Raw genomic sequence first — 111,332 nt, forward strand, 5'->3', positions numbered from 1 at the left:
GAGACGAAGGAGAGCGGCGCCGGCGCGACTGGCGCGGTCGGAGCCTCGGAAGGCGCGGGCCGCACCGGCGGCCAGAGGATCGACGTCGCGGCTCTGCTGCATGAGCGCGATCGCCGCGTGCGCCGGCGCCTCGAGGCGCGCTCCATTCGTGCGAGCGCCGATTGGCTGCAGAGCCTCGACGACGATCCCGGCCGTTTCTTGAAGCTGCGCATCGCCGCTGAGAAGGCGCGCCGTTTGCGCGCCGGCGGCGGCGCGCTGGAGGAGGATGATTGATGTCGCGCCGGCTCGCGCTTCTTCTGTTCTTCTTGCTGCAGCCTCTCGCGCAGGCGCTGGCGCAGGAGGAGCCGCCCTTCGGCCGCGTCGAGCTCCGCGTCGAAGCGCCATCCGAGACGCCCTATGTCGGCGAGCCGTTGCGGCTGGTGATCCGTTCCGCGATACGCGGCCGCGTGCTGCTGGATCATATCATCCAGCCTTCGCTGCTCGATTTCGACTGGCAGCAATTCGGCGTCGACTCCTCCAGCGAGGAAATGATCGACGGCTTTTGGACGCCGGTGGTCGAGCGCGTTCTGATGATCTATCCGCTGCGCGCCGGGCGCCTCACCATCCCGCCCTTCAAGCGCCGCATCGCCTATCGCATCGACGAGAGCGGCAAGGTGGAGGCGGAATATGTTTCCGCGCCTCTCCAGATAGAGGCGCGCGCCCGCGACGGGCTGGTCCCGCCGGGCGAGAGCTTTCTGCCGGCGAGAAGCCTGCGCATCACGGACGCCTGGGACATAGAGCCGGACAGGATTCCCTTCGGCGAGACGGCGCGGCGCACCGTCACTGTGGAGGCCGAGGGCGTCACCGCCGATCGCCTGCCGCCGCTGCCCAATTTCCGCGCGCCGGGAATCATCACTTTCGCCGCGCCAGTGGAGCGGCAGACGATCGTGACCGATCAGGGGCCGATCGCCCATGCGGTTTATCGCTGGAGCGTGCGGCCCGTGTCGGCGGTCGCGGCCTATGCGCCGGCGATCCGCATCGCCTGGTTCGATGTCGCGACGCGGCGGATGCGCGAGGCGATTGCGCCCGAGCGGCGCATCGCTTTCGGCGACGCGCCGCGTGAGCGCTCGGCCGCGAAGCTGCGCGAGAGTCCGGGCCTGTCGGCGCCGCAGCCGATGATCGCCGCGCTGGCGAGCTTCGTCGCGACGGCCGCTCTCATCTGTCTCGTCGCCGCCATGCGGGGACGGATCGGCGTGCGGCGGCCGGCTGCGCTCGCGGCGTTGAGACGAGCCGCTCGCATGGCGGACGCCGTCGCCTTTCGCCATGCCGCGCGCCGCTTGGCGGAGGCCGATCCAAAAGCATGGGCGAGGGTTGTCGGGCGCGAGGACATTGGCCCTGCGCTGGCCGCGTTGGACGCTGCGCTCTATGGGCCGAGGCCGGCGGCCGCCCCGGCGCTCGCGCCGTTGGCGCGCGCCATCGCCGCCGCATGGGCGCCGAGCGGCGCTGGATAGCGGACAGAATATGGAAACCGCCCTCACGGAACGACGGTGATCGTCCCGCTCATATGAGAATGCAGCCCGCAGCGAAAGGACACCTCGCCCAGACGGGTCAGCGTGACGTCGAAGCTCTCGTCCTCATCGACATGCTCGGGAGAGTGGAAGATTTCTTCCTTGCCCATCGCGCCGATGATGGAATGCGGCGCCTGATCGTGATTGACGAAAACGACGGTGTCGCCCGCTCGCACGGTGATATGGACCGGCGCGAAGGCGAAATTCTCGATGCGCACCTCGGCCGCGAGGCCGGGACCGAGCCAGAGCGATATTGCGAGAAGCGAGGCCCAGAAAGCACGCCGTCTCATACGAAGCCCGCGGCGATATTGACGGTGAGCGCCAAAATCGCGGTGTTGAAGAAAAAGGCCAGCACGCCTTGCACCAGCGCCACCGCGCGCATCGTCGTGGAGGCGGTGGAGACGTCCGCCGTCTGCGAGGCGACGCCGATCACATAGGCGAAATAGAGAAAATCCATATAGCCGGGCTGCTGCGCGCCCGGAAAGATCAGCCCTCCGCGCAGCTCCGCGGGGCGATCCGGCGTGGTGGCGCGCTCGAAATAATATTCATGCGCGTAATGCAGCGCGAAGGTGAGATGCACGAACAGCCAGGAGAGCACGACGGTGAGCACGGCGAGGAAAATATGCGCGTGCTTGGAAAATCCCTCGAGATTTTTGACCGGCCCGAGCTCGGCGACGATCGCGCCGATAGAGGCGCAGGCGGTGGCGATGGTCATCACCAGAATGACGAGCCGGCCTTCGTCCTGAAATTGCGCGCGGCGCCGTATGGAGCTCGGCGTCGAGCGCGCCATCATCTCCGCCGAGAGGAGGAGATAGAGCGTCGCGAAGACGTCCCAGCCGACCAGCGCGCGCGTGACCTCGCGCCAGCTCGCGGGCAGCAGCAGGCCGATCGCCGCGCCGGCGAGCAGGCAGAAGAACAGCCGCGCGCGCGCCCTGGCGATGCGCCACAGCAGTGGGCGCCGGTGGCGCGCGTGAGTCTCGGCGGCGTGGCTCATCGGCTCGCTCAATTGCTGCGCAGCGCGACGAAGCGCGCGGCCTGCGCGAGCACGCCCGTCGCCGCGCCGAGCCCCGTCTCGGCGAGCGCCGCTATGGCCGCCTCGACCAGCGCGTCACGCCGCTCGCGCGCCTTGTCCATGCCGAGCAGGCCGATCAATGTGGCCTTGTTGCGCTCCGCATCCTTGCCGGCGCGCTTGCCGAGCGCCGCCTCGTCGCCCTCGGCGTCCAAAATATCGTCGGCGATCTGGAAAGCGGCGCCGAGCGCGTCGCCATAGCGGCCGAGCGCCGCCGCCACAGGAGCCGAGGCCCCGCCGAGAATGGCGCCGAAATCGACCGAGATGCGCAAGAGCGCGCCGGTCTTCATGGCCTGGAGGCGGAGCGTCTCCTCCTGGGAGAGCGGGCTCGTCGCCTTTTCGGCCTCGAGGTCCAAGGCCTGGCCGCCGACCATGCCGCCGAGCCCGGAAGCGCGGGCCAGCGCCAGCACGAGACGGGCGCGGATTTGCGCATCCGCATGGGTCGCCGGATCGGCCAGAACGTCGAAAGCATAGGTCAGCAGCCCGTCGCCGGCGAGAATGGCGGTGGCCTCGTCGAAGGCCTTGTGGGCGGTGGGGCGGCCGCGGCGCAGATCGTCGTCGTCCATGGCCGGGAGATCGTCATGGGCGAGCGAATAGCAATGGATCATCTCGATCGCCGCGGCCGCCCGGCGCGCGCTCTCGCCCTCGACGCCGAAGAGGCGGGCGGATTCGAGCGCCAGAAACGGCCGCAGCCGCTTGCCGCCGCCCAGCGCCACATAGCGCATCGCCTCCAGCAGCCGCGCCGGCCGGGCGATTTCGCCCGAAAGCGGCTCCGCGCCGAGCAGGGCGTCGAGCGTCGTCTCGGTCGTGCTCGCGGCCTCGTCGAGGCGGCGGCGGAAAACGTCGTCGATGGTCTTGGCTGCGTTGGTCTTGGCTGCGTCGCCGGTCATGGGACCCTTTCCCGAGAAAATCATTCCATCTGGCTCGGACCTAACAAATTTGCGATCAATCCCCAAGTGGCGAGGGGAAGAGGCCGCGCAGGGGGCGCGGCGCGAGAGGAAATCCGAAAATATGACCGTTTCTTTGTTCGAACCCTTTCGGCTGGGTGATTTTACGCTCGCCAATCGCATCGTCATGGCGCCGCTGACGCGCCGTCGCGCCACCCATGGGACCAACGCCGCCAATGCGCTGATGGCCGAGCATTATCGCCAGCGCGCCTCGGCGGGCCTCATCATCGCCGAGGCCTCGCAGATTTCCCAGCAGGGGCAGGGCTACGCCTATACGCCGGGGATTTATTCGCCCGAGCAGGTCGCCGGCTGGCGTGAGGTGACGGAGGCCGTGCATGCGGCGGGCGGGCATATCGTCCTGCAGCTCTGGCACGTCGGGCGCGTTTCGCATGTCTCGCTGCAGCCCGGCGGCGGCGCGCCGGTCGCGCCTTCCGCCATCGCCACGACGAAGCAGGTGGCGATCGAGACCGGCGCCGCCGATTGCTCCGCGCCGCGGGCGCTGGAGCTCGGTGAAATTCCGGGGCTGATCGCCGATTATCGCAAGGCCGCGCGCAATGCGAAAGAGGCGGGCTTCGATGGCGTCGAGGTGCATTGCGCCAATGGCTATCTCATCGACGAGTTCTTGCGCGACGGCTCCAACAAGCGTGAGGACGCCTATGGCGGCGCGCCGCAAAATCGCGCGCGCTTCGGCCTCGAGGTCGTGGACGCCGTGCTGCAGGAATGGGACGCCTCGCGCGTCGGCGTGCGCATATCGCCGGTGAGCCCGGTGTATGATATGTCGGACAGCGATCCGCAGAGCGTCTTCGGCTATTTCGTCGAGAGGCTGGCGGAGAAGAAGCTCGGCTTCCTCCATGTCATAGAAGGCGCGACGCAAGGCCCGCGCGATGTCGCGCCTTTCGATTATCTCGCTTTGCGGAAGAGCTTTCCTGGCGCCTATATCGCCAATAACGCCTATACGCTGGAGCTCGCGCAGGAGACGCTCGCGAGCGGGCGCGCCGATCTCATCGCCTTCGGCCGTCCCTTCATCTCCAATCCCGATCTCGTCGAGCGCCTGCGTCGCCGCGCGCCGCTCACCGAGGTCGATTTCGAGACAGTCTATGGGGCGGGCGCGAGAGGCTATACGGATTATCCGACGCTGACGGCGTGAGCCGGCCGGGCTCGTTTCTCCTTGCGGGAAACGAGCCCGCCGAGGCGCTATTCCGCCTTGGGCGCCGTGTCCGGCGCATGGCCGTCATGGCCGCTCTCATGTCTGCCATCATGGCCCGCGCCATGGCCCTGATGCATGGATTTCATATGATCCATCATCATCTGATCATGCATCTGATGCATTTGACGCATCTCATGCATCATCTTGCAGCAGCCGCCGCCATGGCCGTCGCCGTGCTCCTCCTGCGGAGCGGCGGGCTTGGTCTCGACATTGGTCTCGGCGAGCGCCGGCGCGATCGTCGCCGCCAGAAGAGCGGCCGCCAGTGTGGGAATGATATTTTTCATCGCATCGCCCTCGCTATTGCCGGCATCTTTATAGGAAGTGGTCGCCGGCAGGGTCGATCGCAATGCGGCGACATGTCCTATTTGTCGCGTATTTCTCCAAAAGCGAGCCTCTCGGCCCGCCGGCGAATCAGCTTTCTGGCTCGGCGACAGTCTCGCAGGAGACAGAACGCAGGCGCTGCTCGGCGCGATCGCGATCGCTCGCGCGCTTGGCCAGCGAGCGCAGCAGCACGAAGCCGCGCATCGAAGGCGCCGTCACATGCACTTGGCTCGGCGGCGCTTCCTCATCCTCGCCCTCGACGGCTTCTATTTGGCGCGCATCGCCGATCAGAACGTCGATCTTGCCCTTGATCGCCGAGCGATCCGTGGCGGAATGAAAGATGCGGCCCGTTCGCGCGTGAAAGGAGAGCGCGAGCAGATCCTCCGGATCGGCGTCGGCGCGCACGCGCATCAGACCTTTGGAGAGATCGAAGAGGCAGACGCCTTCGACGAAAGCCGAATCCTCGAAAGGCGTGACCTCGGCGCCGGGCGCGGCGCGCGGCAGCAGAGCGACGCCATTGGTCGTCGTCTCGGCGTTCTGCGCGGCGGCGAGCAGGCGCGCATAGGCGTTGCGCGGCGCCACGTCCGGCATCAGCAGCACGGAGACGATGTGAACGGAGCCCGCGACGCAGACGGTCGCGAGCGCCCAGGGCAGCCAGTCGAGATAGTCGCGAGAAATCTTCATGCGCAATGGAGCTTCACGATCTTCGGAAAGGTCTGAGGGTCGGGCGCCGATTCGAGGTCGAGCGGCGTGTCATAGAGGCGCAGCGCCAGCACGAAAGGCTCTTTCGACACCGGCAGCCAATTGCCGGGCCGCGCCTGCGCGCCAATGTCGATCTCGAAGGCGCCGCCCTCGCGCCGCGCGATCTCGCTGGAGGTGAAAGCGTGGCGATCGGCGGGATTGTCGATGAGCCGGCCGGTCACGCTGGTCGCGCCGAGCGTCCAGAAGCGCGCCGCGGGAGTGGTGTCGAAGACGCGATAGTCGCAGCGTCCATCGAGCGGCGCCCCGCTCGAATCCGCATGGGCGAAAAAGGCGAGGCCCTGATCGCGCCCGAGCGGCGCCTCGCCCGAGCGCGCCAGCACGGCGCGCGCATAAGGGTCGATCTCCGCGCCGCCATGGCGCGGCCAGGCGGTCCAAGGTCCGACATGCAGCGCGCCGAAGCCGCGGCCGAGCCCGAGCGAGACGGCGGTCATCGCAAAGCCCAGCAGCAGGCCCGCGATCATCACGACGAAAGCCCTCAGATAATTGGTCATGCGAAATCCGTCAGCGCCGATCGGCGCGCTTGTCGGTGGAACGCGTCTGCGGCTGCGAGCCGGCGGCGGGGCGCTCGGGACCGTCGAGCTTCATCTTCGACTCGATTTGTCCGAGCGCCTCCAAGGCGCCGCGCGAGAGCGCCGCGGGACGCGCCGGCGCGCCCAGCTCCAGCGTCTTGGGCTGAGCGGCGGCCGCCGCTGCGAGCGTGGCGGGCGTGGCGAGTCCGCGGATCGGCTTGATGGCGATTCCTTGATGCGCATAGGCCATGATGTCGTGCCATGTCTTCGCCGGCAAGGTGCCGCCGGTCATATTGGACATGCCCTCATTGTCGTCGTTTCCATACCACACGCAGCCGCCCATATTGCCGGTATAGCCGCAGAACCACGCGTCCTTATAGCCATTGGTGGTGCCGGTCTTGCCGATGACGTCGATTCCGGGGCCGAGATTGGCGCGCCCGCCCGTGCCTTCGTCGATCACGCGCTTCATCATCGTGTCGAGCTCGGCGACCTTCTCGAAAGGCACGACCTGCTCTTGCGGCGGCGCGTCGCGATCATGCTGATAGAGAATATCGCCGCGGCTGTTGCGCACCTCCGTGGCCGCATAGGGCGTCGTCTTTTTGCCGCCATTGGCGAAAGCGGCGTAGCCGGCCGCATGCTCGAGCAGGATGACGTCGCTCTGCCCGACGGGCAGAGAGGGCGTGTCCTCGAGCGGCGTGGTGATGCCGAGCTTGCGGCAAGTGTCGATGATCTTGGCGCGGCCGGCATGAGAATCGCCATTGCCGATGGCGATCGACAATTGAATGGCGATTGTGTTGAGCGATTTGGCGAGCGCCAATGACAGCGGCAGCGAGCCGGCGTAGCCGCCGCTATAATTATGGACGCAATAATTGCCGATGCAGGTGGGACGATCCGTCACCACCGTCGTCGGCTTGAACTTATTGCTCATCAGCGCGGTGAGATAGACATAGGGCTTGAAGGACGAGCCCGGCTGGCGCGCCGCCTCCGTCGCGCGATTGAACTGGCTCGCGCCATAATCGCGCCCGCCGACCAGCGCGCGCACGGCGCCGTCGAGATCCATGAAGGCCGAGGCGCTCTGCTTCGCATGATAGGAGCGCCCGCTCTCGCGGAGATTTTCCTCCACCACCTCGTCGGCGCGCTTCTGCACATTGGGATCGAGCGCGGTGCGAATGACGAGCACGCGATCGTCGCCGAACTTGCCCGCCTCGGCGAGGCGCTGCGCCTCCTTGAAGGCGAAGTCGAGATACCAATCCGGGCTCTGGTCGCGCTTGCGCTCAACCGGCGTCGCAGGATTGCGCTGCGCGGCGACGATCTGGCTCTGCGTCATGAAGCCGGCGTCGACGAGATTGTCGAGCACGTCATTGGCGCGCGCGCGCGCTGCGGGGAGATTTACGTGCGGGGCGTATTTGGTCGGCGCCTTGAACAGGCCGGCGAGCATGGCGGCCTCCGACAGCGAGACGTCGCGCACCGATTTGCCGAAATAGAATTCCGCCGCCGCCTGAATGCCGAAGGCGCCGCCGCCCATATAGACGCGGTCGAGATAGAGCTTCAGTATCTCCTGCTTGGTGAGACGCTCCTCGAGCCAGAGCGCGAGAAAGGCCTCGTTGATCTTGCGCGTGAGAGTGCGCTCATTGGAGAGGAAGACGTTTTTGGCGAGCTGCTGCGTGATGGAGGAGCCGCCCTGCACCACGCCGGAGGATCGCGCATTCACCGTGAGCGCGCGTCCCGTGCCGATGATGTCTATGCCGAAATGCTCGTAGAAGCGTCGATCCTCGGTCGCCAGCACAGCCTTGATGACGTAATCGGGATATTGATCGAGCGGCACGGCGTCGTCATGCTTGATGCCGCGCTGTCCGGCGACGGCGCCATAGCGATCCAGAAAAGTGATCGAGAGGTCCTGCTTCTTCAGCCAATCGTCGCTGGTCATGCGCATGGCGGAGACCGACAGCGCGAGCGCGACCAGACCGCCGCCGAGCGCCAGCGTCAGCGACTCGCAGCCGATCTCCACCGCGACCCGTCGCAGGCCGCGCACCTGGAATCGGTTCATGAAGGCCGAGAAATTCTCATAGGCCTCGCGCGCGCCGCGGCTCGAGTCGAAGAGGCTCGAGTCGATATAGGCGTCGAGCGCCAGCAGAAGCCTTGCAGCCCGCTTGTATAAGCGCGAGGATCGAATAGGTTCGAGCAATTGCGCCGCTCCCTTGGCCCAACCGGGCGATTATGCGAACCAGGAGGCGGATGATAGCACTCCTCGAGCCGCCTTGACGATGGCCGGCCCGCAGGATCGCCGGCAGGATGAATAAAGCGCGCGCTGCGCCAAGGACGAGGGCCGAAGACAGAGCATGGCGAGGAATGGCGAAAAAGAAGCGGGCGAACCGTTCTGGATGAGGCCCTTGAGCGAATTGACGCGGACGCAATGGGAAAAGCTCTGCGACGGCTGCGGACGCTGCTGCCTGGTCAAGCTCGAGGACGAAGATAGTGGGGAAATCTATCATACGAGCGTCGGCTGCGACCTTTTGGACGGCGACACCGGGCGCTGCCGCGACTATGCCGGCCGCCAGACCAAGGTGCCCGACTGCGTGCGCCTGACCGTGAAGGCGCTCGCCGGCATCGCCTGGCTGCCGCCGACCTGCGCCTATCGCCTGCGCGCGGAAGACAAGCCGCTGCCGGACTGGCACCCGCTGCTGACCGGCGACCCGGCCAGCGTCCATACGGCCGGGGTCTCCGTGCGCGGCCGCGTGGCGGCTCATGAGCAGGAGGTGGAGACCGACGATCTCCCCAATTTCATCGTGCTATGGCCCAAGCGCTGGCCGCGGCGCAAGAAGGGGCGGGCGGCGTGAGGCGGGGTTGTGATTTTATTCCTTGACAGCGGGACGCTGGTCCTATAGACAAGTCCCATGCTCCAGAATTGCGCTTGGGGCGAGGGGCGGCGGCCCCCTGCCTCTCGGAGAGAGCTTCGAGATGGATTTCGCGATCAAAACGGAGATCGCCGATGCTCGCGCCGAGACCTTCGTCTTCACCGCGCAGAAGACGATGTACGGCGGCAAGACGATCGCCGTCGGCGACAGAGTGTTTCTTTTCGCGAGCGAGAATGAAGGCGGCCGCGGGCTTGTCGCGCGCGGAGTCGTCGTCTCCGCGGAGCCTGTCGCAAAGAAGGCCGGGGGCGAGCGGCAGACGCCCCGGGTGAACGTCGCGATAAGACGCGACGCGCTCGCGAAGCGTCCGCTCGGCCGCTCCGAGCTGAAGGCCTTCGACGACTGGACCGACGGCCGGCCGCAGACTGAGCTCAACTTCAAATTCTATCGCCAGGCGACCAATAAGATCGTCGGCGTCTCGAATGAAACCGCGGCGTTTCTCGATCGCTTTTTCTGAGCGCGCGCTGCGGATCGCGAGCCCTCGCGCTCGTCTCTTCCGAGAATCTCACGAAAGGCCGATGCATGGCGTCAAAGTCCGACGCGCTTTCGCGCGACATCGTCACGCAGGCGAAGCTGCTCTATGACGCGGGAGTCACGCCGCTCGCCGAGGTGCGCGCCATGCTCGGCATGAGCGAGCGCGCTTTCCACAGTTTTCGCGAAAACGAGGGATGGCCGATGCGGCCGTCGCCGATCAAGCGCAAGAGCGTGGAAGAGCCATCCATGGCGACGCGGCGGAGCGCGCCGGCGGAGAAAGACTCGGGCAGCCTCATCGCGCGGCTCGAAGAGGCGGTGGAGCGCGAATTTGTCCGCGCCGAAGCGGCGCTCGCGACATGCGGCGCAAAGGCGGCGCCGAAGACGATGGAGACGAGCGCGCGCGTGCTTGCGAGCCTTGTGCGCAGCCTCGCGGAGTTGAAGCGCATGAATCGCGACGCCGCCGTGGCGCGAGAGGAGGACGGGCGTGTCCGAGACGCTTTCGACGACGAGCCTCCCCGCCAATTGGCCGAGCTCCGCGAGGAGCTTGCTCGCCGGCTCGAGCGCATGTGCGGCGATGGGCCGCCTGAATGAGCTGATCGACGGATTTTCCGCGCGCGAGCTGGAAACGCTGCTCGCGGATTGGGAGTTTTGCGCGCGCGAGGATCAATGGCCGCCCTTGCTCGCGCGCAATGGCGAGCCATGGCGCGTGTGGCTGATATTGGGCGGGCGCGGCGCCGGCAAGACGCGCGCCGGCGCCGAATGGGTGCGCGCCGTCGCGCGCGGCCGGCCGCAATTTTCGACGCGGCCCTTGTCGCCGATCGCGCTCGTCGGCGAGAGCGCCGCGCATGTGCGCGATGTGATGATCGAAGGCGTCTCCGGAATTCTCGCCATACATCCGCGCAGCGAGCGGCCCTTGTGGGAGCCGTCGCGCAAGCGCCTCACATTCGACAATGGCGTGGTCGCGCAGGCTTTCTCGGCGGAAGATCCCGAGAGCCTGCGCGGCCCGCAATTTTCCGCCGCCTGGTGCGACGAGCTGGCGAAATGGCGCTATGCGCAGGAGAGCTGGGATATGCTCCAATTCGGGCTGCGCTTGGGCGACTGGCCGCGCCAGATCGTCACCACCACGCCGCGCTCCATTCCGCTTCTGAAGCGCCTGATGAGCGAGCGCGGCGTCGTGACGACGCGCGCGACGACGCGGCAGAATGCGACGCATCTCGCGCCATCCTTTCTCGAGAGCGTCGTCGCGCAATATGCCGGCACGAGATTGGGGCGTCAGGAGCTCGACGGCGAGATCGTCGAGGAGCGCGCCGACGCGCTCTGGACTCGCAATATGTTGGAGGCGGCGCGCATTGTCGAGGCGCCGCCGATGGAACGCATCGTCGTCGCCATCGATCCGCCTGCGTCATCCGGCCAGCGCGCCGATCGATGCGGAATCGTCGCGGCGGGAGCAGCGAATGGAATCGTCTTCGTGCTGCAGGATGCGACGCTCGCCGCCGCGCGGCCGGCGCAATGGGCGCGCGCCGGCGTCGCGCTCTATCACAGGCTCGAGGCCGATGCGCTGATCGCCGAGGTGAACCAGGGCGGCGAGATGGTGCGCGCCGTCATTCACGAGGCCGACCCGAGCGTGGCCGTGAGAGAAGTCCGCGCGACACGCGGCAAATATTTGCGCGCGGCGCCGGTCGCGCAGCTCTATGAGCAAGGGCGCATCCGCCATGTCGGCGCCTTTCCGGCGCTCGAGGACGAGATGTGCGATTTCGCCACCGACGGCTTGTCGTCGGGGAGAAGTCCCGATCGTCTCGACGCGCTGGTGTGGGCCGTTCACGCGCTAGCGTTGGCGCCGCGCGCGCGCGAGCCGCGCATGCGACGATTGTGAGGGGGGGCGATCGCGAGCCACACGGCGCCGAGCCAGCCGCTTCCTACGCCCTGCTCAATGTTCACTCGATTTCAGACGGATATCTCATGCCCTCATTTCTCTCCCGTCTCCTCGGCGCGCGCGCGCCGGAGCGCAAATCCTCGCGGGCCATGCTTTCGCTGCATTCCATGGCCGCGCCGCAATGGACAGCGCGCAACAATGTTGCGCTCACACGGGCCGGCTATGAGCGCAACGCCGTCTGCTATCGCGCTGTGCGCATGGTGGCGGAAGGCGCCGCCTCCGTGCCCTGGCTCGCTTATGAAGGTCGCGTCGAAAATCCGGAACATCCCCTGCTGCGATTGATCGAGCGGCCCAATCCGAGCGATACGAGCGTCTCCTTCCTCGAGGCGCTCGTCTCCAATCTTCTGCTCTATGGCGACGCCTATGTGGAAGGCGCCTTCGTCGATGGATTGCTGCGCGAGGCCTATTGCCTGCGGCCCGATCGCATGAGCGTCGTCGCGGGACGCAATGGCTGGCCGACCGCCTATGTCTATTCCGTGGCCGGAGACAGCGTGCGCTATGACATTCAGGGTCGCGGCATAGAACCGATTCTGCACATTCGTCTCTTCAATCCGCTCGATGATATCTATGGCTTCGCGCCGCTCGCCGCCGCGCAGACGGCGCTCGACACGCATAACGCCGCGAGCTTCTGGAACAAGGCGCTGCTCGACAATAGCGCGCGGCCTTCCGGCGCGCTCGTCTATGCCGGGCCCGAGGGCGGACATCTGACGGATGAGCAGTTCGAGCGGCTGAAGCAGGAGTTGGAGGAGAATTTCTCCGGCGCCTTCAACGCCGGACGTCCGCTGCTGCTGGAAGGCGGGCTCGATTGGAAGGCGCTGTCGCTCTCGCCCAAGGACATGGATTTTTCCGAGACGAAAGCCTCCGCTGCACGGGAGATCGCGCTCGCCTTCGGCGTGCCGCCGCTGCTGATCGGCCTACCTGGCGACAACACATTCCGCAATTATGAGGAGGCCAATCGCGCCTTCTGGCGCCAGACGATCATTCCGCTCGTGCAGCGCTTGCAGAAGGCGTTTCATGCCTGGGCGCAGCCGGGCTTCGCGCCTTTCCGCTTCGACTATGACGCAGATCGCATCGACGCTCTGGCCAAAGAGCGCGCGCTCGAATGGAGCCGCATCGGAAGCGCCGCTTTCCTCACTGTCGACGAGCAGCGCGAGGCGGCTGGCTACGGCCCGATGGGAAAGCGCGTGAAATATTCGGCGGATCAGCCTCGCGTCAACGCCGGATCGCCGGACGGCGGGCAGTGGACGAGTGGCGACGGTAGCGGCGGCGGCGATCTCGCGCAAGTGGCGCTGAACACGATCGCTGGTGTCGTGAGCGATGTCGGCGCTACACTGGTCGGCGAGGGCGAAGGCTATTTCGTCGACTTGCTGGGTGAGAAGGAGCGAGGGGGCCATGCGATCGACTACCATGTCGGAAAGTCAGACGAGTTCTTGCTAAATCGAGTATTGACGGAACGTTATTCAGGACTTTTTGTCGATATGGGTCTTCAGGCTGCGGGATCGTTTCCTTCGTTGGCGGCGGCGAACAAACTCGTCAACGCGACGCTATCGGCTAATCGTGCTATTGTCGAAGCAGTGGCAAAGGGATTGCTTGGAGGAACCGATATGACCAGCTTTTTCGGTTCTCCGACCGGTAAGGAAGCGTTTGCAAACAGCGGCCGTTCCGCTCCATATATACGAGAGACAAACGGAGTTTTGGTGCTCATTCGACATGACGACGCCTCCCCTAATGGCTTCACGGTGGTCACCGCCTATCCGATAAACGACTAAATGAGAAAGAGACGGCATATGAACATCCCTGAGGCGTTCGCGAGCTACAGTCGCCTTTTCCATCAGGATCTTCTCAAGATTTATCCTTCTTTGGATGACGCGGTTCGACAGGCCCCGAATTTCCTTACGAGAGATCAGGTGGAATCGTTGAAGACCTATCTCGACGAGCTCACGAGCGGACGCTATTCGAACGCCGAATTGCAAGAAATTTGGAACAGCTCGAAGGCGCAATTATATATCTCTGGAGGCAGCATGATCGAATTCTTTCGTAAGGCGCGCGCCTATTTGAATTGACCGACCGGCCGCGCGTCGCCGCCGGATCGCCCGAGGGCAGGCAGTGGACGAGCGGGGATGGGAGCAGCGGCGGCGATTTCGTCCGGGTCGCGCTGAGCACGATCGCCTGAGCGATGTGGGCGGGCTCGTCACGCAGGTCGGCGATTTTATCGATCTGCGGGACGAGGAAGCGAACGGCGGACACGCCATCAGCGAGCATGTCGGCAAGAGCGATGAGTATTTGATACGACGCGTTCAAAGCGAGCGCTTCGAGAGGGGGCCATTCAGCACGACGCCGCTTGTCGGGTCGTTTCCTTCGTTGGAAGCAGCGCAGAAGCCGGTCAATTCGGCGATCGTCCACCAACAAGACACCGTCGAACTTGTCGCACGCGTCGTCACTGAGCGCAAGCGCGTCAATGCCGAATTCAATTCACCGACGGGTAAGGAAGCCTTTGTCGCGAGCGCTCGAGGACAGCCTGATATTCGTGATACATGGTGGGTCGCCGTGGTCTTGTGGCATTAGCATATCTCGATGTTGAGTAGGAATTATAGCGACGAGCAGCTGGTCGCAAATTGGAACCAGACTCTCGGCGGCGGCTTTGGCATTTCCAGTGGCAATGAAGGCGACGCGGAGGCGTTTCTTGGCCTCATACGCGCCGCGCTCGAGGCCTCGCTCGCTTCGCAGAAGAACACGTAGGCCGCGCTCGTCTATGCCGCGGCCGGAGGGCGGACATCTCACCGGTGAGCAATTCGAACGTCTGAAGCAGGAGTTGGAGGAGAGTTTCTCCGGCGCCTTCGACGCCGGCCGTCCGCTGCTGCTGGAAGGCGGGCTCGATTGCAAGGCGCTGTCGTTCTCGCCCAAAGACATGGATTTTTCCGAGACGAAAGCCTCCGCGGCGCGGGAGATCGCGCTCGCCTTCGACGTGCCGCCGCTGCTGATCGGGCTGCCGGGCGACAACACATTCCGCAATTACGAGGACGCCAATCACGCCTTCTGGCGCCGGACGATCATTCCGCTCGTGCAGCGCATGCAGAAGGCGTTTCCACGGGCTCGCCGGTGGGCGGGCGGCGGATGAGCCGCCACCTCGCGTAGCTCGTGATCAGCGGCATCGAACGAAGTCAGCCGCGACGACCGCTCGTCAGAACGGCCGGCGTTTTCTCGCGTCTGAAAGGGGCCCCATGTCCGAGATCGTCACCTCCATTATCGAGCGCGGCGATCTCGCCCATCTCGCGCTCTTTCTCTGGGCGAGCGCCGCCACTGCTTTCGCGTTGCGCGCTCTGCGTGAGCTCGGCCGCTCCATGCGGCGGCTCGACGCTTTCGTGCGCGAGCTCGCGCGCTTCAACCGCCGCTATGGGAGCGAATGAATGAGTCTAGCCGCATTGCCTCTCCGCATAATGAAGCGTCGCACGCCGCGCAAGCCGCCGCGCCTCGAGCCCGACATCGTGTTCAAGACTTTTGTGCGCGCATTGCAGCGCCTTCGCGAGCCGCCGCGCGGCGGCGGTCCTGCCGCGATCGGCGCGACGCGGGAGAAAGCCTGATGGCGCGAGCGCTGACGCGAGACATTCACATAGAGAGCCCTCCGTTGGAGACGAAGCGCGCGCCGTTTCCCGCGGCGATCGGCGCCGACGGAACATTCGAAGGCTATGCGAGCCTCTTCAACGTGCGCGACACTTGCGGCGATATCGTCGAGCGCGGCGCCTTCGCCGCGAGCTTGCAGCGACGCGGCGCCGCGAGCGTCAAAATGCTGTGGCAGCATCGCGCCGAGGAGCCGATCGGCGTGTGGGCGCAGATCGCCGAGGACGAGCGCGGATTGAAAGTGCGTGGGCGGCTCGATCTTTCGGTCGCGCGTGCGCGGGAGGCGCTGTCGTTGCTCCGCGCAGGCGCGCTCGACGGCCTGTCGATCGGCTTTCGCACGCTTCGCGCCGCGAGCGATCCTAAGACTGGCGTCCGGCGATTGCTCGAGCTCGATCTCATCGAGATTTCGATCGTCACCTTTCCTGCGTTGCCGCAGGCGCGCATCGCCGTGATTCCCGCTTTGACGATCGCGCCGCGTCACGCGGCGGCTCAGCTCGGCCAGAAGCTCGCGCGGCTTCGCATGCAGCTCGCCGCGACACGATTCGAGGCGACGCTCCAGCAGCTCTCTGCCTCCCGGTGACGCACGCTCGCGGCTAGCGCCGCGCGCGAAGACGATCTTCCCAGTTCACCTGGCCTCCGAACGCCCGCGCATTCCGCGCGGCGCTTTCGTGCGCCGTCATGTCGAAAGAAAGAGGTTGCCGGCAATGTCGTTTCTCGAAACCAGGACCCTCTCCGGCGAGGAAGCGCTCGCCGATCTTCACCGCGCCTTCACGGCGTTCAAGGATACGAATGAAGAGCGCCTCGCGCAGATCGAGACGCGCATGGGCGTCGACGCGCTCACCGAGGAGAAGCTGCAGCGCATCGACCGCGCCATCGACGAAACGAAGCGCCGCGTCGACCGTGTCGCGCTCGATCTCGCGCGGCCGCGACTTTCGTCCGCGCCGAACGACGATGCGCCTACGCGCGAGCACAAATCGGCGTTTTCGCTCTATATGCGCAGCGGCGAATCCGCCGGGCTGAAGGCGCTCGAATCCAAGGCGCTGTCCGCCGGCTCCGGCCCGGACGGCGGATATCTCGTGCCCACGCCCGCGGAGCAGGAGATATTGCGTCGCCTGGCGCATTTGTCGCCCATTCGCGCCATCGCCAGCGTGCGTGAAATCTCCACGCATTCTTTGCGCAAAGCCTATTCGACACAAGGACCGGCCGCCGGATGGGCAGCAGAAACCGATCCGCGAACGCAAACCAGCAGCCAGCAGATCGTCGATCTCAATTTTCCGGCGATGGAGCTCTACGCCATGCCGGCGGCGACGCAAACCTTGCTCGACGATTCCGCGATCGACGTCGAGCAATGGATCGCCGAGGAGGTGCAGACCGTCTTCGCCGAGCAGGAAGGCGCGGCCTTTGTGAGCGGCAATGGAACCGACAAACCCAAAGGATTCCTCGCCTATACGACGGTCGCGGACGCCAGCTGGAACTGGGGTAATATCGGCTATGTCGCGACCGGCGTCGCCGGCGGATTTGCGGTGAGCAATCCTTCTGACGCTCTGTTCAATCTCGTCTATGCGCTGCGCGCCGGCTATCGGCAGAACGGCAGATTCGTGCTCAATCGGCAGACGCAATCCGCCATCCGCAAATTCAAATCGACCACTGGCGAATATTTGTGGACGCCGCCCGCGAGTCTCGATCAGCCGGCGTCTCTGCTGAATTTCCCCGTGGTGGAAGCGGAGGATATGCCCAATATGGGCGCCGATAGTCTCTCCGTCGCTTTCGGCGATTTCGCGCGCGGCTATCTCGTGGTCGATCGGCTCGGCGTGCGCGTTCTGCGTGATCCCTATTCCGCAAAGCCTTATGTGCTCTTCTACACGACCAAGCGCGTCGGTGGCGGCGTTCAGGATTTCGAGGCGATCAAGCTGCTGAAATTCGGCGTCGCATGATGTGACTAGCGTCAAACGCGAGCGGCGCGCGACTGCGCCGCTCGCAACGGCGAGTTCGCACGTCATTCACAGATGGACAGACCGAATGATCCCGAATCTTCTGACAGCGCCGGCGCTGGAGCCCGTCTCGGTCGATGAGGCGAAGGCCTGGCTCCGGCTCGATTCTAGCGATGAGGATCCGTTACTGGCCGCTTTGATCGTCTCCGCGCGCCTGACGCTCGAATCCTACACCCGCCGCTTCTTCGTCACGCAGAGCTGGCGCATGCGGCTCGACGCCTGGCCCGCGCAGACATTGCGACGCGGAACGCTCGCCATTCCTTTCTCCCCGTTTCGTAGCCTTTCGGCCATCCGTGTCTATGACTCTGCCGATGTCGCTCAGACCCTCGCGAGCGCGGCCTACCGCGCGGCTCCCACGCGCGACGCCGGACGTGTCGCTTTTATCTCGTCGCCGCCCGAGCCGGGCCGCGCATGCGACGGAATCGAGATCGATCTCGTCACCGGATATGGCGACAGCGCCACCGACACGCCGGAGCCACTGCGCCGCGCCATGCTGGCGCTGGTTGCGCATTGGCATGAAAATCGTGGCGATGTGGACGACGCCGGGGCGCCATTGCCGACAATCGCGGTGGCTTTGGCGAAGCCCTTTCGGCGCGAGCGATTGACATGAACGCGCCGAAGATCGGCGAGATGCGCCTGCGCATGAGCCTCGAGGCGCCCGTGGACACGCCGGACGACAGCGGCGCGATGACCAGAGGCTATGTCGGGCGCGGCGATATTTGGGTGAAGCTCACGCCGCTTTCCGCGGAAGCGCGCTTCATCGAGGAGCGGCAGGAGCTGGCGATCCATTGGATCGCGCAAGCGCGATGGCGGGCCGATGTGACCAGCGAAATGCGCCTCGTCGATGGCGCGCGTAGCCTGCGCATCACTTCCGCCTCTGACCCGGACGGACGGCGCCGCTTTCTGTTCTGCCATTGTGAGGAAATCGCATGAGGCGCCACAAATGACGGTTTCGCCGATCATAGCTCTGCGCAAAGCGATACGCGCGCGTCTCTCGGCGGATTCCGCCCTCGTCGCCGCGCTCGGCGCCGCGAAAATCTATGACGAGGCGCCGCGCGGCGCTGCGGCGCCTTACGTGCTGCTGTCCGAGGCGAAGCTGCGCGACTGGTCCACTTCGGACAGCGGCGGCGCCGAGCAGCTCCTCACGATCACGGTCGTATCGATCGAACGTGGGACCGCCGAAGCGTTGACTCTCGGCGACAGGATCGTCGCGCTTCTCGACGAGGCGCCGCTCGGTCTCGAGGGGCATGTCCTCATCGATCTGCGCCATCAAGGCAGCGAGACGCGACGCGAGCAGAATGGCCGCTTCGCCCGCGTCGATCTGCGCTTTCGCGCGACGACGGAAGCGCAATGACGACTGCAAATTCAGGAGCCTTCACATGTCAGCGCAAAAAGGAAAAGACCTGCTGCTGAAGCTCGACGATGGGAGCGGAAGCGTCGTTTCTGTCGCGGGCTTGCGCACGCGGCGTCTGTCGCTCAACGCCGAGACCGTCGATGTCACCGACGCCGAATCTGCAGGTCGTTGGCGCGAATTGCTCGACGGCGCCGGCGTGAAGCGCGCGAGCCTCGCGGGATCCGGAATATTCAAGGATCAGGCGTCGGATGCGCTCATTCGCCAGCTCTTCTTCGACGGCTTGCTGCGTGAATGGCGGATCATGGTTCCGTCGTTCGGAGTAATTGCCGGCGTGTTCCAAATCACCAGCCTCGATTATCGCGGCGAGCACAATGCCGAGATGACGTTCGACATAGCGCTCGAATCGGCGAGCGCGGTTTCGTTCACACCGGGGTGAGGCGATCGTCATGGCCAATCATAAGCGGGGAGAAATTCAGGCGACGCTCGACGGCGAGAGCTATCGGCTCTGTCTCACGCTCGGCGCGCTCGCCGAGCTCGAGAGCGCGCATGGCGTGAGCGATCTCGTCGCGCTCGCCGAGCGCTTCGAAGGACGGCGCCTATCGGCGCGCGATCTGATCTGCATTATCGGATGTGGATTGCGCGGCGGCGGATATGAAAAGAATGACGATGAGGTCGCGCGCATGACCGTCGCGGGAGGGCTCGGCGATTATGTGAAGATCGCTGCCGATCTGCTGGCGGCGACCTTCGGCGAGGGCGACAGCGCAAACCCTCCGCCGCCGCGGAGCGCGAGCGGGTGAGGCCGCAGCCCTTCCCATGGGCGCGGGCGATGGCCTTCGGCCTCGGCGTTCTTCGTCTTTCGCCACGCGATTTCTGGTCGATGACGCCACGCGAATTGGCTTGCGCCGCGGAAGGTCTCTACGGCCGCGCCACGAGAGCGCCATCACGCGACGCTCTAGCGGCATTGATGCGCGCATTTCCCGACGGAGACCAAAAGTGAGTGATTCGTCAACGAGCGATAGCGCTGCGCAATCATCGATCGATCTGTCCTTTCAGGCGCTCGATCTGAAGTCCACGAAAACGCAGCTGCAGGACATCAACTCGGTCGCCGCTTCGGCGACGAAGACACTATCGAGCGGGCTCGCCAGCGCGGCGGTGAATGGAAAGAGCTTCGATACCACTCTCGCCTCCATCGCGCGCTCGCTCGCCAAGCTCGGCGTCAATGCTGGCGCGCAGGCTTTGACACAGGGCGCGACGAGCGGATTGAGTGCGCTGATCTCCGGCGCATTGGGCGGCGGCGGCGTTTCTGTGGCGCCGTTCGCCGATGGCGGCGTCGTCGCGAGCCCCACATTCTTCGGCGCGAATGGCGCGGTGGGTCTGATGGGCGAGCGTGGCGCGGAGGCGATCATGCCGCTCGCGCGCGGGCCGGATGGTCGGCTCGGCGTGGCGATGCAGGGCGCTGGCGATCCAGTGGCGGTGACAGTCAATATCGCCGCGCAGGACGTCGACAGCTTTCGGCGCTCGGAAGGGCAGATTGCTGCGGCGCTGGCGCGGGCGGTGGCTCGCGGCCGGCGCAATCTATGAGGAGGGCGTGATGGTCGATTTTCACGAGACGCGCTTTCCGCTCGATGTGTCGCTGAATGGACGGGGCGGCCCGGAGCGGCGGACGGATATCGTCGCGCTCGGCTCCAATCGTGAGGCGCGCAATGCGCGATGGGCGAATTCGCGTCGTCGCTATGAGGCGGGCTATGGCGTCAAATCGCTCGCGCAGCTCGCCGCGGTCATCGAATTTTTCGAGGAGCGACGCGGGCGGCTGTTCGGCTTTCGTTGGCGCGACCGCGCGGATTTTTCTTCTGCGCATACCGGCTCGATTTCGCCGCTCGACCAGATCCTCGGGGCAGGCGATGGCGCGCAGGCGCAATTTCAGCTGCAAAAGACCTATGGCGCGGGCTTCGCGCCCTATGCGCGAACTATAGCGAAGCCTGTGATGGAAAGCGTGCGGATAGCGATTGGCGGAACCGAGAAGACGCGAGGCGTGGACTTCGATGTCGATGCGTCGAGCGGAATCGTCACCTTGTCGCCTTCGGCTGTTCCAGCGATCGGCGCCGTGGTGACGGCAGGATTTCTGTTCGATGTGCCTGCTCGCTTCGACACGGATTATCTCGAGATCGACGTCTCTTCTTTCGAGGCCGGCGCCATCCCGAAGATCCCGATCATCGAGATCATCCTTTGATAAGGAGGAAAGGCAATGCGTTCGGCTTCGTCGGCCATGCGGCAATCTCTCGACGCTTCGGCGTCGACCTTGTGCAATTGCTGGCGTCTCACTCGCAAGGATGGCGCGGTAATGGGATTCACCGATCATGATCGTGATCTCGTGTTCGGTGGCGTGACCTATCGCGCCGCCACGGGGCTCGCCGCCACGCAGATCGATGGAAGCGTCGGACTGGCGGTCGGTAGCGGCGAGGTGATCGGCGCATTGCAGTCGGACGGGCTCGGCGAGAGTGATCTCGCCAATGGGCGCTATGACGGCGCTGGCGTCGAGATATGGCTCGTCGATTGGCGCAATGTGGATAATCGCCTGCTCATCGACGCCATGACGATCGGCGAGGTCACGCGCAGCGAGTTCGCGTTTCGGGCGGAATTGCGCTCCCTCGCGCATCTCTTCGATGAGACGCGCGGCGACAGCTATCAGCAGGGCTGCTCCGCCGATCTCGGCGATGCGCGTTGCAAGGTCGATCTCTCCGCCTCCTTCTTTCACACGACGGGTGTCGTGCTCGCGGTGACGCAGGACGCGATCGTCGCGGCGCTCGCGGAGGATTTCGACGATGATTTTTTTACCGGGGGCTCCTTGATCGTCACCAGCGGCGCCGATGCTGGCGTTCGCGTCGCCGTCAAATCACATCGAAGCGCCGACGGGAAGGTGAAACTGGGGCTGTGGTCGCGGCTCGCGGGCGGGATTGTTTCGGGCGATGGCTTCACGCTCGTCGCCGGCTGCGACAAGAGTGCGGCGAGCTGCCGATCGAAATTCTTCAATATCGTCAATTTCAGAGGCTTTCCGCATATGCCAGGCAATGATCTCGTCATTTCCTATCCGAGCTCGCTGACGCCGACGATGGACGGTGGGAGCTTTTTTCGATGAGCGGGGTCGCGCGCGCGGCGATCGTCGCGCAGGCGCGGCTCTGGATCGGCACGCCCTATCGACATCAGGCATCGCTCATTCATGTCGGCTGCGATTGTCTCGGTCTCGTGCGTGGCGTGTGGCGCGCGGTGGTGGGGCCGGAGCCGGAATCGGCGCCGCCCTATTCGCCGGATTGGGCAGAGGCCCTCGGCGAGGAGACTTTGGCGCTCGCCGCGCATCGGCATTTCGCCGTCGTCGAGATGAATTCGTTTCGCGCGGGCGATGTGCTTTTGTTTCGCTTCCGCGATCACTCGCCAGCCAAGCATCTCGGCATTGCGACTAGCGCGACGCATATGGTGCATGCGCATGGCGGCGTCTGTGTGGCCGAGGCGCCGATCGGCTTGTGGCGCAAGAAATTGGCGGGCGCATTCGCCTTTCCCGGCGTGATGAATTGAAGCTTCGAGGGCGAGATGGCGACTCTCTTGTTGCAGACCGCGGGCGCAGCGATCGCGCCGGTCGGCTCGGTCATCGGCAATGTCCTGGGCGCTGTGGGCGGCGCCCTCGTCGATGCGGCGCTGCAGCCGCGCGCGGGGACGCGCTATGAGGTAGGGCCGCGGCTGGAGGCGATGGAGGGCGTCGCGTCGACGGAGGGAGCGGCGATTCCGCGCGTCTATGGACGCGCCCGCATCGGCGGCCAGATGATCTGGGCGACGCGCTTCCTCGAGCAGACGAATGTGTCGTTGGACGGCGGCTCGAGCAATCGCGGCAAGGGCGGCGGCGGAACGTCGCAGACGGTGAGCGTCTCCTATTCCTATTATGCGAATTTTGCGATTGGTCTCTGCGAGGGGCCGATCGCCTTCGTGCGCCGCATATTCGCGGACGGCAATGAGCTCGACATGACGAGCCTTCCGATCCGCATCTACAAGGGCGATGAGGAGCAGCTTCCCGATGCGCTGATCGTCGCCAAGGAGGGGGCAGAGAATGCGCCGGCCTATCGCGGGCTGGCCTATGTCGTGTTCGAGCAATTGGCGCTCGCGCCATTCGGCAATCGCATTCCGCAATTCACCTTCGAGGTGACGCGGCCGGTGGCGGGGCTCGGCGCGAAGATTCGGGCCGTCGATATTATTCCAGGCGCGACGGAGGCGGGCTATCAGCCGTCGCTCCAGTTGAACTTCTTTTCGCCGGGCGAAACCAGCGCGGAGAACCGCCATCAGCTCACAGCGGCGAGCGACTGGACGGCTTCGATCGACGCATTGCAGGCGCTCTGTCCGAATCTCGAGAGCGTGGCGCTGGTCGTCGCTTGGTTCGGCGATGATCTGCGCGCGGGTCATTGCACTATTGCGCCGCGCGTCGACGCGACATTCAAGACGATCGGCGAGTTCGACTATGTCTATGGCCCATTCTGGCCCGCGGATTGGTCGGTCGCGGGGCTGATGCGCGCAACGGCGCGGCTGGTCTCGCAGATCGACGGAAGGGCGGCCTTTGGCGGGACGCCGAGCGACGCATCGGTGCGCGTCGCCATCGCCGATCTGCGGGCGCGCGGTCTTGCAGTCGTGTTCTACCCTTTTGTGATGATGGATGTGCCGCCGGACAATGTGCTGCTCGATCCGCGTAGCGGCGAGATTGGGCAGCCCGCGTTTCCCTGGCGGGGGCGCATCACTTGTGATCCTGCGCCCGGACCCGTGGACACGGTGGTTGAAACCAGCGCGGCTGCGACGCAAGTCGCGGCGTTCTTCGCGCAATATCGCGCCTTCATTCTGCATTATGCGGGATTGTGCGAGGAGGCGGGCGGGGTCGACGCTTTTCTCATCGGCTCAGAGCTCGTGGCGCTCACGCGCATTCGTTCGGCTCCGGGCGTCTATCCGGCTGTCGCGGCGCTCGTCACTCTCGCGGATGATGTGAAGGGTGTCCTTCGCAGTGGAACCAAGGTCGGCTACTCAGCCGATTGGACGGAATATGGCGCGCATGTTCCGACAGCGGGCGAGCTACGCTTTCCGCTCGACGCCCTGTGGGGAGCGTCGTCGATCGATTTCATCGGGATCGACGTGTATTGGCCGCTTTCCGATTGGCGCGACGGCGTAGATCATCTCGATGCGCAGAGCGCGGGGAATGTCTATGACCTCGATTATCTGACGTCGCGCGTCGGCTCTGGCGAGGGATTCGATTGGTTCTATGCGAGCGACGCGGATCGGTTGACGCAGACGCGCGCGCCGATCGAAGATTCGCTCGGCAAGCCCTGGGTCTACCGCGTGAAGGACATTCTCGGCTGGTGGGCGAATGCGCATCACGAGCGCGTCGATGGCGTGGAGCTCGGCGCATCGACGGCGTGGACGCCGCAGAGCAAGCCGATCTGGATCGTCGAAACGGGTTGTCCTGCAGTCGATCGCGGCGCCAATGCGCCCAATGTGTTTGTCGATGCGCATTCGTCGGAGGGCGGCCTTCCCTATTTCTCGCGTGGTGGACGCGATGATCTGATGCAGGCGCGCTTTCTCGAGGCCATGCTCGGCTATTTCGATCCGACGGCCCCGGGCGGCGACGCGCGCAATCCAGTGTCGATGGCCTATGGCGGCCGCATGGTCGATGTGGCGCGCATTCATGTTTGGTGCTGGGATGCGCGGCCGTTTCCGGCCTTTCCCGGCTGTTCGGATGTGTGGGCCGACTCGGCCAATTGGGAGACTGGGCATTGGCTCAATGGGCGGCTCGAGGGCGCGCCGCTCGATCGGCTCGTCGCGACGCTGGCTTCGACGATCGCGACGAATGATCTCGTTGTCGCGCGGCCGGCGATCGAGGGTTTTGTCGACGGCTATGTGCTCGACAGCGCAATGTCGCCGCGCGAGGCTATCGATCCGCTCGCGTCGCTATTCGGCTTCGACGCTGTGATGTCCGGCGGCGCGTTGCGCTTCGTCTCGCGCGGAACCAAGAGCGTGCTCGAGATCGGCGACGACGATCTGGTTCCGAGGAAGGATGGGACGCTGATCGAGCTGCGGCGTGCGCAGGAGAGCGAGCTTCCGCATGAGATCGCTCTGTCCTTCGGAGATTCGGAATTCGATTATCGCACGGGCCGTGTGCTTTCGCGTCGGCTCGAGGGCTATTCCTCGCGGCGCAGCGAAGCGGAGACGGCGGTTATGATCGCGCGCTCCAATGCGCAACGTTTGGCGGATGTGTGGCTGCAGGATATTTGGGCCGGGCGCGAGACGGCGCGATTTTCCGTGCGGCCGGGGCTCGCGACCTTGGAGGCCGGCGATGTGGTGTCATTGGCGCGCGCGCCGGGACGTCAATGGCAGATCACGCAGATCACCGATGGCGCGGCGCGTGAGATCGAGGCGCGCGCGGTCGACGCCAGCGTCTATGACGTTTGCGCGCGCTCCGTCGGCTGGCGCGCCTTGGCCTCTCCAGGCGTGATCGGCCCGCCGCGCGCGGTTGTCCTCGACCTTGCGATCGCTAAGGATGGCGAGACTGCATTGTCACATGTCGCCGCTTTCGCCGATCCGTGGCCGGGGCCGTTGGCCATCCGCCGGAAGCTCGGCGAGTCCTTCGAGTCGGTCGGGCTGATCGAGAAGCGCGCGACGATGGGCGAAACATTGGATGCGCTCGCGCCCGGACCGCTCGGGCGTTTCGATCTCGGCGCGAGCGTGACGGTGAGGCTCGCTTCGGGCGCGCTCGCCTCTGTGGATGATGGAAGCGCTTTTGCGCTGCGCTCTTCATTAGCGATCCGCGGCGACGACGGCGCCTGGGAGATCCTCGCCTTCACGCGTGCGGAGCTGGTCGCGACGAACACATATCGCTTATCGCGGCTGCTGCGGGGGATCGGCGGAGAGGATGCGCTGGCGTCACGCAGCGTGGCGGCTGGAGCGACGATCGTTTTGCTCGACGACGCCATCGTTCCGCTCGCGCGGGACGCCGCGGAGATCGATTCGGCGCGTGTCTATCGCATCGGTCCGGCGGATCGCGATTACGACGATCCGACCTATGTCGAGCTGGAGGTCGCGGCGACGCGCAAATCGCTGCTTCCCTATTCGCCGACACATGCGCATGCGCGGCGGACAGCGGATGGCGTCGTCGTCTCCTTCATTCGGCGCGGGCGGATCGACGCCGATTCCTGGGAGCCGGTCGATATACCGCTCGGCGAGGAGAGCGAGGCCTATGACGTCGTCATCGCGCTTGCTGGCGGCGGCGCGCGCGTGCTGAGTGTGACGCGCGCGTCGGCGCTCTATTCGGCGAGCGACGAGCTCGTCGATTTCGGGGCGCCGCAGACGAGCTTGGCCGTGCAGATATTTCAAATCAGCGCGCGCGCAGGACGCGGCTTTCCGCTCGTCGCGACGCTGCCCATCGAGTGAGCTTCCATGACCGATACAATTCATTTGGCTCTGCCCTGCATCGATGCGGCGCAGGCGCAGAAGCATGTCACGCATAATGAGGCGCTGCAGCTGCTCGACGCGCTGACGCAGCTTTCCGTGATCGATCGGCGCGCCTCGCCGCCTGTTTCTGCCACCGACGGCGATCGTTATCTCGTCATCGCCACGGCGGCGGGCGCCTTCGCCGGCAAGGAGCAGAAGGTCGCCGTGTATCTCAGCGGCGCTTGGGCGTTTCTCGCGCCGAAGGCGGGGTGGCTCGCCTATGTGGAGGCCGAGCAGCTCATGCTGCTCTACAGCGGCTCCGCCTGGATCGACGCGGGGCTCGCGTTGCACGAGCTCGAGAATCTGTCGCTGCTCGGCATAGGGACGACGGCGGACGTCGCCAATGCGCTTTCGGTGAAGGCGAGCGCGGCCTTGTTCGCCGCACGGACAGTGGCGGAGGGCGGGGCCGGCGATTTTCGGATCAAGCTCGAGAAGGAGACTGCCGCCGACACGGCGTCGCAGCTCTATCAATCCAATTGGTCCGGCCGCGCCGAGACGGGCCTTCTCGGCGACGATAATTTTCATGTGAAGGTCTCCGCCGACGGGACGATATGGCGCGAGGCGCTGATCGTCGATCGTTCGACGGGGCGCGTCGATTTTCCGAGCGGCATGGGAGACGGCGCTTCGGCGGCGTTTCGCAATCGCTTGCGCAATGCGACTTTTGCGATCAATCAGCGCGCGGTTTCGGGAACGGTCTCGCTCGCTGCCGGGCAATATGGCCATGACGGCGTGAAGGCCGGCGCCGCTGGCGCGACCTACACTTTCACGACGAGCGGCGTCGACACGACGCTCTCGATTTCTGCGGGCTCCTTGATCCTGGCGATCGAGGCGCAGCTGATGGAGGGCGGCGCCTATGCTTTGGCGCATGAAGGGACCGCGCAAGCGCGCGTCTGGCAGGGGACGGGTTATTCGGGCTCCGGCTCTTACGCGACGGCCTCGCGAAGCGCGCCGCTTCTCGTGTCGGGGCTGACGGCGAATGCGCAGACCAATGTCGAGTTCTCGAGCGGCACGATCCTGCGGCCGCAATTGGAGCCCGGGGTCTATGCGACGAGCTTCGAGAGGCGGCCGCCGGGCGTGGAGCTGCCGATATGCCAACGCTATTTTCAATCCTTGCTGGTCTCGCATCTCTTCACGGCAAATGCGGGCACGCAGTTCGGGGGCTCGGTCATGACGCTGCCGGTGACGATGTTCGGCACGCCGACCTTGTCGGCGCTGTCGGGCGGCGTGCAGACCAATGTTCTGATGGACGGCCTCAATTCGATGGGCAAGGCGGCGATCAGATATTTCATGGCGTCCACTGCTGCGGGATCGGTCGAAGCCTATGATCGCGCATTCACGGCGTCAGCGGAAATTTGAGACGGAGAGTTGTGACATGACCTATTCGATCATTTGCGATTTCGCTGGCGAGCCGCTGCAGGACATGGTGCGGCGAGACGCAGATGGCGCGAGCGTCCCGACCAATGCGCAAACGGCCGACAGCCTCGCCTATCGTGATTGGCTCGGCGGCGGAAATGCGCCTACGCCTCTGTCGATCCCAAGTCTCGCGGAGGCGAAGAGCAAGCGGCTTGCCGCTCTCGCGGAGCGTCGATGGCGCGCCGAGACGGCGGGAACCTCGGTAAATGGCATGAGCCTTCCGACCGACGAGAGAACGCAGGCCAAGCTCACCGCGGCTGTCGTGGCCAGCGTGCTCGACAATAATTACACGGTGAATTGGAAGCTGGCCGATGGCGCATTCGTCGCGTTCGATCATGCGACCTTGATCGCTGTCGCGCAGGGCGTGCGCGCGCATGTGCAGAGCTGCTTCGATCGCGAGGCGCAGCTCGTCGCTGCCATTGTCGCCGCGCAGGACGGCGCGGCGCTCGCGGCGATCGACATAGACGCGGACTGGCCGGGCTGACGCGGCGCCGCGCGCTTTTTCTCGAGCGAAAGGACATCGATATGATCGATAAGAAAGCGCCGGCGCGCTCCGCGCCGCGCGCCGGCTTTGTGCTGGACGAAGCTTGCGAGGCGAAGCTCGTCGGCGTGCATCCCGATCTCGTGCGCGTGGTGCGCGGCGCGGCGGCGCGCTGTGAGCAGAGATTCGTGGTCTTCGAAGGCGTGCGGACAATCGCGCGCGAGCGCGCGCTCATCGCGCGCGGCGCGTCGGCGCTGAAGAATCCCTTCCGCTGCCGGCATGTGCCGACGCAGGACCAGCAGCATGGGCTCGTCGGACATGCGGTCGATCTCGTTCCGCTCATCGAGGGACGGCCGCAATGGTCGTGGCCGCACATTTATCCGATCGCGCGCGCGATGAAGGCGGCGGCGCAGGCGGAGCATGTGACGATCGAATGGGGCGGCGATTGGCGTACGCTGAGGGACGGTCCGCATTATCAGCTGCCCTTCGCCCTCTATCCGTGATCGCCGCGCATCGATATCCGCGCCGGGCGGTCTCCTGGCGAAACGAAAGGATGACGACTATGGGTTTTTCGCTTTCTTCCGCTTACGCGTGGCTCCGTTCGCGAGTCGTGGAGCCTTCGACCTGGGCCGGGACCGGCGTGGTGGCCGCGATCGTGCATTCGGTCGCGCCCGGCGCGCTGGGCGACGGCGTGCTGGCGACGGGGGCGGCGCTCGGCGGGCTGATCGCGATCGTCGCGCCCGAAAAAGCGTCGGATTGACGGGTGGGCGGCGTCGGAGAGGTTCGACGCCGCCCCGCTCACTCCGTTTCGGGCGTTCACATTCGTTTGTGGCGTTCACTTGGCGTTCAGCAGGCGCATCGCATAGATTTTGTGGGGAAAAGCGAGAATGCGTCGGATCGTGTCGAAAATTTTGGCGTTCATCGTCGCCGCGCCGCAGGCCGCATCTGCGATGGCCGCGGATCGGCCGGCGCTGCAATGCCTGCCGATCGCCGAGACCCGCCAGCTCATCTCGGATCGGCGGCTCGGCGATCCTTTCGCGCTGATGCAGGCCGCGAGCGTCGCCGCCCATGCCGAGCCGATCAATGCGCGGCTCTGCCGCGAGCAAGAGGAGCTCGTCTATGAGATCAGCCTGCTGCGCCGTGACGGGCGGGTGGTGCGGATTTATCTCGACGCGGCGACCGGCCAGCCCCATGCTGGCCATAAAGAACATTAAAAGACGATTCGTCTGGGTGACGGAGGCGGGGCTTGCGGCTTCTGGTCGTGGAGGATGACAAGGATTTGAACCGGCAGCTCGTCTCTGCGCTGGAGCAGGCGGGCTATGCGGTCGATCGCGCCTTCGATGGCGAGGAGGGGCATTTTCTCGGCGACACCGAGCCCTATGACGCTGTCGTGCTCGACATCGGCCTGCCGAAAAAGGACGGCGTGACCGTGCTCGAGGAGTGGCGCGCCGCCGGGCGGATCATGCCGGTTCTGATCCTCACCGCGCGCGACCGATGGAGCGACAAGGTGCAGGGCTTCGACGCCGGCGCCGATGATTATGTGGCCAAGCCCTTCCATATGGAAGAGTTGCTCGCGCGGCTGCGCGCGCTGCTACGCCGCGCCGCCGGCCATGCGACCAGCGAGATCGTCTGCGGCCCGGTGCGGCTCGACACCAAGGCGGGACGCGTCGTCGTCGATGGCGCGGCGGTAAAGCTCACCTCGCATGAATATCGGCTGCTCGCCTATCTGATGCATCATTCCGGGCGCGTCGTGTCGCGTAGCGAGATCGTCGAGCATCTCTACGATCAGGACTTCGACCGCGACTCAAACACGATCGAGGTCTTCGTCGGTCGGCTGCGCAAGAAGCTCGGCGTCGATCTCATCCAGACGGTGCGCGGGCTCGGCTATATGGCGGCGCCGCCCGAGCCGGCGAAGCGCTGAAGACGGGATGCGGCGGCTCGGCTTTCCGGGGCGATCGATCGCGGCGCGGCTGTTCTTCGCCGCCGCGGCGCTCAGCTCCGTCGTGCTGATGATTGCCGGCCTCGCCCTCACCGAATATTATCGCCGCACGGCGGAAGATGTGTTCGAGCAACGGCTCGGCGTCTATCTGCGCGCGATCGTCGCCGATGTTTCGGAGTCCGGCGAGGATGGGCGCAGCGGGCCAGGGCAGCTCGGCGATCCGCAATTCGAGCTGGCGCGCTCCGGCTGGTATTGGCAGATCACCCGCCTCGACGATGAGGCGCATGAGATAAAGGCCTCGCGCTCGCTGTTTGCCGCGAAATTGCCGAAGCTCTCCGATCTGCATGTGCCGGCGGAGACCGGGGGCGTCAGACGCGGCGTCGCGCTGGGGCCGGACGGGCGCTGGCTGCGCATCGTCGAGCGCGTCATCGATGTCGGAGATATCGGCGTCTATCTCGTGCAAGTGGCGGCGACGACGGAGGAGACGGAACATCAGATCGCGCGCTTTCGCTGGTCGCTCATCGTCGCTTTCTCGCTGCTCGCCATTGCGCTGGCGCTCGCCACCGCGGTCCAGGTGAGCGTCGGCCTGCGGCCTTTGAAGCTGCTGCAAAGGGAATTGTCGCTCATTCGCCGCGGCGAGCGCGGACGCATAGAAAGCGCCTATCCGACCGAGGTGGCGCCGCTCGCCGAGGAGCTCAATCTGATGATCTCCGCCAATCGCGACATTGTGGAGCGCTCGCGCACGCAGGTCGGCAATCTCGCCCATGCTTTAAAGACGCCGCTCAGCGTCATCGTCAATGAGGCGGACGCCGCGCCCTCGCCGCTCGCCGCCAAGGTAGGCGAGCAGGCGACGCTGATGCGCGATCAGATCTCCTTCTATCTCGAGCGTGCGCGGGCGGCGGCGCGCGCCGGCGCGATAGGCGCGACGACGGAGGTCGCGCCCGTTGTCGCGGCGCTGCTGCGCACTTTCGGCAAAATCTACAGCGAGCGCGGCGTCGCCTTTTCCGGCGAGGCGGCGGCGGAGCTGCGCTTTCTGGGCGAGCGGCAGGACCTCGAGGAGATCGTCGGCAATCTGCTCGACAATGCGGGCAAATGGGCGGCGAGCGAAGTGCGGCTGTCCGTGGCGCTGGAGAATGCCGAGGCGGGGCGCAGCCGCCTCGTTTTCACCATCGACGATGATGGTCCGGGTCTCGCGGCGGAGTTTCGCGCGCAGGCGACGCGACGCGGCCAGCGCCTCGACGAGACTCGGCCGGGGACAGGGCTCGGCCTTTCCATCGTCGCGCATCTCACCGCCGATTACGGCGGCGCGCTCGCGCTCGACGACAGTCCGCTCGGCGGGCTCCGGGCGCAGGCGCGATTGCCGGGCCTTTGACAGAGTGAGGGCCTTCCGGCAAGAGGAGAGCCGATTGCGCCAGCGGAGAGAAGTCATGTCGAGACAGGCGAATTCGGCGATCGTCAGAATCGCGGCGGCCGTGGGCCTGTGCTGCGTCGCGCTCGCCGTCTCGGGCTGCAATTCTACCGAATCTGCCGCTCCGGCCGCGGCCGTCGTCGTCGCGCCCGAACCTCCCGCGCCGGGCGTCATCGGCGCCGCCATCGGCCGCGAGCTGGACGCCGCCGATCGCGTGACCGCTGTGGCCGCGCAACAGGAGGCGGTCGCCTCCGGTCAGCGCAAGAGCTGGCGCGGAACCCGTGGCGCTTATGGCTTTGTCGAGCCGGGGCCGGAAGCGGCCTTGGGCGGCTGCCGGGATTATACGCATAAGATTTTCATCGACGGCCGTCCGCAGCAGGCCAAGGGCCAGGCTTGCAAGAAGCCGGACGGCGCTTGGCGCGTGACGAGCTGAGAAATCGTCGATCTCCTTCCGCTTTTGATCGATGGGATCGCGCAGAGCGTGCGCGAGCGGGCGAGCCACGCCTCGAGCGCGGCGTCGCTTTGAAAGCTCGCTCCTCGGAGCGATGATGCGAAGCTTGGTGCGGACGGCGGGGATCGAACCCGCATGGGCATGGCCCGAGGGATTTTAAGTCCCTTGCGTCTACCGGTTCCGCCACGTCCGCGATTCGCGCAGTGATAGCGCAGCGCGCAGGCCTCGGCAAACAGAGACCTCAACCTCGGGTTAACCATGAGGACGATAAGTCTTTGCGGTTCGCCCGGAAGCCGCCACGCGCTGCCGGGCCGCGAAGCGCCGGGGAGTCGATTGCTCAGCTCGACCGATCAAGCCTTCCGCCGCGACATAGACGCGCGGCCGTCGCGAATCGCCCTCGGCGCAATCGCGCCGCTCGCCGCTTGTGCGGCGATCTTTCTGCTGCTGCGGCCCTATTACGGGCTCGAGCATGACGCGGTGATCTATATGGGCCGCGGCCTCGCCGATCTCGATCCGCAGGGCGTCGGCCGCGACATCATGTTCCGCTACGACGGCCAATCGAAATTCAGCGTCTTCTCGCGGCTGGTCGATCTGCTCATTCCCGTTCTCGGCCTCGCCGCGGCGGCCAAGGCGCTCGCTTTGACGGGCTGCGGGCTCTGGTTCGCGGCGCTGGCGGCGCTCGCCTCGCGCCTCGCGGGAGGGGCGGCTCTCTTAGCGCTGCTGCTGCTCGTGGCCGCTTTCGACAGCTCCTATGGGGGATTCGGCGTCTTTCATTTCGCCGAACCTTTCGCGACGCCGCGGCCTTTCGCCGAGGCTTTCGTTCTCGCCGCTCTCGCGGCGCTGCTCGCCGAGCGGCGATGGGTTGCGATCCTCTTTCTGCTGGCGGCGGCGGCCTTTCACCCGATCATCGCCGCGCCGGGCTTTCTGGTCGCGCTGCTCTATGAAGGGATGAGAGATCGCCGCATTCTCATCGCCGCGCTCCTCGGCGGGGCAGGGGCGCTGGTCGCGGCGCTCGCTGGCGCGCCGTTGCTCGGGCGGCTGACCGCGCGCATCGATCCGCAATGGGCGGCGATCATCTCCGTGCGCAGCGATTATATTTTCCTCTCCGACTGGCCGGCGAGCACATGGATCGCAATGCTGCGGCAGGCGTGCACGCTGCTGCTGGCCGCGAGCCTTTCGCCGCCTCCCGTGCGGCGTCTTCTCTTTTGCGTGATCGGCGCGGTCGGCCTCGGACTTTCGGCGAGCTTTCTGCTCGGCGACGTGCTGATGCGCGAGCTGGCGGCGCAGGCGCAGGCCTGGCGCGCGCTCTGGCTCGCCGCCGCTTTCGCGCCGCTGGCGCTCGGCCTCGCCGCGCCGGCGTTGTGGCGGGACGGCGTTCAGGGACGCATCGCGCTCGCGCTTCTCGTGACGAGCTGGATTTTGCGCGCGGCGCCGGAGAGCGCCTTTCTCGCGCTCGTCGCGGCGCTCGCCTGGTGGGACCGCGCGCGCTGGCGCCATATTCCGCTCGGCTTGCTGGAGCGTGCGCTCTTCGCGCTCTGCGGCCTCTGCGCGGTCATCGTGCTCGGCGCGGCGCTGTGGTTCGCGCGGGAGTATGTCCGCGTCGCGCCGAGCGAGGATTCGATCCTGCCATCAGTAATGCGCGCCGGCGAGCCGGCCTTCGTCCCGCTGTTGTTCCTGGCGCTCGCCATTCTGATCGCCGCATGGCGGCCGCGGCCGCTCATCGCCGCGGGCGTTGCGGCTCTCGCCGCGCCGCTGGCGGCCTATTGCTGGATATACGAGCCATTCCCGCTGCGCTCGGCCGACGTCCATCCGCCGGAGCTGGAGGCGATGGTCGCGCCCCGCGAGGGCGAAGTGCTCTGGGTCAACGACAAGCTCGCGCCCTGGGTGTGGCTCGGCCGCGCCAATTGGGCCTCGCGCGTGCAGGGGGCGGGCGTCGTCTTCTCGCGGCCGCTGGCGCTGGAATGGCGCGAGCGCATGGGATTTCTGCGCGATCTCGGCTGGGTGGCCGATAGCGCGCTGAAGCCGCGCACCGATGATGTGATCGATTTTCCGCCCTTCACGCGCGCTTCGCTCGAGCGCCTCTGCGCCCGCCAGGATGCGCCGGCCTATGTGGCGGGGGCAGTCGAATCGCCGGGCGCGCTCGCCGAGGGTCTGGAGGCGCGCTTCTGGCGCGGTCCGCCGCGCTTCTCGCTGCATCTTGCCGGCGGGGCGCCGCATTGGACGCCGATCGAGCATTACGCCATCTTCGATTGCGCCGCCTATCGGCGATAGGCGGCCGTCAGGACGATTCTCTGGCGATCGGCGCCTGAAAGCTGAGGCCGGTGTCCCAGGGGAAAAAAATCCAAGTGTCCTGCGAGACCTCGGTGACGAAAGTGTCGACCAGCGGCCGGCCCTGCGGCTTGGCGTAAACCGTGGCGAAATGCGCGTTGGGCAGCAGGGCGCGCACGACCTTCGCCGTCGCGCCGGTGTCGACGAGATCGTCGACGATCAGCACCTCCTCGCTCGGCAGGGTGAGGATCGTCTCGGAGAGTGGCTTCAGTACGCGGACCTCGCCGCGCTGGGTCTCCTCCTGATAGCTGGCGACGCCGATCGTATCGATGACGCGAATTCCGAGCTCGCGCGCGACGACGCCGGCCGGCACCAGCCCGCCCCGCGTCACCGCGACAATGGCGGAGAAGCCGCCCACCGCCGAAAGCCGCCAGGCGAGCGCGCGCGCATCGCGGTGGAAAGCGTCCCAGGATACCGGAAAGGCTTTGTCTTCCATTTGTGGTGACCTTCTCGCCTCAGAGCGGGGTTCCATTGGCGGTGAGCTCGACGATCAGCTTGCGCACTTTCTGCGTCGCCGCCTCCAGCTCGGCGCCGTCGCGGCTCCGCAGCACGATCTGATTGCGCACGCCGGCGCTGGAGAAGGAGGGATAGGAGCCGACCGTCACCCGCTCATGCTCCTTGGCGATGCGCTCGAGATCGGCCGCGTAGCGTCCTTCTGGAATATTATGGGCGTCGACGGTCGCGACCTGCACCTTCACGCCTTTGACAATGCGTCCCGCTGCGGCGTCCAGCATGGCCTGCATGATGATCGGCACGCCGGCCATGACGATGACATTGCCGATCATGAAGCCCGGCGCCTTGGAAATGGCGTTCTCGATGAGATCCGCGCCTCGAGGAATGCGGGCCATGCGCCGGCGGGCCGGATTGAGGTCCTGCGGGGCGATGCGCTCCAGCAGCATGGCGATGGCGCGCTCGTCCTCGCCGATCGGCACGCCGAAGGCCTTGGCCACCGCATCGGCGGTGATGTCGTCATGGGTGGGGCCGATGCCGCCCGTGGTAAAGACATAGCCGTAACGGGACCGAAGCGTGTTGAGCGCGGCGACGATCTCCTCTTCTATATCGGGCACCACGCGCACCTCGCGCAGGTCCACCCCCAATTCGCCCAGATATTTGGCGATATAATTGGTGTTGAGGTCCTGCGTGCGGCCGGAGAGGATCTCGTCTCCGATCACGAGCACGGCGGCCGTAACGATCTCTTCGCGCTCCATCGGGCCGCTCCTCGAGGTCAGTCTCGCCCAAAGTCTATGCCACCGGCGCCGCCGAGGCCAGCCTCCGAGCCGACTCCCAGCGGCGTCGCGCGCATCTTGCTTTGCGGCGTCAATTTCTTAATTTATAAGCTGAAGCCGGCGACGACCAACAGAGAGTTCAGCATGACATTCGTCGAGTCCCACCTCGCGGGCTCGGGCCGCAAGAGCGGCCAGATCAAGCTTCACGGCCCCGAGGACTTCGAGGGCATGCGTCTCGCCGGCCGGGTGACGGCCGAGGCGCTGGACATGCTCGTCCCGCATGTGAAGCCCGGCGTCACCACCAAGGAGCTGGACGATCTCGTCTTCGACTTCGCCATAGCCAACGGCGCCTATCCGGCCCCGCTCGATTATCGCGGCTACCGCAAATCAATCTGCACCTCGATCAACCATGTGGTCTGCCACGGCATTCCGGACGACAAGCCCCTGCGCGACGGCGATATCGTCAATGTCGACGTGACCTTCATCATCGACGGCTGGCATGGCGACGCCAGCCGCATGTTCGCCGTGGGCGAGGTGCCGCGCCGCGCCCAGCGGCTCATCGACGTGACCTATGAGAGCCTGATGCGCGGCATATCCGTGGTGAAGCCGGGCGCCACCACTGGCGACATAGGCGCGGCGATCCAGCGTTTCGCCGAGGCCGAGCGCTGCTCCGTGGTGCGCGATTTCTGCGGCCATGGGCTCGGCCGGCTGTTCCACGACGAGCCGAATATTCTGCATTACGGCGTCGCCGGGCAGGGCGTGGAGCTCAGACCCGGCATGTTCTTCACCATAGAGCCGATGATCAATCTCGGCCGGCCGCAGGTGAAGATTCTCGGCGACGGCTGGACCGCCGTCACCCGCGACCGCTCGCTCTCGGCTCAGTTCGAGCATTCGCTCGGCGTGACCGAGACGGGGGTGGAAATCTTCACCGCCTCGCCCGCCGGGCTCGACAATCCCAATGGCGCCTCGTCCAGTGGAGCCTCGCCGGACGCGGCCGCCGGCGCCGAATGAGCGAGACGCGCGTCCCTCGGCGCCGACCGGCCGGCGACAAGCCCGCCGACGGTCTGCGCGAGGAGGCGCCGCATTTTCATGGCCATAGGCAGAGGCTGCGCGACCGTTTTCTGGAGGCGGGGGAGGCCGCGCTCGCCGATTACGAGCTTTTGGAGCTGGTGCTTTATCGCGCCATTCCACGGCGCGACGTCAAGCCTCTGGCCAAGGCGCTGATCGCGCGATTCGGCTCTTTCTCCGAGGTGGCGGCGGCGCGGCCGGAGCGGCTGCGCGAGATCGAAGGGCTCGGCGAGGCGGCGATCTGCGAGCTGAAGCTGATGGAGGCGACGGCAAGGCGCCTCGCGCGCAGCAATCTGCAGAAGCGGACCGTGCTCGGCTCCTTCGTCGATGTGATCGACTATTGCCGCACGGCCATGGCCTATGCCGAGCGCGAGGAGTTCCGCATTCTCTTCCTCGACAAGCGCAACGCCTTGATCGCCGATGAGGTTCAGGGCGTCGGCACGGTGGATCACACGCCCGTCTATCCGCGCGAGGTGGTGCGGCGGGCGCTGGAATTGGGCGCTTCCGCGCTGATATTGGCGCATAATCACCCGTCCGGCGATCCGACCCCCTCCACCGCCGACATTCGCATGACGCTGGACATCATCGCCATAGCGCAGCCTTTCGGCATCGCCGTGCATGACCATCTGATCGTCGGGCGGAACGGACATTCGAGCCTGAAAGGGCTGAAATTCATTTGAGGCGCCGCCTCAAAACTCGATTCCGGCCTGCGCCTTCACCCCGGCCTGGAAGTGATGCTTGACCATTGTCATCTCGGTGACGAGATCGGCCGCCGCGATCAGCTCCGGCTTGGCGTTGCGGCCGGTGACGACGATGTGGAGATCGGCGCGCCGCGCCGTCAGCGTCGCGATCACCTCGTCGAGCGGCAGATGCTCATAGCGGAGCGCGATCGACAATTCGTCGAGCACGAGCAGCCGAATCGACTTTGAGGCCATCAGCTCCTTCGCCTTCTCCCAGGCGCGCCGAGCCGCCGCCTCGTCGCGGGCGCGGTCCTGCGTCTCCCAGGTGAAGCCCTCGCCGAGCGTGTGCCAGGCGAGCAGCCCGTCCTCGCCGCCGAGCTTCTCGAGAATGCGGCGCTCGCCCGTGTCCCAGGCGCCCTTGCCGAATTGCACGACGCCCACCGCGAGCCCATGCCCCATCGCCCGCAGAGCGAGGCCGAAGGCCGCGGTAGACTTGCCCTTGCCGGGGCCGGTATGGACCATCAGCAGGCCCTTTTCGGCGATGCTCTTGCCGGCGACCTCGGCGTCCTGCACGGCCTTGCGCTTCTCCATCTTCTCGCGATGGCGGCGGGCGGCGTCTTCTTCCGCGAATTCCGACATGATCAGCGCCTCCTCGCCGTTTGACGGCTCCTTCTCTCCGTCATATGACTGTTCGCGACGGTCCTCCGCAAGGAGGCGAAGAGGGAATGCGGTATGGGGTTCGCCCCTGATCCGCGGCTGCCCCCGCAACTGTGAGCGGCGAGCGCGAGCCCGTGTGGCCACTGGGTGAAAGCCCGGGAAGGCGGCGAGCGCAGCGACCCGCGAGCCAGGAGACCTGCCGTCCAGCGAAACCACGAATGCCGCCGGTGGGGCGGCGAGGAGCCGAGAATGACCACGAAGACCCTTTCCGCCGACGCGATCGTCTCCGCCAGCCGCCTCGAGATCCTGCGCGCCGCGCTGGTCGTCTTCACGCTCGGCGCCGGGCTCGTCTATCTCGCCGGCTTCTCCTACGCGAGCGTCGCGCATAACGCCGCGCATGATTCGCGCCATTCGCTCGGCTTCCCTTGCCATTGACGCAGCGGTGATCCAGCGACTCCTCGCGGTCGGCCTTTTGGCCGGCCTTCTCGCGGGGCTCGCGGTCGCGGCCCTGCAGAATGTCACCACGACTCCGCTGATCCTCGCCGCCGAGGTCTACGAGACCGCGGCCGAGCAGGCCCATGCCGGAGTCGAGGCGCATCAGCACGAGCACGCCGCCGAGCCGGTTTGGGAGCCCGCACCCGGTCTCCAGCGCACAGCGGCGACCAGCGTCGCCACCAGCGTCACCTCGGTGGGCTACGCTTTCGTGCTGCTCGCCTTGATGCTGCTCTCCGGCGAGACGATCGAGCCCAAGCGCGCCGCGCTCTGGGGGGCCTGCGCCTTCGCCTCCACCGGCCTTGCGACCAGCCTCGGCCTCGCGCCGGAGCTGCCGGGCAGCGCCGCCGGCGATCTCGCCGCGCGCCAATTCTGGTGGATCGGCACGGCGGCTGCAACCGGCGCCGGGCTCTTCGCCGTGCTGCGCGTCGAGCGCCCGCTCGTCAAAGCGCTGGGCGTCGCGCTCATTATCGCGCCGCATCTCATCGGCGCGCCGCAGCCGCCGGCGCCCGAGAGCACCGCGCCGGCCGAGCTGGCCGCGCGTTTCGCCGCCGCTTCTCTCGCCATTCACGCGATCACCTGGATTCTGGTCGGCGCGGCCGTCGGCTTCGTCTGGCGGCATCTCCCGACAAAGACCAGCGCAGAGGCTGCGGCGTGAGCACATTCGCCAAAATCCCCGCGACCATCGTCACCGGATTTCTCGGCGCCGGCAAGACGACGCTGATTCGCCATATCCTCGAGACGGCGCGCGGCCGCCGCCTCGCCCTCGTCATCAACGAGTTCGGCGATGTCGGCGTGGACGGCGATATTCTTCGCGCCTGCGGCGTGGAGAATTGTCCTGAGGAGAATATCGTCGAGCTGGCCAATGGGTGCCTCTGCTGCACCGTGGCCGATGATTTCGCGCCGGCGATCGAGGCGCTGCTCGCGCATCCGAACCGGCCGGAGCACATTATCATCGAGACCTCCGGCCTCGCTCTGCCCAAGCCTCTGGTCAAAGCCTTCGAATGGCCGACGATCCGCCCGCATCTCACCGTCGATGGCGTCATCGCCGTGGTGGATGGCCCGGCGGTGGCGGCGGGCCGCTTCGCCGACGATCTCGACGCCATCGCGAAAGAGCGCGCCGAGACCCTCGCGATCGACCACGACAATCCGCTCGAGGAAGTGTTCGAGGATCAGCTGCTCTGCGCGGATCTGATCGTGCTCAACAAAACCGATTTGCTGAGCGCGGAAGAGGAAGCGCAAGTCACGGAGCGGATTCGCGCCACTGCGCCCCGCGCGGTAAAGCTGCTGCGCGCCTGCGAGGGCAGGCTCGACCCCGCCATTCTGCTCGGCCTCGGCGCCGCGGCGGAGGACGATCTCGCCAATCGCCCCTCTCACCATGATACGGAAGAGGGCCACGATCACGACGATTTCGAGAGCTTCATCGTCGAGATCGCCGCCGCGCGCGACCCGGCCGAGCTGATCGAGCGCCTAGCCCGCGTCGCCGAGGCGCATGACGTTCTTCGCATGAAAGGCTTCGTCGAGATCGCCGGCAAGCCGATGCGCCTATTGGTGCAGGGCGTCGGCGCGCGCTTTCGTCATCAGTTCGACCGCCCCTGGCGCGCCGATGAGAATCGCGCCAGCCGCCTCGTCGTCATCGGCGAGAAGGGTCTCGATCGCGCGGGCGTGACGGCCATGCTGACGAGCTGAGGACGCGCCATGCATCTGCTCGCGCGCGATCTCCATGGCCTCGACGACAATGAGGCGGCGGTCGACCTCGGGCAGACTCCTGCGGAGATCGTCTTCCTCTCCTTCTCCGACGCCGAGCTTTCCCTCCTCGCCGAGCTGCAAGAGCAGAACGCCGCGCTCCCATCGCTGCGTTGCGCCTCGCTCGCCAGGCTGAAGCACCCCTATTCGGTCGATCTCTATATCGACAAGGTCGCGCGCTATGCGCGGCTCGTCGTCGTGCGCCTGCTCGGCGGCAAGGATTATTGGGCCTATGGCGTCGATGAGCTCGCGACCGCAGCGCGCATGCGCGGCTTCGCGTTGGCCATCGTTCCGGGCGACATGCACAGTGATGAACGGCTGGAGCGCGCCTCCACGCTTTCTTCCGACGCGCTCGCGCGCATCTGGTCTTTCTTCCACGACGGCGGCCCGGATAATCTGCGTTCCTTCCTCGGCTACGCCGCGACTCTCGCAGGAACGCCCACGCATTGGCTTGAGAGCGCGCCCGCGCCGCTCGCCGGCCGCTGCGAGCAAGCCTGCCGCACCGCCCTTGGCGCTAACCCTCCCCCTCATGCTGAGGATGAGGGAGCCTCCGGCCAATCGAGCGGCGCACAGGCGGCATCGGCTCCGCGCGCGCTCGTCACCTTCTATCGCTCTGCCTGGCTCGCCGGCGATTTCGCGCCGATCGTCGCGCTCGCCGATGCGCTGCATAAGCGCGGCTTCGCTGTCGAAGCCTATTTCGTCGCCAGCCTCAAGGACGCCGCTTGCGAGACGCTGCTCGCGCAGACGATCGCAGAATTCTGTCCCGATGTGATTCTCAACGCCACCGCCTTCTCCGCGCGCACGGAGGGCGGCTCGGTGCTCGATCGCGCCGACGCGCCTGTTCTCCAAATCGCGCTCGCCACTTCGACGCGCGAAGCCTGGGAGAACTCCAAGCGCGGCGCCAATGGCGCCGATCTCGCGATGAATGTCGTGCTGCCCGAGGTGGACGGCCGCATCTTCGCCGGCGCAGTCTCCTTCAAGGCGCAGACGCGCGCACGCGCCGCCAGCGAGTTCGACGAGATTCGCCATTCGCCCGAGCCTTCGCAGATAGATCATGTCGCGGCGCTCGCGCAGAATTGGGCGCGCCTGCGCCGGCTCGGACATAGCGAGAAGCGCCTCGCGCTGGTGCTCTCCGATTATCCGGCGCGACGCGGACGCGGCGGCTACGCCATAGGCCTCGACACGCCGCGAAGCGTGATCGCAATATGCGATCTGCTGCGCGACGCGGATTACGAAATCGGGTCACTTTATCGTGACGGCGATCTCGTCATGCGCGCGCTGGAGGAAGCCGCGCATTACGCCGAGCTGCCGCTCGCCGAATATCAGCGCCTCTTCGCCACGCTGGCGGACGACTTCACGCGGCAAGTCCTCGCCGCCTGGGGCGCGCCGGAAGAAGATCCGGCGCTCGCGAACGGCGCCTTTCGCTTTTCCTGCATAGAGACCGGCAAGCTCGTCATCGCATTGCAGCCGGATCGCGGAAGCAGAGTGGAACGTCGCGAGACCTATCACGACGCCGAGCTCGCGCCGCGCCACGCCTATATCGCTTTCTATCTGTGGCTGCGCCACAGTCGAAACATAGATGCGATGATTCATCTCGGCACGCATGGCACGCTGGAATGGTTGCCCGGAAAATCGGCGATGCTCGGCCCGTCTTGCGCGCCGCAGGTTTTGCTCGGCGCCACGCCGCTCGTCTATCCGTTCATCGTCAATGATCCGGGCGAGGCCGCGCAAGCCAAGCGCCGCGCCGGCGCGGTGACGATCGGCCATATGACACCGCCGCTCGTCGAAGCGGGACTCGCCGCCGAGGCGGAGGAGATAGAGAGCCTGCTCGACGAATATGCGAGCGCCGCGACACTCGACCCGCGCCGCGCCAAGCTGGTGGCGGAAACGATTCTCGATGTCGCCGAACGCAGCGGCCTCGCGCAGGAATGCGAGGTCACGCGCGACACGGATCGCGCGGAGGCGCTGGCGCGGCTGGATGCCTGGCTCTGCGATGTGAAGGAAATGCGCATCGGCGATGGGCTGCACATATTCGGCAATGGGCCATGCGGCGCGGCCGAATCGAGCGGTTTGCTGCGCGCGCTCGCAGGCCGTTTCGTCGAGCCCGGCCCGGCCGGCGCCCCCTCGCGCGGACGCGCCGACGTTGTGCCGACAGGCCGCAATCTCTTCTGCATCGATCCGCGCCATGTTCCGACGCGCACCGCCCATGATATCGGCGTCCGCGCGGCGCGCGAGGTGATGATGCGTCATGCGCAAGAGCATGGCGAATGGCCGCGCAATATCGTGCTCGATCTCTGGGGCAGCGCGACCATCCGCACCGGCGGCGAGGATTTCGCGCAAGCGCTAGCGCTGATGGGCGTCGCGCCGCTCTGGGACAACGCCAGCGCGCGCGTCTGTGGCTTCGAGATATTGCCGCTCGCGAGCCGCGATTTTCCGCGCGTGGACGTCACGCTGCATATATCGGGGCTCTTTCGCGACATGTTCCCCGGCCTCATCGCGCTCTTCCACGACGCTGTCGCGGCCGTCGCCGCGCTCGATGAGGACGACGAGTCCAATCCGCTCGCCGCCGCGCGCCGTGACGGCCGCGCGCTTGAGCGCGTCTTCGGCGCCGCGCAGGGAAGCTATGGCCTCGGCCTTTCCGAGGCCATCGCGCGCGGCGACACGCGCGATGCATTGGGCCAGGCCTTTCTCGCGGCCGGCGGCCATGCCGTCTCGCGCAATGGCGAGAGCGCGCCGGCGCGCGAGGCTTTCGGCGAGCGCGTCGGCGTCGCCGATGCTCTGCTGCATGTGCAGGATATGGCGGAGACGGATGTGCTCACCGGCGCCGCCTTCGCGGAATTCGAAGGCGGATTTTCCGCCGCCAACGCCGCGCTCGGCGGCTCCGCGCAGATCACGCATATCGACGCGACGCGCCCCGCAGCATTGAAGCTGCGCTCGCTCGAGCAAGAGATCGCGCGCGTCATTCGCGGTCGCGCGGCCAATTCACGCTGGCTCGAGGGGCAGATGCGCCATGGCCATCGCGGCGCGGCGGAAATCGCCGAGACGCTCGACAATCTCTTCGCTTTCGCCGCGACGACGCCGCATGTGCGTGACGCGCAATGGGATCTCGTCTTCGATTCGACGCTCGGCGCGCCGAATGTTCGCGATTTTCTGCTCGCCGCCAATCCGCGCGCGGCGGCGGCCATTCGCGACATGTTCCAGCGCGCCATCGCGCGCGGCTTCTGGCGCACGCGGCGCAACAGCGTCGCCGCGGCGCTCGAAGGGCTTTCGCTATGACCGCCGCGCCCAAAATCCAAGGCTGGTGCCCCGGCGCGCTGCGGCCGATGCAGAGCGGTGACGGCCTTCTCTTGCGCGCGAAAACGACGCATCCGCGTCTTTCGGCGCAGCAGGCGCGCGAGATCGCATCGATCGCGCGGGATTGCGGCAATGGCCTCATCGATCTCTCGCAGCGCGCGCAACTGCAATTGCGCGGCGTGAGCGAAGAGAAGCTCGAGCAGGCGCAACGGCGCCTCGCCGCGCTCGGCCTGCTCGCGGACGACGCGGCGACAGAGAGCCTGCTCAACTTCCTCGTCTCGCCTTTCGCCGATGCGCAGGCGAGCGCCCTCGTCGCAGGTCTCGCACAATCGCTCGTGAAGGACGCTTCTCTGCTGGCGCTTCCTGGAAAATTCGGCTTTCTCGTCGATGACGGCGGCGCGCTCGGCCTTTCCGGCTCGGCGATGGACATTCGCCTCGAGGCGCATGGCGACAATGTCGCCATCATCGCCGATGGCGCGCGCGCGCATGCTTTTCTCGCGACGCCGGAAACGGCGAGCGATGTGGCGCTGACGCTGGCGCGCGCCTTTCTCGCCTTGCGCGCAGGCCGCGAATTCGAATTGCGTCGCATGCGCAATGTCGTCGCCACCTTCGGCCTCGAGGCGCTGGCCGAGGCGGCGGCTCTCACGCCGACGCCGTATAAATCGCTCTGTCGCGCCGCCTCCGCCGCGGAGATTTTCGGAGCGCGGCTGTCTCGTGACGGCGGCGAAAGAGGAGAGGGGGCTTTTGCCGGCATAGGCGCGTCCTCGGGACGATGGCGCGCGGATGATCTCGATGCGCTCGCGGCGCTGGCCGAAGTCCATGGCCTGAACGAATTGCGCCTCACGCCCTGGCGCGCGCTGCTGCTGCCCTGCGCCGATCTCGAGGCGGCGCAATATATCATCGAGGTCGCGGCTTGCCGCGGCTTCGTCATTGCGGCGGATGATCCGCGCCTCGCCGTCATCGCCTGTCCCGGCGCGCCGGAATGCCCACAGGCGCATGCGCCGACGCGCGATCTCGCCGAAATTCTCGCCCCTCTCGCGGCGCGGCTTGCGTCCGAGGGCGCGACGCTGCACATATCGGGCTGCGCCAAGGGCTGCGCCTCTCCCGCTGCGGCAAAGGTCGCGCTGGTGGCGACGCCGCGAGGATTCGATCTCATCGACAATGGACGCGCGAGCGATGCGCCGACATTGCATGGCCTCGGCGTGAACGAGATAGAAGACGCAATGAGCGCGCGCATCATGCGCGCCACAAGCAGGGAGCCATAATGTCCGGCGCATTGACCTACATACGCGACGGCGCCGCGATCTACGACCGCTCCTTCGCCATTATTCGCGCAGAGGCGCGGCTCGAGCGTTTCTCGCGCGAGGAGGAGCGCGTCGCCGTGCGCATAATCCATGCTTGCGGAATGGTGGAGATCGCCGACGATATCGTCTTTTCGCCCGACTTCGCGGAGGCGGCGAGCGCCGCGCTGCGCAATGGCGCGCCCATTTTCTGCGACGCCAATATGGTCGCTCACGGCGTCACCCGCGCGCGCCTTCCCGCGAATAATGAGGTGATCTGCACCCTCGCCGATCCGCGCACGCGCGCGCTCGCCGAAGACATGAAGACGACGCGCAGCGCAGCGGCGATGGAGCTGTGGCGGGAGAAGCTCTCTGGCGCCGTCGTCGCCATCGGCAATGCGCCGACCTCGTTGTTCCGACTACTGGAGATGCTCGACGAAGGCGTAGCCCCGCCCGCTGCGATCATCGCAATGCCGGTCGGCTTCGTCGGCGCGGCGGAATCCAAAGAGGCCGCGCTCGCCGACGGGCGCGTTCCGACGGCGATCGTGCGCGGACGCAAGGGCGGCAGCGCCATGGCCGCCGCGGCGATCAACGCGCTGGCGAGCGAGAAAGAATGAATATCGTCGATCCGAATCTGCGCGCCGACGATGGCGCGCGCGTTTCGCTGGGCGCGCTGCTCGGGGTCGGCCTCGGCCCCGGCGATCCCGAGCTGATGACGCTGAAAGCCGCGCGTCTGGTGAGCGAAGCGAAAATCGTCGCCTATTTTTCCAAGCGCGGAAAGCCGAGCCATGCGCGCGCCATCGCCGCGCGCTTCATCGCGAAGGATTGCGAGGAGATCGCTCTCGCCTATCCGCTGACGACAGAGATTCCTTTCGATCACCCCGACTATGTGGCGGCGCTCGCGTCTTTCTATGAGGAGAGCGCGGAGCGCCTCGCCTTGCATCTTTTGCTCGGCCGTGATGTCGCGCTGCTCTGCGAGGGCGATCCGATGCTCTACGGCTCCTTCATGCATTTGCAGACGCGCTTGTCGCCGCGCTTTCGCGTGGAGGTCTGCGCGGGCGTCTCCGGCATGTCGGGCTGCTTTGCTTCGGCGCGCCAGCCGATGACATGGGGCGACGATGTGCTGACCGTCATTCCCGCGACTCTGCCGCGCGAGGGTCTGGTGCAGCGACTCGTCGCGACCGACGCCGCTGTGGTGATGAAGCTCGGCGGCAATCTCGGCAAGCTGCGCCTCGCGCTCGAGGATGCGAAGCTCATCGATCGCGCCATCTATGTCGAGCGCGGCACGATGGCGGAGGAGAAGATCATGCGCTTGGCCGAGAAGCGCGACGATGACGCGCCATATTTCGCGCTCGTCCTCGTGCCCGGCGCCGGACGTCGGCCGTGACGGGAAAGCTCTTCGTCATCGGCCTCGGTCCGGGCGATGCGCGTTTTCTCACCGCGGAAGCGCAGCAGGCGTTGAGCGCCGCGCAATATGTTATCGGTTATGCGCCCTATGTCGCGCGCGTTCCCGTCACGCCCGGCCAGACGCGCCTTGCGAGCGACAATCGCGTGGAGATCGCGCGCGCGGAAGACGCGCTGCGCCTCGCCGCGAGCGGAAGCGACGTGGCTGTCGTATCGGGCGGCGATCCTGGCATTTTCGCAATGGCGGCGGCGGTGCTGGAGGCGATCGACAATGGCGAGCCGGCGTGGCGCGATCTCGACATAGAAATTCTTCCCGGAATCTCCGCCATGCAGGCGGCGGCGGCGCGGCTCGGCGCGCCACTCGGCCATGATTTCTGCGTGATCTCGCTCTCCGACAATCTCAAGCCGTGGGAGGTGATCGCCAATCGTCTCGAGCTGGCGGCGCGCGCCGATTTCGTCATGGCTTTCTACAATCCCGCCTCGCGCGCGCGGCCGCAGCGCATTCACGATACATTCGCGCTGCTGCGCCGCGTCTTGCCGGCAGATCGCATCGTGGTCTTCGCGAAATCGGTCGGCCGGGCGGAGGAGAATATCGCGATCGCCACGTTGGGCGACGCCGATCCGAGCGTCGTCGACATGTCGACCTTGGTGCTCATCGGCGCGAGCGGCACCAAGCTCGTCTCGCGCGAGACAGCGACGCCCTTCGTCTACACGTCGCGGAAGGCGATATGAGCGCGGGGCGCTGGCTTTCGCTCATCGGCATTGGCGAGGATGGCGTCGAGGCGCTGACGCCGGCCGCGCGCGCGCTCATCGCCGACGCCTCGCTCATCATCGGCGGCGCGCGGCATCTCGAGCTGATCGGCCCGCAGAAAGCGGAGACGCTCCTCTGGCCCTCGCCGCTCTCCGCGGCGATGGAGACGATCCTCGCGCATCGCGGCGCGCCGACCGTGGTGCTGGCGAGCGGCGATCCTTTTTTCTTCGGCGTCGGCGATATGATCGCGCGCAATGTGGCGGCGGAGGAGATTCTCTGCCTTCCGGCGCCGTCCTCCTTTTCTCTCGCCGCCGCGCGGCTGAAGTGGAGCCAGCAGGATTGCGCATTGCTGTCGCTGCATGGCCGCGCTTTCGAGCGTGTGACGTCGCATCTGCAGCCTTCGCGCCGATTGCTCATTCTGTCATGGGACGAGACGACGCCCGCGCGCCTCGCGGCGCATCTGACCGCGCTCGGCATGGGCGAGTCGCGCATCCATGTGCTCGAGCATATGGGCGGCGCCAAGGAGCGCATTCGCAGCGCGCGGGCGGAGGCGTTTTCGCTCACCGACATTGCGCCGCTCAACACGATCGGCGTCCAAGTGATCGCGGGGCCTGGCGCGCGCATTCTGCCGCTGACGCCAGGCCTGCCGGATGATTGGTTCGAGCATGACGGGCAGATCACCAAGCGCGACATTCGCGCGGTGACGATCGCCGCGCTCGCGCCGCGCCGTGGCGAATGCTTGTGGGACATAGGCGCGGGCTCCGGCTCCATCGGCATCGAATGGATGCTCGCCGATCCTGCCAATCGCGCCATTGCGATCGAGCAGAATGCGACACGCGCGGCGCGCATCGCGCGCAATGCGGCGGCGCTCGGCGTTCCCGATCTCGTGATCGTCGAAGGCGCAGCGCCTGGAGCGCTCGCCGGATTGCCGACGCCGGATGTGATCTTCATCGGCGGCGGCGGGGAAGGGGAGATCATAGAGGCGGCGTGGAATGCGCTGCCCTTGCGCGGACGCATCGTCGCCAATGCGGTGACGATAGAGACTCAGGCGCTGCTGATCGACGCTTTTGGACGCATGGGCGGCGAGCTGGTGAGCATTGCGATCTCGAAAGCGCGCCCGATCGGCTCCTATCACGCGCTGGAGCCGGCGCTGCCGGCGCTGCAATGGCGCGCGGTGAAGAGTTGAGCGCGCGCTACGCGATCGGCATAGGCGCGCGCAGCGGCGTGGATGCGCGCGAGGCGGTCGCGTTGATTTGGAAAGCTTGCGAAATTTATGTGCGCGATCCTTCTCCTGCTCGCGGGAGAAGGCGCCCCGGCGTAGCCGGGTCGGATGAGGGATCGCCGTCACCTAAGCATCTCGAGGATAAGCGCGGCGCGGACCCTCATCCGACCTCGCTTCGCGAGGCCACCTTCTCCCACGAGTGGGAGAAGGAAACGAACGGCGAGATTGCGCTTTTTACCATCGAGTCGAAGCGGGACGAGAAAGGACTTCATGACGCGGCGCGGCAGCTGAATTTGCCGCTGGTCTTTCTTCCTCACAAAATGCTCCTCGCGCGCAAGGACGAGCTTCTCACCCGCTCGCCGCGCGTGGAGGCGCTCACCGGCGTCGGCAGCGTGGCGGAGGCGGCGGCGCTCGTCGGGGCAGGTACGGGGAGCCGTCTGCTCGGGCCGCGCCTCGCCAGCGCCGGCGTCACCTGCGCGATCGCGCGAAATGCGTTAGAGGAAGCGCCATGACCATACATTTCATCGGCGCCGGTCCGGGCGCCGCCGATCTGCTGACTCTGCGCGGCCGCGATATTCTCACGCGCTGCCCCGTCTGCCTCTATGCCGGCTCGCTGGTCGCGCCGGAAATCCTCGCTCATTGCCCGCAGGACGCGCGCATCATCGACACGGCTCCGCTATCGCTCGACGCCATTGTCGCGGAGATGCAACAGGCAACCGCCGCCGGGCAAGATGTCGCGCGGCTGCATTCGGGCGATCTCTCCATATGGAGCGCCGTCGGCGAGCAGACGCGGCGGCTCGAGGCGCTCGGGATCGCTTACACGATCACGCCGGGCGTGCCGGCTTTCGCCGCCGCCAGCGCCGCGCTGAGGCGCGAGCTGACCTTGCCGGAAGTGGCGCAGTCGGTGGTGCTGACGCGCACCTCGGGCCGCGCCTCGGCCATGCCGGAGACGGAGACTTTGGCCGCCTTCGCCGCCGCGCGGGCGACAATGGCCATTCATCTCTCCATCCATTCGCTGCAGCGCGTCGTCGCGGAGCTCACGCCCTTTTATGGCGCTGACTGCCCCATAGCGCTGGTCTATCGCGCCTCCTGGCCGGATGAGCGCATTGTGCAGGGCACGCTCGCGACCATTGAAGCGCTGGCCGGCGAAGCGCCGATGGAGCGCACCGCGCTCATACTCGTCGGCGAGGCGCTGGCAGCGGAGGATTTCCGCGAGAGCGCGCTCTATGACGCGGGCTATGACCGCCGCTTCCGGCCTACGGGAGCCGGACGCTGACCGCGCCCGGAATTCTGATCGCCGCCGTTCGCTCCGGCGCGGGCAAGACCACTGTGACGCTGGGGCTGATGCGAGCGCTGGCGCGGCGCGGCCTGCGGGTCTCGGGCGTCAAATGCGGGCCGGATTATATCGACCCCGCCTTTCACGCCGTTGCCACCGGACGCGCGAGCTTCAATCTCGATTCCTGGACGATGGAGGCCGAGATGCTCGCGCAGCTGGCGCTGCGCGCCGGCGAGGACGCCGATCTCATCGTCGCGGAAGGGGCGATGGGGCTTTTCGACGGCGCGCCCGGCGCGCCGGCGCAGACGGGCGCCTCGGCGGACATCGCCGCCCATCTCGGCTGGCCCGTGCTGCTGGTGATGGATGTCTCGGGACAGGCGCAGAGCGCGGCCGCTATTGCGCGTGGCGTCGCGCTGCATGACGCGCGGGTGAGGCTCGCCGGCGTGCTGCTCAACCGCACTGGCTCGGAGCGCCATCGCAAGCTCGCGCAGGAGGCGATCGAGGCGGTCGGTATAAAAGTGTTCGGCGCGCTGCCGCGCGATTCCGGCGTCGCTCTGCCGGAGCGTCATTTGGGTCTGGTGCAGGCCGGCGAGACGAGAGGGCTCGAAGCTCTGCTCGATCGGCTTGCCGAGCGCATAGAGGCCCATGTCGATCTCGACGCCTTGCTCGCGGCCGCGGGTGGCGGTCTCGCCGATCTCGCGCCCGGTCCTCTCGAGGTTCCGCACCCGCCGGGAGGACGTGTCGCTGTCGCGCAGGACGAGGCTTTCTCTTTCTTCTATCCGCATCTCGCCCGCGCCTGGCGCGAGGCGGGCGCGCAGATCGCTTTCTTCTCGCCGCTCGCCGATCAGGCCCCGCCGGAGGACTGCGACGCCTGCTGGCTGCCGGGCGGCTATCCAGAGCTTCATGCGGGCCGGCTCGCCGCGGCGCGGAATTTTCTCGGCGGGCTTCGCCGTTTCGCTGCGACGCGTGCGGTCCATGGGGAGTGCGGCGGCTATATGACCCTCGGGCGGACGCTGACCGACGCCGCCGGCGAGGCTCATGAGATGGCCGGCCTGCTCGATCTGGCGACGAGTTTTGCGCAGCGCAAACTTCATTTGGGCTATAGGCGCGCAAGACTCCTCGGCGATTGCGCGCTGGGCGTGGCGGGCGACGAGCTCGCCGGACACGAATTCCACTACGCGACGATCGTGAGCGAGAAGGGCCAGCCCTTTGCGATGGTTACAGACGCCTATTCGCAGGAGCAGAGGCCGGCGGGGCTGCGGGCGGGGCAGGTGACGGGAAGCTTCTTCCACGCAATGACGAAAAAAAAGGGCCGCCGGTAACGCCAGCGGCCCAAGTCAAGGGAGGAAACGCCCAAGGAGGGCTACGGAGCGAGAGAAGTTCTCGCTGCGTCGCACTGTTGTATTGCTGCGGCGCACAAGTGTCAAGCGCCTTTTTGGAAGCCCGCCACAATGTCGCATCACGACAGAGTTTTCGGCGGAAGTTCCGGCGCGGGGCCGCAGCGATACAGCAACGCTCGGGGCGCCTTTTTCCGATCAATGCAGGCAAAATTGCGACGATCCGCCCTCGGGCGGATCGTTTGAGCAAAAAACTTGTGAGTTGCTCGTAAATCAGGGGCGAGCAGAGACCGGCGGCAGCGCCGGAACGCCGGCAGTGGCCGAAGCGACCTTGGCGTGGCGTTCGGCTCCGAGCGAGGCTTGCGGCTTTTTGGCCGGATCGGCGCGATGCGACGGCGCTGACGCGGGGGCCTGCGAGGCGGCGGCCTGGCCTGCTGCGGTCTTCGTCACGGCAGGCTTCGGGGCCGTGGCCTTGGCGGTCGCCGGCTTGGCCGCGGATTTGGCGACCTCCGACTTTTCGCTCTTGGGGCTCTCGCCGGCCTTGGCGCTTTCGAGCTTGGCGGCCTCCGATTTGATGGGCTCGGCTTTGGCGACAGCGGGCTCGCTCGGGGCGGGCTCCTTGCGGAAGCCGAGCAATCCGCCGATCGAATCCGTCGCCCCGGCGAAGGCTCCGAGCTTGGCCGGCTCGGCCGGGGCGGGGGCTTCCGCGGCCTTCGCCACAGGGGCCTGCTCCGCAGCCGCGGCCGCGACCTTGATCTCCGTCTCTTTCTTGGCCTTGGCGGCGAGCCTCGTCGCGCTAATGGCCAGCACGGGAGAACGCGACTTGCCGCCGCTGCTCTTCTCCTCGAGGGCGATCTCGAGCGGCGCGACCAGCGTCTCGGGCCGGCTCACCTCGGCGACACGAGCGTAGAAATCGGGGTGCTGGCCGCCGTCCTGATAGACGACGCGCACCGGCCTGACGCCAGCCGCCGCCAGCTCGGCCACTTTGGCGTCGTCCACGGCGGCTTTCTGCGCGACCTGCGTCTCTATCTCTGCATTGCGGCGCAGCGGCGGGCAGGCGGCGCCGGCGTCGAGCGGCTGGCCATTGGCCGAGGTCGCGTCGAAGACATAGCGCCGATTGCAGACGCCGACGCTCGGCTCCTTGCCGGCGACCTCGAAATGGTCGGAGCCTTCCTTCAGCTGCTTCCAAAAGCCGATATTGGGATCGAGCCTGTGCTTGGCCAGATTCTCCGCCGTCATCTTGAACGGATAGGACTGCATCTGGATCGAGCGCTGGCCATTGTTGAAGGAGGTGCGCAGGATCGCATAGATCTCGGCGATCTGCCGATCGGTCATGGAGAAGCAGCCGGCGGAAGAGCAGGCGCCATGCACCATGATGGAGCCGCCGCTATGGCCGTAGGCGCGGTCATAGGCGTTGGGATAGCCGACGTTGAAGGAGAGATAATAGGCGGAGTTCGGATTCATCTGCCCGGGGGTGATGGAATAGAACCCCTCCGGCGCCTGGCGGTCGCCCTCGCGAACCTTCGGCCCGAGCTGGCCGGACCAGCGGCACATGGGGAAGGTCTTGAGATAGGCGTAGCGCCCGTCGGGCCGCTGCTTCCAGATTTGGAACTCGGCCTCTTTCTTATAGGAGCGGATGAGCGTCGGCGATTCCTTGGTGACGCCGGCCTGCTCCATCAGCGCCAAAGTCTCGGGCGGAATGGGCGACAGCGCGCGCTGCGAGCCGGAGCCGAGATCATTGCAGGCGGAGAGCGCGAGCGTCGCGCCGACGAGACCCCAGGGGGCGAGCCGCCCGACGTTTCGGAAGAGATTCATTCTCGCCCCGCTTCTCGTGATCCGCGCGCGAAGGCGCGAATCACGCGCAGTCACGCTAGCATGACAATAGACGTCGAATTACCAACGTCGTTCTAACGCAAGAGGAAGAATAAGGCCAGAGCGTGGCTGTCGCCGCCGGCAAGAGGGCGGCGATCGTCTATGAGGTTAACGATTGGTTGACGCCGGGAGACCAGAGCGGGTCAGCGCTTCGAGGCCGCCGAATGCTGAAAGGCGCCGAATCTCGTCTGCTCAGACCTTGCGGCCGACAGAGAGAAAGCGCTCGGCGCGGGCGTCGACGATTTGCGCGCGGGAGAGATTGGCGAGGCCAGCCAGCGCATCGTCTATGCCCTCGCCGACGGCGGCGACGGCCGTCTCCGGATCGCGATGGGCGCCGCCCGGCGGCTCGGCGACGATGACGTCGATAATGCCGAACTTCAGCAGGTCCTGGGCGGTGATCTTCATGCTGGTGGCGGCGTCCTGCGCCTTGGACGAGTCGCGCCACAGAATGGAGGCGGAGGCCTCCGGCGAGGCGACCGTATAGACGGAATGCTCCAGCATCAGCACCTTGTTGCAGCTGGCGATGGCGATGGCGCCGCCGGAGCCGCCTTCCCCCACCACCACGGCGACATTGGGCACGCCCAGCGACAGCGAGACGTCGATGGAGCGGGCGATCGCCTCCGCCTGTCCGCGCTGCTCGGCGTCAATGCCGGGAAAAGCGCCGAAAGTGTCCACGAGCGAGATGACCGGCAGGCCGAATCGGTCGGCCAGCTCCATGAGCCGGGCCGCCTTGCGATAGCCCTCCGGCCGCGCCATGCCGAAATTATGCTCGAGCCGGCTCTCCGTATCGGAGCCCTTCTCCTGGCCGATGAGGCAGACCGGCTCGCCGCGAAAACGGGCGAAGCCGCCGACGATGGCGGAGTCCTCGCCGAACAGGCGATCGCCGGCCAGCGGGGTGAATTCATTGAACAAAAGCCGCACATAGTCGGAGAAATGCGGCCGCTGCGCATGGCGTGCGACCTGGATTTTCTGCGTCGGCGTGAGGCTGGCGTAGAGATCGGCCAGGGCCTTGTGCGCCTTGGCTTCGAGCTTGGCGAGCTCGTCGGAGATCGACACGCCGTCGCCCTTGGACGCCAGCGCGCGGAGTTCCTCCACCTTGGTCTCCAATTCGGCGACGGGCTTTTCGAAGTCGAGATAGGAGCGCATGAGGCGAACGACACGGGATTGCGGCTGGAAAGCCTAGCGAAGCGGCGCGGAAACTGGCCGTAACGGCGCGGGAAGTCAAGAACGCGCCCCTTTTCCTTCCTCGCTAGACGCGAAAACGCCGAATTTTTTCCTCGCCGCCCGAAAGCCGGCAATATCTTCTCCGCCAGCAAGGCGGGAGCGGCTGCCGTCTCCTCGCATCGGCGCAGCTCCAGCAAAATCCTTTCGCGGCGCAGGCGCGCGGCGCGGCGCGACGATTTGCCCTTTCGCCTGAAAGCGCGCTATCGCAGGGAGAAAGCGGCGCGCCGAGCCCAGCGCCACGCCAGTGGCGCAATCTCGAGATTACTGCGCCCGAATGCGACGCCCGCGCGAATGCGGCGCGACCAATGAGAGGACAGGACATGCAGGGACTCGGAGCGGCCGTCGCCGTCTTCGCGGCGCTAACGCTCGCAGCGGGCGCTCACCTCGGCGACGCCAATCTCTTCCTCCTCGCCGCCACGGCCGGGCTCTGCGCCTTCACCACCTGGCGCAGCGCCGCCATCTCGAGCTTTCTGAAGATATTCGTCTCCATCTTCTCGGTCGAGACGATCGTCTTCGGCGTCGCGCGGCTGCTCGCGGAGGAGAGCCTGTGGCCCGCCGCGCTCGCCGATTATGCGCTGCCCGAGAGCCTGCCGCTCACCGTCGCCGTCTTCTCGATCTCGGTCTTCGCCGTCTCGCATATTCCCGTCGTGCGCGAGATGACGCGCATCGCCGATCTCTATTTCGACAGCAGCGACCGCGGCGAGGGGAATGTCCTCGGGCTCTTTCGATTCGGCGCGCGGGAGCGCAGCATCGCCGTCGCGATGATCGTGCTGCTGGTGCTCATCAATCAGGCGCAGGTCGGCGTCAATGTGCGCCTGTCCTTTTTCAATCGCGACTTCTTCAACGCGATCCAGGAGAAGAACGCCGACGCGTTCTGGAGCCTGCTGCTCTATGTCTTCACGCCCTGGGCCTTCACCTACATCATCAGCGCGGTGATCGAATTTGTCGTGCAATCGCTGATGATCATTCGCTGGCGGCGCTGGCTCACCGAGCATTACGTCTCCCGCTGGCTCGGCGATCACACGCATTATCGAATGGCGCTCGCCGGCAGTCAGACCGACAATCCGGACCAGCGCATCGCCGAGGACGTGAACCGCTTCATCGACGGCGGCACCGACGGCTATGGCATCTACTCCTATACGATCCTGCTGATCCAGACGCTGAGCTCGCTCGTCTCCTTCTCCATCGTCCTTTGGGGGCTCTCCGGCAATTACGCCTTCCCGGGCACCGATATTTTCATTCCCGGCTTCCTGTTCTGGGTGGCGCTGCTCTATGCGGCGGTCGGCACGGTGGTGACGCATCTTCTCGGCCGCACGCTGTCGGGCCTGTACTTCGAGCGCCAGCATCGCGAGGCGGACTTCCGCTTCTCGCTGGCGCGCTTGCGCGAATATAGCGAGCAGGTCGCGCTGCTCTCCGGCGAGACGGCCGAGCGATCCTCGCTGGTGAGCCGTTTCACGGCGATCATCGTCAACTATCTGCGCATCGTCACGACGCGCAAGAAGATGATCAGCTTCACGGCGACCTACGGGCAATTGTCGCCGATCATTCCCTATCTGCTCACAGCGCCCTTCTATTTCGCCGGCAAGATCAATCTCGGCGTGATGACGCAGACGTCCGGCGCCTTCGACAAGGTGCAGGATGCGCTGACCTTCTTCGTCACCTACTACACCTCGCTCGCCAATTTCAAAGCGGTGCTGGACCGTCTCGCCTCCTTCGACGAGGCGATCGAGCGCGCGGCGACGATGGGCGCCGCGGCGCCGAAGATCGAGCACGGCGCTTCGCCCGAGATCGCGGTCCATGATCTCGCTTTGTCGCTGCCCGACGGGCGGCGCATCGTCGAGGCGCGCGATCTCGTGTTCCGGCCGGCCGAATCGACGCTGCTGACCGGCCCCTCGGGATCGGGAAAATCGACTCTGTTCCGCGGCATCGCCGGCATTTGGCCCTATGGCGAGGGCCGCGTGCGCACGCCGGACGACGCCAAGCTGCTGCTGCTGCCGCAAAAGCCCTACATCCCCATCGGCACTCTAGCCGAGGCCATCGCCTATCCGAGCGCGCCTGACGCCTTCTCCCGCCGCGCGGTCGAGGAGGCGCTCGACGCTGCGCGGCTCGGACCGTTCAAATATCGGCTGGACGAGGAGGATTCCTGGTCGCAGCGCCTCTCCGGCGGCGAGCAGCAGCGCGTCGCCGTTGCGCGGGCCTTGCTGGCCGAGCCTGATTGGCTGTTCCTCGACGAGGCGACCTCTGCGCTCGACGAGAAGCTCGAGGGAGAAATCTACGCCATGCTGCGCGAGCGCCTGCCCAATACGACGATCATCTCCATCGGCCATCGCTCGAGCCTGCTCGCCTTCCACCAGCGCCATATCGCGATGGAGCAGGAAGCCGACGGAACCTTCGCGCCCCGGGAAGCGGTGCTCGCATGACGAAATCCGGCGCAGGGGGGCGGGAAGGCGGCCGCTCGCTGAAGGAACGCGTGAAGACGGCGAGGAGGCGCTCGCTATCCTCGACGCTCTGGCTCGAACGTCAGCTCAATGATCCCTTTGTCGCGCAGGCCAAGCGCGACGGCTATCGCTCGCGCGCCGCCTATAAGCTGCTCGAGATCGACGACCGCCACAAGCTTCTCACGCCCGGAAAGCGCATCGTCGATCTCGGCGCCGCGCCCGGCGGCTGGTCGCAGATCGCCGCCACGCGCGTGAAATCCGCCGATGGCAAGAGCAAGGGCAAGGTCGTCGCCATCGACCTGCTCGAGATGGAGCCCATCGCCGGCGTCGAATTCACTGTGATGGACTTCAACGACGAGTCCGCGCCCGAGCTGATAAAGGCCATGCTCGGCGGCGGCGCCGATGGCGTCATGTCCGATATGGCGGCCAACGCCACCGGCCATAAGCAGACGGATCATCTGAAAATCGTGGCGCTCGCCGAGCTCGCCGCGGATTTCGCCAAGGAAGTGCTGGCGCCGGGCGGCTTTTTCGTCGCCAAAGTGCTGCAGGGCGGCACGGAGCATCAATTGCTCGCGGCGCTGAAGCGCGACTTCGCGCAGGTGCGCCATCTGAAGCCGGCCGCGAGCCGCCCCGATTCGGCCGAGCTCTATGTGCTCGCCACTGGATTTCGCGGCGGCTGAAATCAAACGTTTCTAGAGTGTTTTCGAGCGAAGCGGGAACCGGTTCGCGTGAAGAAAACATGACCGAACAAGGAGACCTAGAGTCATTCCGGTTCAATCTGAACCGGAATGACTCTAGGCCGATCCGTCGGCCTCGATCGGCTGCTCGATCGATTTCTTGCCGGTCAGCCCTTCTCCCGCCGTGGGCGCGAGCCTGCGGAAAATGAGGACGGAGGAGGCCGAGACCGCCGCCACCACCAGAAAAGCCGCGTCGAAATCCGTGAGTCGCAGCGCGCCGCCCCCTTGCAGCGCGCGCGCCGTCTCGAGGGTCGCGGCGCCGAGCGAGACGCCGGCCGACAGGGCCAATTGCTGCCCGGCCGAAGCGAAGCTCGTCGCCCGGCTCATCGCCTGCGGCTCTATATCCGCATAGCCGATCGCATTCAGCGCCGTGAATTGCAGCGAGCGGAAAAAGCCGCCGACGAGCAGCAGGCTCATGATGATCCAATGCGGCGTTTCCGGCGAGAACAGCGCGTTGAAGCAGAAGAAGCCCGCCGAAATCAGCGCATTCACGACGAGCACGCGACGAAATCCGAAGCGGTTCAGAATGGGCTGCGCCGTCGTCTTCATCGCCATGGCGCCGATGGCGGCGATGAAGGTCAGCGAGCCCGATTGAAAGGCCGTGAGGCCGAAGCCGGTCTGCAGCATCAGCGGCAGCAGGAATGGCGAGGCGCCGAGGCCCATGCGAAACAGAAAGCCTCCGACGATGGAGGCGCGGAAGGTCGGCACGCGCAGCAGATCGAGATCGATGATCGGATGCGGCGCCCGCCGCGCATGGCGCACATAGAGGAGGAGCGCGATCGCCCCCGCGGCGACCAGCCCCGCCGCGGCCGGCGCCGGAACAATGCGCTGGCCGAGCGCGCCGAGCCCGAAGACGAGGCTCGACAGGCCGAATCCCGAGAGCGCAAAGCCGCGCATATCGAGCGGCGGAACGCTCTCCTCGCGCAGATCGGGAATGTAGCGCGTGACGAGAGCGACGCCGAGAAGGCCGATCGGCACATTGATCCAGAAGATATAGCGCCAATGAAAATAAGTGGCGATGAAGCCGCCGAGCGGCGGCCCCACCACCGGGCCGATCAGCGCCGGAATGGTGAGATAGGCGAGCGCGCGCACCAGATCGTGACGCGGCGCGACGCGCAGCAGCACCAGCCGGCCGACCGGCACCATCATCGCCCCGCCGAGCCCCTGGACCACGCGCGCGCCCACCACGCCGGCGAGCGAGGCGGAGAAGCCGCAGAGAACAGAGCCCAAGGTGAAGACGACGATCGCCGCGCGAAACACGCGCCGCGCGCCATAGCGGTCGGCGACCCAGCCGGAGAGCGGAATGAAGACGGCGAGCGAGAGAAGATAGGAGGTGAGCGCGAGCTTCAGAGCGATGGGGTCTTCGCGCAGATCGGCGGCCATTGCGGGCAGGGCGGTCGCCAGCACGGTTCCGTCGAGATTCTCCATGAACAGCGCGGTCGCGATAATGAGTGGCGTGGCGGCGAAGGAAGGCAACGGACCCCTTGTCTTTCGAGCGGATCGGCGCGGCGCGGCCGCGGCCGGAGCCCTTCTTATGCTCCTATTCGCGAAATCCCGCCATTGGCGGGCGAGGCCTCCGAGACGTCCGCCCCGTCGCCGAGCGCGCGGCTTCGGCGACGAGGCGCGCTCTGCTCAGCTGCTCTGCTCTGGCGCCTTCCAGCTCGCCTCGCGCCAGCTCTGATCGAGGCCCCAGCGCCAATGATGATGGTGACGCCAATGGTGATGGTGGTGATGGTGATGGCGCCAGTGATGGTGGTGATGATGCCGATGGTGGCCGCGGGCGGAGGCCGCGCCGGGCAGCATCAGCGCGCCGATGAGGGCCGCCGCATAAACCATAGGTCGAAACATGCCGTTCTCTTCCCTTCTGGCGAGGCGGCCCCCCAGCGCCGCCTCGGCTGGGAAGGAACGTCGACCGCGAAAGGATCGTTCCCGCGCGCGTTGGGACGAAGCCCGCTCGCGGCGCAGCATGGTGAAGGGACGGTAAAAATCAGCCGGCGACCGCGTCGAAGATCAGCTTGCCGTTGAGCGCGATGATGGCCACGGCGATGACGGCGGCGACGATGGTGGCGCGGCGCGGCGCCGCGAGCTCGCCCATCAGCTTGCGAGAGGCGGTGAACCAGACGAGCGGCACGACGGCGAAGGGCAGAGTGAAGCTCAGCACCACCTGGCTCAGCACGAGCAGCCGGCCGGTCGCCGCCTCCCCGGCGATCAGCGTCACGCCGACGGCTGGGACAATGGCGATGAGCCGCGTCACCAGACGGCGAATGGTGGGCTTCATGCGCAGCTCGAGGAAGCCCTCCATCACGATCTGTCCGGCGAGCGTCGCCGTCACCGTGGAGTTGAGCCCGCAGGCGATGAGGGCGATGGCGAAGAGCTTGGCGGCGATCGGCGCGCCGAGGAGGGGGGCGATCAGCGTGTAGGCCTGTCCGAGCTCGGCGACCTCGGTATGGCCGGAGGCGTGGAACACCGACGCCGCCAGCACGAGAATAGAGCCGTTGATGACGAGCGCGAAGAGCAGAGCCAGCGAGCTGTCGAAAATGGCGAAGTCGATCGCCTCGCGTCGATCGGCCGAGCCGGCGCCGACGTCGCGCGTCTGCACGATATAAGAGTGCAGGAAGAGATTATGCGGCATCACCGTCGCGCCGAGAATGCCGAGGCCGATATAGAGCATCTCGGGATTTTCGATCAGCGCGCGGCTGGGGACGAGGCCGGCGGCGACCTCGTGGAGATCGGGCCGCGCCAGCAGCAGCTGCCCGCCGAAGGCCAGCGCGATGATTCCGAGCATTGCGACGACGAAGAGCTCGATCTTGCGGAAGCCGAGGCGCTCGAAGGCGAGCACGAGGAAAGTGTCGAGCAAAGTGACGACGACGCCGAAGGCGAGCGGCAGGCCGAACAGCAATTGCAGGCCTATGGCCGTGCCGATGACCTCGGCGAGATCGGTCGCCAATATTCCGGCCTCGGCCAAGAGCCAGAGCCCCACCGAGGCCGAGCGCGGAAACTGCCGACGGCAGGCGCTGGCGAGATCGAGGCCGGTGGCGAGGCCGAGCCGCGCCGTCAGCGATTGCAGCACGATCGCCATGAGGCTAGACAGAACGGCGACGAAGAGCAGGGCCGTGCCGAATTTGGAGCCGCCGGCGAGAGCCGTCGCCCAATTGCCGGGGTCCATATAGCCGGTGGCGACGAGATAGCCCGGCCCCAGGAAGATGAAGAGGCGGCGAAAGCCGGCGGTCTCGCGCGGCACGCGCACAGAGCCGCGCATGTCGCCGCGCATCGCGCCGAGCGTGGCGGGAACTTCGGGCGAGACGACGTGCATACGGCGACCTTTGTTGCGCCCGCCAGAAGGGGGGCCACTCGGGACGATATAGGCCCCTCCCGCCGCATGCGCCAGCAGGCTCGAGGTCGGCTTTTCACGCTCGCCATCGCTGCGCGCCGAAGGCGATGCGACGGACCGGGTCGTTTCTATGTCGCAATGCGTAGCCGGATGCGTCGAGTCGGCGCCGAGCCTGCGGCGAAACGCTAAAATTTGTGACCTTGTTGCAACAGTCGCCGAGATAGTTTTCCGCGAGCCGGGCAAAGAGCCACATGCCCCTTTTCAGCCATAAACGCTGCGCTAATCTCGGCTCGTCACAAGGTCATCGAGGACAAGGGAGACGCCTTCCGCGCCGGCTCGTCGCGGGAGAAGGGTCTTTACGTTCTCAAAGCCTGTCGTCGATTTCGGCGGTGACGATGGCGGTGTTGGTGCGCGGCGTTTTCGAGACGTCGGCGGCGTTGCGAAAGTCAGATCCTCGATGATCGTGTTTCTCCAGGCGATTGCGTCGACGGTGGGGCCGCGCGGGCGTCGTGGGACGCTGCTTCTGGCGCTCGGCTGCGCGACGGTCGGCTCTCTCGCGGCAGGTCGCGCCGCCGCCTTCGACGCGTCGGAGCCGCGCTCCATCGCCGCCGCCACCCAGCCATTGACCATGTTCAAGGACCCGCGCGCCGCTCTCGCCGCCGGGCTCGAGAGCTATCACGCCGGCAACACCAAGAAATCGGTGGAGGCGCTGCGTTACGCCGCCGACGGCGGCGAGTCGCTGGCGCAATGGAAGCTCGGCCGCATGTATGCCGATGGCGACGGCGTCGCCCGCGACGACGCGAAGGCCTATTCCTATTTCGCCAAGCTCGTCGATCATTTCGCCGACGACGAGCCGAGCCCGCGCGAGCGGCTGATGGCGGCCGGCGCCTTCGTGGCCGTCGGCGTCTATTATCTCGAGGGGATCGCCGCCGCGAAGATCATGCCGGACGCCGGCCGCGCTTTCGATCTCTTCCGCTACGCCGCGACCTATTTCGGCAACGCCGACGCTCAATATAATCTCGCGCGCATGTATCTCGACGGCAATGGCGTCTCCAAGGATGCGCGCCAGGCCGCCAATTGGCTCGATCTCGCCGCGCGCAAGGGCCATGCGCCGTCGCAGGCGCTGCTCGGCCATCTGATGTTCAACGGCGAGGCCGGCGGTCCGCCGCAGCGCGCCCGCGGGCTGATGTATCTCACTCTGGCGCGCGAGGCGGCCGGCGATCGGCCGACCGATCAATGGATCGTCGAGCTGCATTCCCGCGCGCTGGCGCGGGCGAGCGAGCTGGACCGCAAGTCCGCTGTCGCCATGCTCGAATATTATCTGACGCGCCGGGACTAAAGCCCCTTATCTCGAGCCGAGAAACACGAGGCGATCGCGGAGCCGTCAGGCCCCGGGATCGCCTTTTTGCGTCGCGCTCACGCTTCCTTTTCCCCGGCCTGACTAATTTTGTCGCGCGCGCACATGCCGCATTGTGTCTCGAAAAGAGTTGGTGTAGGCTGACGCCGATGCGACGCTTTGTCGTGCATCAAGTGCAAAAAAACAAAATAAAGCACCAACATTCGGAGGATCGTCACATGTCAACAATCGGACACAGCAGCGCTGAGATCGGCAAAACCGTTCTGTGGATGGTCGGCATCGTTGCCTTCGTCATCATCGCGCTGACGAAGGTTCCGGACTGGATTTCGCCGGCCGGCACCAACGGCACGGGCAATGGCAGCGACCCGGGCGTCGGCCGCACCGTGAAGATGATTCAGTAATAACGACGATCCTTCGCCTTTCGTCTGCGGCTTCGCCGACCCTTTTCGCGGAGCCCACGGCATGGCGTTGATCGCCGACTGTTAAAAGTCGCCACTCGATTCCGCCTCCTCCGCCCCATTGTCGCGACAAAGGGGCGGAGTGAGGGGGACGAGGAGGCGCCGGGGAGAAAGATCTCCCCGCCCGCGAGCGCGCCGCCTGCGGCCTCGCCGATCCCCCCTCGAATTGCAGCTCAAAATTGGAGCGCGGACGCGAAGCGCACGCCGGGAAGCGCTGCGATTTCGCGTATCGTCTCGCGCGGCGCGGGCTCATCGATCGCGACAATGGCCACGGCGCAGCCGCCGGGCCGATCGCGCCCCAGCGCGCAAGTGGCTATGTTCACGCCGGCCGCGCCGAGCAGCCCGGCGAAACGCCCGATGAAGCCGGGCCTGTCGGCATTCGAGACGAAGATCATCCGCTCGGAAAATTCCGATTCCACGCGCACGCCATCGGCGACGACGATTCGCGGCCGCCCGTCATGGAACAGCGAGCCTGCGAGCGTCCGCTCTCCGTCGCGCGTCTTCACCGATATTGCGATCAGCGAATCATAATCGCTCTCGCCGGAGCGCGTCGCCTCATCGACTGTGATCGCGCGCTCCTTGGCGATGGCGAGCGCCGAGACGAGATTGACCTCGGCCAGCGCCGGCCGCAGCACGCCGGCGACGACGGCCGCCGTCATCGCCGCCAAATTGCGTTGCGCCGCCGCGCCCTCATAGGCGACGGAGATGCGCTCGATCGGCGATTCCGTCGCCTGACCGAGGAAGGAGCCGAGCTTTTCGGCGAGATCGACGAAAGGCGCGAGTCGGGGCGCCTCCTCGGCGCCGATCGAGGGAAAGTTGACCGCGTTCACAATCGCGCCGCGAGTCAAAAAATCCGACATTTGCTCGGCGATCTGCACGGCGACCTTCTCCTGCGCCTCGATCGTCGAAGCGCCGAGATGCGGCGTGCAGACCACATTCGGGCGTAAGAACAGCGGATTTTCGCGCGCCGGCTCGGTCTCGAACACATCGAGCGCGGCGCCGGCGACATGGCCCTCGTCCAGCGCGGCGACCAGCGCCGCCTCGTCGAGCAGCCCGCCGCGCGCGCAATTGACGATGCGCACGCCGCGCTTGGTCTTCTTCAACGATTGCGCATTCAGCAGATCGCGCGTCTTGGCGGTGAGCGGCGTGTGCAGCGTGATGAAATCGGCGCGCGCCAGCAGCTGCTCGAGATCGACCGGCTCGACGCCCAACTTTATGGCGCGCTCCTCGGTGAGGAAGGGATCATAGGCGATGACGCGCATGGAAAAGCCGGCCGCGCGCGTCGCGACATTGGCGCCGACATTGCCGCAGCCGATGACGCCGAGCGTCTTGCCGGCGAGCTCGACGCCCATGAATTTGCTCTTCTCCCATTTTCCGGCGCGGGTGGAGGCGTCGGCGGCGGGAATCTGACGGGCGAGCGCCAGCATCAGCGCCATCGTATGCTCGGCGGTGGTGATGGAATTGCCGAAGGGCGTGTTCATCACGATCACGCCGCGCGCCGTCGCTGCGGCCACATCGACATTGTCCACGCCGACGCCGGCGCGGCCGACGACCTTCAGCCGCTCGGCCCGCGCGAGCAGCGCTTTGTCGATTTGCGTCGTCGAGCGAAGGGCGAGTCCATCATAGGCGCCGATGGCGGCGGCGAGCTTGCTCGGCTCCTTGCCGAGCTCTGGCCGATAGTCGGCCTCGATCTCGCGGGAGCGGAAAAGCTCGAGAGCGGCAGGCGACAGCGCGTCGGAGACGAGCACGCGTTTGGGCATGAAGGGCCTCCCTCGGGCCGAGCCCGAGATTTCGCCCCCTTCGGCGCCGCGCTCGCGCGGCGGCCGTCCCTTTCCCCTAGATCGTGACGAGCGGCCTTCGTCTCAAGCCGCTTTGGCCGATTGCGCCGCCGCCTCGGCATAGGCCCAGTCGATCCATTGCGTCAGCGCGGCCACGTCGCTGGCCTCCACCGTGGCGCCGCACCAGATGCGCAGGCCGGGCGGGGCGTCGCGATAGGCGCCGAAGTCGAAGCCCGCGCCTTCTTTTTCGACGAGGCCGACGATGCGCGCGGCGAGCGCCGATTGCTCGGCGCGCGGCAGGGCGGCGACGGCGGGATCGGCGAAAACGAGGCAGACGCCGGTGTTGGAGCGCGTCGCCGGATCCTGGGCGAGATGGGTGAACCAGGGCGTTTTCTCGACCCAGTCATGCACCACTTTGGCGTTGGCGTTGGCGCGCGCGAAAAGCGCGTCGAGCCCGCCGATCGATTTGGCCCATTTCAGCGTATCGAGATAATCCTCGACGCAGAGCATGGAGGGCGTGTTGATCGTATCGCCCTCGAAAATGCTCTCCACGAGCTTGCCGTTCTTGGTGAGGCGGAAAATCTTCGGCAGCGGCCAAGCGGGCGTATAGCTCTCGAGCCGCTCCACGGCGCGCGGCGAGAGGATGAGCATGCCATGGGCCGCCTCGCCGCCCATCACCTTCTGCCAGGAGTAGGTGACGACATCGAGCTTGTCGAATTCGAGCGGCTGCGCGAAGGCGGCCGAGGTCGCGTCGCAGATGGTCAGGCCCTTGCGGTCGGCGGGGATGAAATCCGCGTTCTGCACGCGCACGCCGGCGGTGGTGCCGTTCCAGGCGAAGACGAAATCATTGTCGAAGTTTATCTTCGACAGGTCGGGCAATTCGCCGAAGGGGGCGACGAAGCTGCGGGCGGCGCCCGGCTTCAGCTGCTCGATGATGTCCGTGACCCAATCCGCGCTGAAGCTCTCCCAGGCGGCGACATCGACGCCGCGCGCGCCGATCATCGACCACAGCGCCATTTCGACGGCGCCGGTGTCCGAGGCGGGGACGATGGCGATGCGATGGCTCGCCGGCACGCGCAGCACCTCGCGCGTCAGATCGATGGCTTCCTTCAGCTTCGCCTTGCCGGCCGGGGAGCGATGCGAGCGGCCGAGAGCCGCGCCCGCGAGCGCGTCCAGCGTCCAGCCGGGACGCTTGGAGCAAGGACCTGAAGAGAAACGCGGATCGGCCGGCTTCACGCCGGGCTTTTGGATGGGCATTTTTGTGCTGCCTCCCCGGGGCATGGATTTTCGGAGCCTGCGCTACGCGCAACACGTCTTCGCGTCAAGTCGGGCGCGAGCTGTGGCGGGGCGGGGGATAGCCGGTCGAGCGCGGCGGGGAGCTTTTCGCGAAGGGAGGGCCGCCGCCGGGAGGGGCCAGTCGTGGGGGCCGGTTGCGGCGGCGGCGGCGATCCTCAGTCGATCAGATAGCGGAAGCCGAGCCGTACCTGCTGAATGTCGAGCTTGCGGGTATGGCTGACGCCGAGCGCGTCCTTGCCCGAGATCGAGCCCAGATTGAGATAGCGATAGCCGATGTCGACAGACCAATGATCGGTGATGTCATAGGCGAAGCCGCCCATGAAGGCATAAGCGAATTTCAGATAGGTGTTGGAGTAGCTGCGGTCCCAATTGGCCATATAGGTGCCGAGCGTGTAGGGGTCGGTCCAGGTCGTTCCGGCATAGGGAACGAGATTGCCCATGTACCATTGCACCTGGGCCTTCTGGAACAGCACATCGACGCCCGCGCCGGCCCCGATATAGGGCGTTAGTCCGCCCCATGTGCCGAGATCGATATAGACATTGCCGAGGAAGACCGAAGCGGTTCCGCGGCTCTGCGAATAGGGGAAACAGTCGGTGGCGATGGCGATGGAGTCGGTGTAGGGGCCGCCGGCTGGCGTGCCCACCGCGCCGGTCTGGCAGGGCGTCGAGACATAGGAGGCGCCCGACCGGCTGTAGAGCGGCTGATAATCGGCGGTGACGTCGGTGCGCAGCCAGCTATTGTAGCGATAGCCGAAGCCGATGCCGGCCGACCAGTTGTTGACGAAATTATTCGCCGTCACGGCCCCGTCTATGTTCAGCACGGGCGTGCGCGCCGCGGCGATGTCGCCGCGCAAATACCAGCCGGTTCCCAGCTCGACGGGCTGGTATTCCTGCTCGGGCGGTGAGAAGAAAGGCATATCCGCGGCGACGGCGGAGCCGGCGGACAAAAGGCCCAGAGCCGCCACGAACAGCCCCGCCCCGGCGCAGGAACCGGAAAATCTCATTGGTTCATCCTCGCTACGCGCCGGGCGGCCTGAATCGGGCCGCGACGCGGGTGATGAACGATGAGTAAGTGATTATGCTTAATTGTTACTTAATGAGCGCCGCCGCGGGCCTGTCGCCACGGCGGCGCTCCAGCCTGTCAAATGAGATTGAAGAGGCGCGTCAGCAGCGGCGACAGGATCAGCAGAATGAAGCCGAGATAGATCGCGCCCAGCGCGAAGGCCGGAATGAAGCGCATCCCGGCGTGACGATAGATCCACAGGAATACGGTGAACTTCCACAGCACCAGCGGAAACAGCACGAAGCCGACGAGCTTCAGGGCCGGCATCGGCGGCGGAAATATCTGCGCCACTGCGAGCGTCAGCACGAAGGATACGAGGCCGATGACCGCGCCCGTGGAGGTGAGGGCGATCAGCGTCTGCTGAAAGCGCTCGCGCGTTCCGGTCAGCAGCAGCGCGCCGAAGGTCAACGCGGCCAGCAGGGCGGCGCTCACCAGGCCGTAGGCGACCGAGGGAGGAATTTCGGCGCTCACCAATTGGCCGCCCACCTCGGTCAGAAAATAGGCGGCGATGCTGATCCACAGCGCCTGCCGCGAGTCGGGCAGAGGGGCCGGCCCGGCCTCGAGCTTGATGAGATCGAGGAGCGCCTTGGGCGTCGGCGGCAGGCTGATGGACGGCGAGATCGACATTTGACGGCCTATCGGGTTGGAGCCTCGTCGGCGGAAGGTCGCGACCTGCGCCCCCGCTTTGCACAAAAGCGGCGAAGCCTGCGGTTCGAGAGAGCCGCAGGCGCCGCCGCCGCAGCCGCGTCTCTATCATGCTTTTCGGCGCGGCGGAACAATGGCCGTACGGGCGGGGCTCAGGGCAGGGAGCGCGTCCAGTCTTCGGTCGCGATCACCTGCGCGACGCGATGCGCCGCCTCCGCCCAGCTTACGCGGCTGACGGCGGAGGGATCGCCCGTCGCCCTTCCGTCGAGCAGCTCCCGAATGCGCTCGGCGAGAGCGGCCGGATCATTGACGCGGAAATAGAGGGCGCCGGCGCCGCCGACCTCGCGGAACACGGGAATGTCGCTGCAGATCACCGGCCGGCCGCGACGCGCGGCCTCGGCGATCGGCAGGCCGAACCCCTCCGCATAGGACGGGACGAGCGCCGCCGCGCTTTTGTCGTAGAGAAAGGCGAGCTCGGCGTCGCCGATATCGTCGAACCAGAAGAGGCGTCGCCCGAATTCGGCATGGCCGCGGATCTCGGCGGCGATCGCCTCCTCGAACCAGCCGCGCCGTCCGACGAAAACCAGCCGCGCATCGCGGCCCTCGCGCCAGAGCGCCTCGAAAGCCTGCAGGGCGACACGGTGGCCCTTTCGCGGCTCCACCGTGCCGACGCTCAGAAACATGGCGTCGCCCGCTGCTGCGGCGGCGATCTGCTGCCGCGGCGCGGCCGGCGCGCCATCGGCGATATCCGAGCCGCAATGGAACCAGCCGATCGAAAGGCCGGGTCGATGCGGCAGTCCCGTCTCTTCCACGAAATCCGCCAGCTCCTCGGCGACTGTGCGCGAGATGGCGAGAAAGGCGTCGCTCTCGAGCAGCGCCCGGCGCAGCCATGCCTCGTAGCGGGGCGGCGTCACCTCATGGCAAGCGTGCGGATAGAGGACGGGGATGAGATCGAAAATGCAGGTGACGATCTCGCCGCCGCCGGCGCGAATGCGAGAGAAGACAGGCTGAAACTCCTCGAAAGCGTTCCAGCTGTCCGAGAGCATGAAGAAGCGGTCGCCCGGCTCTATCTCTATTTCGCGATCCGGGCCGGCTGCGCCGCCGATGAGGGCGGCGACGAAAGCCTCGCAGGTGAAGAGCCGGCCGCCCTCGCAGCGCACGGCGATCACGGGAATGGGAAGCGCCGGATCGCGATAGAGCCCCTGCGTGATCTTCTTGACGACGCGCTGTATGCCGGTGCCGGCGTCCCGCCGCGCCGTCGCGGTCACATCGACCAGCAGCCGTCGCGGCTTTTGCGTCTCGCCCTGAGCGGCGGGCTCCATGGCGGCGGACTCGACCGCGGGCGCCGCGGTCTCGCGTGAGAATATTCGCAGCAGCGGCGTCGCCGCATCGACGAGCGCCGCCTCGAAACGGCGCAACGGCCGGAAGATCAGCCAAGCGGCGGAATACACGTTTTTCTCGCGCTCATGGACGAGATGCAGAAGCTCGGCGCGCAGAAAATCGAGCTGATGCTCGAGCAGGCGATTGCGTTCCTCGAGACGCCGCTCGCGTTCGCTGGTCATTTCGTCGCTTCTACGGCCGCGCGCCAATGATCGAGCAGATCGACGAGCGTCTCGTCGATCGTTCTGCGCGGGCTCCAGCCGGTCGCCGCGCGCATCTTGCCGGCGGCGCATCTGGCGATCGGAATATCGGCCGGCCGCAGCCTATCGGGATCGACCACGATCTCGAAATCGCGGCGCGCCAGCGCGCGCATCTTTTCGACCAGGGACGCGAGCGGGCGCGTCTCGCCCGAGGCGATGTCGAAGACATTGCGTGCGGGAAGATCGGGCGCGGCGGCGATGAGCCGCAGATAGGCGTCGACGACGTCGCGCACGTCCAGAAAATCGCGCTGCACGGATAGATCGCCGACCGAGAGGCGCGGCTCGGCGCGTCCCCTCTCGATCTCGACGATCTGCGCGGCGAAGGAGGCGACGGCGAAACGCTTGTCCTGCCCCGGGCCGATATGGCTGAAGGGGCGCGCCACGATGAGCCGCGCCGTCTGCGGCAGAACATCCGCCAGCATCGACTCCGCCGCCAGCTTGGAGCGGGCGTAGACGCTGAGCGGCCGCGGGATCATATCCTCATGCGCAGGGCCCTCGACGAGGCTCGCGCCATAGACATCGGCGGTGGAGGCGAAGAGCAGGACGGCCGCAGGCGCGTGGCGCGCGAGCGCCGAGGCGAGATTGAACGCGCCGTCGAAATTGACGCGCCAAGTCTCTTCCGCCGCCAAAAAGGATTGCGCGGCCGAGGCTTGCGCGGCGAGATGAATGACGAGATCGGGCCGCGCCTGCGCGATGGCGGCGTCGACCGCCTCGGCGTCGAGCAGATCGAAGGCGATCGGGGTCCAGCGCTGATCTGGCGCCGGCTCGCCCGGCCGCGCCAGCGACATGCGATGCGCCGCGGGATAGGCGCGCGCCAGCGCCTCCAGCACATAGCGTCCGACGAAGCCGGAGCCGCCGGTCACCAATATGCGTTCGTAGCGGGCCGTGGACGCGGGTTCCACGCTCATCGTGTCGCCGAATCCTGCTTCAGCCGCTCGAGATCGGCGTCGACCATCTCGCGGATGAGCTGGTCGAGCGAGGTCTCGGGCGCCCAGCCCAGCGCCTTGCGCGCTTTGCTCGAGTCGCCGAGCAGAATATCGACCTCCGCCGGGCGGTAGAATTTCGGATCGATCACCACATGCGCCTCCATGTCGAGGCCCGCATGGGCGAAAGCGATGCGGCACATGTCGCGCACTGTGGTGGTGACGCCCGTCGCCACCACATAATCGTCCGGCGTCTCCTGCTGCAGCATCAGCCACATGGCCCGCACATAATCGCGCGCATGGCCCCAGTCGCGCTTGGCGTCTATGTTGCCGAGGCGAAGCTCCTTGGCGAGGCCGAGCTTTATGCGCGCCACGCTATCCGTCACCTTGCGGGTGACGAATTCTATGCCGCGCAGCGGGCTCTCATGATTGAAGAGAATGCCCGAGGAGGCGTGCATGCCGAAGCTCTCGCGGTAATTGACCGTGATCCAATGGCCGTAGAGCTTGGCGACGGCGTAAGGCGAGCGCGGATAGAAGGGCGTCTTCTCGCTCTGCATCGGCTCCTGAATGAGGCCGTACATCTCGGAGGAGGAGGCCTGATAGAAGCGCGCGCCGGGGGCGCCGAGCCGCAGCGCCTCGAGCACATTGGCGACGGCGACGGCGGTGATATTGGCGGTGAGAATGGGCTGGCGCCAAGAGGAGGCGACGAAGGATTGCGCGGCGAGATTGTAGACCTCGTCGGGCTTCACCTCCTGGACGATGCGCAGCAGGCTGGAGAGATCGCCGAGATCGCCGTCGAGCAGCTGCACGTCATTGGCGACGCCGAGCCAGCGCAGGCGATGGTCCTCGACGCCGCGATGCGAGGAGCGGCGGATCACGCCATAGACTTCATACCCTTTGCCGAGCAGAAGCTGTGCGAGATAGGCCCCATCCTGTCCGGTAATGCCCGTCAGCAGCGCGCGTTTCGTCATGCGAAGAACCTCATAGCGGCCGGCTCCGCGCGCCCGGGAACGTCGCATCGCCTGCGTCTTGGACGCGGCGTCGGGCGGGGGCCGGCGATTCGGCCCGTGGAAGAGAGCCGTGGCGACGAGCGCACGCGTCTTACAAAAGGCCTAGCCCGAAGGCAAGTCTCACGGCTTTTGGCGGCTCGCGGCGCTCTCTTTCAGGGACGAGCCGATTCATGATAGCGCAAGCGAGCAGCGAAAGAGGCGAAGAAAATGGCGCAGGCGGAAGCATTGGCGACGGACGAGCGAGAGTTGGGCGCGCTGATGGCCGATATCGGCGCCGGCGCCCGGCGGGCGGCGCGGGCGGTCGCTCTGGCGCCGGCGGAGACTAAGAATGCGGCTCTACATGCGGCCGCGGCGGAGCTGCGCCGACGCATGCCGGAGCTGCTCGCCGCCAATGCGCTCGATGTCGCGGAGGCGAAAGCGCGCGGCACGGTCGCCTCTTATCTCGATCGGCTGACGCTCGATCCCGCGCGCGTCGAGGCGATGGCGCGCGGCCTCGAGGAGATCGCCGAGCTGGCCGATCCCGTCGGCCGGCTGCTGGCTTCCTTCGAGCGCCCCAATGGCCTCCTCATCGAGCGTGTGGCGACGCCGCTCGGCGTCATCGGGGTGATTTACGAGAGCCGGCCCAATGTCACCGCCGACGCCGGCGGCCTCTGCCTCAAGGCCGGCAATGCCGCCATTCTGCGCGGCGGCTCGGAGAGCCTGCGCTCCTCGCGCGCGATTCACGCCTGTCTCGTCGCCGGCCTCGTCGCCGCCGGCCTGCCGGAAGCGGCGATCTCGTTGGTCCCCATCGCCGATCGCGCCGCCGTCGGCGCCATGCTGGCCGGGCTGGACGGCAATGTCGACGTCATCGTGCCGCGCGGCGGCAAGAGCCTCGTCGCGCGTGTGCAGCATGAGGCGCGCGTGCCGGTCTTCGCGCATCTCGAGGGCATTGTTCATGTCTTCGTCCACGCGCAAGCCGATCTCGACATGGCGAAACGCATCTTGCTGAACGCCAAGCTCCGTCGCACCGGAATTTGCGGCGCCGCCGAGACGCTGCTGGTCGATCGCGCCTGCGCGGCCACGCATCTTTCGCCGCTGGTGAAGATGCTGCTCGACGCCGGCTGCGAGGTGCGCGGCGACGACGCGACGCAGGATGTCGACGCGCGCGTGCTGCCGGCGAGCGAGGAGGATTGGCGCGCCGAATATCTCGACGCCATTATCGCCGTCCGCATCGTCGATGGGCTGGAGGCGGCGATCGCGCATATAGAGACTTACGGCTCGCATCACACAGATTGCATCATCACGCAGAATGGGGATGTGGCGCGGCGCTTCATGGCGGAGGTGGATTCGGCGATCGTGCTGCACAACGCCTCGACGCAATTCGCCGATGGCGGCGAGTTCGGCTTCGGCGCCGAGATCGGCATAGCGACGGGCCGCATGCATGCACGCGGGCCGGTGGGGGTGGAGCAGCTCACCTCGTTCAAATATCGCGTGCACGGCGCCGGGCAGGTCAGAGGATGAGCGCGCGGAATCGTCGTGCGCGCTCCCTTCTCCCACTTGTGGGAGAAGGTGGCCCGACGCAGTCGGGTCGGATGAGGGTCGCCGAGGTTTTCCGCATGCGAGCCGAGTTGGTCCCAAAGAATGCTGTGGCCGCGAGGACCCTCATCCGACCTCGCTTCGCGAGGCCACCTTCTCCCACAAGTGGGAGAAGGAAGCGCGAACTTTCGAAGATCGTGCGATGATCCATTTGCCGCCTCACGCGCCGGGGATGCGCATCGGCCTCTTCGGCGGCTCTTTCGATCCGCCGCATGAAGGCCATGCCCATGTCTCGCAGGTGGCGTTGCAGAGGCTGGCGCTCGGTCGCCTCTGGTGGCTGGTGACGCCCGGCAATCCGCTGAAGGAGACCGCCGGCCTGCCGTCTCTGGCGCAGCGCATCGCCGCGGCGCAGAATATCGCTCGCGATCCGCGCATCATCGTCACGGGGCTCGAGGCGGAGATCGGCGCGCGCTATACAGCGGACACGCTGCGTTTTCTGCATCGGCGCTGTCCGGGCGTGCGCTTCGTCTGGATCATGGGCGCGGATAATCTGCTGCAATTCCACCGCTGGCGCGATTGGCAGGAGATCGCGCGCACGACGCCGATCGCCATCGTCGATCGGCCGGGCGCGACATTTCGCGCCGCCTCGGCCAAAGCGGCGCAACGCTTTGCGTCCGCGCGCCTGCCGGAGAGCGCGGCGGCGTTGCTCGCCGACATGCCGCCGCCGGCTTTCGTCTATCTGCATGCGCCGCGCGTCGCGCAGTCCTCCACCGCGCTGCGCAGCGCGAGATTATTTGCCGGCGCTGCGGCGCTGCCACCAGAGTAGAGCGGCCCCTAGGCCGATCATCGGCACCACGACCAGCACATAAGTCCAGACCGTGCCTTCGTCATAAGGGTGACTGTCGTAATAGCCGAACTCGACCGCCTGCTGATACGGATTGCGGAAGAAGAAGGTGACGAACACCCACAATGCGAGGATGACCGCCGTGAAGAACATCAGCTGACGGCTGGCGAGAAGACGCGGGATGTGGTCCTTCGGGGGTTCTTCTGTCATATCGGCCCTCCTGTGCGTGCATTATAGGACCGGCGGAACGAATGACGCCATAGGCCGGGGATCGCAACGGATATTTTTCGTCTTGCGCGCGCGATTGCGCCGCGAAATCATCGGCTCCGCTCGAGGCGGCCCGAATCGGAGCGCGCCGCGGCCATTCATTTTTCGCATTGCGGAGGCGTTCATGTTCGATGATTTGCTGGCCGGGTCGGAATTTCTGCACGGCGCTTCGGGCGCCGTGGTCTGGCTGTTCCTCGCATTCTCGGCGTGGTGGATCATGTTTCGCGCGCGTTTGGGACGGCGCGTGTTCCGTCATGGCGTCTCGATCGCGGCGCCTGTCGAGCGGGTCTGGTCCGCCTTCATCCTCGAGCCCTCGCCGCCCGGCGCGTTCCCGCTGGTCCTCGAGCAGACATTTCTCGAGGGAGAGCCGCTTCGGCACAAGGCCGTCGTCGGACTCGGCGGACGGTCGGGCAAGACGAGGACCCTGATTTCGCGCGTCGTCGGCATGAGACGATGCGAGCGGTTCGAGATCGAATATGAGACGATCGACGGAGCCGCCGTCGGCGCGGCCGATATGGTGCGGGCGCGCACGCGCTTCGCGGAAGCGGGCGGCGCGACGCAGCTGGAATTCGAGATCGACCAGCCGGTGAGAGGCGTCTTCGGCTATCTTTCGACCGCGCGCCTCTATCGGCAGGCCCTCGACCATTTGCGCGCGCATTGCGAGGACCGCGAGGCGCCGCGCGCGCAGCCGCTGGTCGGGAAAAAAGGCGCGGCCTGGCTCGCCGTGGCCGCCGTCGCGGCCACCACGCTCGTCGTCGGCGTCAACAATCCGAATATCGGCTGGCTCTGCGTGCTCGTCGCCGTCTGCGTCGAGCTTTCGATTCTCATTCACGAATATGGGCATTTTCTCGCCATGCGCTGGTTCGGCCATAGCGATGCGAGCGTTGTTCTCATTCCGTTCTTTGGCGGAGCGACGTTCGGCGCGCGCGCCGTGTCGAGCCGCTACGAACAAGCGATGATCGCGCTGGCCGGGCCCGCGATTTCCGCATTGGTCGTCCTGCCGCTGACGCCGCTCGCGCATTGGGGGCTACACGCCGCTCGGTCCGGAAGCGGCGACTCGACGTCGCTCGTCGGCTTTTCCGTGGTCGTTTTTCTGGGCGTTTCGGTTTCGATGAACCTGTTCAACCTCGCGCCGGTCGGAATGCTCGACGGCCGCAAGGTCGCCGACGCTCTCGCCCGCGGGCGCGCGGCGCGGCTGCTGATCAAATCCGCCATATCTGCGGCGATCGTATTTTCCTTGCTCGCATGCGAAAGCGAGAGCGACCTCGGCGTCGACTTGGCCCTGATCGTCGCCGTCTGGATCTATGATCTGAAAACGGCCGAGCCGCTCGACCTGCAGCTGGAGCCGATGACGCGCGGCCAATCGGCGACGACGCTGGCCGCGCTCGTCGCGACGTTCATCGTCTATGCCGGAGCGGCGCAATATTTTCTGCCGACGGCGACGGCGGCCTTGCAGAGCGATGCCGACGCTTCGACCACCGAATAGTCACACCGCCGCGCCATAGAGATCATAGGCGTCGGCGCGGTCGATCTTCACCGTCACAATGTCGCCGGCGCGCAGCGGGCGGCGCGAGGAGATGTGAACCGTTCCGTCGATCTGCGGCGCATCCGCCTTGCTGCGTCCGCGTGCGAGGCCTGTGGCGCCGCCGCCGGGCTCGTCCACCAGAACTTGCAGGCGCTTGCCGATCTTGCGCTTCAGCAGGCGGGCGCTCACCTTCTGCTGGCGCTCCATGAAGCGCTTCCAGCGCTGGTCCTTTACCTCGGCCGGGATGGCGTCGAGCGGCAGATCATTGGCCGGCGCGCCGGCCACGGGCTCGTAGCGGAAGGCGCCGGCGCGGTCGATCTCCGCCTCCTCCAGCCAATCGAGCAGATAGGCGAAATCCTCCTCCGTCTCGCCGGGGAAGCCGACGATGAAAGTGGAGCGCAGCGCGAGATCGGGGCAGATGCGCCGCCACGCCTTTATCCGCTCCAGCGTCTTCTCCTCATTGGCGGGGCGCTTCATCGCCTTCAGCACGGAAGGGGCGGCGTGCTGAAAAGGAATGTCGAGATAGGGCAGGATATTGCCCTGCGCCATCAGCTCGACGACCTCGTCCACATGCGGATAGGGATAGACATAATGTAGCCGCACCCAGGCCCCGAGCGAGCCCAGCTCGCGTGTGAGGTCCAAAAAGCGCGCGCGCACGCTGCGGTCGCCCCATTGGCTCTCGGAATAGCGCAGATCGCGGCCATAGGCGCTGGTGTCCTGCGAGATGACGAGCAGCTCCTTGACGCCCGCCTTCACCAGCCTCTCGGCCTCGCGCAGCACCTCGCCGGCCGGTCGCGAGGCCAGCGAGCCGCGCAGATGCGGAATGATGCAGAAGGAGCAGCTATTGTCGCAGCCTTCCGAGATTTTGAGATAGGCGTAATGGCGCGGCGTGAGCTTGACGCCCTGCTCGGGCACGAGATCGAGAAACGGATCATGGCTCGGCGCGGCGGCGGCGTGGACGGCCTCGACCACGCTCTCATAGGCCTGCGGGCCTGTGATCGCGAGAACGTCGGGGAAGCGCTCGGTGATCGCCTGCGGCTCGGCGCCCATGCAGCCGGTGACGACGACCTTGCCATTCTCCTTCAGCGCCGCGCCGATCGCCTCCAGCGACTCGGCCTTGGCGCTGTCCAGAAAGCCACAGGTGTTCACGACGACGACATCGGCCCCCGCATGGGTGCGCGAAAGCTCATAGCCTTCGGCGCGCAGGCGCGTGAGAATGCGCTCGCTGTCGACGAGCGCCTTGGGGCAGCCGAGCGAGACGAAGGAGACGCGCGGCGCCTCTTTGGCGGGCGCGGGCGGGTCGGCGGGGACGTTCTGCATGGGCGAAGGCTTGCCATGGCGCGCGCGCCGTGGCAATCGCCCCCGGCGCGGATCGAAACGTGAACTCGGCCGAACTCGAGCTGGGCCAATCTCGAGCTAGGCTTGGGGATTAACGAATTTTAAGGTTCGCGCCTCGCCGATCCCTGCTAGGCATGAGGTTTCCCCAGCGGCGCACGTCCGCCCGGGGTCAGAAGGAAGAGGCTGCACGCCGTTGCTCAGAACCGTCATACTCGGAACCGGATCCTACGCCCCCGCGAAGGTTCTGACCAACGCCGACCTCGAGAAAATGGTCGCGACCAATGGCGCCTGGATCGTCAGCCGCACCGGGATCGAGGAGCGGCGCATCGCCGCGCCGGGCGAATCCACCTCCGATATGGCCGCCGCCGCGGCGAAAAACGCGCTGGAGCTCGCCGGCGTCGATCCGCGCGAGCTGGACCTCATCATCGTCGCCACCGTGACCGGCGACGCTCAGACGCCCGCCTGCGCCGCCTTTCTGCAGGCCAAGATCGGGGCCGAGAACGCTTTCGCCTTCGATGTCTCGGCCGCCTGCGCCGGCTCGCTCTATGCGCTCTCCATCGCCGATCAGTTCATCAAGACTGGCAAGGTCCGCCGGGCCCTGGTCGTCGGGGCGGAGACGCTGAGCCGCGTCGTCGATTGGACCAATCGCGAGACCTGCGTGCTGTTCGGCGACGCCGCCGGCGCCATGGTGCTGGGGCCGGGCGAAGAGGAGGGCCGCGGCCTGCTCTCCACCAGCCTGCGCACCGACGGGACCATGACCGGCATTCTCGGCATTCCGCGCGCCTATGATCCGCGTCAGGACGGGCCGACGCCGGGGGAGGCGCATAAGATCAAAATGCGCGGCCGCGAGGTCTATAAGGTCGCGCTGCGCCTATTGCCGGAGATCGTGACCGAGGCGCTGGCCATGGCCGGCCTCGAGGCGAAGGATGTGGATCACGTCATCGCGCATCAGGCCAACGCCCGCATCATAGAGGCGTCGCTGGCGCAGCTCGGCGTGCCGCTCGAGAAATGCTGGATGAATATTTCCCGCTTCGGCAACACCTCGAGCGCCTCCATGCCGATCACGCTGGACGAGGCCAATCGCGCCGGCCGGCTGAAGAAAGGCGATGTGATCGCCATGATGGCGATCGGCGCCGGAATGACCTGGGGCGGCGCCGTGCTGCGCTGGTGAGGCGCTTTCAGCGTGGGGCCGTCTCCAGCGCTTGCAGCGCGGCGCGGCGGCCGGAGCCGATCGCGCTCTCGATAGATGGGGCGCCTTCGACATGCTGGCCCGCGAAAACGATCGGCCCCAAAGGCGCGCAGGCGATGCGTCGCGGCGCCTGCGCGCGGTCGAGCTTTCCGCTCGCGTCTCGCGTCGCGCCGAAGAGGAAATTCGGCGGCGGCCGCAACATGCTGTGCCCCCAGCGATAGAGGAAGAGCGCGCGAACGTCGCGATCGAAATCGAAATCCGCGCCGCGCATCAGCCGTGACAGATCGGCGCGGAGCGAGTCTTCGTAATCGGAAAAGGGTGTGTGCATCAGCTTCATGCGCGCTTCGGCGAGAGCGTCGAGCGGCGCGTCGCAGCCGCCATAGAAGGTGAGCGTCGTTTGCCGCTGCGGATCGGCGCGCGTGTCGCTCATCCAATCGGCGACGATGTAATTGACGAAATGCCGGCCGCCCCACCAGCTCTGACTGTAACCGAGCCCGAGCTGCGCCAAGGGCGCCGCGTGGCGCAACACCACATTGGCGGTGACGAGCGGCGCCGCATGGAATTGCGTCCAGGCCGCTTTGCGCGCGGCGTCGGAAAGATGCGCGACGAGATGGCGCGCGCTCTGCGCCGGCGCGGCGAGGATGGTCCGCTCGCCGAAGATTCGATGAAAGCGGCCATCCTGGAAATAGACGACGTTCGCGCCACGCGCCGTCACCTCGATCCGTAGCGCCGTGGCGTTGGTTTCGAAATGCGGCGGAGTCTCGCTCTGCGCCAGTCGGCGCGAAATGCGCCGCGCGATTTCCGACGTTCCGCCCGGATAGGTGAAGACCGAGCCGCGGGTCAGCTCGCTCGACAAGAATGTGATGGCGCTGTGAGCGTTCACCTGCGCTGCTGTTCCGCCGAAAGCGGTCAGCGTATAGGCGGTGAAAAAGCGCGAGACGATCGCGTCGCAGCCGAGCGTCGTCTCGAGATGCTGCGCGAGGCTGACGCTCGAGAGATCGTCGAGCGCGGGATCGCTCTCATCGGCCGGATCGGCGAGGCCTTTTTCGCCGAGCGCGCGGATCGCCGCGAAAGCGCGGGCGAAATCTTCGCGAAGGCGCGTGTCATAGGGGAGATGCGCGGCGCCGCGCTCGAATGTGTCTATGTTCCAGCCGCGCGCGCCGCCGAGGCCGGGCGCGAATTCATCGAAGTAGAAGCTGCTCTCCGGGCCGGGGACGCTCTGCGCCAGCCAATCGACGTCGATGGCGCGGTAGAATTGCGCGAGCCAATCGGCGGAAGGCGCGGCTCCATAGGCGCCGGCGGTGGAGGCCGGGCCGGGGAGGGGCGGGGCGTCGTCACGGCCGGCGTTGCCGCCGAGGACAGGCGCCGCCTCGAGGATCAGCAGGCGCGCGCGCGGGCGCTCGCGCAGCAGATGATGCGCGGCGGAGAGGCCGGAAAGGCCGCCGCCGATGATGATGGCGTCGAAGCTTCCGTTCGCATCGAGAACGGGAAAAGTTCCGGCGCTCTCGTCGCATCCCGGCGCGAGCGAGACGGAGCCTTTCTCGAATGTCAGGCGACCGTCGCGCAGCCAATGCGAGACGGCGAAGACGGAGGGAAGATTGCCGCCGCGCAGAGCGCGCGGATCGAGGCCGATCGGCCCGTCGCAGGTCCCGCCCGCGAATGCGCGCGCGGGAACGCTGCGCAAAACGGCGCCGCCCGCGGCGATCAGCAGGCCATTGAGAAAATCGCGTCGCGCTATGCCGTCGGGGAAGGGCGCTCGAGCCATTGGTCTCGCTCCTCCCTCGCCGGCGGCGGCGTCAGCGGCCGCCGGGCGTGAACATCATGCGCAAGCGCCCGCGATGGCCCCGCTCGCTCCAAGCGGCGGAGCGCTTGACGCTATGCGGGACCTGCTCCTCCGGCGCGAAGGAGAGCGCGGAATGGCTGTTGCGCGCATGGGCCGCCGGGCCGAAGGAGGCCAGGCACCGATTATAGGCGTCCGCGGCCTGTATCTGCTCGCAATCGCCTATGTTGCGCGGTTCGGCCGCCGCGGCGCCGGCGGCGAGGCAAGAACCGGCGAGGCAAGCAATGAAGACGAAGCGAATCATGCGAAGCATCGTCATCCTCTGAGTTGGGCGCCCGTTTTCTTGCCCGCCTCTGTGACAATTTTGTGGGCGAGCGCCTCGATCTCCACATCGGTGAGCGTTTTGTCGCGGGGCTGCAGCCGCACGGCGACGCCGACCGATTTCTTGCCCTCCGGCACGCCCGGCCCTTCATAAATGTCGAAGACGCTGACATCGGTGATCAGCGCGCGATCGGCGCCCTGCACGGCGCGAATGAGATCGCCGGCCGGCTGGCCGCGATCCAGCAGAAAGGCGAAATCGCGCGAGACCGGCTGGAGATCGGAGAGCTCCAATTTCGCCTTGGCCTTGGTGGGCTTGGCCTTGGGCGCCGGAAGCGCGTCGAGAATAATCTCGAATGCGGCGATCGGCCCCTCGACGTCGAGCGCCTGCAGCACGCGCGGATGCAATTCGCCGAAATGGCCGATGACCGCCTTGGGGCCGAATTGCAGCGTTGCCGAGCGGCCCGGATGGAGCCAGGAAGGCCCGCCGGCGACGATCTGCAAGCCGCCCGTGGCGACGCCGAGCGTCTGCAGCAGCGCGAGGGCGTCCGCCTTCACATCGAAGACGCCGACCGCGCGCTCCTTGCCCGACCAATGGCGGCCAGCGCCCGAGGGCAGAGCGAAGCCGCGGCGCAGGCCCGTGGCGGCGATCTTCTGGCCCTTCTCATCCTCGCCGAGGAAGATTTGCCCGACCTCGAACAGCGCGACATCGGGAAAGCCGCGCGCGGCGTTGCGGCCGGCGGCGGTGACGAGGCCGGGCAGCAGGCTCGGTCGCATGTCGGAGAGCTCGGCGGCGATCGGATTGGCGAGGGCGAGGCGATTGTCGTCGCCGCCGCCGAAAGCCTGCGCCTGCTCCTTGGAGACGAAGGACCAGGTGACGGCCTCGACGAGCCCACGCGCCGCCAGCGCGCGCCGCGCCGCGCGCGTGCGCTTCTGCAGCAGAGTGAGAACCGGCTCGGTCACGCCGGCGTTGCGCGGCAGCGGCGCGGCGGCGATGGTGTCGAAGCCGGCGATGCGGGCGATCTCCTCGACGAGATCGGCCTTGCCTTCAATGTCCGGGCGCCAGCTGGGGACGCCCACCAGCGCGTCCTCGCCCGCCGCTTCGACAGTGAAGCCGAGGCGCGTGAGTATGGCGGTCGATTCGTCTTTCGAGACGTTGAGGCCGGTGAGGCGCTTCGTCTCGCTCCAGGGGAAGCGCAGCTGGCGCGTCGGCGTTTCCGCCGAGCCGCAAATGGCGACATCCGAAGCCTCGCCGCCGCAGAATTCCAGCACCAGTTTCGTCGCCAGCTCGAGGCCGGGCAGAGCGAAGGCCGGATCGACGCCGCGCTCGAAACGATAGCGGGCGTCGGTGGAGATGCCGAGCTTGCGCCCCGTATGGGCGATATTGGCCGGATCCCACAGCGCGGTCTCGATCAGCACGTCCGTCGTGTCGTCGGAGCAGCCGGAATGCTCGCCGCCCATGACGCCAGCGAGAGATTCGGGGCCTTTGTCATCGGCGATGACGACCATGTCGGCATCGAGTCTATAGGTCTTGCCGTCGAGCGCGAGCAGCTCCTCGCCGGCGCGGGCGCGGCGCACCACGAGATCGCCGGCCACCTTCTTCGCGTCGAAGACATGCAGCGGACGCGCGCGGTCGAAGGTCAGATAATTGGTGATATCGACGAGCGCATTGATCGGGCGCAGGCCGATGGCGCGCAGGCGATCCTGCAACCAGGCCGGGCTCGGGCCATTCTTCACGCCGCGCACCAGACGCAGCGCGAAGAGCGGCGCGAGATGCTCGTCCGCATCCACGAAATCGAGCGTGACGCGCTGCGGAATGGCGAAGCCGCCCTCGAGCGTCTCGACCGCCGGCGTCTTCAGCGTTCCGAGGCCCGCGGCGGCGAGATCGCGCGCAATGCCGTAAATGCCGGCGGCGTCGGAGCGGTTGGGCGTAAGATTGATCTCTATGACCGGATCGTCGAGCCCTGCCCATTGCGCGTAGACCGCGCCGATGGGGGCGTCCTCTGGCAGCTCGATGATGCCGTCGTGATCGTTGGAGAGTTCCAGCTCGGCGGCCGAGCACAGCATGCCGAGCGATTCGACGCCGCGGATGACGCCCTTGCCGAGCGTGATCTTCTTGGCCGGAATATAGGTTCCCGGCGCGGAGAAGACGGTCTTCAATCCCGTGCGGGCATTGGGCGCGCCGCAGACGACCTGCACCGGCGCGCCTTCGCCCGTATCGACCATGCAGACGCGCAGGCGATCGGCGTTGGGATGGGGCTTGGCGTCGATCACATGCGCGATGCGGAAATCCTTCAGCTGCGCGGCGGGATCGTGCAGATGCTCGACCTCGAGGCCGATGCGCGTCAGAGTTTCGACGACTTGCTCGAGCGAGGCGCTCGTCTCGAGATGGTCTTTGAGCCAGGAGAGTGTGAGTTTCATTCGTCGAGCTTTCGAAAGCTTTCTGTCTATTGAATCGGCGGCGTCGCGCCCGGCGCTTTTTGACCGCGCAGCATGCTGGCGACGCTGATGTCTTCGTCGATCTGCGGCCAATGCATTCCCATCGGCATGAATTCGACGACATTGCGCGCCGAAGGCGACGCGCTCGCGAGGCCGGGATACCACCACAGAGGCGTGCGCAGCTCGCGGCCGTCGACGAGCGTCACATTCAAGAAGCCGTCGTCGCAATGCGCGGCGATCGGACGAATGGTCAGCGCTTCGTGGTGATATTCAACCATGGAATCACCCGCTCAGTCCGCCCGCCAGCGTCGGGAAATCCAGCGGCCGGAAGCCATAATGCGTCAGCCAGCGCGCATCGGCTTCGAAGAAGGCGCGCAGATCGGACATGCCGTATTTCAGCATGGCGAGACGGTCTATGCCGACGCCGAAGGCGAAGCCCTGATATTTGTCCGGATCGAGCCCGCAATTGCGCAGCACATTGGGGTGCACCATGCCGCAGCCCAAAATCTCCATCCAATCCTCGCCCTCGCCGAAACGAATGTCGCCGTCCTTGCGGCGGCATTGCACATCCACTTCCGCCGAGGGCTCGGTGAAGGGGAAGAAGGAAGGCCGAAAGCGCATCTTCACCGATTTCACCTCGAAGAAGGCCTTCAGAAACTCCTCCAGCACCCATTTCAAATGGCCCATATGGGTCGTCTCGTCGATGACGAGCCCCTCGACCTGATGGAACATGGGCGTATGCGTCTGGTCGCTGTCGCAGCGATAGGTGCGGCCGGGGCAGATCACGCGGATCGGCGGCGCTTTGGTGAGCATTGTGCGCACCTGCACCGGGCTCGTATGCGTGCGCAGCAGCTTGCGCTTGCCGTCGGCGCCCGGCGGGAAGAAGAAAGTGTCGTGCATCTCCCGCGCGGGATGCCCCTCGGGGAAGTTCAGCTTGGTGAAGTTGTAATCGTCGCTTTCAATGTCCGGACCCTCGGCGACGGAGAAGCCCATATCGGCGAAGATCGCGGTCAATTCGTCCATCACTTGCGAGATCGGATGAATGCGGCCGAGCTCCTGGCCGCTCTCCTGCACCGGCAGCGTCACATCCACGGTCTCGGCGGAAAGGCGCTTCTCCAGCGCCTCGGCCTGAAGGACGTCGCGACGCGCGGCGATCGCCTCTTGGGCCTTGTCCTTCAGCGCATTGATCTTGGCGCCTTCGGTCTTGCGGTCATCGGGCGACATTTTGCCGAGCGTCGCCAGCAGCGCCGAAATGCTTCCCTTCTTGCCCAGCGCGCCGACGCGCACGGCCTCGAGCGCGGCCTCGTCGGCCGCCGCCGCGATCGCCGCCAGAGTCTCGGTCTCCAGTTCCGCTATATCCGTCATCGTCCCGCCACGGCTTTTGATTTTCTGGGGCGGGTTGTGCCACGCTCGGCAGGCGATGTCGAGAACGCGGGCGGGGCGCCGCGCCCCGCCGCTCGATCCCTCAGCGTCGAGTTCGCATGTTCTTTTTACGAAAACCGCTTCGCACTATTCGGGAGCATGCTCTAGATTTTCCAGCGCAGCGCCATGCCGGCCTGCCAATTTTTGGAGAGCTGCGGCCCCTCGAGGCTCTGATAGACGGGAATGCCCGCCTCCAGCGCGATGGTGAGCGCCTCCTGGCCGATGAGGCCGCCGCCGATCGTCGCGCCGCCCCATAGCTCCACGCGCTGGCCGCCGTAGAAATTGGGATTGGCCGCCTGCGCCTTGCCGCGGATCATCGGATCGAGTCCGCGAATCTCGCCCTGCGTCGTCGCGTTGACGCGGAAAGTGGTGGTAAGGCCCTTTATCCAGCTATAGCCGGCCCAGCCGTTGAACTCGTGCAGATCGCCGTAGAGATAGCCTTCCGGATTGGCGGCCAGCGGAAAGCGGCCGCGGTAGGAGAGGCCCCAGGACCATTTGTCGATATGCCCGGCGTAGACGATTCCGGGCATGACGTCGAAAGTGCCGGCGCCGGGCTGCAATGCGTAGAAGGCGCGGCTCGTCGCATAGCTGCCGTCCGGCAGCAGCAGGCGGAATGTGTTGTGGGTGCTTCCCGTCGGGAAGCTCATGCCCAGATTGAGCTGAATGCGATGTATCGGGTCCTGATAGGCGCGATAGATCGTCGAGGCGGTGAAATCGGTGAGGCCGTCGGTTCCCGTATGGCTGAGCCCGAGTCGGTTGAGACTCGTCGGCCCTTGGAATGTCAGCATGTCGAGATTGCGCTCGATCATGCCGCCGGTAACGACAACGGACAGATAATTGGTGATTCCATAGGCGAGCGCCAGCGTTTGCGAGGCGACGGAGACATTCTGCGGCACCAGCCGGAGCTTCGATGTCGGATGGCCGAACCAGGGCGTCGTCGCGACGACCTCCTCCGAAGAAACCTGCCGCGTTCCCTTCAGCGTATGCGAGAGATTGGCGAATTGCGGAATGATGGAGACGACGAGCTTGCCGGCGGCCGGCATATCGGCGCCGAAGACGCCGAGCGGCGCGGGCGGCGGCGGAGCAGAGGCGGCGACATCGGGCGCGGGCGCGGCGACGAGCTTGGCGGGCGCGTCCGCCGCTGCGGCCTCTCCGACGCAGACGCCGAGCAGAGCGGCGGCGACGGCCAAAGTCTTCGCGCTCACAAAGATCGGGCGCGGCGGAGCGCTTCGTTTCATTCTCATCATTTTCGTGTCTGCCCCTCGTCGGCGTCGCGCTCCGTCGGGGCGCGACGGACAAAAAAAGCCGCCGTCCAACGATCGCGCTTTGGGCGCGACTCGATCGGAACAGCGGCGTTGCTGATCTTGGCCCCTCTTTGGGCCACGCCGAGGCTCACGCCACGGCGGGAGACTACTCGCAATCTGGGCGCCAGACCAGCGCCGCGAGCCTCATCTCGACAATTCAGCTATTTGTGAAAAGCGGCTCTGCAGCAACGCGAAAACGCGCCTGCAAATCATGCGACCGGCGCCGAATTGCTGTGCGATTTTCGGCGCTTCATCAGCCGCGAAGCAGCGCCCGCGCGGTCTCGGCGATCACCGCTTCCTCATTGGTGGGAAGCACGAGGGCCTCGATGCGGCTCGACGGCGCGCTGATGATCTGAGCATTCGCCGCATTCGCCTCATCGTCGAGGGCGAGGCCGAGAAAACCGAGATAGGCGCAGATGCGCGCGCGCATGGACGGCGAATTCTCGCCGACGCCGGCCGTGAAGACGAGACGGTCGAGCCCGTTCAGCGCGCTCGCCAGCGAGCCGATCTCGCGTGCGGCGCGATAGGCGAAGAGCGCCATTGCCTCCTCCGCCGCGGGGGAAGCGCTCGCCTCGAGCGCGCGCAGATCGTCGCTGATCGCGGAGACGCCGAGCAGGCCGGATCGCTCATAGAGCAGCGCATGGACCTCTTTGGGCGAAAAGCCCTCCTGCATCACGAGATGCAGCAGCAGGCCCGGATCGATCGCGCCGCTGCGCGTGCCCATCATCAGCCCGTCGAGCGCGGTGAAGCCCATTGTCGTGGCGACGCTCTCGAGATCGCGCATGGCGCAGAGGCTGGCGCCATGGCCGAGATGCGCGACGATCGCGCGGCCCGGCGCGCGCTCGAGGCGGCGCAGCTCTTCCGCGATGAATTGATAGGAGAGGCCGTGAAAGCCGTAGCGCAGCACGCCGCGCTCGGCGAATTCGCGCGGCAGCGGAAACAGCTGCGCGAGACGGGGCTGCGTGCGGTGAAAGGCCGTGTCGAAACAGGCGATCTGCGGCAGGTTCGGCGCGCTGTCGAGCAGGCTGCGGATCGGCGCGAGATTATGTGGCTGATGGCTCGGCGCGAGCGGCGAGAGCGCCTCCAGCTGCCGCAAAATGTCCGGCGTCACCAGGACCGGGCGGTCGAATTCCGCGCCGCCATGGACGATCCTATGCCCAACGGCGGCGAGGGGAAGCTCCGCCAGCCGCTCGCCGATCGCCGAGATGAGCCAGCGCGCCGCGCCTTCATGGTCTATGTCCGGCGCGGGGCCGGGGCCTGCGGAGAGCGCCGCCGCGACCTCGCCTTTGACAGAAAAGCGCGCCGGCTGGTCTTTCTCCTTTATGGCGGTGACGCCGCCGCGGCAAAGAGGCGCGAGCGTCGCCGCATCATAGAGCGCGAATTTGAGGCTCGAGGAGCCGGCGTTGAGCGCCAATAGGACTTTCGCCGCAGCGCTCACACACCCTCCACCACGCGATGGGCGAAGAGCTGCGCCAGCGCGCAGGAGACGATGCGGGCGCGCACGCCATCGGCGCGGCTCGTCAGCACGATCGGCGCGCGGGCGCCGAGCACGATGCCGGCGTCCTCGGCGTCGGCGAGATAGACGAGCTGCTTGGCGAGAATATTGCCGGCCTCGAGATCGGGGACGAGGAGGAATGTCGGCATAGCCGGCGACATTGGAGACAATGCCTTTCGCCTTCGCCGCCTCCGGCGAGATGGCGTTGTCGAAGGCGAGAGGCCCGTCCACATCGGCGCCGGTGATCTGGCCGCGATCGGCCATTTTGCACAGCGCCGCCGCCTCTATCGTCGAGGGGATCTTGGCGTCGACCGTCTCCACGGCGGAAAGAACAGCGAGCTTGGGGCGCTCTATGCCGAGCGCATGCGCGAGGTCTATGGCGTTCTGCGCAATGTCGCGCTTCTCTGCGAGCGTGGGGGCGATGTTGATCGCCGCGTCGGTGACGAGCAGAGGCTTGCAGTAATTGGGCACGTCGAGAACGAAGACATGGCTGACGCGCCGCTCGGTGCGCAGGCCCGTTCCCTCGCGCACCACGGCCCCCATCAGTTCATCGGTGTGGAGCGAGCCTTTCATCAGCGCCTCGAGCTCGCCGCGCCGCACCAGCTCGACGGCGGCGTCGGCGGCGGCGTGGCTATGGGGCGCGTCGATGATCTCGACGCCCTCGAGCGAGAGATTGGCCGCGGCGGCTGCGGCCATGATTTTGGCGCGCGGCCCGACCAGAACGGGAGTGATGAGCCCCTGATCGCGTGCGGCGAGCGCGCCTTGCACGGAAACCGCGTCGCAAGGATGCACCACGCCGATGCGAATGGGCCGCATCGCGCGGCAACGCTCGAGCAGCGACTCGAAATACAAGCCGCAAGGCGCGCCGGAGCCCGCGACATCGCGCCGGAACAGCATCAGACCTCCTTGTGACCTTCGCTCGCTCCCGCGATCAGTCGGCGGGCGCGGCTCCGGCCTCGCTTTCGGCGCGTAGCGCCGCCGCTTCGGTCCGCACGCAGGTGTCGCTCACCCGCTTCTCGGTCGGCTGCAGCCCGATCCAGGCGCCGATCCGCTCAGGATCGAAGCCCGCCTCGCAGCGGCCGCCGACCTTGATGAGCGGCCTGCGGATCAATATCGGATCGATGATCATCATGACCAGCGCCGCCTGCGGCGTGACGGTCTCTATGTCGATCTCGCCGGATTTGACGCGCGGCGCCGCGAGATTGAACCATTCGCGCACCGGCGTCTCGCCGAAATAAGGCCGCAGGCTGGAGACGCTCCAAGGCTCGGCGAGCAGATTGCGCACCTGCAGCGCATGGCCGGAGGAGAGCAGCAGAGCCTTTTGACGCGCATTTCCGGCGCAGCCGGGTTTCTCGTAGAAGATAACGTCGGCCATACGTCACCTCGATGAGCGAATACCGAAGAAGGAGCTTTGTCTCTTTCATAGCGCATTTTTGTGCGCCGCGGAACGGCCGTGATTCGTTCGGGAGGAGAATTTTAACGAATCAGAAACCATTGGCGGTGAAGCGCCGATGACCGCGCGTCTTTACTTAGAAGGGCATGACGCGCCGATGACAGCGCGTCTCGCGAAGGGGCGGGCCGCGCGTTTCATAAAGAGGCATGCCGCGCCGATGACGGCGCGGTCGTTTCATAAAGAGGAAGGTGAGAAGGCCGCGTCTATTCGGTCGCGCCGAATTTATGCAAATGCGCGCCATGCGTGGAGAGCCAGCCCTCGGCGCGATCCGTCTCCGCGCAGAGGCGCCGCGTCAGCGCCCAGAATCGATCCGAATGATCGAGATATTCGAGATGGGCGACCTCATGCGCGGCGAGATAGTCGAGCACGAAAGCGGGCGCCATGATGAGCCGCCAGGAGAAATTCAGCGAGCCCGACGCCGAGCAGGAGCCCCAGCGGCTCACCGTGTCGCGCAATCCGACGCTGCGCGCGGGCAGGCCGAGCGCGCGCGTGTGGCGCTCCACCGCCGCCTCGAGATCGTGGCGCGCCTCGCGCTTCAGAAAATCGACGATGCGGCGATGCACATGCTCCTCGCGGCCGGCGACGCAGAGGTCGAAACCGTCGCAGAGCGCCGTGTCGAGAGCAAAACGCGTCTCCGCCCACACGGTCCCGCGCGCGCTGGGGCGATGCGCGATGGAATGATCGACGCCGCGCAGCGGCACGACGGCGCCGTCGCGAAAGGGAATCGTGTCCGGCAGCCGGTTGAGCCGCGCGGCGATCCAGGCGGCGTGACGCTCGGTGAACTCGCGCGCCTCGCGTAAGGAGGCGCGCGCGGGCATTGTGAGCACGGCGTCGCGCGCAGCGAAGCGCACGCGCAGCGTGAAGCGTCGCGCGCTGCGCAGACGGCGCAGCGAGACGGTGAGCGTCTCGCCCGCATGTGTGAGTGTCAGGGCGGTGGAGCCCGCGGCTTTCGCGAGCCCGTCGCGTCGAAGACGAAGCATGATTCGATGCTAACGCAAAGCCGCGCCGAGTCGCGACAGGGAAGTTCGCGACTTACGCAAAAAAATGTCGACTGTGTCGTTTCTGCGTCTCTGCGTCTTCGCGTCTCGGCGTCTCGCGTCACAGAAAGCGTTCGAGATCGCGCGCGGCGTCGGCGGGCTTGCGTCCGACATTGAAGGAGCTGACGAAGCGGCCGTTCTTGTCCATCAGATAGACGACGGTCGTGTGGTCGACCGCATAGTCCTCGCCGCTTTCCGCAGCCTTCTTCGAATAGATGCGATATTCCTTCAGCATCGGATCGAGCTGCGCGCGCTCGCCGGAGACGCCGACGATGCGCGGATCGAAATTGGAGAGATAGTCCTTGAGCACGGCGGGCGTGTCGCGCTCCGGATCGACGGTCACGAATAATGCGCCGGCATTGGCCTTCGGCCCCAGCGCGCGCAGCACCTCGGAAATCTCGAACAGAGTGGTGTGGCAGATGTCCGGGCAATGCGTGTAGCCGAAGAAGACGAGGAAGGGCCTGCCGAGAAAGTCCTTCTCGGTGACTGTCTGGCCATTGTGCGCGACGAGCTGGAACGGCCCGCCGATGGCGGAGGCGGGCGGCGGCGGCGGCTTGAGGCTGGTGAACGCCACCAATGCGGCGAAGGCCGCAAGGAAGACTCCGCCGATCGCGAAGAGAGGCAGCTTGGGAAGGTCGCGGCCCTTGGCGCGACCCTTTTGCGAACTCTTGGCGTAGCTCTTGGACATGCGTTTCTTCCCGAAGATATGGCGTCGTTTCTCGTTATCGCCGCGGCCGAGGGGATCGCGGCGTATCGCGATCATCGGCGGCTCTGAAGAGCTGCTGGGCCGGGCGGCGGCGATCTCGCGTGACGCTCCTCTCTATGCGCGGAACTTAGCCTGCGGAGGGGCGTTCGCCAAGCGTCACAGCAGAGCGTCACAGCAGAGCGTCGCCGCGGAGCGAGGCCGTCGCCGCGGCGCCGCGCCGCAGCACGCCTTACGAAATCGCCCGCGGCGGCGACGGCTGGATATATAATGTCGGCGCATCGATTCTCCCATTGAGCGCAGGCGCGAGAACATGACTGACGATCCGAACGCCAGCCCCGGAAAAATCCTCGTCGGCGCGAGCACTGACGGCGTTTATAGTTACCTCACCCTTTCCGTCGGCAATCGCCACGGCCTCATCGCGGGCGCGACCGGCGGCGGCAAGACGGTGACGCTGCAAAAGCTCGCGGAAGGCTTCTCCAATGCGGGGACCGCCGTCTTTCTCGCCGATGTGAAAGGCGATCTCGCCGGCTTGTCGCAGCCGGGCGAGATGCGCCAGGCTTTCGTCGATCGTTCGCTCGAGATCGGCCTCGCCTATGCGGTGGACCGTTTCCCCGTCGTGTTCTGGGATTTGTTCGGCGAGCAGGGGCATCCGGTGCGCGCCACCATTTCCGAAATGGGGCCGCTGCTGCTCGCGCGCCTGCTCGAGCTCAATGATGTTCAAGAGGGCGTGCTCAATGTGACGTTCCGCGTCGCCGACGAGCAGGGCCTCTTGCTGCTAGACCTCAAGGATCTGCGCGCCGCGCTCACCTATGTCGCCGACAATGCGGGCTCTTTGAAGACAAAATACGGCAATGTCGCGCCCGCGACCGTCGGGGCCATTCAGCGCCAGCTGCTGGTGCTGGAGACTCAAGGGGCCGAGAAATTCTTCGGCGAGCCGGCGCTCGATATTTCCGATTTTCTGCGCGTCGATCGCGACGGCCGCGGCGTCATCAACGTGCTCGCTGCCGATAAGCTGATGCGCTCGCCGCGGCTCTACGCCACCTTCCTGCTGTGGCTCTTGTCGGAGCTGTTCGAGCAGCTGCCGGAGGTCGGCGATCTCGCGCAGCCCAAGCTCGTCTTCTTCTTCGACGAGGCGCATCTTCTCTTCGACGACGCGCCCAAGGCGCTGCTGACGGCGATCGAGCAAGTGGTGCGGCTCATCCGCTCCAAGGGCGTCGGCGTTTATTTCGTCACGCAAAATCCGCTGGATGTGCCGGACAGCGTGCTCGGCCAGCTCGGCAATCGCGTGCAGCATGCGCTGCGCGCATTCACCCCCCGCGACCAGAAGGCGGTGCGCGCGGCGGCGGAGACCTTCCGCCAAAATCCCGCCTTCGACACGGCGGAGGCGATCATGCAGCTCTCCGTCGGCGAGGCGCTCGTGTCCATGCTCGACGCCAAGGGCAAGCCGGAGATCGTCGATCGCGTGCTGATCGCGCCGCCCGCCGCGCGCGTCGGGCCGATCACCGCCGAGGAGCGCGCGAATGTTCTGGCGGAGAGCGCGCTGCGCGGCAAATACGACACGCCCATCGACCGCGAATCGGCCTTTGAAATATTGCAGAAGCGCGCCGAGGGCCATTTGACCTCGGCCGGCGCCGGCCCCGCCCGACCCGAGGCGCAGACGACGCAGGCGAGCGCCGGCGGCGGCCTCATCGGCACGCTCGGCGGCGTGGTCGGGGGATTGTTCAAGCGCGAGAATCCAAAGCGCATGTCCACCGGCGAGCTGGCCGTGCGCTCGGCGGTGCAATCGGCGGCGCGCTCCATCGGCACGCAGATCGCGAAGGAAGTTTTGCGCGGCGTGCTGGGCGGTATATCGCGCTGAGCGCGCAATATTGCCGCTCTCAGTCGATGGAAGGCGTCGGGGCGCGACGACGGCGGATTTGTATCGTCAAAGCTCGACGTCTCGCGACGGCCAGCCGTCGCGTTCCAATTCGCCGCCGGGAAAAGCTTTCAAATAGCCGACGAGGCTTGGTCGATCGCGCTTCATCGCCGCGTGGGCGATCCCGGCCGCCTCGATCGAGACGAGAGCCGCCGCCGGCTCGCCGTGACGCGTGATCGTCTCGGGCTCCCCGCGCATGGCGCGATCGACGAGATCGGAGGGGTTCGCCTTCGCGTCGTTCAGATCGATGGTCGCCATGCAATGACCCGCCTGATGGTCAGCTATCAGCCGCGCAGCTCGCGACCGCGCATCTCTCTGTCGCGCGGCTCTCGCCCGCGCATGGCGATCAGCCAATAGATCGTCCCCGTCAAAGCCCCGGCGAGGAAGAACAGCAGCGCGAAGCGCCCTTCGGCCGGGCTCGCCTCGACGAGGCGGCCGCTCCCACGCGCGGCGCGGAGAATCGTGGGCGCGGCGGCGGCGAGCAGCGCTGTCGCCCCGGCATACCAAGTATAGGCGCGCGCCCCGGCGATCTCGCCGATGAGCGCTACAATGGCGAGCGGAGCCGCGCAGCCGGCGATCCCCATGGCCCACAGCACATAGCCGAAGGCCGCCGCCACATCATCGGGCTCGGCCCAGAACAGCGCGCCCATAGCCAGGGACGAGCCGGCCTCGCGCGTCGCGGTATCGCTGAGCGCGGCGATCGGCAGGAAGATCATGCCCGCGCCGGCGGCGAGCACGAAGGCGAAAGAGACGACGAGAAGGCGACGCAGCATGTGGCTCGATTGCGATCAGGGCTCCAGCACCGAATCCCAATAGAGATAATCGAGCCAGCTGTCGTGGAGATAATTGGGCGGGAACAGCCGTCCATTGCGGTGAAGATCGGCGACGCTCGGCTGAAAGGGCGGCTGGGCCGGCAGCATATGCGCCTCATGCGGCAGCCGGTCGGCCTTGCGCAGATTGCAGGCCGAGCAGGCGGCGACGACATTTTCCCAGGTGGTGGCGCCGCCCTTGGAGCGGGGGATCACGTGATCGAAGGTGAGATCGTCCTGCTGTCCGCAATATTGGCAGGTGAAGCGGTCGCGAAGAAATACATTGAATCGGGTGAAGGCGGGATGGCGGGCGGGCTTTACATAGGCTTTGAGCGAAACGACAGAGGGCAATCTTATTTCGAAACTCGGACTTTTGACCGTCTTGTCATATTCCGAGACGATGTTGACCCTGTCGAGGAAGACCGCCTTTATCGCGTCCTGCCACCCCCATAGGGACAGAGGATAGTAGCTCAGCGGCCGATAGTCGGCGTTGAGAACCAACGCAGGACAGGCCTGCGGCGAAACATTTGACTGGCGAAAGTGAACGGTCACCTCGGCCCTCTTTCCGCGAATCGTTCGGACGCCCTCCAGCCCCCGAGCCGCGGCCATAGTCTATAGGCAGGATGACGCCATTGTGAAGGCTTCTCTCGGCGCCGCGGCGCCGCGGCCGCGCGATTTCGCCCTGAAATATGGTAAATATTTTATTTATCAATGAGTTGGGCGCGGTCTTCGCTTTCGCCTCCCCGCCGCTCGCTCCGATTCGCCGCTTTTTCGCCGCTCTGCGGGCAGGCGGCTTGCAGCTTCCGACCCGAAAGCCGGCCAAAACGGGGGAATTGCTCCATTACGGCACGGTGGCAGTATCGGGTTGGAGACGAGCCGTGTCGAGTATCGCCGATCTTCCCTTTTCGTCGCTCCGCAAGGACGACGCTCGCGTCAAAGCTGGAACCGACAGCGCAGCATTGCGCAGCGGCTGGTCGCGCGCCATGCCGAGCCCGAATGCGGCGCTGATGCGCGCCTCCTTCTCGGTGATCGCGGCGCTGATCGATGTGGCGGTCATTCTCGCCACGGCCATCGCCTGCGAGACGCTGTATCATTATTTCGCCTATGGCTATGACGGCTCGACGCTTCCCAATCTGCGGCTGTGCATGTTCGCGGCGATCCTCTTCGTGCTCTCCAACGTCATGCGGCACGAATATGCGATCAAGAATTATCTGACGCTGGACGGCCATGGCTGGCGCGGCGCGGTGCTGTGGAGCGTCGCTTTCGTCTGCGCCTTGACCTTCGGCTTTCTCGCCAAGGCGACCGAGGAATCCTCGCGCGGCGCCTTCGTGCTCTTCTATGCGACGGGATTTCTCTCCGTCTATGCGGCGCGCGCGGCGCTGGTCGGCGTGGTTCGGCGCAGCGCCGAGCGTGGCGGAGCCTCGGCGCGTCGCGTGTTTCTCGTCGGTTTCGAGAGCGACATCGACGAGTTCATGCGTCGCTATCAGCCTTGGGAGAGCGGCATGAATGTCGTCGCCGCCGTGGCGCTGCGCGACCGCGCCGACGCCATGCAGGACGATCTCGCTCTGGCGCAGGCCTCCGCGCGCATGCTGCTGCCCGACGATGTGTTCATTCTGGCGCCCTGGAGCCGCACCGACGTCATCGACGATTGCGTGACCGCCTTCCTGCGCGTCCCGGCGTCGATTCATCTCGGGCCGGAGCGCGTGCTCGACCGTTTCGTCGATGCGCATATCAACAAGATCGGCTCGATCGCCAGCCTCAATCTCAGCGGCCGCCGCGCCGACTCGCTCGAGATCATCGCCAAGCGGCTCTTCGATATCGTCTTCTCGTCGCTCGGCCTCATCGCTCTGTCGCCGCTGCTGCTCGCCGTCGCGGCGGCGATCAAGCTCGACAGCAAAGGCCCGGCGCTGTTCTTCCAGCGCCGCCACGGCTTTAATCGCGAGCCCTTCCGCATCGCCAAATTCCGCTCCATGACGACGATGGAGGACGGCCGCGAGATCACCCAGGCGACAGCCGGCGACAAGCGCGTGACGCGCGTCGGCCGCTTCATCCGCCGCTACAATATCGACGAGCTGCCGCAGCTCATCAATGTGCTGCGCGGCGAGATGTCGCTCGTCGGCCCGCGCCCGCATGCGCTGGCGCATGACCAGATCTTCGAGCGCAAGATCGCCCTCTATGCGCGCCGCCACAATGTGAAGCCCGGCATCACCGGCTGGGCGCAGGTGAACGGGCTGCGCGGCGAGATCGACTCGCCGGAGAAGATCCGCCTGCGCGTCGAGCATGATCTCTATTACATCGACCATTGGTCGCTGCCGCTCGACGTGTGGATCATCTTCATGACGATCTTCTCGCGCAAGGCCTATCGCAACGCGCTGTGAGGCCATTTCCAAGTGATTGCTTCGCTCGAAGAAGCGATGATCGCCGTGGCCGTCATTGCGAGCGAAGCGAAGCAATCCAGAGCCGTGAGGCGGCAGAAAAAAAACGTATGACACGGCCGTCCCGGCGCGCGTCAATTCAGTCGATCGCTTGCTCTCCGATGGTCAAGGCGGCGAGAATGCCGAGGGAGACGACAGGAAACGCCAGCAAAAAGCCGAGCAGAAGCGAATCGGCGTGAGCAATTTTGGCGAGGCGGATCGAGCAGGCGGCGAACACCGAGTAGACAATCACGAAGGGTATCAGGATTTGCGGGTAGGTCGATTCGTTCGGCAGTCCGATGAAACGAAACAGTGTCGCGACCAGTGTCGCCATCCAGATCAGGATCGGGAAGGCGAACACTGTTCCGACAGAGAGTCCGAGCAAGAATCCGATGAAGAACCGCATTTGATATTCCCATTTTCGAACGACCGTCGGAGGCGCCGCGTCATCATGTCGGTTGCAGCGCAGCGATCCATCCTCCTCGCGCCTCTATGCGCACCGCGCTGCGGCCGCCGCCGCGTTTCTCGACCCTTATCTGCACAGGAATGCGCTGACGCAGCGACTCGACATGGCTGATGACGCCGACCTTGCGGCCCTGCCCATGCAGCCTCTCCAGCGCGTCCATGGCGACGTCGAGCGTTCCTTGATCCAGCGTGCCGAAGCCCTCGTCGATGAACAGCGTGTCGACGAAGGAGCCGCGCCCCTCGAGGCTGCATAGGCCGAGCGCCAGCGCGAGCGACGCCAAAAAGCGCTCGCCGCCGGAGAGCGAGCGCGTCGAGCGGCGCTCGTCGCAAAGATCGCGATCGACGATCTGCAGACCGAGATCGGCCGTGTCGCTGGCGGAGCGCTCCAGCCGATAGCGCGTCGTCAGCGTCGCCAGATTGCGATTGGCGAGCACGACGAGATGCTCCAGCGTCACGCTCTGCGCGAAGCGGCGGAACTTGTCGCCGCTCGCCGAGCCGATGGCGGCGTCGACCTCGGCCCAGCTCTTATGCGTCGCCTCCGCTGCGGCGATCTCGCCGGCCAGCGTCTGCGCGCGACCATGCGCGAGATCATCGGCGGCGAGCCGCTCGCCGATCTCGCCGAGCCGCCGCGCCAGCGCTTCCAATTTCGCCTCCGCCGCGGCGCGGCGCGTGTCCGCAATTGCGACATCCTGCTCCGGGCGTCCGGCGGCGAGCGCATCGGCGAGATCGCGCCCGCGCGCTTCTTTTTCCGTGCGTGCGGCGGCGAGCGCTGCGTCCGCCGTCGCCAGCCGCGCGCGCAATTCGGCTCGCTCCTGTGGCGAGACGGCGAGCAGGGTGAGCGCCGCCGCTTCGTCGATTTGCGCGATGGTCAGAGCGTCGGCGAAATTCCGCGCATCCGTCTCGCTCCGCGCGCGCGCTTCTGCGAGCGCCTCGCCGGCATGGGCGAGATCGCGCTCGGCGCCCGTGCGGCGCGCCTCGGTCTCGGCGCTGTCGCGCGTGGCGGATTCGAGCGCCTGCTGCGCGAGGAGACGCGCGTCATTGCAGCGTGTGCGATGGATCGCCGTCGGCTCGCCGCCGAGCAATTCGCCGCGTTGCGCGCGACGCTCGGCGAGGACGCTGGCGCGCTCGCTCTGCTGAAACTTCGCCGCCGCCGCCGCCTCGGCGCGCGCGCGCGCCTCTATGCGCAGGCCGGCGAGATTTTGCGTCAGCTCCTCGAGGCTGCGCGCCATATGCGCGGCGCTCTCCTGCGCATTGCGAAAATCCTCGCCTTTCGTCCTCAGTCGCCGCATGGCGCCCTCAGCATCGCGATCGAGATCGGCGAGCGAGAGATCGCAGAGCGGCAGAAAGGGCGCGAGCGCACGATCCACGGCGCTCAGACTCTCGGCCGCGGCGGCGCGGGTCTCGCCGATGCGCGCCGTCTCTTCACGCGCGGCGGCGATGTGCGCGACAATTTCGTCGCGCCTTTGCCGGCGCTCGTCGATCGCGGCGGCGAGACGATCATGCGCGAGACGTAGCGCATCCATATCGGCGCGCAGCGCCCGCGCGCTCTTCAGCCGCTCGTCGAGCGCATTGCTCTCGCGCTCGAGGCTTTCCGCGAGGCGCGCGAGCAATGCGCTATCCTCGATCGAGGTCGGCGCCGGCGCATCCGCGGGCCAGCGCGCGCGCGCTTCATCGTAATCTCTCGCGGCCTCGTCGCTTTCGGCGAGCGCCTCGTCGCGTCGGCGCGTGGCGTCGGCGGCGCGCTCCTGCGCTGCGGAGAGGCGGCCGCTCGCCGCGGCGATCGCGCGCTCGGCTTCCACCATCTCGCGGCGCAGCGCGTCGCGTCGCGCGCGCAGCTCGGCGATCAGCGCATCGGCGGCCTCGCTCTCATGCGCATGGGGATGCGCGCGCGCGCCGCAGACCGGGCAGGGCGCGCCATCGACGAGGCTCGCGCGTAGCGCCAAAGCCTGCTTGGAGACGGCGGCGTCGGCGATCTCGCCCAGCCGCTCCACCTCGCCGCGCTTCGCCTCGCAAAGCTCGCGCGCGTCGCTCGCATCGCGCAGCGCGCGCGTCTCGCTTTCCTGCACGACATTCGCGCCCTCGAGATCGAGCATGGCGCGGCGCCATAGGTCTCGCGCCTTCGCATGGCGGCGCATTTGCGTCTCGATCTGCGCGGCGAGACGCGCGAGCGCGTCCAGCGCGCGGCGGCGCTCGCTCGCCTCGTCTTCCTTCAGCTGCGCGAGCGCGGCGCTGCGCGTCTCTATCCGTTCCGCCAGAGTGGCGCGCTCGGCTTTCGCCTCGCGATCCGCGCCATCGAGCGTCTCCATCTCGCGCGTCGCGGCGTCGATCTCCGCGCCGAGCGTTTTCGCGCGCGTTGCATCGCGGGCGAGCGACTTCGCCGCCTCGCCTCGACGTCCAAGCCATTCGGCGATTTCGCTCCAGCGCGTGAGCAGCGGCTCTGCTGTGGCGAGACGCTCCAGCGCGGCGCGCACCGTCTCGGCTCCTGCTCGCGCGGTCGCGACTTGCGCGATCAGCGCGGTCTCTTCGTCGGCTTTCTGCTGCGCGATGCGCGCGGCCTCATGCGCGATTTTTTCGGCTTGCATCGCCTCTCGCTCCGCCGCGAGGATTTCGGCGTCGAGATGTTCGGCCGCCGACCATAGCGGGCCGAAGTGTTTGAATTCGGTTTCCGCCGCCTCCAAACGCGCGCGCTTTTGCGCTTCTCTCTCGCGCCCCTCCTCGAGCGCGGCCTGCGCTTTCGCTGCGGCTTCGCGCGCGGCGATCTCGCTGATCGTCGCACGCGCGAGATTTTGCGTCGCCGCCTCGCGCGCGGCGAGGGGCGCGCGCAGCGGCTCGGCGAGATCGAGTGTCTTCGCCCGCTCGCGCGTTTCCGCCAAGGATTCCTGCGCGGCGAGCGCCGACTGCTCGCGGGTTTCCGCCTCGGCGAGGCGCGTCTCCATTTGCGTGATCGCCGCATGGCGCTGCAGCAGAGCGGCGGCTTCGTCGCGCTCGCGCGCAGCCTCGGCGCGGGCGGCGGCGGAGGTGTCGCGCTCGTTCTCCAGCGCGGCGCGCGCTTCCGCCGGCAGCAGGCCGATCTCGTCGCGGCGGCGGCGCAGACGATCCAGCGCCTCCAGCGCAGCCTTGGTGCGCAGATAGACGCGCTTGGAAATCTCCGCATAGACGGAGGCGCCGGTGATCTTCTCGAGCAGATCGGCGCGCTCTTTCGAATCGGCGCGCAGAAAAGCGTCGAAATCGCCTTGCGCCAGCAGCACGGTGCGGCGAAATTGCTCGAAGGTGAGATCGGTGAGCTCTATGACCTTGGCGCGCACAGGCTCGACGCCCGAGGCGACTGCCGCAACCACCGCGCCTTCCGCATCCAGCCGATGCAGCGCGCGGCTGCGCTGCTGAAGATTGCCGGTCGCTCGCCCGCGAGCGCGCGCAATGTCGCAGCGGGCGCGATAGCGCTCGCCGTCGCGGCCGAGAAAATCGACCTCCGCGAAGCCGCGTCCGGCGCCGCGGCGCAGAATGGAGCGCGGATCGGCGGCGCTCACCGTCTGGCCGCTGGGGTCGGGAACGCTCTCATTGACGCCCTGCGCGGCGACGCGCGGAAAAGCGTCATAGAGCGCGAGGCAGAGCGCATCGAGAATCGTCGATTTGCCGGCGCCGGTCTCGCCGGTAATGGCGAAGAGGCCGGCGCCGCGCAGAGGCTCCTTCTCGAAATCGATCTCGAAACGCTCGGCGAGGCTTGCGAGATTTTCGCCGCGGATCGCGAGAATGCGCACTATTCCTCCATCGCGGCGGAATGGAACAAAGTGAGATGCTCCGCGGTCGGCTCGGCTTTGTGGGTGAGCGCGAAAGCCTCGCGAAACAGCTCGACCGGCTGGCGTTCCGAAAGGCGCAGAGCGGCGGGCGCCGGCGCCTCCGTCTCGGCGCGTTGCGGGCGCTCCACGGTGAGCGAGGCGAGGCGGATCGGAAATTTCTCCGCTATCGCGTCGATCTCGGCGTCCAGGCCGACGATCGGCCCTTCTGCGGCGATGGTGAGGTGAATAAACGGCTTCTCATCCGCTGGCGTCGCCGGATCGAGGGCGAGCGCGGCGAAAGCGGATTCGACATCGTTCCGCGCCATGCCGCCGCGCGGCGGAATGCGCAGGCAAAGAGTCGGACGCGGCAGCGGGACATGCTCGACCGTCGTCGCCGCGCCCGCGATCGTGACGATCGACACGCCGTGACGATAGTCGATCTCGGTCTTGGACAGCGGAAACAGCGAGCCGGAATAACGGATGCTCTCGCGCCCGATCGCTTGCGGCCGATGCAAATGGCCGAGCGCGACATAGGCGACATCCGGCGGAAACACGTCCGGCGGAACGGCATGCTCGCCGCCGACGAGAATGCGGCGCTCGGCGCCTTCCGATTCCAGGCCGCCGGCGACATGCAAATGGCCGGTGACGATGAGCGGCGCCGCGCCGATGCGCGCCCGCGCCGCGGCGATCAGCTCGCCATAGAGCGTGCGCACGGAGCGCACGACCGGCGAGCCCTCGCTCTCGCCTTCCAGAACCGGCAGATCGGCGGCGCGCGGATAGGGCACGGCGAGAAGATGCGCCTCGATCGCGCCGTCGGCGCCGCGCAGCGGCACGAGATGCACGTCGACGTCGATCTCGCCATTCTTGCGCGCGATCGTGCCGACGCCGGCGACATTGACGAGATCGAACAGAGCGCGCGGCGCTTCTATGCGGCCGGCGGGATCGTGATTGCCGGCGAGAAGGACGATGGTCGCCGCGGGCAGGGCGGCGCGCAGCTCCTTGAGCGTGTCGTAGAGGAGCTTCTGCGCCTCGGCGGAAGGGTTGAGGCTGTCGAAAATGTCGCCGGCGACGATCACCGCATCGACGCGGCGCTCGGCGGCGATGGCGACCAGCGCGCGCAGGACCTTGCGATGCTCCGCCTCGCGCGGCCAGCCTTGCAGCTGCGCGCCGAGATGCCAATCGGCCGTATGGAGGAGGGTGAGCAGCTTCGGCGTCCTTCGTGTCCTTGTGGTTTCGATCTACCACGAAGACACGAAGAGCACGAAGGCGATCAGCGCTGTGGAGCGGGCTTTGGCCACAGGCTGGCGCCGGAAGGGCCGACGCCAGTCTCGAGCAATAGGACCTCACCGTCCTTCGCCCAGCCGAAATGAACCGTCTCCGCCGGCACGACGATGGAATCGCCGGGGCCGAGGAGGCGCAGCGATTTCTCGTCGAGCTCGCCGCCGACGCCGGCGTAGAAGCGCCCGGAGATCACCGTCACCAGGCGCGCATCGGGATGCGTATGCGGCAGCGATTTCGCGCCGGCCGCATATTTCACCGAGAGCGCATAGAGCGCGCCCGGCTGCGTCGCCGTGCCGCTGACCGGCGCGGCGCTGACGCCTGAAAAGATCGGCACGGGCGCATATTTCAATTCGCTCTGCAGCATGGCCGGCGGCGGGCCGTCGGCCAGCGCCGCGCCGGCGAAGAACGCCAGCGCGAAGCCGAGAAGATTGCGCGCGCGCATGAGGCCTCCGTCAGTGGAAGAGGACGAAGGTCTTCTGCAGCGTGATCGACACGCCCCAGGCGAGCGGAATGCCGACGGCGGCCCAGGCGGCGAAGAGCAGAATGCGCGAATTGCCATTCTGCGCGGCGGCGGCGCGGCGCGCCTCGGCCGCAGCGGCTTCCGCAGCCTGTCCTTCCTCGACATAATCCTCGAAATCGGCGTGCGGCTCTCTTTCTTCCTGCGCGATGGCGGCGACGCTGGTCTTTTTTTCCGCGGCGACCTCCTCATCGGTCATGAACAGCTTCTCGGCGACCGGCCGCACCGAGAGATCGCAGATGAGGCCGAGAATGAGCAGGCCGGCGAGAATATACATGGTCTGATTATAGACCGCGTCACGCGCGACGCCGTGGTCGAGCTGATAGTCGCGCAGATAATTGACGAGCACCGGACCGAGCACGCCCGCCGTCGACCAGGCGGTGAGCAGACGGCCGTGAATCGCGCCCACATAATGCGTGCCGAAAATATCGGCGAGATAGGCGGGAATAGTGGCGAAGCCGCCGCCATACATGGACAGGATCACGCAGAAGAACAGCACGAAGAGCACGATATTGCCCTGCTGCGCGGCCCAGGGCGCGGCCGAATAGAGAATAATGCCGAGGATGAAGAAGACGGCGTAGGTGGTCTTGCGGCCGAGCTTGTCGGACCATGTCGCCCAGGCGAGGCGGCCGCCGATGTTGCAGAGGCTAAGCAGGCCGGTGAAGCCTGCGGCGATGGCGGCGATCTTCGCCTTTTGCGCCGCGTCGAGCTCGGAAAAGCCGATGTCGAGGCCGATGAGCTTGCCGCCGAACACTTCCTGCAGCATGGGCGAGGCCATGCCGAGCACGCCGATGCCGGCGCTGACATTGAGCATCAGCACCGCCCACAGCAGCCAGAATTGCGGAGTCTTCCAGGCGACGTTCAGATGTACGTGGCGGCTCGTCACCATCTTGTTGGCGGCCGTCGTGGACGGCGCCCAGCCCTCCGGCTTCCAGCCGTCGCGCGGCACGCGATAGCCGAGCGAGCCGCCGACCATGAAGACGAAATAGATCGCCGCCATGGTGACGAAGGTCTGCCACACGCCGACGGAGCCCGGAGCGGCGTAATAGGACATCAGCTTGTCGGCCAGCGGCGCGCCGATCATCGCGCCGCCGCCGAAGCCCATGATCGCCATGCCGGTCGCCATGCCGCGCCGGTCCGGGAACCATTTGATGAGCGTCGAGACAGGCGAAATATAGCCGAGCCCGAGGCCGATGCCGCCGATGACGCCGGAGCCGAGCCACAGCATCCAGATCTGATGCAGATAGACGCCGGCCGCCGAGATCAGCAGGCCGCCGCACCAGCATACCGACGCCGCCAGGCCCGCCTTGCGCGGACCGGCGGTCTCCAGCCAATGGCCGAACACCGCCGCCGAGGAGCCGAGAAAGACGAAGAACAGCGTGAAGGTCCAGCCGAGCATGCTGATCTTCCAATCGCAGCTCGTGGCGAAGACGCTGGCGAAAAAGCCCATATCCGCGGGGCAGGCCTTCGGCTCGGCGCCGCCGATGACGCGCGACAGCGGCAGCCAGAACACGCTGAATCCATAGGCCATGCCGATGCACAAATGCACGGCGAGAGCCGCCGGCGGCACCAGCCAACGATTGAAGCCGGGCGCTGCGATGGAGCGCTCCCGGCTGAAAAATTGCCGGGATGGCATAGCGGCTACCGACATGAAATCCTCCGAAAATCGAGCCGCGCTTCCTCTGCGGCGTCGTGAGCGGTCCCCCGAACGCCGCCCCCGCGGCGCCCGCTTTTTCGCGATGAGCGCCCTTGCGGCGCGTGCTGGTTTTCGACAATGCCGAGCGTTGCGACTTTTTCAACTCTTTCTATCGGAAAATCGTCACAGCGCCGATGATCGATCAATATGTTTTTCTCGTCGCTTTATTTGATTTCTCTATTATGACGCCCATCCGCCGGATTGGACGAGGGCTTTCTATCGGCCGACCGAAATTCGCGCGCGACGCCAATGTTTTTGCGCTTGCGGGCGGCCTTCGGCGTCCATATCCTGTATGACAATATGTAACTGCCGTATATAGCCAAGGCGCGCATGGGATCGGCGGCGCGCATCTCGAGGCCCTCGCCATGCGGTTCGGCGTCTTCACCACTTACGAAAACCCGCAGCAGGATTTCGCGCGCTGCTTCGAGACGCAGACGCGCCTGGTGCGCCACGCCGAGGCGCTCGGCTTCGAGGAGGCCTGGGTCGCCGAGCATCATTTCGAGCCGGACGCCGCCTGTCCCTCCATTCTCACGCTTCTCTCCTATCTCGCCGGCGTGACGAGCACGATACGGCTCGGCTCGGCGGCGGTGCTGCTCGCTTTCCGAAATCCGATTCAGGTGGCGGAGGATGTCGCCACCATCGATCTGCTCTCCAAGGGGCGGTTCGATTTCGGCGTGGCGCGCGGCGGGCCTTTCGAATTGCAGAACCGCCATTTCGGGGCCGGCAAGGATTCGACGCGGGAGATGACTCTGGAGGCGCTCGGCCTCGTCAACCGCCTGCTCTATGAAGACAAAGTGACGTTCACCGGCGCGCATTACGAGGCCAATGGCCTCAGCCTCACGCCGCGCCCGCTGCAAAAGCCCATCCCCACCTATCTCGCCACCACCACGCCGGGGGCGATTCGCTACGCCGCGCGCAATGGCCATGGCGTGATGGCCGGCCCGCCTTTCCCCATAGAACAGATCAAGGAGACCTTGCGCATCTATCGCGAGGCCGCGGGACCGGAGGGCGATCCGCGCTTCACCATGGCGCGCTTCTATTTCGCCGCGCCGCGCCGCGAGCAGGCGCTGGCCGAGGCTGTTCCCTTCCTCTCCCGCTTCGCCGAGCGCATGCGCGGCAATTTCGCCCGCCAGGACGGCGCGGCGCCGGCCTCGCTGACCGAGGAAGGGCTGCTGCAACGCTCGCTGATCGGCGATTTCGACGAAGTGGCGGAGAAGATCGCCGCCTATCGCGAGGAGACCGACGCGCGGGCGATATTGCTGAAGCCGATCTCACGGGATGCGGAGAAGAACTTGCGCTCGCTAGAGGATTTCGCGCGGCATGTGCGGCCGATGCTGGGGGTGGAGGCGGCGGCGGCGCAGTAGAGGGGCGGAACCGTAGGATCGTAGCCTGTGTGAGCGACTCTTCGAATCAAGCAAGAACTCTGCTATTCTTAGCGAATGGAAACTAGAGAATCTGAGCCCGCAACGGCGTCACATCAACGGATAGTTGATGTTATAATAAATGCCGGTTCGCAAATTTGGCCCTTTGCAACCTCGTTGCCGGCCCTCGTTTCCGCCTACTGGGAAGGGTTGCCTATCGCGGCGACCGTCGTTCTCCTAGCCGCTGCCGTGGCATCCGGGTATCTAGTTTTTCTTGCTCGAAATGACATGAAGGGGCGTCTGATATGGTTCGTGGCTGGCGCCGTCTTTTCCGCAATAATTCTTGGCATTTTTCAGCTAAATAAAGATAGGTTTTTCTTATCGAATATTGACCGAGAAGTTTTTGACACGGCTAAAGAGTTTGGGGGAAAATTATCGGTTGAGCATTGGGCTGTTCAGAAGAGTGATGTGGCGTCGCAGACCCATTTTGACAGTGGGGCTACTATTTTATTTTTTAGCTCACGATCTGATCTTTATGTATTGTTATCAACAAACGAGGCTTTTATGTTCCCGCCAGCAGAAGTTGTAGTCGAGAAAGAGTGGTTCGATGAGGCGTATGTGAGACAACAACTAGGGGTCCCGCCAAACAAAGTTTCTCCTCGCGGAGGGGTAGCAAAATACTGGCATGAAATTAACAAGCGTGTGCCTGGAGGCGTGCAATTGGGTTGGCCTGATTGGTTTTGTGATACCGACAAGTTTAGCGTCATCTCAAAGGGGTATGAAAACGGGGTGATTGCGGGGCCATTCCGTTCTTCGGGACGGGACAATGTTAATGACCGAGGGCAGTGGTTTGTCATTAACAGTCGGGATAAATCGCTTGAATGGCGTTCTCAGCGAGCCCGAATAGATTTGGATCACGATGTTTCTGACTGGAAATGCATTCATGCTCCCTGACCAAGGACCGCCGAAGAGTCTCCCTTGCGGAACGCACCGAGAACGCCTATCCTCCCGTTCATGATTTGTTTATGAACCCGCGCCATCATGGCTAGGTTCGGACGTGGCGCGACGCGGGCGGGCGGCGCCGGGGGGCTTCCATGCTGACCAAGAAACAGAGCGATCTGCTGCGCTTCATCCATGAGCGCCTGAAGGAGACCGGCGTGCCGCCCTCCTTCGACGAGATGAAGGACGCGCTCGATCTGCGCTCCAAATCCGGCATTCACAGGCTCATTCTCGCGCTCGAGGAGCGCGGCTTCATCCGCCGTCTGCCCAATCGCGCCCGCGCGCTCGAGGTGCTGCGCCTGCCCGAATCGGCGACGCCCCGCGTCGCCGCGCGCGGCGGCAAATTCTCGCCCTCGGTCATAGAGGGCGCGCTCGGCCGCGTGCGGCCCGTTCCGGCCGGCGAGCCCGAGTCCGATCAGCAGGTGGCGATTCCGGTCATGGGCCGCATCGCCGCCGGCACGCCCATCTCCGCGCTGCAGAATCGCAGCCACACCATCAGCCTGCCGCCGGATATGCTCGGCGGCGGCGAGCATTTCGCGCTCGAGGTGCGTGGCGATTCGATGATCGAGGCCGGCATTCTCGACGGCGACGTCGTCGTGGTGCGCAAGCAGGACAGCGCCGACACCGGCGATATCGTCGTCGCCCTCATCGACGACGAGGAGGCGACATTGAAGCGCCTGCGCAAGCGTGGCGCGTCAATAGCGCTCGAGGCCGCCAATCCGGCCTATGAGACGCGCATTTTCGGGCCGGATCGCGTCCGCATCCAAGGCCGTCTGGTCAGCCTTCTGCGCAAATACTGAGGGCCTCGCGCCGCCACGATCTCGCCGCCCTTTGCCGCCATGGTCCGGCCTCGCGCGCTTTTGGCGCGCGGGCCTTTTCGCGTAGCGGCAGAGCGATAAAGGCATGTTGTTCTCGTCTCGCGCCCTCGCCGAGGGCGCGCGCTGCATCGCCAGCGGCCCGCGGCCGCCCGCTTTTTTCTACATGGACGATGGAATGTCGCACTCGACCGGCCCGATGCGCGAAATCGAAGGATCCAAGCCCTTGGGCCAAAGCCGCCGCCTGCCTTTCCCGCGCCTCTCGCGCCGCTGGCTGATCGCTCTCGGCGCCGTCGCCGCAGTGGCGCTCGGCGCGGCGCTCGCGCCTTGGACCTTCTCGACCAATGCGCTGCTCGAGGAGATTTCGGGCCAGCTCAACGCCTCATCCGGCCTGTTCATCGCCGCCAAAGGCCGCTCGACCTTCTCGCTGCTGCCGCGCCCGCACATCACCATAGACAGCATCGCCTTCGCCGATCCCACCGCCGCGCTGACCATCGAGGCGGAGAGGCTGCACGGCAATGTGCTGCTGCTGCCGCTGCTGGCCGGCCGTTTGGAAATCGCCGATATCGAGCTCATCCGCCCCGCCATAGAGGTCGATCTCGATCGCAAGCCGATGAGCACGTCCGGCGCAGCTGTGCGCGCCGCGGCGGCGCGGCCCTCGACGCCGGCGGCCGAGAAGGCCGATCGCGCCCGGCTCGGCGGCGTCTCCATCGTCTCCGGCGTCGCAAGGCTCAAATATTCGGGCGGCGAGGAAACGCTGCAGGACATTGACGCGACGCTCGATTGGCGCACCGTCGGCTCGCCGGCGACGCTCGACGCCGCTTTCTCCTGGGGCGGCGAGCGGCCGCGCGCCATGCTCTGGGTGCTGAAGCCCGGCGCGCTGCTGCGCGGCGAGCAGACGCCGGTCACTGTGCGGCTCGATTCGGACAGCGTGCGGCTGGAGGCGGAAGGCTTCGGCCAGATCGGCGCCAAGCCGCGCTATATGGGGCGGCTCAACGCCTCTTCGCCCTCGCTGCGCCATGCGCTCGGCCTCGCCAAGGTGAGCGCGCCGCTGCCCGGCGCCTTCGAGAATGTGCAGCTCTCCGCCAAGGCCAGCGTCGGCCTGCGCGATTTTCAGCTGACCGATGTGAAGCTCTCGGCCGACGACAATGAGTTCGAGGGCACATTCGCGCTGCGGCACGAGGGCGAAAAGCCCATCGTCCATGCGACTCTCGCCAGCAATTTCGTGTCGCTGAAGCCGATGATCGCCGATCTGCCGCCGCTCTCCGGCGCCGACGGCCAATGGAGCCGCGACGCTTTCGTCCTGCCGAATATTCAGGACGCCGATGTCGATCTGCGCCTTTCGGCGACGCGCGCCCGCATATTGCGGCTGAATCTCGAGGACGCCGCTCTATCGCTGCTGCTGCGCGGCGGAAGGCTCGAGCTCTCGCTCGCCGAGGCGCAGGCCTATAAGGGGACGGTGAAGGGCCGCGCCACTTTCGCCGCCAATGCGGCGGGCGCGCTGGAGTTTCACGGCAATGCGCAGCTGACCGGGGTCGACGCCGGCGCGCTCGCCTGGGACCTCGCCGCACGGCCCGATCTCGGCGGCGCGCTGGACGCCAATTTCACGCTCGACGCCACTGGCGACAGCGTCGCGCAGATCACGCGCGATCTCGACGGCCGCGCCAGCCTCACGCTGAGCGAGGGCGAGGTCGGCGGCATAGATCTCGAGCGCGCGCTGCGCCGCGTCGACAAGCGGCCTTTGTCGAGCGCGATGGATATTCGCTCCGGCCATTCGCTGGTGGATCGCGCCAGCGCGACCATCAAGATCGTCAAAGGAACCGCGAATATAGAGGACGGCCAGGCGCATGGGCCGGGCTTCGCGCTGGCCTTCGCCGGCCAGACGCGCATTCCCGAGCGCAGCCTCGCGATGAAGGCGCAGGCCAATGAGGCCGACGCCGCCGGCAAGCCGCGCGAGAAGGGCGTGCAGATCGGCTTCGATCTCTCCGGCGCCTGGGACGATCCCGTCTTCGCGCCGGACGCCGCCGCGCTGATCAAGCGCTCGGGCGCGGCCGCGCCGCTGCTGCCGCGCGTCGAGCCGGAGGCGGGCGCGGCGAAGGAGCGGTGAGAGCTTCCCGCTGTTTTTCTCGTTCACTCGCGCGAGCGTCACGAGACCGCAGCGAGCTCGGGGGCGGCAATGATGGGTCGTGAGGAGCTTTTGGGCGCATTGGTTGCCGCCTCTGGTGGCGTGCAGGCTGCATACGAGGAAATCCTCGACGCGTGGGGGTCGGAAGAGCCGCCTGTCACGACGCTCCTCGCCGCCCTAGGCTATCGGATCGCCGAGGACTTCGATAGCACGGACGTCGACGCCAACCGCCGCCTGTTCTCGTTGATCGAGCAGGCTATGGAGAGTGGCGATAACGGATTGAGGACCGTTGTCGCTACAGGCCTGATCGAAGCTTTGGCGGTTCGGGCTGTCCAAACTGAGGGCCTGTGGAAGCGGATGGCGCCACTTCTCGGCCCGCGATCTCTGTATCACGCAGAGGCTTGGTTGTCCGAGTGACGTAGAGCGCAGAGAGCCCGGCTAGCCCGCCCCGCCGCCCTTGGCGCGCCCGCGCGTGAGCAGCGCCGAGAGGCCGAGCGCGATGGCGACGAAGCCGAGCAGCAGCGTCGAAATGGCGTTGACCTCAGGCGACACGCCGAGCCGCACTTGCGAATAGATGCGCATCGGCAAGGTGGTGGCGCCGGGGCCGGTGGTGAAGCTCGCGATCACGAGATCGTCGAGCGAGATGATGAAGGCGAGGAGATAGGCGCTGACGACGGAGGGCGCGATCAGCGGCAGGGTGACGAGCGCGAAGGCGCGGACCGGCGTCGCGCCGAGATCCATCGCCGCTTCCTCGAGCGTGCGGTCGCAGCCTTTCAGCGCGGCGTGGATCATCACAGTGGCGAAGCACATTGTGAAGGAGGCGTGCGCCAGCACGAGGGTGAGAAAGCCGCGCTCGACGCCGAAAGCGACGAAGACCAGCAGCAGGCCGAGGCCGAGCACCACTTCCGGCATCACCAGCGGCGCATAGATGGAGCCCGCGAAGAGCGTGCGCGAGCGGAAGCCGCCGAAACGCGCCAGCGCCAGCGCCGCCAGCAATCCGTTGAGCGTCGCGATGAGCGCGGAGAGCGCCGCGGCGGAGAGGCTGATCTGCGCCGCGCGCAACAATTGCTCGTCATGGAGGAGGGCGGCGTACCATTTGGTGGAGAAGCCGCCCCACACTGTCACCAGCCGCGAGGCGTTGAAGCTCATCGTCGCCAATATGACGATCGGCCCATAGAGAAAGCCGAAGCCGAGAAGCAGCGCGGCGAGGCGCAGAAGACGCGCGCCGCTCATCGCGCGCCCTCGCGCAATTGCGCGCGCTCATAGAGAAGAATGGGGACGAGCAGCAGCGCCAGCAGCGCCACAGCCGCGGCGGAGGCCGCCGGCCAATCGCGATTGGCGAAGAAATCATTCCATAATGTGCGGCCGATCATCAGCGTGTCGGAGCCGCCGAGCAGATCGGGAATGACGAATTCGCCGACCGAGGGAATGAAGACGAGCAGCGCGCCGGCGACGATGCCGCGGCGCGACAGCGGCAAAGTGACATGCAGAAAGACTTGGAACGGCGTCGCGCCGAGATCGGCGGCGGCCTCGCGTAGCGAAGCGTCTTGCCTCTCGATCGCCGCATAGAGCGGCAGCAGCATGAAGGGCAGATAGGAATAGACGATGCCGACGACCACCGCGCCGCTGGTCGCGAACATGGGCAGAGGCGCGTCGATAACGCCGAGCGCCATCAATGCATGATTGATGATCCCCTCGTCCTTCAGCAGCGTGATCCAGGCGTAGACGCGGATCAGAAAGCTCGTCCAAAAGGGCGCGACAGCGAAGCCGATGAGCACGGGGCGCAAGCGGCGCGGCGCGCGCGCTATGGCGAGCGCGAAAGGATAGGCGATGAGAAGGCAGACCAGCGTCGCGCCGCCGGCGATGGTCAAAGAGGAGAGATAGGAATCGAGATAGAGCGTGTCCTCGGCGAGGCCGCGATAGGCGTCGAGGCCGAGCTGCGAGAGCTTCTCGAAAAAGCCGGCGAGGCCGGCGCCATCGAAGACGGGCTCATAGGGCGGGCGCGTCTGCGCCGGATGCGACAGCGAGATTTTGACGATGAGCGCGAAAGGCGCGAGGAAGAACAGCGCGATCCAGGCGTAGGGCGCGGCGATGACGAGCGTCTCGCCGCGCGTGAGCCTGCGTCTTTTGCCGCCCTCCGGCATCACTCGCTCGCGAAGATGCGCCCGGCTTCGGGCGCGATGGAGATGCGCGCCGTGTCGCCGACGCAAAAAGGCGCGCCGCTATCGGCGCCGCGCGAGACGCGCAAGGCCTCGCCGCCGGAAAGGCGCAGGCGAAAATGCGTCGTCTCGCCGCGAAAGGCGACGTCTTCCACCACGCCGTCGAAGCCTGGGGTTTCTTCGGTCGTTGGCGCGATGGCGATGCGCTCCGGCCGCACGGCGAGCACGGCTTTCGCGCCTTGCGAGAGGCCGCCGCCTTCCGCCGGCAGACGGCCGAAGGCGCCGACGAAAGCGCCGTTCTCGATATGGCCCTCGAGGAAATTCATCTGGCCGATGAAGCCGGCGACGAAGCGCGTCGCTGGGCGCTCATAGACCTGCGTCGGCGCGCCGATCTGCTCTATGCGGCCGGCGCGCATCACGGCGATGCGATCGGCCATCACCAGCGCCTCGTCTTGATCATGCGTGACGACGACGAAGCTCGTCTTCAGCCTGCGCTGGATTTCCTTGATCTGAAATTGCGTCTCCTCGCGCAATTGCCGATCGAGCGCGCCCAAGGGCTCGTCGAGCAGCAGCAGCCGCGGGCTGGGCGCGAGGGCTCTCGCGAGCGCGACGCGCTGGCGCTGGCCGCCGGAGAGAAGGTCGGGCCGGCGCGCCTCGACGCCCTCGAGCCGCACGATTTGCAGCAGCTCGGCGACGCGGGCGGCGGTCTCCGCTCTGCCCTTGCCCTGGCGGCGCAGGCCGAAGGCGATATTGTCGAAGACGGAGAGATGCGGAAACAGCGCGTAAGATTGGAACATGAGATTGACCGGCCGGCGATGCGGCGGCGCGCCGCTCATATCGGCGCCGCCGATCTCGATGCGGCCGGCGTCCAAGGTCTCGAAGCCGGCGACGAGGCGCATCAGCGTGGTCTTGCCGCAGCCCGACGGGCCGAGCAGCGCGAAAAACTCGCCGGCGCCCACCTCGAGCGAAACGTCCTCGAGCGCCGCGATCGCGCCGAAGCGCTTGGACGCGCCTTTGATCGAGAGTAGCGGCGCGTCGGTCATATCGCTCCCGTCCCGTCAGCCGTCCCGGCGGAAGGCCGCGCGCCAATGGCGGACCATGGCGTTCGTCGCGGAAATATCCTCGAGCGTCTCGCAACGCAAGCCGCCCACGGCGAGCGCTTCCATGCGGCTCGGCGGCAGAGGCCAGGGCGGCCCGCCCACCTCCTGGCCCTCGTCGCGGGCGCGGGCGATGACGAGCAGCAGCCCGCCCGGCGCGATGAGGCCGGCGAGCGCCTGCGCCGCCGCATCCAGCAGCGTGTCGGGCAGCGCCTGCAGCGTGTAGCATTCATGGACGAGATCGAAGCCGCCGCGCCATTCCTGAGGCGTGGCGAAGAGGTCGGCGGCGCGATAAGCGACGGCGCTCTGCGGAAAACGGCGCCTCGCCCAGGCGACGGCCTCGTCTATCAGATCGAAAGCGGTCACATTCGCGCCAGCGGCGGCGAGCGCCTCGGCGTTGTCGCCGAGCCCGCAGCCGATATCGAGCGCGCGCAGACCGTCGAGGCGCCGGGTCGCGAGCCAGTCGGCGAGCAGCGGATGCGGCGCGAGATGCGCCCAGGGCACGCCGGCGGCGTCGCCCTCGGCGAGGCGATAGACGGCCTCGAACCAATCCTTGCGCTGCGGATCGGCCTCGACGCCGCCGGGCGTTTTATGCGGGTCGATCTCGTCGAGACGGGCGCGCGCGGCGGCGCGGCGCGCGACAAACTCTTCGGTCACGCCTGTTTCTCCCATTTGCCTTCCTCGCTCTGGCGCCAATAGGAGAGCGTGTGGCCTTCCGTCTTCAGCTGCCGCCATTGCGCGCGCGCGGCCTGCACCGCCGCCTCGTCATTGCCGTCGAACATGAGTATGGCGCGCGCTTCCGGCGCGCTCGCGGGGTCGGCGAGCACGGGGGAAAGCTCCGCATTTTCCACGAAGAAGCGGACATGGGCGCGATTGGGATTGTCGCGGCC

Annotated in this window: 111 protein-coding genes, 1 tRNA gene, 2 pseudogenes and 1 riboswitch (2 of these 115 running past the window's edge); of the genes and pseudogenes, 65 read left to right on the plus strand and 49 right to left on the minus strand. The window is 66.4% G+C overall.

The window, feature by feature from the left end; all coding sequences use genetic code 11:
* On the plus strand, window positions 1–273 hold the final stretch of the coding sequence (locus METLW3_RS0104870) for a tetratricopeptide repeat protein (protein WP_157516518.1). 603 nt of this gene lie to the left of the window's left edge; 273 of the gene's 876 nt are visible here — the last part of the coding sequence; its start codon lies beyond the left edge, outside the window; it ends in the stop codon at window positions 271–273.
* Window positions 273–1,490, plus strand: coding sequence for a BatD family protein (locus METLW3_RS26730; RefSeq protein WP_024878852.1), 1,218 nt, complete (start codon window positions 273–275; stop codon window positions 1,488–1,490). Before METLW3_RS0104870 ends, METLW3_RS26730 begins: the two co-directional genes overlap by 1 nt.
* Window positions 1,491–1,513: 23 nt before the next feature.
* Here the strand turns inward: METLW3_RS26730 and METLW3_RS0104880 are convergent, their stop codons facing one another.
* The 3 genes from METLW3_RS0104880 to METLW3_RS0104890 are packed head-to-tail and all read right to left on the minus strand — an operon-like array spanning window position 1,514 to window position 3,506.
* A complete protein-coding gene (locus tag METLW3_RS0104880; protein ID WP_024878853.1) occupies window positions 1,514–1,837 on the minus strand; it encodes a plastocyanin/azurin family copper-binding protein in 324 nt (107 codons plus the stop codon).
* Window positions 1,834–2,541, minus strand: coding sequence for a DUF1345 domain-containing protein (locus METLW3_RS0104885; protein ID WP_036309278.1), 708 nt, complete (start codon window positions 2,539–2,541; stop codon window positions 1,834–1,836). Before METLW3_RS0104885 ends, METLW3_RS0104880 begins: the two co-directional genes overlap by 4 nt.
* 8 nt (window positions 2,542–2,549) lie before the next feature.
* On the minus strand, window positions 2,550–3,506 hold the full coding sequence (locus METLW3_RS0104890) for a polyprenyl synthetase family protein (protein WP_051465497.1): 957 nt from the start codon (window positions 3,504–3,506) through the stop codon (window positions 2,550–2,552).
* 121 nt (window positions 3,507–3,627) lie between these two features.
* Between METLW3_RS0104890 and METLW3_RS0104895 the strand changes: the two genes are divergently transcribed.
* Complete coding sequence (locus METLW3_RS0104895) at window positions 3,628–4,710, plus strand: alkene reductase (RefSeq protein ID WP_024878856.1); 1,083 nt, start codon at window positions 3,628–3,630, stop codon at window positions 4,708–4,710.
* Between the two features lie 47 nt (window positions 4,711–4,757).
* Here METLW3_RS0104895 and METLW3_RS0104900 read toward each other — a convergent pair whose 3' ends face one another.
* The 4 genes from METLW3_RS0104900 to METLW3_RS0104915 all read right to left on the minus strand — a co-directional run bounded on the left by METLW3_RS0104900 (window position 4,758) and on the right by METLW3_RS0104915 (window position 8,547).
* Window positions 4,758–5,054: a hypothetical protein gene (locus tag METLW3_RS0104900; protein ID WP_157516519.1), complete on the minus strand. Its 297-nt coding sequence runs from the start codon at window positions 5,052–5,054 to the stop codon at window positions 4,758–4,760.
* A gap of 127 nt (window positions 5,055–5,181) precedes the next feature.
* Entirely contained in the window at window positions 5,182–5,775 is a 594-nt protein-coding gene (locus tag METLW3_RS0104905) for a hypothetical protein (protein ID WP_198022744.1), read from the minus strand.
* Window positions 5,772–6,344 carry a DUF1214 domain-containing protein gene (locus tag METLW3_RS0104910; RefSeq protein ID WP_024878859.1) on the minus strand — a complete coding sequence of 191 codons (573 nt, stop codon included), beginning with the start codon at window positions 6,342–6,344 and terminating at the stop codon, window positions 5,772–5,774. The genes METLW3_RS0104905 and METLW3_RS0104910 overlap by 4 nt, the downstream gene beginning before the upstream one ends.
* Before the next feature lie 10 nt (window positions 6,345–6,354).
* Entirely contained in the window at window positions 6,355–8,547 is a 2,193-nt protein-coding gene (locus METLW3_RS0104915; protein WP_024878860.1) for a PBP1A family penicillin-binding protein, read from the minus strand.
* A gap of 154 nt (window positions 8,548–8,701) precedes the next feature.
* Here METLW3_RS0104915 and METLW3_RS0104920 point away from each other — a divergent pair, with 154 nt between their 5' ends.
* The 31 genes and pseudogenes from METLW3_RS0104920 to METLW3_RS0105090 all read left to right on the plus strand — a co-directional run bounded on the left by METLW3_RS0104920 (window position 8,702) and on the right by METLW3_RS0105090 (window position 31,830).
* On the plus strand, window positions 8,702–9,199 hold the full coding sequence (locus tag METLW3_RS0104920) for a YcgN family cysteine cluster protein (RefSeq protein ID WP_024878861.1): 498 nt from the start codon (window positions 8,702–8,704) through the stop codon (window positions 9,197–9,199).
* A gap of 121 nt (window positions 9,200–9,320) precedes the next feature.
* Window positions 9,321–9,731, plus strand: a complete 411-nt coding sequence (locus METLW3_RS0104925) for a hypothetical protein (protein ID WP_024878862.1) — start codon at window positions 9,321–9,323, stop codon at window positions 9,729–9,731.
* Window positions 9,732–9,796: 65 nt separating this feature from the next.
* Window positions 9,797–10,339, plus strand: a complete 543-nt coding sequence (locus METLW3_RS0104930) for a hypothetical protein (protein ID WP_024881616.1) — start codon at window positions 9,797–9,799, stop codon at window positions 10,337–10,339.
* The gene (locus tag METLW3_RS0104935; protein WP_051465498.1) at window positions 10,323–11,621 is read left to right on the plus strand and encodes a terminase family protein; all 1,299 of its coding nucleotides are present in this window, start codon (window positions 10,323–10,325) and stop codon (window positions 11,619–11,621) included. Before METLW3_RS0104930 ends, METLW3_RS0104935 begins: the two co-directional genes overlap by 17 nt.
* An 86-nt stretch (window positions 11,622–11,707) precedes the next feature.
* Window positions 11,708–13,450: a phage portal protein gene (locus METLW3_RS25140; RefSeq protein WP_024878864.1), complete on the plus strand. Its 1,743-nt coding sequence runs from the start codon at window positions 11,708–11,710 to the stop codon at window positions 13,448–13,450.
* 138 nt (window positions 13,451–13,588) lie between these two features.
* Window positions 13,589–13,744 (plus strand): hypothetical protein, encoded by a 156-nt coding sequence (locus METLW3_RS28100; RefSeq protein WP_157096231.1) that lies wholly within the window; start codon window positions 13,589–13,591, stop codon window positions 13,742–13,744.
* Between the two features lie 43 nt (window positions 13,745–13,787).
* Window positions 13,788–14,246 (plus strand): RNase A-like domain-containing protein, encoded by a 459-nt coding sequence (locus tag METLW3_RS0104955; protein ID WP_157516520.1) that lies wholly within the window; start codon window positions 13,788–13,790, stop codon window positions 14,244–14,246.
* Between the two features lie 190 nt (window positions 14,247–14,436).
* Window positions 14,437–14,766 (plus strand): annotated as a pseudogene (locus METLW3_RS0104965) (phage portal protein); the annotation flags it as partial.
* 136 nt (window positions 14,767–14,902) lie between these two features.
* Window positions 14,903–15,088: a hypothetical protein gene (locus METLW3_RS0104970; protein ID WP_024878868.1), complete on the plus strand. Its 186-nt coding sequence runs from the start codon at window positions 14,903–14,905 to the stop codon at window positions 15,086–15,088.
* Window positions 15,089–15,262, plus strand: a complete 174-nt coding sequence (locus tag METLW3_RS28110; RefSeq protein ID WP_157198924.1) for a hypothetical protein — start codon at window positions 15,089–15,091, stop codon at window positions 15,260–15,262.
* The gene (locus METLW3_RS0104980) at window positions 15,262–15,879 is read left to right on the plus strand and encodes an HK97 family phage prohead protease (protein ID WP_024878869.1); all 618 of its coding nucleotides are present in this window, start codon (window positions 15,262–15,264) and stop codon (window positions 15,877–15,879) included. The genes METLW3_RS28110 and METLW3_RS0104980 overlap by 1 nt, the downstream gene beginning before the upstream one ends.
* 124 nt (window positions 15,880–16,003) lie before the next feature.
* Window positions 16,004–17,233, plus strand: coding sequence for a phage major capsid protein (locus METLW3_RS0104990; protein ID WP_024878870.1), 1,230 nt, complete (start codon window positions 16,004–16,006; stop codon window positions 17,231–17,233).
* Between the two features lie 85 nt (window positions 17,234–17,318).
* Window positions 17,319–17,900: a head-tail connector protein gene (locus METLW3_RS0104995; RefSeq protein WP_024878871.1), complete on the plus strand. Its 582-nt coding sequence runs from the start codon at window positions 17,319–17,321 to the stop codon at window positions 17,898–17,900.
* Window positions 17,897–18,223, plus strand: coding sequence for a phage head closure protein (locus tag METLW3_RS0105000; RefSeq protein ID WP_024878872.1), 327 nt, complete (start codon window positions 17,897–17,899; stop codon window positions 18,221–18,223). The genes METLW3_RS0104995 and METLW3_RS0105000 overlap by 4 nt, the downstream gene beginning before the upstream one ends.
* Before the next feature lie 10 nt (window positions 18,224–18,233).
* A complete protein-coding gene (locus tag METLW3_RS0105005) occupies window positions 18,234–18,644 on the plus strand; it encodes a DUF3168 domain-containing protein (protein ID WP_024878873.1) in 411 nt (136 codons plus the stop codon).
* A gap of 25 nt (window positions 18,645–18,669) precedes the next feature.
* Window positions 18,670–19,080, plus strand: coding sequence for a phage major tail protein, TP901-1 family (locus tag METLW3_RS0105010; protein ID WP_024878874.1), 411 nt, complete (start codon window positions 18,670–18,672; stop codon window positions 19,078–19,080).
* A 10-nt stretch (window positions 19,081–19,090) separates the two neighbouring features.
* Entirely contained in the window at window positions 19,091–19,441 is a 351-nt protein-coding gene (locus METLW3_RS0105015) for a gene transfer agent family protein (protein WP_024878875.1), read from the plus strand.
* Window positions 19,438–19,641: a rcc01693 family protein gene (locus tag METLW3_RS27370; RefSeq protein ID WP_256388643.1), complete on the plus strand. Its 204-nt coding sequence runs from the start codon at window positions 19,438–19,440 to the stop codon at window positions 19,639–19,641. Before METLW3_RS0105015 ends, METLW3_RS27370 begins: the two co-directional genes overlap by 4 nt.
* A complete protein-coding gene (locus METLW3_RS0105025) occupies window positions 19,638–20,225 on the plus strand; it encodes a phage tail tape measure protein (protein WP_024878876.1) in 588 nt (195 codons plus the stop codon). Before METLW3_RS27370 ends, METLW3_RS0105025 begins: the two co-directional genes overlap by 4 nt.
* 10 nt (window positions 20,226–20,235) lie before the next feature.
* The gene (locus METLW3_RS0105030) at window positions 20,236–20,874 is read left to right on the plus strand and encodes a DUF2460 domain-containing protein (protein ID WP_024878877.1); all 639 of its coding nucleotides are present in this window, start codon (window positions 20,236–20,238) and stop codon (window positions 20,872–20,874) included.
* Window positions 20,875–20,889: 15 nt separating this feature from the next.
* Window positions 20,890–21,780 carry a DUF2163 domain-containing protein gene (locus METLW3_RS0105035; RefSeq protein WP_024878878.1) on the plus strand — a complete coding sequence of 297 codons (891 nt, stop codon included), beginning with the start codon at window positions 20,890–20,892 and terminating at the stop codon, window positions 21,778–21,780.
* Window positions 21,777–22,214, plus strand: coding sequence for an NlpC/P60 family protein (locus METLW3_RS0105040; protein ID WP_024878879.1), 438 nt, complete (start codon window positions 21,777–21,779; stop codon window positions 22,212–22,214). Before METLW3_RS0105035 ends, METLW3_RS0105040 begins: the two co-directional genes overlap by 4 nt.
* Window positions 22,215–22,229: 15 nt before the next feature.
* Window positions 22,230–26,096 (plus strand): glycoside hydrolase/phage tail family protein, encoded by a 3,867-nt coding sequence (locus METLW3_RS0105045; RefSeq protein WP_024878880.1) that lies wholly within the window; start codon window positions 22,230–22,232, stop codon window positions 26,094–26,096.
* Window positions 26,097–26,102: 6 nt separating this feature from the next.
* Window positions 26,103–27,512, plus strand: a complete 1,410-nt coding sequence (locus METLW3_RS26735) for a DUF2793 domain-containing protein (RefSeq protein ID WP_024878881.1) — start codon at window positions 26,103–26,105, stop codon at window positions 27,510–27,512.
* A gap of 16 nt (window positions 27,513–27,528) precedes the next feature.
* A complete protein-coding gene (locus METLW3_RS26740) occupies window positions 27,529–28,053 on the plus strand; it encodes a DUF4376 domain-containing protein (RefSeq protein WP_024878882.1) in 525 nt (174 codons plus the stop codon).
* Between the two features lie 41 nt (window positions 28,054–28,094).
* A complete protein-coding gene (locus tag METLW3_RS0105060) occupies window positions 28,095–28,553 on the plus strand; it encodes a M15 family metallopeptidase (protein WP_024878883.1) in 459 nt (152 codons plus the stop codon).
* 59 nt (window positions 28,554–28,612) lie between these two features.
* Window positions 28,613–28,810: a hypothetical protein gene (locus tag METLW3_RS0105065; protein ID WP_024878884.1), complete on the plus strand. Its 198-nt coding sequence runs from the start codon at window positions 28,613–28,615 to the stop codon at window positions 28,808–28,810.
* 127 nt (window positions 28,811–28,937) lie between these two features.
* Window positions 28,938–29,264 (plus strand): PepSY domain-containing protein, encoded by a 327-nt coding sequence (locus METLW3_RS0105075; protein WP_036290211.1) that lies wholly within the window; start codon window positions 28,938–28,940, stop codon window positions 29,262–29,264.
* 32 nt (window positions 29,265–29,296) lie between these two features.
* Complete coding sequence (locus tag METLW3_RS0105080; RefSeq protein ID WP_024878886.1) at window positions 29,297–29,971, plus strand: response regulator transcription factor; 675 nt, start codon at window positions 29,297–29,299, stop codon at window positions 29,969–29,971.
* A 7-nt stretch (window positions 29,972–29,978) separates the two neighbouring features.
* On the plus strand, window positions 29,979–31,361 hold the full coding sequence (locus METLW3_RS0105085; protein ID WP_024878887.1) for a sensor histidine kinase: 1,383 nt from the start codon (window positions 29,979–29,981) through the stop codon (window positions 31,359–31,361).
* A gap of 55 nt (window positions 31,362–31,416) precedes the next feature.
* Window positions 31,417–31,830 carry a lipoprotein gene (locus METLW3_RS0105090; RefSeq protein WP_024878888.1) on the plus strand — a complete coding sequence of 138 codons (414 nt, stop codon included), beginning with the start codon at window positions 31,417–31,419 and terminating at the stop codon, window positions 31,828–31,830.
* Between the two features lie 125 nt (window positions 31,831–31,955).
* On the opposite strand, the gene METLW3_RS0105095 is transcribed toward METLW3_RS0105090, so the two are convergent.
* Window positions 31,956–32,041, minus strand: a tRNA-Leu gene (locus tag METLW3_RS0105095).
* 140 nt (window positions 32,042–32,181) lie between these two features.
* Between METLW3_RS0105095 and METLW3_RS0105100 the strand changes: the two genes are divergently transcribed.
* Window positions 32,182–34,119, plus strand: a complete 1,938-nt coding sequence (locus tag METLW3_RS0105100) for a hypothetical protein (RefSeq protein WP_024878889.1) — start codon at window positions 32,182–32,184, stop codon at window positions 34,117–34,119.
* A gap of 7 nt (window positions 34,120–34,126) precedes the next feature.
* Here METLW3_RS0105100 and gpt read toward each other — a convergent pair whose 3' ends face one another.
* The gene (gene gpt / locus METLW3_RS0105105) at window positions 34,127–34,612 is read right to left on the minus strand and encodes a xanthine phosphoribosyltransferase (protein WP_024878890.1); all 486 of its coding nucleotides are present in this window, start codon (window positions 34,610–34,612) and stop codon (window positions 34,127–34,129) included.
* Between the two features lie 19 nt (window positions 34,613–34,631).
* Entirely contained in the window at window positions 34,632–35,384 is a 753-nt protein-coding gene (locus METLW3_RS0105110) for a molybdopterin-binding protein (protein ID WP_024878891.1), read from the minus strand.
* Between the two features lie 162 nt (window positions 35,385–35,546).
* Here METLW3_RS0105110 and map point away from each other — a divergent pair, with 162 nt between their 5' ends.
* Window positions 35,547–36,413 carry a type I methionyl aminopeptidase gene (gene map, locus METLW3_RS0105115; protein ID WP_024878892.1) on the plus strand — a complete coding sequence of 289 codons (867 nt, stop codon included), beginning with the start codon at window positions 35,547–35,549 and terminating at the stop codon, window positions 36,411–36,413.
* Window positions 36,410–37,150: a DNA repair protein RadC gene (gene radC / locus METLW3_RS0105120; RefSeq protein WP_024878893.1), complete on the plus strand. Its 741-nt coding sequence runs from the start codon at window positions 36,410–36,412 to the stop codon at window positions 37,148–37,150. The genes map and radC overlap by 4 nt, the downstream gene beginning before the upstream one ends.
* Window positions 37,151–37,159: 9 nt before the next feature.
* Here radC and cobO read toward each other — a convergent pair whose 3' ends face one another.
* A complete protein-coding gene (gene cobO, locus METLW3_RS0105125) occupies window positions 37,160–37,789 on the minus strand; it encodes a cob(I)yrinic acid a,c-diamide adenosyltransferase (RefSeq protein WP_024878894.1) in 630 nt (209 codons plus the stop codon).
* A gap of 41 nt (window positions 37,790–37,830) precedes the next feature.
* A riboswitch (cobalamin riboswitch) is annotated at window positions 37,831–38,026 on the plus strand.
* Window positions 38,027–38,056: 30 nt separating this feature from the next.
* Between cobO and METLW3_RS0105130 the strand changes: the two genes are divergently transcribed.
* The 12 genes from METLW3_RS0105130 to METLW3_RS0105185 are packed head-to-tail and all read left to right on the plus strand — an operon-like array spanning window position 38,057 to window position 50,594.
* Window positions 38,057–38,242: a CbtB-domain containing protein gene (locus tag METLW3_RS0105130; protein ID WP_024878895.1), complete on the plus strand. Its 186-nt coding sequence runs from the start codon at window positions 38,057–38,059 to the stop codon at window positions 38,240–38,242.
* A 7-nt stretch (window positions 38,243–38,249) separates the two neighbouring features.
* The gene (locus METLW3_RS0105135; RefSeq protein ID WP_024878896.1) at window positions 38,250–38,957 is read left to right on the plus strand and encodes a CbtA family protein; all 708 of its coding nucleotides are present in this window, start codon (window positions 38,250–38,252) and stop codon (window positions 38,955–38,957) included.
* A complete protein-coding gene (cobW, locus tag METLW3_RS0105140) occupies window positions 38,954–39,988 on the plus strand; it encodes a cobalamin biosynthesis protein CobW (RefSeq protein ID WP_024878897.1) in 1,035 nt (344 codons plus the stop codon). The genes METLW3_RS0105135 and cobW overlap by 4 nt, the downstream gene beginning before the upstream one ends.
* Before the next feature lie 9 nt (window positions 39,989–39,997).
* Window positions 39,998–43,321 carry a cobaltochelatase subunit CobN gene (gene cobN / locus METLW3_RS0105145; protein WP_024878898.1) on the plus strand — a complete coding sequence of 1,108 codons (3,324 nt, stop codon included), beginning with the start codon at window positions 39,998–40,000 and terminating at the stop codon, window positions 43,319–43,321.
* Window positions 43,318–44,604: a precorrin-3B synthase gene (cobG, locus tag METLW3_RS0105150; protein WP_024878899.1), complete on the plus strand. Its 1,287-nt coding sequence runs from the start codon at window positions 43,318–43,320 to the stop codon at window positions 44,602–44,604. The genes cobN and cobG overlap by 4 nt, the downstream gene beginning before the upstream one ends.
* Entirely contained in the window at window positions 44,604–45,236 is a 633-nt protein-coding gene (locus METLW3_RS0105155) for a precorrin-8X methylmutase (protein WP_024878900.1), read from the plus strand. Before cobG ends, METLW3_RS0105155 begins: the two co-directional genes overlap by 1 nt.
* Window positions 45,233–46,006, plus strand: coding sequence for a precorrin-2 C(20)-methyltransferase (locus METLW3_RS0105160; protein ID WP_024878901.1), 774 nt, complete (start codon window positions 45,233–45,235; stop codon window positions 46,004–46,006). The genes METLW3_RS0105155 and METLW3_RS0105160 overlap by 4 nt, the downstream gene beginning before the upstream one ends.
* Complete coding sequence (gene cobJ / locus METLW3_RS0105165) at window positions 46,003–46,755, plus strand: precorrin-3B C(17)-methyltransferase (RefSeq protein WP_024878902.1); 753 nt, start codon at window positions 46,003–46,005, stop codon at window positions 46,753–46,755. Before METLW3_RS0105160 ends, cobJ begins: the two co-directional genes overlap by 4 nt.
* Entirely contained in the window at window positions 46,752–47,960 is a 1,209-nt protein-coding gene (locus METLW3_RS0105170; RefSeq protein ID WP_024878903.1) for a bifunctional cobalt-precorrin-7 (C(5))-methyltransferase/cobalt-precorrin-6B (C(15))-methyltransferase, read from the plus strand. The genes cobJ and METLW3_RS0105170 overlap by 4 nt, the downstream gene beginning before the upstream one ends.
* Window positions 47,939–48,508, plus strand: a complete 570-nt coding sequence (locus tag METLW3_RS26745) for a cobalamin biosynthesis protein (RefSeq protein WP_084484877.1) — start codon at window positions 47,939–47,941, stop codon at window positions 48,506–48,508. The genes METLW3_RS0105170 and METLW3_RS26745 overlap by 22 nt, the downstream gene beginning before the upstream one ends.
* Window positions 48,505–49,272: a precorrin-4 C(11)-methyltransferase gene (gene cobM, locus METLW3_RS0105180; RefSeq protein ID WP_024878905.1), complete on the plus strand. Its 768-nt coding sequence runs from the start codon at window positions 48,505–48,507 to the stop codon at window positions 49,270–49,272. The genes METLW3_RS26745 and cobM overlap by 4 nt, the downstream gene beginning before the upstream one ends.
* Window positions 49,269–50,594, plus strand: coding sequence for a cobyrinate a,c-diamide synthase (locus METLW3_RS0105185; protein ID WP_024878906.1), 1,326 nt, complete (start codon window positions 49,269–49,271; stop codon window positions 50,592–50,594). Before cobM ends, METLW3_RS0105185 begins: the two co-directional genes overlap by 4 nt.
* 288 nt (window positions 50,595–50,882) lie before the next feature.
* On the opposite strand, the gene METLW3_RS0105190 is transcribed toward METLW3_RS0105185, so the two are convergent.
* On the minus strand, window positions 50,883–52,424 hold the full coding sequence (locus METLW3_RS0105190) for a murein L,D-transpeptidase family protein (RefSeq protein WP_024878907.1): 1,542 nt from the start codon (window positions 52,422–52,424) through the stop codon (window positions 50,883–50,885).
* Between the two features lie 249 nt (window positions 52,425–52,673).
* Window positions 52,674–53,627: an acetyl-CoA carboxylase carboxyltransferase subunit alpha gene (locus tag METLW3_RS0105195; protein ID WP_024878908.1), complete on the minus strand. Its 954-nt coding sequence runs from the start codon at window positions 53,625–53,627 to the stop codon at window positions 52,674–52,676.
* A 398-nt stretch (window positions 53,628–54,025) separates the two neighbouring features.
* Here METLW3_RS0105195 and METLW3_RS0105200 point away from each other — a divergent pair, with 398 nt between their 5' ends.
* Window positions 54,026–56,125, plus strand: coding sequence for an ABC transporter ATP-binding protein/permease (locus METLW3_RS0105200; protein ID WP_024878909.1), 2,100 nt, complete (start codon window positions 54,026–54,028; stop codon window positions 56,123–56,125).
* Window positions 56,122–56,823 (plus strand): RlmE family RNA methyltransferase, encoded by a 702-nt coding sequence (locus tag METLW3_RS0105205; protein ID WP_024878910.1) that lies wholly within the window; start codon window positions 56,122–56,124, stop codon window positions 56,821–56,823. The genes METLW3_RS0105200 and METLW3_RS0105205 overlap by 4 nt, the downstream gene beginning before the upstream one ends.
* 114 nt (window positions 56,824–56,937) lie before the next feature.
* Here the strand turns inward: METLW3_RS0105205 and METLW3_RS0105210 are convergent, their stop codons facing one another.
* From METLW3_RS0105210 to METLW3_RS0105220, 3 genes are all read right to left on the minus strand, one after another.
* Complete coding sequence (locus METLW3_RS0105210) at window positions 56,938–58,356, minus strand: MDR family MFS transporter (protein ID WP_024878911.1); 1,419 nt, start codon at window positions 58,354–58,356, stop codon at window positions 56,938–56,940.
* 156 nt (window positions 58,357–58,512) lie between these two features.
* Complete coding sequence (locus METLW3_RS0105215; RefSeq protein ID WP_134188019.1) at window positions 58,513–58,728, minus strand: hypothetical protein; 216 nt, start codon at window positions 58,726–58,728, stop codon at window positions 58,513–58,515.
* 139 nt (window positions 58,729–58,867) lie between these two features.
* Window positions 58,868–60,193, minus strand: coding sequence for an Nramp family divalent metal transporter (locus METLW3_RS0105220; protein ID WP_024878913.1), 1,326 nt, complete (start codon window positions 60,191–60,193; stop codon window positions 58,868–58,870).
* 475 nt (window positions 60,194–60,668) lie between these two features.
* Between METLW3_RS0105220 and METLW3_RS0105225 the strand changes: the two genes are divergently transcribed.
* Both METLW3_RS0105225 and METLW3_RS0105230 read left to right on the plus strand, forming a co-directional pair.
* Window positions 60,669–61,550, plus strand: a complete 882-nt coding sequence (locus METLW3_RS0105225; RefSeq protein WP_024878914.1) for a tetratricopeptide repeat protein — start codon at window positions 60,669–60,671, stop codon at window positions 61,548–61,550.
* Between the two features lie 236 nt (window positions 61,551–61,786).
* Window positions 61,787–61,969: a hypothetical protein gene (locus tag METLW3_RS0105230; protein ID WP_024878915.1), complete on the plus strand. Its 183-nt coding sequence runs from the start codon at window positions 61,787–61,789 to the stop codon at window positions 61,967–61,969.
* Between the two features lie 230 nt (window positions 61,970–62,199).
* Here METLW3_RS0105230 and serA read toward each other — a convergent pair whose 3' ends face one another.
* From serA to gmd, 7 genes are all read right to left on the minus strand, one after another.
* A complete protein-coding gene (gene serA / locus METLW3_RS0105235) occupies window positions 62,200–63,786 on the minus strand; it encodes a phosphoglycerate dehydrogenase (RefSeq protein WP_024878916.1) in 1,587 nt (528 codons plus the stop codon).
* A 102-nt stretch (window positions 63,787–63,888) separates the two neighbouring features.
* Complete coding sequence (locus METLW3_RS0105240) at window positions 63,889–65,061, minus strand: phosphoserine transaminase (protein WP_024878917.1); 1,173 nt, start codon at window positions 65,059–65,061, stop codon at window positions 63,889–63,891.
* Between the two features lie 194 nt (window positions 65,062–65,255).
* Window positions 65,256–66,104: an outer membrane beta-barrel protein gene (locus METLW3_RS0105245; protein WP_024878918.1), complete on the minus strand. Its 849-nt coding sequence runs from the start codon at window positions 66,102–66,104 to the stop codon at window positions 65,256–65,258.
* 137 nt (window positions 66,105–66,241) lie between these two features.
* Window positions 66,242–66,790 carry a hypothetical protein gene (locus METLW3_RS0105250; protein WP_024878919.1) on the minus strand — a complete coding sequence of 183 codons (549 nt, stop codon included), beginning with the start codon at window positions 66,788–66,790 and terminating at the stop codon, window positions 66,242–66,244.
* A gap of 170 nt (window positions 66,791–66,960) precedes the next feature.
* Window positions 66,961–68,370, minus strand: a complete 1,410-nt coding sequence (locus METLW3_RS0105255; RefSeq protein ID WP_245267230.1) for a glycosyltransferase family 1 protein — start codon at window positions 68,368–68,370, stop codon at window positions 66,961–66,963.
* On the minus strand, window positions 68,367–69,356 hold the full coding sequence (locus tag METLW3_RS0105260) for an NAD-dependent epimerase/dehydratase family protein (protein ID WP_024878921.1): 990 nt from the start codon (window positions 69,354–69,356) through the stop codon (window positions 68,367–68,369). Before METLW3_RS0105260 ends, METLW3_RS0105255 begins: the two co-directional genes overlap by 4 nt.
* Window positions 69,353–70,342: a GDP-mannose 4,6-dehydratase gene (gene gmd, locus METLW3_RS0105265; protein ID WP_024878922.1), complete on the minus strand. Its 990-nt coding sequence runs from the start codon at window positions 70,340–70,342 to the stop codon at window positions 69,353–69,355. The genes METLW3_RS0105260 and gmd overlap by 4 nt, the downstream gene beginning before the upstream one ends.
* Before the next feature lie 246 nt (window positions 70,343–70,588).
* Between gmd and METLW3_RS0105270 the strand changes: the two genes are divergently transcribed.
* Together METLW3_RS0105270 and METLW3_RS0105275 are read left to right on the plus strand one after the other, a co-directional pair.
* Window positions 70,589–71,881, plus strand: a complete 1,293-nt coding sequence (locus METLW3_RS0105270; RefSeq protein ID WP_024878923.1) for a glutamate-5-semialdehyde dehydrogenase — start codon at window positions 70,589–70,591, stop codon at window positions 71,879–71,881.
* A gap of 217 nt (window positions 71,882–72,098) precedes the next feature.
* On the plus strand, window positions 72,099–72,722 hold the full coding sequence (locus METLW3_RS0105275) for a nicotinate-nucleotide adenylyltransferase (protein ID WP_024878924.1): 624 nt from the start codon (window positions 72,099–72,101) through the stop codon (window positions 72,720–72,722).
* Here the strand turns inward: METLW3_RS0105275 and METLW3_RS0105280 are convergent.
* Window positions 72,687–72,950, minus strand: coding sequence for a hypothetical protein (locus tag METLW3_RS0105280; RefSeq protein ID WP_024878925.1), 264 nt, complete (start codon window positions 72,948–72,950; stop codon window positions 72,687–72,689). The genes METLW3_RS0105275 and METLW3_RS0105280 overlap by 36 nt on opposite strands.
* Before the next feature lie 181 nt (window positions 72,951–73,131).
* Here METLW3_RS0105280 and METLW3_RS0105285 point away from each other — a divergent pair, with 181 nt between their 5' ends.
* Window positions 73,132–74,493: an SRPBCC family protein gene (locus tag METLW3_RS0105285; RefSeq protein ID WP_198022745.1), complete on the plus strand. Its 1,362-nt coding sequence runs from the start codon at window positions 73,132–73,134 to the stop codon at window positions 74,491–74,493.
* Here the strand turns inward: METLW3_RS0105285 and rimO are convergent, their stop codons facing one another.
* On the minus strand, window positions 74,494–75,852 hold the full coding sequence (gene rimO, locus METLW3_RS0105290) for a 30S ribosomal protein S12 methylthiotransferase RimO (RefSeq protein ID WP_036309297.1): 1,359 nt from the start codon (window positions 75,850–75,852) through the stop codon (window positions 74,494–74,496). It abuts the gene before it with no gap.
* A 211-nt stretch (window positions 75,853–76,063) separates the two neighbouring features.
* Between rimO and METLW3_RS0105295 the strand changes: the two genes are divergently transcribed.
* On the plus strand, window positions 76,064–77,041 hold the full coding sequence (locus tag METLW3_RS0105295) for a beta-ketoacyl-ACP synthase III (protein ID WP_024878928.1): 978 nt from the start codon (window positions 76,064–76,066) through the stop codon (window positions 77,039–77,041).
* Between the two features lie 7 nt (window positions 77,042–77,048).
* Here the strand turns inward: METLW3_RS0105295 and METLW3_RS0105300 are convergent, their stop codons facing one another.
* The 11 genes and pseudogenes from METLW3_RS0105300 to METLW3_RS0105350 all read right to left on the minus strand — a co-directional run bounded on the left by METLW3_RS0105300 (window position 77,049) and on the right by METLW3_RS0105350 (window position 88,995).
* The gene (locus METLW3_RS0105300; protein ID WP_024878929.1) at window positions 77,049–78,824 is read right to left on the minus strand and encodes an FAD-dependent oxidoreductase; all 1,776 of its coding nucleotides are present in this window, start codon (window positions 78,822–78,824) and stop codon (window positions 77,049–77,051) included.
* A 31-nt stretch (window positions 78,825–78,855) separates the two neighbouring features.
* Window positions 78,856–79,143, minus strand: a complete 288-nt coding sequence (locus METLW3_RS0105305; protein WP_036308664.1) for a hypothetical protein — start codon at window positions 79,141–79,143, stop codon at window positions 78,856–78,858.
* An 11-nt stretch (window positions 79,144–79,154) separates the two neighbouring features.
* Complete coding sequence (gene pheT, locus METLW3_RS0105310; RefSeq protein WP_024878931.1) at window positions 79,155–81,578, minus strand: phenylalanine--tRNA ligase subunit beta; 2,424 nt, start codon at window positions 81,576–81,578, stop codon at window positions 79,155–79,157.
* Window positions 81,579–81,604: 26 nt separating this feature from the next.
* Window positions 81,605–81,874 carry a DUF2442 domain-containing protein gene (locus tag METLW3_RS0105315; RefSeq protein ID WP_024878932.1) on the minus strand — a complete coding sequence of 90 codons (270 nt, stop codon included), beginning with the start codon at window positions 81,872–81,874 and terminating at the stop codon, window positions 81,605–81,607.
* 4 nt (window positions 81,875–81,878) lie between these two features.
* Window positions 81,879–82,961 (minus strand): phenylalanine--tRNA ligase subunit alpha, encoded by a 1,083-nt coding sequence (gene pheS / locus METLW3_RS0105320; protein ID WP_024878933.1) that lies wholly within the window; start codon window positions 82,959–82,961, stop codon window positions 81,879–81,881.
* Window positions 82,962–83,122: 161 nt separating this feature from the next.
* A complete protein-coding gene (locus tag METLW3_RS0105325; RefSeq protein ID WP_024878934.1) occupies window positions 83,123–84,256 on the minus strand; it encodes a hypothetical protein in 1,134 nt (377 codons plus the stop codon).
* Between the two features lie 319 nt (window positions 84,257–84,575).
* Window positions 84,576–85,760: an acetate/propionate family kinase gene (locus tag METLW3_RS0105330; protein ID WP_024878935.1), complete on the minus strand. Its 1,185-nt coding sequence runs from the start codon at window positions 85,758–85,760 to the stop codon at window positions 84,576–84,578.
* Window positions 85,757–86,714, minus strand: a pseudogene (locus METLW3_RS27375) (bifunctional enoyl-CoA hydratase/phosphate acetyltransferase). The gene METLW3_RS0105330 and the pseudogene METLW3_RS27375 overlap by 4 nt, the downstream one beginning before the upstream one ends.
* Before the next feature lie 34 nt (window positions 86,715–86,748).
* Entirely contained in the window at window positions 86,749–87,192 is a 444-nt protein-coding gene (locus METLW3_RS0105340) for an ArsC/Spx/MgsR family protein (protein ID WP_024878936.1), read from the minus strand.
* Between the two features lie 281 nt (window positions 87,193–87,473).
* The gene (locus METLW3_RS0105345) at window positions 87,474–88,250 is read right to left on the minus strand and encodes a SprT family zinc-dependent metalloprotease (RefSeq protein WP_024878937.1); all 777 of its coding nucleotides are present in this window, start codon (window positions 88,248–88,250) and stop codon (window positions 87,474–87,476) included.
* A gap of 118 nt (window positions 88,251–88,368) precedes the next feature.
* A complete protein-coding gene (locus METLW3_RS0105350) occupies window positions 88,369–88,995 on the minus strand; it encodes an SCO family protein (RefSeq protein WP_026597909.1) in 627 nt (208 codons plus the stop codon).
* A 328-nt stretch (window positions 88,996–89,323) separates the two neighbouring features.
* Here METLW3_RS0105350 and METLW3_RS0105355 point away from each other — a divergent pair, with 328 nt between their 5' ends.
* Window positions 89,324–90,871: a helicase HerA-like domain-containing protein gene (locus METLW3_RS0105355; protein WP_024878939.1), complete on the plus strand. Its 1,548-nt coding sequence runs from the start codon at window positions 89,324–89,326 to the stop codon at window positions 90,869–90,871.
* Between the two features lie 66 nt (window positions 90,872–90,937).
* Here METLW3_RS0105355 and METLW3_RS0105360 read toward each other — a convergent pair whose 3' ends face one another.
* From METLW3_RS0105360 to METLW3_RS0105370, 3 genes are read right to left on the minus strand one after another with little or no spacing between them, the layout of a single operon-like run.
* Window positions 90,938–91,186, minus strand: a complete 249-nt coding sequence (locus METLW3_RS0105360) for a type II toxin-antitoxin system Phd/YefM family antitoxin (RefSeq protein ID WP_024878940.1) — start codon at window positions 91,184–91,186, stop codon at window positions 90,938–90,940.
* Window positions 91,187–91,212: 26 nt separating this feature from the next.
* Window positions 91,213–91,701, minus strand: a complete 489-nt coding sequence (locus METLW3_RS0105365; protein ID WP_024878941.1) for a hypothetical protein — start codon at window positions 91,699–91,701, stop codon at window positions 91,213–91,215.
* A 15-nt stretch (window positions 91,702–91,716) separates the two neighbouring features.
* Window positions 91,717–92,289, minus strand: a complete 573-nt coding sequence (locus METLW3_RS0105370) for an HNH endonuclease (RefSeq protein WP_024878942.1) — start codon at window positions 92,287–92,289, stop codon at window positions 91,717–91,719.
* A gap of 326 nt (window positions 92,290–92,615) precedes the next feature.
* Here METLW3_RS0105370 and METLW3_RS0105375 point away from each other — a divergent pair, with 326 nt between their 5' ends.
* Window positions 92,616–94,115 carry an exopolysaccharide biosynthesis polyprenyl glycosylphosphotransferase gene (locus METLW3_RS0105375; RefSeq protein ID WP_024878943.1) on the plus strand — a complete coding sequence of 500 codons (1,500 nt, stop codon included), beginning with the start codon at window positions 92,616–92,618 and terminating at the stop codon, window positions 94,113–94,115.
* Between the two features lie 136 nt (window positions 94,116–94,251).
* Here METLW3_RS0105375 and METLW3_RS0105380 read toward each other — a convergent pair whose 3' ends face one another.
* From METLW3_RS0105380 to METLW3_RS0105400, 5 genes are read right to left on the minus strand one after another with little or no spacing between them, the layout of a single operon-like run.
* Window positions 94,252–94,557: a hypothetical protein gene (locus METLW3_RS0105380; protein ID WP_024878944.1), complete on the minus strand. Its 306-nt coding sequence runs from the start codon at window positions 94,555–94,557 to the stop codon at window positions 94,252–94,254.
* A gap of 43 nt (window positions 94,558–94,600) precedes the next feature.
* A complete protein-coding gene (locus tag METLW3_RS0105385; protein WP_024878945.1) occupies window positions 94,601–98,374 on the minus strand; it encodes an AAA family ATPase in 3,774 nt (1,257 codons plus the stop codon).
* Complete coding sequence (locus METLW3_RS0105390; RefSeq protein WP_245267437.1) at window positions 98,374–99,630, minus strand: exonuclease SbcCD subunit D C-terminal domain-containing protein; 1,257 nt, start codon at window positions 99,628–99,630, stop codon at window positions 98,374–98,376. The genes METLW3_RS0105385 and METLW3_RS0105390 overlap by 1 nt, the downstream gene beginning before the upstream one ends.
* Window positions 99,631–99,662: 32 nt before the next feature.
* Entirely contained in the window at window positions 99,663–100,115 is a 453-nt protein-coding gene (locus METLW3_RS0105395; protein WP_024878947.1) for a cupin domain-containing protein, read from the minus strand.
* Between the two features lie 10 nt (window positions 100,116–100,125).
* Window positions 100,126–101,841, minus strand: a complete 1,716-nt coding sequence (locus METLW3_RS0105400; RefSeq protein WP_024878948.1) for an OFA family MFS transporter — start codon at window positions 101,839–101,841, stop codon at window positions 100,126–100,128.
* A 98-nt stretch (window positions 101,842–101,939) separates the two neighbouring features.
* Between METLW3_RS0105400 and METLW3_RS0105405 the strand changes: the two genes are divergently transcribed.
* The 6 genes from METLW3_RS0105405 (at window position 101,940) to METLW3_RS26750 (ending at window position 107,603) form a co-directional block, all read left to right on the plus strand.
* Window positions 101,940–102,182: a hypothetical protein gene (locus METLW3_RS0105405; protein WP_024878949.1), complete on the plus strand. Its 243-nt coding sequence runs from the start codon at window positions 101,940–101,942 to the stop codon at window positions 102,180–102,182.
* A gap of 69 nt (window positions 102,183–102,251) precedes the next feature.
* Window positions 102,252–103,250, plus strand: coding sequence for an LLM class flavin-dependent oxidoreductase (locus tag METLW3_RS0105410; RefSeq protein ID WP_024878950.1), 999 nt, complete (start codon window positions 102,252–102,254; stop codon window positions 103,248–103,250).
* 285 nt (window positions 103,251–103,535) lie between these two features.
* Window positions 103,536–104,201 carry a hypothetical protein gene (locus tag METLW3_RS28115; RefSeq protein WP_157096396.1) on the plus strand — a complete coding sequence of 222 codons (666 nt, stop codon included), beginning with the start codon at window positions 103,536–103,538 and terminating at the stop codon, window positions 104,199–104,201.
* A gap of 140 nt (window positions 104,202–104,341) precedes the next feature.
* Complete coding sequence (gene lexA / locus METLW3_RS0105415; RefSeq protein ID WP_024878951.1) at window positions 104,342–105,046, plus strand: transcriptional repressor LexA; 705 nt, start codon at window positions 104,342–104,344, stop codon at window positions 105,044–105,046.
* A 103-nt stretch (window positions 105,047–105,149) separates the two neighbouring features.
* Window positions 105,150–107,168 (plus strand): AsmA family protein, encoded by a 2,019-nt coding sequence (locus tag METLW3_RS0105420; RefSeq protein WP_245267231.1) that lies wholly within the window; start codon window positions 105,150–105,152, stop codon window positions 107,166–107,168.
* Window positions 107,169–107,237: 69 nt separating this feature from the next.
* A complete protein-coding gene (locus METLW3_RS26750; protein WP_024878953.1) occupies window positions 107,238–107,603 on the plus strand; it encodes a hypothetical protein in 366 nt (121 codons plus the stop codon).
* Between the two features lie 21 nt (window positions 107,604–107,624).
* Here the strand turns inward: METLW3_RS26750 and METLW3_RS0105430 are convergent, their stop codons facing one another.
* The 5 genes in view from METLW3_RS0105430 to METLW3_RS0105450 are tightly spaced (at most 15 nt apart) and all read right to left on the minus strand, a layout consistent with a single transcriptional unit that may run on beyond the window.
* Entirely contained in the window at window positions 107,625–108,419 is a 795-nt protein-coding gene (locus METLW3_RS0105430) for an ABC transporter permease subunit (protein ID WP_024878954.1), read from the minus strand.
* Window positions 108,416–109,330 (minus strand): ABC transporter permease subunit, encoded by a 915-nt coding sequence (locus tag METLW3_RS0105435; RefSeq protein WP_036308670.1) that lies wholly within the window; start codon window positions 109,328–109,330, stop codon window positions 108,416–108,418. Before METLW3_RS0105435 ends, METLW3_RS0105430 begins: the two co-directional genes overlap by 4 nt.
* Window positions 109,330–110,388: an ABC transporter ATP-binding protein gene (locus METLW3_RS0105440; protein ID WP_024878956.1), complete on the minus strand. Its 1,059-nt coding sequence runs from the start codon at window positions 110,386–110,388 to the stop codon at window positions 109,330–109,332. Before METLW3_RS0105440 ends, METLW3_RS0105435 begins: the two co-directional genes overlap by 1 nt.
* Before the next feature lie 15 nt (window positions 110,389–110,403).
* The gene (locus METLW3_RS0105445) at window positions 110,404–111,114 is read right to left on the minus strand and encodes a methyltransferase domain-containing protein (protein ID WP_024878957.1); all 711 of its coding nucleotides are present in this window, start codon (window positions 111,112–111,114) and stop codon (window positions 110,404–110,406) included.
* Window positions 111,096–111,332, minus strand: partial view of a DNA polymerase III subunit chi gene (locus METLW3_RS0105450; protein WP_024878958.1) — the 3' portion only. The gene runs 231 nt beyond the window's last position; only the last 237 of its 468 coding nucleotides appear in the window; its start codon lies off the right edge, out of view; its stop codon occupies window positions 111,096–111,098. Before METLW3_RS0105450 ends, METLW3_RS0105445 begins: the two co-directional genes overlap by 19 nt.

This window comes from Methylosinus sp. LW3 (assembly GCF_000527115.1).
Classification (GTDB): domain Bacteria; phylum Pseudomonadota; class Alphaproteobacteria; order Rhizobiales; family Beijerinckiaceae; genus Methylosinus.

Excerpts from the sequence above, each read along its gene's own strand:
- METLW3_RS26730 (WP_024878852.1), top strand. The coding sequence starts at position 273 with ATGTCGCGCCGGCTCGCGCTTCTTCTGTTCTTCTTGCTGCAGCCTCTC.
- METLW3_RS0104880 (WP_024878853.1), bottom strand. The coding sequence starts at position 1,837 with ATGAGACGGCGTGCTTTCTGGGCCTCGCTTCTCGCAATATCGCTCTGG.
- METLW3_RS0104885 (WP_036309278.1), bottom strand. The coding sequence starts at position 2,541 with ATGAGCCACGCCGCCGAGACTCACGCGCGCCACCGGCGCCCACTGCTG.
- METLW3_RS0104890 (WP_051465497.1), bottom strand. The coding sequence starts at position 3,506 with ATGACCGGCGACGCAGCCAAGACCAACGCAGCCAAGACCATCGACGAC.
- METLW3_RS0104895 (WP_024878856.1), top strand. The coding sequence starts at position 3,628 with ATGACCGTTTCTTTGTTCGAACCCTTTCGGCTGGGTGATTTTACGCTC.
- METLW3_RS0104900 (WP_157516519.1), bottom strand. The coding sequence starts at position 5,054 with ATGAAAAATATCATTCCCACACTGGCGGCCGCTCTTCTGGCGGCGACG.
- METLW3_RS0104905 (WP_198022744.1), bottom strand. The coding sequence starts at position 5,775 with ATGAAGATTTCTCGCGACTATCTCGACTGGCTGCCCTGGGCGCTCGCG.
- METLW3_RS0104910 (WP_024878859.1), bottom strand. The coding sequence starts at position 6,344 with ATGACCAATTATCTGAGGGCTTTCGTCGTGATGATCGCGGGCCTGCTG.
- METLW3_RS0104920 (WP_024878861.1), top strand. The coding sequence starts at position 8,702 with ATGGCGAGGAATGGCGAAAAAGAAGCGGGCGAACCGTTCTGGATGAGG.
- METLW3_RS0104925 (WP_024878862.1), top strand. The coding sequence starts at position 9,321 with ATGGATTTCGCGATCAAAACGGAGATCGCCGATGCTCGCGCCGAGACC.
- METLW3_RS0104930 (WP_024881616.1), top strand. The coding sequence starts at position 9,797 with ATGGCGTCAAAGTCCGACGCGCTTTCGCGCGACATCGTCACGCAGGCG.
- METLW3_RS0104935 (WP_051465498.1), top strand. The coding sequence starts at position 10,323 with ATGGGCCGCCTGAATGAGCTGATCGACGGATTTTCCGCGCGCGAGCTG.
- METLW3_RS25140 (WP_024878864.1), top strand. The coding sequence starts at position 11,708 with ATGCCCTCATTTCTCTCCCGTCTCCTCGGCGCGCGCGCGCCGGAGCGC.
- METLW3_RS0104970 (WP_024878868.1), top strand. The coding sequence starts at position 14,903 with ATGTCCGAGATCGTCACCTCCATTATCGAGCGCGGCGATCTCGCCCAT.
- METLW3_RS28110 (WP_157198924.1), top strand. The coding sequence starts at position 15,089 with ATGAGTCTAGCCGCATTGCCTCTCCGCATAATGAAGCGTCGCACGCCG.
- METLW3_RS0104980 (WP_024878869.1), top strand. The coding sequence starts at position 15,262 with ATGGCGCGAGCGCTGACGCGAGACATTCACATAGAGAGCCCTCCGTTG.
- METLW3_RS0104990 (WP_024878870.1), top strand. The coding sequence starts at position 16,004 with ATGTCGTTTCTCGAAACCAGGACCCTCTCCGGCGAGGAAGCGCTCGCC.
- METLW3_RS0104995 (WP_024878871.1), top strand. The coding sequence starts at position 17,319 with ATGATCCCGAATCTTCTGACAGCGCCGGCGCTGGAGCCCGTCTCGGTC.
- METLW3_RS0105000 (WP_024878872.1), top strand. The coding sequence starts at position 17,897 with ATGAACGCGCCGAAGATCGGCGAGATGCGCCTGCGCATGAGCCTCGAG.
- METLW3_RS0105005 (WP_024878873.1), top strand. The coding sequence starts at position 18,234 with ATGACGGTTTCGCCGATCATAGCTCTGCGCAAAGCGATACGCGCGCGT.
- METLW3_RS0105010 (WP_024878874.1), top strand. The coding sequence starts at position 18,670 with ATGTCAGCGCAAAAAGGAAAAGACCTGCTGCTGAAGCTCGACGATGGG.
- METLW3_RS0105015 (WP_024878875.1), top strand. The coding sequence starts at position 19,091 with ATGGCCAATCATAAGCGGGGAGAAATTCAGGCGACGCTCGACGGCGAG.
- METLW3_RS0105030 (WP_024878877.1), top strand. The coding sequence starts at position 20,236 with ATGGTCGATTTTCACGAGACGCGCTTTCCGCTCGATGTGTCGCTGAAT.
- METLW3_RS0105035 (WP_024878878.1), top strand. The coding sequence starts at position 20,890 with ATGCGTTCGGCTTCGTCGGCCATGCGGCAATCTCTCGACGCTTCGGCG.
- METLW3_RS0105040 (WP_024878879.1), top strand. The coding sequence starts at position 21,777 with ATGAGCGGGGTCGCGCGCGCGGCGATCGTCGCGCAGGCGCGGCTCTGG.
- METLW3_RS0105045 (WP_024878880.1), top strand. The coding sequence starts at position 22,230 with ATGGCGACTCTCTTGTTGCAGACCGCGGGCGCAGCGATCGCGCCGGTC.
- METLW3_RS26735 (WP_024878881.1), top strand. The coding sequence starts at position 26,103 with ATGACCGATACAATTCATTTGGCTCTGCCCTGCATCGATGCGGCGCAG.
- METLW3_RS26740 (WP_024878882.1), top strand. The coding sequence starts at position 27,529 with ATGACCTATTCGATCATTTGCGATTTCGCTGGCGAGCCGCTGCAGGAC.
- METLW3_RS0105060 (WP_024878883.1), top strand. The coding sequence starts at position 28,095 with ATGATCGATAAGAAAGCGCCGGCGCGCTCCGCGCCGCGCGCCGGCTTT.
- METLW3_RS0105065 (WP_024878884.1), top strand. The coding sequence starts at position 28,613 with ATGGGTTTTTCGCTTTCTTCCGCTTACGCGTGGCTCCGTTCGCGAGTC.
- METLW3_RS0105075 (WP_036290211.1), top strand. The coding sequence starts at position 28,938 with ATGCGTCGGATCGTGTCGAAAATTTTGGCGTTCATCGTCGCCGCGCCG.
- METLW3_RS0105085 (WP_024878887.1), top strand. The coding sequence starts at position 29,979 with ATGCGGCGGCTCGGCTTTCCGGGGCGATCGATCGCGGCGCGGCTGTTC.
- METLW3_RS0105090 (WP_024878888.1), top strand. The coding sequence starts at position 31,417 with ATGTCGAGACAGGCGAATTCGGCGATCGTCAGAATCGCGGCGGCCGTG.
- gpt (WP_024878890.1), bottom strand. The coding sequence starts at position 34,612 with ATGGAAGACAAAGCCTTTCCGGTATCCTGGGACGCTTTCCACCGCGAT.
- METLW3_RS0105110 (WP_024878891.1), bottom strand. The coding sequence starts at position 35,384 with ATGGAGCGCGAAGAGATCGTTACGGCCGCCGTGCTCGTGATCGGAGAC.
- map (WP_024878892.1), top strand. The coding sequence starts at position 35,547 with ATGACATTCGTCGAGTCCCACCTCGCGGGCTCGGGCCGCAAGAGCGGC.
- radC (WP_024878893.1), top strand. The coding sequence starts at position 36,410 with ATGAGCGAGACGCGCGTCCCTCGGCGCCGACCGGCCGGCGACAAGCCC.
- cobO (WP_024878894.1), bottom strand. The coding sequence starts at position 37,789 with ATGTCGGAATTCGCGGAAGAAGACGCCGCCCGCCGCCATCGCGAGAAG.
- METLW3_RS0105130 (WP_024878895.1), top strand. The coding sequence starts at position 38,057 with ATGACCACGAAGACCCTTTCCGCCGACGCGATCGTCTCCGCCAGCCGC.
- cobN (WP_024878898.1), top strand. The coding sequence starts at position 39,998 with ATGCATCTGCTCGCGCGCGATCTCCATGGCCTCGACGACAATGAGGCG.
- cobG (WP_024878899.1), top strand. The coding sequence starts at position 43,318 with ATGACCGCCGCGCCCAAAATCCAAGGCTGGTGCCCCGGCGCGCTGCGG.
- METLW3_RS0105155 (WP_024878900.1), top strand. The coding sequence starts at position 44,604 with ATGTCCGGCGCATTGACCTACATACGCGACGGCGCCGCGATCTACGAC.
- METLW3_RS0105160 (WP_024878901.1), top strand. The coding sequence starts at position 45,233 with ATGAATATCGTCGATCCGAATCTGCGCGCCGACGATGGCGCGCGCGTT.
- METLW3_RS0105170 (WP_024878903.1), top strand. The coding sequence starts at position 46,752 with ATGAGCGCGGGGCGCTGGCTTTCGCTCATCGGCATTGGCGAGGATGGC.
- METLW3_RS26745 (WP_084484877.1), top strand. The coding sequence starts at position 47,939 with ATGGCGCGCGGTGAAGAGTTGAGCGCGCGCTACGCGATCGGCATAGGC.
- cobM (WP_024878905.1), top strand. The coding sequence starts at position 48,505 with ATGACCATACATTTCATCGGCGCCGGTCCGGGCGCCGCCGATCTGCTG.
- METLW3_RS0105190 (WP_024878907.1), bottom strand. The coding sequence starts at position 52,424 with ATGAATCTCTTCCGAAACGTCGGGCGGCTCGCCCCCTGGGGTCTCGTC.
- METLW3_RS0105195 (WP_024878908.1), bottom strand. The coding sequence starts at position 53,627 with ATGCGCTCCTATCTCGACTTCGAAAAGCCCGTCGCCGAATTGGAGACC.
- METLW3_RS0105200 (WP_024878909.1), top strand. The coding sequence starts at position 54,026 with ATGCAGGGACTCGGAGCGGCCGTCGCCGTCTTCGCGGCGCTAACGCTC.
- METLW3_RS0105205 (WP_024878910.1), top strand. The coding sequence starts at position 56,122 with ATGACGAAATCCGGCGCAGGGGGGCGGGAAGGCGGCCGCTCGCTGAAG.
- METLW3_RS0105215 (WP_134188019.1), bottom strand. The coding sequence starts at position 58,728 with ATGTTTCGACCTATGGTTTATGCGGCGGCCCTCATCGGCGCGCTGATG.
- METLW3_RS0105220 (WP_024878913.1), bottom strand. The coding sequence starts at position 60,193 with ATGCACGTCGTCTCGCCCGAAGTTCCCGCCACGCTCGGCGCGATGCGC.
- METLW3_RS0105225 (WP_024878914.1), top strand. The coding sequence starts at position 60,669 with ATGATCGTGTTTCTCCAGGCGATTGCGTCGACGGTGGGGCCGCGCGGG.
- METLW3_RS0105230 (WP_024878915.1), top strand. The coding sequence starts at position 61,787 with ATGTCAACAATCGGACACAGCAGCGCTGAGATCGGCAAAACCGTTCTG.
- serA (WP_024878916.1), bottom strand. The coding sequence starts at position 63,786 with ATGCCCAAACGCGTGCTCGTCTCCGACGCGCTGTCGCCTGCCGCTCTC.
- METLW3_RS0105240 (WP_024878917.1), bottom strand. The coding sequence starts at position 65,061 with ATGCCCATCCAAAAGCCCGGCGTGAAGCCGGCCGATCCGCGTTTCTCT.
- METLW3_RS0105245 (WP_024878918.1), bottom strand. The coding sequence starts at position 66,104 with ATGAGATTTTCCGGTTCCTGCGCCGGGGCGGGGCTGTTCGTGGCGGCT.
- METLW3_RS0105250 (WP_024878919.1), bottom strand. The coding sequence starts at position 66,790 with ATGTCGATCTCGCCGTCCATCAGCCTGCCGCCGACGCCCAAGGCGCTC.
- METLW3_RS0105255 (WP_245267230.1), bottom strand. The coding sequence starts at position 68,370 with ATGACCAGCGAACGCGAGCGGCGTCTCGAGGAACGCAATCGCCTGCTC.
- METLW3_RS0105260 (WP_024878921.1), bottom strand. The coding sequence starts at position 69,356 with ATGAGCGTGGAACCCGCGTCCACGGCCCGCTACGAACGCATATTGGTG.
- gmd (WP_024878922.1), bottom strand. The coding sequence starts at position 70,342 with ATGACGAAACGCGCGCTGCTGACGGGCATTACCGGACAGGATGGGGCC.
- METLW3_RS0105270 (WP_024878923.1), top strand. The coding sequence starts at position 70,589 with ATGGCGCAGGCGGAAGCATTGGCGACGGACGAGCGAGAGTTGGGCGCG.
- METLW3_RS0105275 (WP_024878924.1), top strand. The coding sequence starts at position 72,099 with ATGATCCATTTGCCGCCTCACGCGCCGGGGATGCGCATCGGCCTCTTC.
- METLW3_RS0105280 (WP_024878925.1), bottom strand. The coding sequence starts at position 72,950 with ATGACAGAAGAACCCCCGAAGGACCACATCCCGCGTCTTCTCGCCAGC.
- METLW3_RS0105285 (WP_198022745.1), top strand. The coding sequence starts at position 73,132 with ATGTTCGATGATTTGCTGGCCGGGTCGGAATTTCTGCACGGCGCTTCG.
- rimO (WP_036309297.1), bottom strand. The coding sequence starts at position 75,852 with ATGCAGAACGTCCCCGCCGACCCGCCCGCGCCCGCCAAAGAGGCGCCG.
- METLW3_RS0105300 (WP_024878929.1), bottom strand. The coding sequence starts at position 78,824 with ATGGCTCGAGCGCCCTTCCCCGACGGCATAGCGCGACGCGATTTTCTC.
- METLW3_RS0105305 (WP_036308664.1), bottom strand. The coding sequence starts at position 79,143 with ATGATTCGCTTCGTCTTCATTGCTTGCCTCGCCGGTTCTTGCCTCGCC.
- pheT (WP_024878931.1), bottom strand. The coding sequence starts at position 81,578 with ATGAAACTCACACTCTCCTGGCTCAAAGACCATCTCGAGACGAGCGCC.
- METLW3_RS0105315 (WP_024878932.1), bottom strand. The coding sequence starts at position 81,874 with ATGGTTGAATATCACCACGAAGCGCTGACCATTCGTCCGATCGCCGCG.
- pheS (WP_024878933.1), bottom strand. The coding sequence starts at position 82,961 with ATGACGGATATAGCGGAACTGGAGACCGAGACTCTGGCGGCGATCGCG.
- METLW3_RS0105325 (WP_024878934.1), bottom strand. The coding sequence starts at position 84,256 with ATGAAACGAAGCGCTCCGCCGCGCCCGATCTTTGTGAGCGCGAAGACT.
- METLW3_RS0105340 (WP_024878936.1), bottom strand. The coding sequence starts at position 87,192 with ATGGCCGACGTTATCTTCTACGAGAAACCCGGCTGCGCCGGAAATGCG.
- METLW3_RS0105345 (WP_024878937.1), bottom strand. The coding sequence starts at position 88,250 with ATGCTTCGTCTTCGACGCGACGGGCTCGCGAAAGCCGCGGGCTCCACC.
- METLW3_RS0105350 (WP_026597909.1), bottom strand. The coding sequence starts at position 88,995 with ATGTCCAAGAGCTACGCCAAGAGTTCGCAAAAGGGTCGCGCCAAGGGC.
- METLW3_RS0105355 (WP_024878939.1), top strand. The coding sequence starts at position 89,324 with ATGACTGACGATCCGAACGCCAGCCCCGGAAAAATCCTCGTCGGCGCG.
- METLW3_RS0105360 (WP_024878940.1), bottom strand. The coding sequence starts at position 91,186 with ATGGCGACCATCGATCTGAACGACGCGAAGGCGAACCCCTCCGATCTC.
- METLW3_RS0105365 (WP_024878941.1), bottom strand. The coding sequence starts at position 91,701 with ATGCTGCGTCGCCTTCTCGTCGTCTCTTTCGCCTTCGTGCTCGCCGCC.
- METLW3_RS0105380 (WP_024878944.1), bottom strand. The coding sequence starts at position 94,557 with ATGCGGTTCTTCATCGGATTCTTGCTCGGACTCTCTGTCGGAACAGTG.
- METLW3_RS0105395 (WP_024878947.1), bottom strand. The coding sequence starts at position 100,115 with ATGCGCGCGCGCAATCTTCTCGGCTTCGCGCTGGCGTTCTTCGCCGGC.
- METLW3_RS0105400 (WP_024878948.1), bottom strand. The coding sequence starts at position 101,841 with ATGTCGGTAGCCGCTATGCCATCCCGGCAATTTTTCAGCCGGGAGCGC.
- METLW3_RS0105410 (WP_024878950.1), top strand. The coding sequence starts at position 102,252 with ATGCGGTTCGGCGTCTTCACCACTTACGAAAACCCGCAGCAGGATTTC.
- METLW3_RS28115 (WP_157096396.1), top strand. The coding sequence starts at position 103,536 with ATGAAGGGGCGTCTGATATGGTTCGTGGCTGGCGCCGTCTTTTCCGCA.
- lexA (WP_024878951.1), top strand. The coding sequence starts at position 104,342 with ATGCTGACCAAGAAACAGAGCGATCTGCTGCGCTTCATCCATGAGCGC.
- METLW3_RS0105420 (WP_245267231.1), top strand. The coding sequence starts at position 105,150 with ATGTTGTTCTCGTCTCGCGCCCTCGCCGAGGGCGCGCGCTGCATCGCC.
- METLW3_RS26750 (WP_024878953.1), top strand. The coding sequence starts at position 107,238 with ATGATGGGTCGTGAGGAGCTTTTGGGCGCATTGGTTGCCGCCTCTGGT.
- METLW3_RS0105430 (WP_024878954.1), bottom strand. The coding sequence starts at position 108,419 with ATGAGCGGCGCGCGTCTTCTGCGCCTCGCCGCGCTGCTTCTCGGCTTC.
- METLW3_RS0105435 (WP_036308670.1), bottom strand. The coding sequence starts at position 109,330 with ATGCCGGAGGGCGGCAAAAGACGCAGGCTCACGCGCGGCGAGACGCTC.
- METLW3_RS0105440 (WP_024878956.1), bottom strand. The coding sequence starts at position 110,388 with ATGACCGACGCGCCGCTACTCTCGATCAAAGGCGCGTCCAAGCGCTTC.
- METLW3_RS0105445 (WP_024878957.1), bottom strand. The coding sequence starts at position 111,114 with ATGGGAGAAACAGGCGTGACCGAAGAGTTTGTCGCGCGCCGCGCCGCC.